This is a genomic window from Dyadobacter sp. CY326 (genome assembly GCF_021390515.1).
Lineage (GTDB): Bacteria > Bacteroidota > Bacteroidia > Cytophagales > Spirosomataceae > Dyadobacter.
This window is the reverse complement of record NZ_JAJUXI010000005.1, coordinates 115,344-230,686: the sequence shown is the minus strand read 5'-3', so window position 1 is coordinate 230,686 and position 115,343 is coordinate 115,344. Positions and strand designations below refer to the sequence as shown.

General features: G+C 45.7%; 99 protein-coding genes, 1 pseudogene and 1 riboswitch (2 of these 101 cut by a window edge). Of the genes and pseudogenes, 76 read left to right on the top strand and 24 right to left on the bottom strand.

Annotated elements, in window-relative coordinates; translation table 11 throughout:
• Positions 1–604, bottom strand: partial view of a sensor histidine kinase gene (locus tag LZG73_RS11645; protein ID WP_233849084.1) — the 5' portion only. It extends 449 nt beyond the left edge of the window; 604 of the gene's 1,053 nt are visible here — the first part of the coding sequence; the start codon lies at positions 602–604; its stop codon lies off the left edge, out of view.
• A gap of 192 nt (positions 605–796) precedes the next feature.
• On the opposite strand from LZG73_RS11645, the gene LZG73_RS11640 reads away from it, so the two are divergent.
• The 7 genes from LZG73_RS11640 (at position 797) to LZG73_RS11610 (ending at position 6,526) form a co-directional block, all read left to right on the top strand.
• A complete protein-coding gene (locus LZG73_RS11640) occupies positions 797–1,315 on the top strand; it encodes an RNA polymerase sigma factor (protein ID WP_233849082.1) in 519 nt (172 codons plus the stop codon).
• Positions 1,299–2,069, top strand: coding sequence for a HEAT repeat domain-containing protein (locus LZG73_RS11635; RefSeq protein ID WP_233849080.1), 771 nt, complete (start codon positions 1,299–1,301; stop codon positions 2,067–2,069). The genes LZG73_RS11640 and LZG73_RS11635 overlap by 17 nt, the downstream gene beginning before the upstream one ends.
• A gap of 36 nt (positions 2,070–2,105) precedes the next feature.
• Positions 2,106–2,885, top strand: coding sequence for a DUF4097 family beta strand repeat-containing protein (locus tag LZG73_RS11630; RefSeq protein ID WP_233849078.1), 780 nt, complete (start codon positions 2,106–2,108; stop codon positions 2,883–2,885).
• Between the two features lie 24 nt (positions 2,886–2,909).
• Positions 2,910–3,608 carry a hypothetical protein gene (locus tag LZG73_RS11625; RefSeq protein ID WP_233849076.1) on the top strand — a complete coding sequence of 233 codons (699 nt, stop codon included), beginning with the start codon at positions 2,910–2,912 and terminating at the stop codon, positions 3,606–3,608.
• Between the two features lie 214 nt (positions 3,609–3,822).
• The gene (locus tag LZG73_RS11620; RefSeq protein WP_233849074.1) at positions 3,823–4,029 is read left to right on the top strand and encodes a hypothetical protein; all 207 of its coding nucleotides are present in this window, start codon (positions 3,823–3,825) and stop codon (positions 4,027–4,029) included.
• A 456-nt stretch (positions 4,030–4,485) separates the two neighbouring features.
• Positions 4,486–5,793 carry a HAMP domain-containing sensor histidine kinase gene (locus tag LZG73_RS11615; protein WP_233849072.1) on the top strand — a complete coding sequence of 436 codons (1,308 nt, stop codon included), beginning with the start codon at positions 4,486–4,488 and terminating at the stop codon, positions 5,791–5,793.
• Between the two features lie 70 nt (positions 5,794–5,863).
• Positions 5,864–6,526: a response regulator transcription factor gene (locus LZG73_RS11610; protein ID WP_233849070.1), complete on the top strand. Its 663-nt coding sequence runs from the start codon at positions 5,864–5,866 to the stop codon at positions 6,524–6,526.
• 9 nt (positions 6,527–6,535) lie between these two features.
• On the opposite strand, the gene LZG73_RS11605 is transcribed toward LZG73_RS11610, so the two are convergent.
• Entirely contained in the window at positions 6,536–8,488 is a 1,953-nt protein-coding gene (locus tag LZG73_RS11605) for a response regulator (protein WP_233849068.1), read from the bottom strand.
• Positions 8,489–8,834: 346 nt separating this feature from the next.
• Here LZG73_RS11605 and LZG73_RS11600 point away from each other — a divergent pair, with 346 nt between their 5' ends.
• Together LZG73_RS11600 and LZG73_RS11595 are read left to right on the top strand one after the other, a co-directional pair.
• Positions 8,835–11,807 (top strand): DUF2723 domain-containing protein, encoded by a 2,973-nt coding sequence (locus LZG73_RS11600; RefSeq protein ID WP_233849066.1) that lies wholly within the window; start codon positions 8,835–8,837, stop codon positions 11,805–11,807.
• 119 nt (positions 11,808–11,926) lie between these two features.
• Positions 11,927–12,853 (top strand): hypothetical protein, encoded by a 927-nt coding sequence (locus tag LZG73_RS11595; protein WP_233849063.1) that lies wholly within the window; start codon positions 11,927–11,929, stop codon positions 12,851–12,853.
• Here LZG73_RS11595 and LZG73_RS11590 read toward each other — a convergent pair.
• The 4 genes from LZG73_RS11590 to LZG73_RS11575 all read right to left on the bottom strand — a co-directional run bounded on the left by LZG73_RS11590 (position 12,828) and on the right by LZG73_RS11575 (position 17,240).
• Positions 12,828–13,235: a helix-turn-helix domain-containing protein gene (locus LZG73_RS11590; RefSeq protein WP_233849061.1), complete on the bottom strand. Its 408-nt coding sequence runs from the start codon at positions 13,233–13,235 to the stop codon at positions 12,828–12,830. The genes LZG73_RS11595 and LZG73_RS11590 overlap by 26 nt on opposite strands.
• 120 nt (positions 13,236–13,355) lie before the next feature.
• Positions 13,356–15,521: a PQQ-binding-like beta-propeller repeat protein gene (locus LZG73_RS11585; protein WP_233849059.1), complete on the bottom strand. Its 2,166-nt coding sequence runs from the start codon at positions 15,519–15,521 to the stop codon at positions 13,356–13,358.
• A gap of 138 nt (positions 15,522–15,659) precedes the next feature.
• The gene (locus tag LZG73_RS11580; RefSeq protein WP_233849051.1) at positions 15,660–16,415 is read right to left on the bottom strand and encodes a thioredoxin family protein; all 756 of its coding nucleotides are present in this window, start codon (positions 16,413–16,415) and stop codon (positions 15,660–15,662) included.
• 237 nt (positions 16,416–16,652) lie between these two features.
• On the bottom strand, positions 16,653–17,240 hold the full coding sequence (locus tag LZG73_RS11575) for a hypothetical protein (protein WP_233849048.1): 588 nt from the start codon (positions 17,238–17,240) through the stop codon (positions 16,653–16,655).
• A 153-nt stretch (positions 17,241–17,393) separates the two neighbouring features.
• Here LZG73_RS11575 and LZG73_RS11570 point away from each other — a divergent pair, with 153 nt between their 5' ends.
• On the top strand, positions 17,394–17,591 hold the full coding sequence (locus LZG73_RS11570; RefSeq protein WP_233849047.1) for a hypothetical protein: 198 nt from the start codon (positions 17,394–17,396) through the stop codon (positions 17,589–17,591).
• On the opposite strand, the gene LZG73_RS11565 is transcribed toward LZG73_RS11570, so the two are convergent.
• Positions 17,573–17,941: a hypothetical protein gene (locus LZG73_RS11565; RefSeq protein ID WP_233849046.1), complete on the bottom strand. Its 369-nt coding sequence runs from the start codon at positions 17,939–17,941 to the stop codon at positions 17,573–17,575. The genes LZG73_RS11570 and LZG73_RS11565 overlap by 19 nt on opposite strands.
• 360 nt (positions 17,942–18,301) lie before the next feature.
• Between LZG73_RS11565 and LZG73_RS11560 the strand changes: the two genes are divergently transcribed.
• The 21 genes from LZG73_RS11560 (at position 18,302) to LZG73_RS11460 (ending at position 50,776) form a co-directional block, all read left to right on the top strand.
• Complete coding sequence (locus tag LZG73_RS11560; RefSeq protein WP_233849045.1) at positions 18,302–20,548, top strand: M1 family aminopeptidase; 2,247 nt, start codon at positions 18,302–18,304, stop codon at positions 20,546–20,548.
• A 19-nt stretch (positions 20,549–20,567) separates the two neighbouring features.
• Positions 20,568–22,703, top strand: coding sequence for a metallophosphoesterase (locus tag LZG73_RS11555; protein ID WP_233849042.1), 2,136 nt, complete (start codon positions 20,568–20,570; stop codon positions 22,701–22,703).
• A gap of 45 nt (positions 22,704–22,748) precedes the next feature.
• A complete protein-coding gene (locus LZG73_RS11550) occupies positions 22,749–23,642 on the top strand; it encodes a ThuA domain-containing protein (protein ID WP_233849041.1) in 894 nt (297 codons plus the stop codon).
• A gap of 90 nt (positions 23,643–23,732) precedes the next feature.
• Complete coding sequence (locus LZG73_RS11545; RefSeq protein ID WP_233849040.1) at positions 23,733–23,957, top strand: type II toxin-antitoxin system Phd/YefM family antitoxin; 225 nt, start codon at positions 23,733–23,735, stop codon at positions 23,955–23,957.
• Positions 23,954–24,352, top strand: coding sequence for a type II toxin-antitoxin system VapC family toxin (locus LZG73_RS11540; RefSeq protein WP_233849038.1), 399 nt, complete (start codon positions 23,954–23,956; stop codon positions 24,350–24,352). The genes LZG73_RS11545 and LZG73_RS11540 overlap by 4 nt, the downstream gene beginning before the upstream one ends.
• A 317-nt stretch (positions 24,353–24,669) precedes the next feature.
• The gene (locus LZG73_RS11535) at positions 24,670–25,602 is read left to right on the top strand and encodes a hypothetical protein (protein ID WP_233849037.1); all 933 of its coding nucleotides are present in this window, start codon (positions 24,670–24,672) and stop codon (positions 25,600–25,602) included.
• Between the two features lie 93 nt (positions 25,603–25,695).
• On the top strand, positions 25,696–28,725 hold the full coding sequence (locus LZG73_RS11530) for a TonB-dependent receptor (RefSeq protein WP_233849036.1): 3,030 nt from the start codon (positions 25,696–25,698) through the stop codon (positions 28,723–28,725).
• Positions 28,726–28,756: 31 nt separating this feature from the next.
• Entirely contained in the window at positions 28,757–30,184 is a 1,428-nt protein-coding gene (locus LZG73_RS11525; protein ID WP_233849034.1) for a RagB/SusD family nutrient uptake outer membrane protein, read from the top strand.
• Between the two features lie 91 nt (positions 30,185–30,275).
• Positions 30,276–31,718, top strand: coding sequence for a sulfatase (locus tag LZG73_RS11520; RefSeq protein ID WP_233849032.1), 1,443 nt, complete (start codon positions 30,276–30,278; stop codon positions 31,716–31,718).
• A gap of 6 nt (positions 31,719–31,724) precedes the next feature.
• Positions 31,725–34,064, top strand: coding sequence for an arylsulfatase (locus LZG73_RS11515; protein WP_233849030.1), 2,340 nt, complete (start codon positions 31,725–31,727; stop codon positions 34,062–34,064).
• 16 nt (positions 34,065–34,080) lie between these two features.
• The gene (locus LZG73_RS11510; RefSeq protein WP_233849026.1) at positions 34,081–35,694 is read left to right on the top strand and encodes an arylsulfatase; all 1,614 of its coding nucleotides are present in this window, start codon (positions 34,081–34,083) and stop codon (positions 35,692–35,694) included.
• Positions 35,695–35,705: 11 nt separating this feature from the next.
• Positions 35,706–37,091 carry a sulfatase-like hydrolase/transferase gene (locus tag LZG73_RS11505; RefSeq protein ID WP_233849025.1) on the top strand — a complete coding sequence of 462 codons (1,386 nt, stop codon included), beginning with the start codon at positions 35,706–35,708 and terminating at the stop codon, positions 37,089–37,091.
• A gap of 89 nt (positions 37,092–37,180) precedes the next feature.
• Positions 37,181–38,560: a sulfatase gene (locus LZG73_RS11500; protein ID WP_233849024.1), complete on the top strand. Its 1,380-nt coding sequence runs from the start codon at positions 37,181–37,183 to the stop codon at positions 38,558–38,560.
• A gap of 9 nt (positions 38,561–38,569) precedes the next feature.
• On the top strand, positions 38,570–39,997 hold the full coding sequence (locus LZG73_RS11495) for a sulfatase (RefSeq protein ID WP_233849023.1): 1,428 nt from the start codon (positions 38,570–38,572) through the stop codon (positions 39,995–39,997).
• 4 nt (positions 39,998–40,001) lie between these two features.
• On the top strand, positions 40,002–41,480 hold the full coding sequence (locus LZG73_RS11490) for a sulfatase (RefSeq protein ID WP_233849021.1): 1,479 nt from the start codon (positions 40,002–40,004) through the stop codon (positions 41,478–41,480).
• Positions 41,449–42,849 (top strand): sulfatase, encoded by a 1,401-nt coding sequence (locus tag LZG73_RS11485; RefSeq protein WP_233849019.1) that lies wholly within the window; start codon positions 41,449–41,451, stop codon positions 42,847–42,849. The genes LZG73_RS11490 and LZG73_RS11485 overlap by 32 nt, the downstream gene beginning before the upstream one ends.
• 162 nt (positions 42,850–43,011) lie before the next feature.
• A riboswitch (SAM riboswitch) is annotated at positions 43,012–43,105 on the top strand.
• Positions 43,106–43,274: 169 nt separating this feature from the next.
• On the top strand, positions 43,275–44,540 hold the full coding sequence (locus LZG73_RS11480) for a peroxiredoxin (RefSeq protein ID WP_233849016.1): 1,266 nt from the start codon (positions 43,275–43,277) through the stop codon (positions 44,538–44,540).
• 59 nt (positions 44,541–44,599) lie between these two features.
• Positions 44,600–45,775 carry a cysteine desulfurase family protein gene (locus LZG73_RS11475; protein ID WP_233849014.1) on the top strand — a complete coding sequence of 392 codons (1,176 nt, stop codon included), beginning with the start codon at positions 44,600–44,602 and terminating at the stop codon, positions 45,773–45,775.
• Positions 45,776–45,821: 46 nt separating this feature from the next.
• Positions 45,822–49,013 (top strand): SusC/RagA family TonB-linked outer membrane protein, encoded by a 3,192-nt coding sequence (locus LZG73_RS11470; protein ID WP_233849012.1) that lies wholly within the window; start codon positions 45,822–45,824, stop codon positions 49,011–49,013.
• A gap of 13 nt (positions 49,014–49,026) precedes the next feature.
• On the top strand, positions 49,027–50,469 hold the full coding sequence (locus LZG73_RS11465; protein WP_233849009.1) for a SusD/RagB family nutrient-binding outer membrane lipoprotein: 1,443 nt from the start codon (positions 49,027–49,029) through the stop codon (positions 50,467–50,469).
• A 52-nt stretch (positions 50,470–50,521) separates the two neighbouring features.
• Positions 50,522–50,776: a hypothetical protein gene (locus tag LZG73_RS11460; protein WP_233849007.1), complete on the top strand. Its 255-nt coding sequence runs from the start codon at positions 50,522–50,524 to the stop codon at positions 50,774–50,776.
• Between the two features lie 33 nt (positions 50,777–50,809).
• Here the strand turns inward: LZG73_RS11460 and LZG73_RS11455 are convergent, their stop codons facing one another.
• Genes LZG73_RS11455 through LZG73_RS11445 form a run of 3 tightly spaced genes read right to left on the bottom strand, consistent with a single transcriptional unit; the run spans position 50,810 to position 53,153 of the window.
• Positions 50,810–51,673 (bottom strand): chromate resistance protein ChrB domain-containing protein, encoded by an 864-nt coding sequence (locus tag LZG73_RS11455; protein WP_233849005.1) that lies wholly within the window; start codon positions 51,671–51,673, stop codon positions 50,810–50,812.
• Between the two features lie 46 nt (positions 51,674–51,719).
• A complete protein-coding gene (locus LZG73_RS11450) occupies positions 51,720–52,670 on the bottom strand; it encodes an EamA family transporter (protein WP_233849003.1) in 951 nt (316 codons plus the stop codon).
• A gap of 6 nt (positions 52,671–52,676) precedes the next feature.
• On the bottom strand, positions 52,677–53,153 hold the full coding sequence (locus LZG73_RS11445; RefSeq protein WP_233849002.1) for an Lrp/AsnC family transcriptional regulator: 477 nt from the start codon (positions 53,151–53,153) through the stop codon (positions 52,677–52,679).
• Between the two features lie 155 nt (positions 53,154–53,308).
• Here LZG73_RS11445 and LZG73_RS11440 point away from each other — a divergent pair, with 155 nt between their 5' ends.
• Genes LZG73_RS11440 through LZG73_RS11425 form a run of 4 tightly spaced genes read left to right on the top strand, consistent with a single transcriptional unit; the run spans position 53,309 to position 58,248 of the window.
• A complete protein-coding gene (locus LZG73_RS11440) occupies positions 53,309–54,418 on the top strand; it encodes a glycoside hydrolase family 26 protein (protein WP_233849001.1) in 1,110 nt (369 codons plus the stop codon).
• Positions 54,419–54,478: 60 nt separating this feature from the next.
• Entirely contained in the window at positions 54,479–56,437 is a 1,959-nt protein-coding gene (locus LZG73_RS11435; RefSeq protein WP_233848999.1) for a UbiA family prenyltransferase, read from the top strand.
• Positions 56,430–57,125, top strand: coding sequence for a methyltransferase domain-containing protein (locus LZG73_RS11430; RefSeq protein WP_233848998.1), 696 nt, complete (start codon positions 56,430–56,432; stop codon positions 57,123–57,125). Before LZG73_RS11435 ends, LZG73_RS11430 begins: the two co-directional genes overlap by 8 nt.
• Positions 57,109–58,248, top strand: coding sequence for an NAD(P)/FAD-dependent oxidoreductase (locus tag LZG73_RS11425; protein WP_233848997.1), 1,140 nt, complete (start codon positions 57,109–57,111; stop codon positions 58,246–58,248). The genes LZG73_RS11430 and LZG73_RS11425 overlap by 17 nt, the downstream gene beginning before the upstream one ends.
• On the opposite strand, the gene LZG73_RS11420 is transcribed toward LZG73_RS11425, so the two are convergent.
• The 6 genes from LZG73_RS11420 to LZG73_RS11395 form a co-directional block, all read right to left on the bottom strand.
• A complete protein-coding gene (locus LZG73_RS11420; RefSeq protein WP_233848995.1) occupies positions 58,225–58,950 on the bottom strand; it encodes a lycopene cyclase domain-containing protein in 726 nt (241 codons plus the stop codon). The genes LZG73_RS11425 and LZG73_RS11420 overlap by 24 nt on opposite strands.
• A complete protein-coding gene (locus tag LZG73_RS11415) occupies positions 58,947–59,420 on the bottom strand; it encodes a sterol desaturase family protein (protein WP_233848992.1) in 474 nt (157 codons plus the stop codon). The genes LZG73_RS11420 and LZG73_RS11415 overlap by 4 nt, the downstream gene beginning before the upstream one ends.
• Before the next feature lie 38 nt (positions 59,421–59,458).
• Positions 59,459–59,980, bottom strand: coding sequence for an isopentenyl-diphosphate Delta-isomerase (idi, locus tag LZG73_RS11410; protein WP_233848989.1), 522 nt, complete (start codon positions 59,978–59,980; stop codon positions 59,459–59,461).
• A 69-nt stretch (positions 59,981–60,049) separates the two neighbouring features.
• Positions 60,050–60,886, bottom strand: coding sequence for a squalene/phytoene synthase family protein (locus LZG73_RS11405; protein ID WP_233848988.1), 837 nt, complete (start codon positions 60,884–60,886; stop codon positions 60,050–60,052).
• A 3-nt stretch (positions 60,887–60,889) separates the two neighbouring features.
• On the bottom strand, positions 60,890–62,389 hold the full coding sequence (locus LZG73_RS11400; protein WP_233848986.1) for an NAD(P)/FAD-dependent oxidoreductase: 1,500 nt from the start codon (positions 62,387–62,389) through the stop codon (positions 60,890–60,892).
• Positions 62,382–63,278: a MerR family transcriptional regulator gene (locus tag LZG73_RS11395; RefSeq protein ID WP_233848984.1), complete on the bottom strand. Its 897-nt coding sequence runs from the start codon at positions 63,276–63,278 to the stop codon at positions 62,382–62,384. Before LZG73_RS11395 ends, LZG73_RS11400 begins: the two co-directional genes overlap by 8 nt.
• A 130-nt stretch (positions 63,279–63,408) precedes the next feature.
• On the opposite strand from LZG73_RS11395, the gene LZG73_RS11390 reads away from it, so the two are divergent.
• From LZG73_RS11390 to LZG73_RS11370, 5 genes are all read left to right on the top strand, one after another.
• Positions 63,409–64,227 carry a LexA family transcriptional regulator gene (locus tag LZG73_RS11390; protein WP_233848982.1) on the top strand — a complete coding sequence of 273 codons (819 nt, stop codon included), beginning with the start codon at positions 63,409–63,411 and terminating at the stop codon, positions 64,225–64,227.
• A gap of 384 nt (positions 64,228–64,611) precedes the next feature.
• Positions 64,612–66,696, top strand: a complete 2,085-nt coding sequence (locus LZG73_RS11385) for a choice-of-anchor A family protein (RefSeq protein WP_233848980.1) — start codon at positions 64,612–64,614, stop codon at positions 66,694–66,696.
• Between the two features lie 278 nt (positions 66,697–66,974).
• On the top strand, positions 66,975–68,138 hold the full coding sequence (locus tag LZG73_RS11380; RefSeq protein ID WP_233848977.1) for a hypothetical protein: 1,164 nt from the start codon (positions 66,975–66,977) through the stop codon (positions 68,136–68,138).
• Between the two features lie 47 nt (positions 68,139–68,185).
• Positions 68,186–69,193: a T9SS type A sorting domain-containing protein gene (locus LZG73_RS11375; RefSeq protein WP_233848975.1), complete on the top strand. Its 1,008-nt coding sequence runs from the start codon at positions 68,186–68,188 to the stop codon at positions 69,191–69,193.
• Positions 69,194–69,213: 20 nt separating this feature from the next.
• The gene (locus LZG73_RS11370; protein ID WP_233848973.1) at positions 69,214–70,350 is read left to right on the top strand and encodes an FAD-dependent monooxygenase; all 1,137 of its coding nucleotides are present in this window, start codon (positions 69,214–69,216) and stop codon (positions 70,348–70,350) included.
• Between the two features lie 79 nt (positions 70,351–70,429).
• Here LZG73_RS11370 and LZG73_RS11365 read toward each other — a convergent pair whose 3' ends face one another.
• Entirely contained in the window at positions 70,430–71,581 is a 1,152-nt protein-coding gene (locus LZG73_RS11365) for a glycosyltransferase (protein ID WP_233848970.1), read from the bottom strand.
• Positions 71,578–72,603 (bottom strand): lysylphosphatidylglycerol synthase transmembrane domain-containing protein, encoded by a 1,026-nt coding sequence (locus LZG73_RS11360; protein ID WP_233848967.1) that lies wholly within the window; start codon positions 72,601–72,603, stop codon positions 71,578–71,580. The genes LZG73_RS11365 and LZG73_RS11360 overlap by 4 nt, the downstream gene beginning before the upstream one ends.
• A gap of 7 nt (positions 72,604–72,610) precedes the next feature.
• Between LZG73_RS11360 and ruvC the strand changes: the two genes are divergently transcribed.
• From ruvC to rodA, 8 genes are all read left to right on the top strand, one after another.
• The gene (gene ruvC / locus LZG73_RS11355) at positions 72,611–73,195 is read left to right on the top strand and encodes a crossover junction endodeoxyribonuclease RuvC (RefSeq protein ID WP_233848965.1); all 585 of its coding nucleotides are present in this window, start codon (positions 72,611–72,613) and stop codon (positions 73,193–73,195) included.
• Positions 73,196–73,379: 184 nt separating this feature from the next.
• On the top strand, positions 73,380–74,024 hold the full coding sequence (locus LZG73_RS11350; RefSeq protein WP_233848963.1) for a TetR/AcrR family transcriptional regulator: 645 nt from the start codon (positions 73,380–73,382) through the stop codon (positions 74,022–74,024).
• On the top strand, positions 74,002–75,336 hold the full coding sequence (locus LZG73_RS11345) for a TolC family protein (RefSeq protein ID WP_233848961.1): 1,335 nt from the start codon (positions 74,002–74,004) through the stop codon (positions 75,334–75,336). The genes LZG73_RS11350 and LZG73_RS11345 overlap by 23 nt, the downstream gene beginning before the upstream one ends.
• Positions 75,337–75,386: 50 nt before the next feature.
• Complete coding sequence (locus LZG73_RS11340) at positions 75,387–76,496, top strand: HlyD family secretion protein (protein ID WP_233848959.1); 1,110 nt, start codon at positions 75,387–75,389, stop codon at positions 76,494–76,496.
• Between the two features lie 32 nt (positions 76,497–76,528).
• Positions 76,529–78,103, top strand: a complete 1,575-nt coding sequence (locus LZG73_RS11335) for a DHA2 family efflux MFS transporter permease subunit (RefSeq protein WP_233848957.1) — start codon at positions 76,529–76,531, stop codon at positions 78,101–78,103.
• A 171-nt stretch (positions 78,104–78,274) separates the two neighbouring features.
• Entirely contained in the window at positions 78,275–79,846 is a 1,572-nt protein-coding gene (locus LZG73_RS11330; RefSeq protein ID WP_233848950.1) for an NFACT RNA binding domain-containing protein, read from the top strand.
• A gap of 117 nt (positions 79,847–79,963) precedes the next feature.
• A complete protein-coding gene (mrdA, locus tag LZG73_RS11325) occupies positions 79,964–81,859 on the top strand; it encodes a penicillin-binding protein 2 (RefSeq protein ID WP_233848948.1) in 1,896 nt (631 codons plus the stop codon).
• Between the two features lie 15 nt (positions 81,860–81,874).
• Positions 81,875–83,158, top strand: coding sequence for a rod shape-determining protein RodA (gene rodA / locus LZG73_RS11320; protein ID WP_233848939.1), 1,284 nt, complete (start codon positions 81,875–81,877; stop codon positions 83,156–83,158).
• Positions 83,159–83,199: 41 nt separating this feature from the next.
• On the opposite strand, the gene LZG73_RS11315 is transcribed toward rodA, so the two are convergent.
• Complete coding sequence (locus LZG73_RS11315; RefSeq protein ID WP_233848937.1) at positions 83,200–83,577, bottom strand: DUF423 domain-containing protein; 378 nt, start codon at positions 83,575–83,577, stop codon at positions 83,200–83,202.
• A gap of 206 nt (positions 83,578–83,783) precedes the next feature.
• Between LZG73_RS11315 and LZG73_RS11310 the strand changes: the two genes are divergently transcribed.
• On the top strand, positions 83,784–84,830 hold the full coding sequence (locus LZG73_RS11310; protein ID WP_233848935.1) for a glycosyltransferase family 9 protein: 1,047 nt from the start codon (positions 83,784–83,786) through the stop codon (positions 84,828–84,830).
• Here LZG73_RS11310 and LZG73_RS11305 read toward each other — a convergent pair.
• The gene (locus LZG73_RS11305) at positions 84,822–85,484 is read right to left on the bottom strand and encodes a YggS family pyridoxal phosphate-dependent enzyme (protein ID WP_233848932.1); all 663 of its coding nucleotides are present in this window, start codon (positions 85,482–85,484) and stop codon (positions 84,822–84,824) included. The genes LZG73_RS11310 and LZG73_RS11305 overlap by 9 nt on opposite strands.
• Before the next feature lie 140 nt (positions 85,485–85,624).
• Between LZG73_RS11305 and LZG73_RS11300 the strand changes: the two genes are divergently transcribed.
• From LZG73_RS11300 to rplI, 4 genes are all read left to right on the top strand, one after another.
• On the top strand, positions 85,625–86,566 hold the full coding sequence (locus tag LZG73_RS11300; RefSeq protein ID WP_233848924.1) for a hypothetical protein: 942 nt from the start codon (positions 85,625–85,627) through the stop codon (positions 86,564–86,566).
• Positions 86,567–86,703: 137 nt separating this feature from the next.
• Positions 86,704–87,084 carry a 30S ribosomal protein S6 gene (gene rpsF / locus LZG73_RS11295; protein WP_233848923.1) on the top strand — a complete coding sequence of 127 codons (381 nt, stop codon included), beginning with the start codon at positions 86,704–86,706 and terminating at the stop codon, positions 87,082–87,084.
• A 3-nt stretch (positions 87,085–87,087) separates the two neighbouring features.
• On the top strand, positions 87,088–87,339 hold the full coding sequence (gene rpsR / locus LZG73_RS11290) for a 30S ribosomal protein S18 (protein WP_233848921.1): 252 nt from the start codon (positions 87,088–87,090) through the stop codon (positions 87,337–87,339).
• Positions 87,340–87,359: 20 nt separating this feature from the next.
• Entirely contained in the window at positions 87,360–87,806 is a 447-nt protein-coding gene (gene rplI, locus LZG73_RS11285; protein WP_233848919.1) for a 50S ribosomal protein L9, read from the top strand.
• Positions 87,807–87,932: 126 nt separating this feature from the next.
• On the opposite strand, the gene lysM is transcribed toward rplI, so the two are convergent.
• Positions 87,933–88,391: a peptidoglycan-binding protein LysM gene (gene lysM / locus LZG73_RS11280; RefSeq protein WP_233848918.1), complete on the bottom strand. Its 459-nt coding sequence runs from the start codon at positions 88,389–88,391 to the stop codon at positions 87,933–87,935.
• 184 nt (positions 88,392–88,575) lie between these two features.
• On the opposite strand from lysM, the gene LZG73_RS11275 reads away from it, so the two are divergent.
• Both LZG73_RS11275 and LZG73_RS11270 read left to right on the top strand, forming a co-directional pair.
• The gene (locus LZG73_RS11275) at positions 88,576–90,210 is read left to right on the top strand and encodes a glycerol-3-phosphate dehydrogenase/oxidase (protein WP_233848917.1); all 1,635 of its coding nucleotides are present in this window, start codon (positions 88,576–88,578) and stop codon (positions 90,208–90,210) included.
• Positions 90,211–90,233: 23 nt separating this feature from the next.
• Positions 90,234–91,277 (top strand): beta-ketoacyl synthase chain length factor, encoded by a 1,044-nt coding sequence (locus tag LZG73_RS11270; RefSeq protein ID WP_233848907.1) that lies wholly within the window; start codon positions 90,234–90,236, stop codon positions 91,275–91,277.
• Here the strand turns inward: LZG73_RS11270 and LZG73_RS11265 are convergent.
• Genes LZG73_RS11265 through LZG73_RS11255 form a run of 3 tightly spaced genes read right to left on the bottom strand, consistent with a single transcriptional unit; the run spans position 91,263 to position 98,031 of the window.
• Complete coding sequence (locus LZG73_RS11265; protein ID WP_233848905.1) at positions 91,263–92,528, bottom strand: NAD(P)/FAD-dependent oxidoreductase; 1,266 nt, start codon at positions 92,526–92,528, stop codon at positions 91,263–91,265. The genes LZG73_RS11270 and LZG73_RS11265 overlap by 15 nt on opposite strands.
• A 2-nt stretch (positions 92,529–92,530) precedes the next feature.
• Complete coding sequence (locus tag LZG73_RS11260) at positions 92,531–94,063, bottom strand: NAD(P)/FAD-dependent oxidoreductase (RefSeq protein WP_233848903.1); 1,533 nt, start codon at positions 94,061–94,063, stop codon at positions 92,531–92,533.
• A gap of 53 nt (positions 94,064–94,116) precedes the next feature.
• Complete coding sequence (locus LZG73_RS11255; RefSeq protein WP_233848901.1) at positions 94,117–98,031, bottom strand: trifunctional MMPL family transporter/lysophospholipid acyltransferase/class I SAM-dependent methyltransferase; 3,915 nt, start codon at positions 98,029–98,031, stop codon at positions 94,117–94,119.
• A 67-nt stretch (positions 98,032–98,098) separates the two neighbouring features.
• On the opposite strand from LZG73_RS11255, the gene hutH reads away from it, so the two are divergent.
• The 21 genes and pseudogenes from hutH to LZG73_RS11150 all read left to right on the top strand — a co-directional run.
• Complete coding sequence (hutH, locus tag LZG73_RS11250; protein WP_233848899.1) at positions 98,099–99,628, top strand: histidine ammonia-lyase; 1,530 nt, start codon at positions 98,099–98,101, stop codon at positions 99,626–99,628.
• Positions 99,625–100,356 carry a 3-oxoacyl-ACP reductase FabG gene (gene fabG / locus LZG73_RS11245; RefSeq protein WP_233848897.1) on the top strand — a complete coding sequence of 244 codons (732 nt, stop codon included), beginning with the start codon at positions 99,625–99,627 and terminating at the stop codon, positions 100,354–100,356. The genes hutH and fabG overlap by 4 nt, the downstream gene beginning before the upstream one ends.
• A 3-nt stretch (positions 100,357–100,359) precedes the next feature.
• On the top strand, positions 100,360–101,580 hold the full coding sequence (locus LZG73_RS11240) for a beta-ketoacyl synthase (protein ID WP_233848892.1): 1,221 nt from the start codon (positions 100,360–100,362) through the stop codon (positions 101,578–101,580).
• A gap of 195 nt (positions 101,581–101,775) precedes the next feature.
• The gene (locus LZG73_RS11235; protein ID WP_233848890.1) at positions 101,776–102,042 is read left to right on the top strand and encodes an acyl carrier protein; all 267 of its coding nucleotides are present in this window, start codon (positions 101,776–101,778) and stop codon (positions 102,040–102,042) included.
• 2 nt (positions 102,043–102,044) lie between these two features.
• Positions 102,045–102,911, top strand: coding sequence for a lysophospholipid acyltransferase family protein (locus LZG73_RS11230; protein WP_233848888.1), 867 nt, complete (start codon positions 102,045–102,047; stop codon positions 102,909–102,911).
• Positions 102,911–103,330: a hypothetical protein gene (locus LZG73_RS11225; protein WP_233848886.1), complete on the top strand. Its 420-nt coding sequence runs from the start codon at positions 102,911–102,913 to the stop codon at positions 103,328–103,330. Before LZG73_RS11230 ends, LZG73_RS11225 begins: the two co-directional genes overlap by 1 nt.
• A 21-nt stretch (positions 103,331–103,351) precedes the next feature.
• Complete coding sequence (locus tag LZG73_RS11220) at positions 103,352–103,765, top strand: thioesterase family protein (RefSeq protein ID WP_233848883.1); 414 nt, start codon at positions 103,352–103,354, stop codon at positions 103,763–103,765.
• 10 nt (positions 103,766–103,775) lie between these two features.
• Positions 103,776–104,858, top strand: coding sequence for a beta-ketoacyl synthase (locus LZG73_RS11215; protein ID WP_233848882.1), 1,083 nt, complete (start codon positions 103,776–103,778; stop codon positions 104,856–104,858).
• Positions 104,855–105,472: a hypothetical protein gene (locus LZG73_RS11210; RefSeq protein ID WP_233848881.1), complete on the top strand. Its 618-nt coding sequence runs from the start codon at positions 104,855–104,857 to the stop codon at positions 105,470–105,472. Before LZG73_RS11215 ends, LZG73_RS11210 begins: the two co-directional genes overlap by 4 nt.
• 17 nt (positions 105,473–105,489) lie before the next feature.
• Positions 105,490–105,753 (top strand): annotated as a pseudogene (locus tag LZG73_RS11205) (phosphopantetheine-binding protein); the annotation flags it as partial.
• Positions 105,754–105,767: 14 nt separating this feature from the next.
• A complete protein-coding gene (locus LZG73_RS11200) occupies positions 105,768–106,952 on the top strand; it encodes a beta-ketoacyl synthase (RefSeq protein ID WP_233848879.1) in 1,185 nt (394 codons plus the stop codon).
• Between the two features lie 31 nt (positions 106,953–106,983).
• The gene (locus LZG73_RS11195) at positions 106,984–107,949 is read left to right on the top strand and encodes a beta-ketoacyl synthase chain length factor (RefSeq protein ID WP_233848878.1); all 966 of its coding nucleotides are present in this window, start codon (positions 106,984–106,986) and stop codon (positions 107,947–107,949) included.
• On the top strand, positions 107,939–108,703 hold the full coding sequence (locus tag LZG73_RS11190; protein WP_233848877.1) for a polysaccharide deacetylase family protein: 765 nt from the start codon (positions 107,939–107,941) through the stop codon (positions 108,701–108,703). The genes LZG73_RS11195 and LZG73_RS11190 overlap by 11 nt, the downstream gene beginning before the upstream one ends.
• Positions 108,696–109,325: an outer membrane lipoprotein carrier protein LolA gene (locus tag LZG73_RS11185; protein ID WP_233848876.1), complete on the top strand. Its 630-nt coding sequence runs from the start codon at positions 108,696–108,698 to the stop codon at positions 109,323–109,325. Before LZG73_RS11190 ends, LZG73_RS11185 begins: the two co-directional genes overlap by 8 nt.
• A gap of 23 nt (positions 109,326–109,348) precedes the next feature.
• Positions 109,349–109,705, top strand: coding sequence for a 3-hydroxyacyl-ACP dehydratase (locus tag LZG73_RS11180; protein WP_233848874.1), 357 nt, complete (start codon positions 109,349–109,351; stop codon positions 109,703–109,705).
• A gap of 63 nt (positions 109,706–109,768) precedes the next feature.
• The gene (locus LZG73_RS11175; protein ID WP_233848872.1) at positions 109,769–110,923 is read left to right on the top strand and encodes a DUF2062 domain-containing protein; all 1,155 of its coding nucleotides are present in this window, start codon (positions 109,769–109,771) and stop codon (positions 110,921–110,923) included.
• 157 nt (positions 110,924–111,080) lie between these two features.
• On the top strand, positions 111,081–113,312 hold the full coding sequence (locus LZG73_RS11170) for a sodium-translocating pyrophosphatase (protein WP_233848867.1): 2,232 nt from the start codon (positions 111,081–111,083) through the stop codon (positions 113,310–113,312).
• A 113-nt stretch (positions 113,313–113,425) separates the two neighbouring features.
• Positions 113,426–113,722 carry a nucleotidyltransferase family protein gene (locus LZG73_RS11165; RefSeq protein WP_233848863.1) on the top strand — a complete coding sequence of 99 codons (297 nt, stop codon included), beginning with the start codon at positions 113,426–113,428 and terminating at the stop codon, positions 113,720–113,722.
• The gene (locus LZG73_RS11160; protein WP_233848860.1) at positions 113,715–114,053 is read left to right on the top strand and encodes a DUF86 domain-containing protein; all 339 of its coding nucleotides are present in this window, start codon (positions 113,715–113,717) and stop codon (positions 114,051–114,053) included. The genes LZG73_RS11165 and LZG73_RS11160 overlap by 8 nt, the downstream gene beginning before the upstream one ends.
• A 112-nt stretch (positions 114,054–114,165) precedes the next feature.
• Complete coding sequence (locus tag LZG73_RS11155; RefSeq protein ID WP_233848854.1) at positions 114,166–114,510, top strand: hypothetical protein; 345 nt, start codon at positions 114,166–114,168, stop codon at positions 114,508–114,510.
• 163 nt (positions 114,511–114,673) lie between these two features.
• On the top strand, positions 114,674–115,343 hold the 5' portion of the coding sequence (locus tag LZG73_RS11150; RefSeq protein ID WP_233848853.1) for a multidrug effflux MFS transporter. Its footprint extends 563 nt past the window's final position; only the first 670 of its 1,233 coding nucleotides appear in the window; the start codon lies at positions 114,674–114,676; the stop codon falls past the right edge of the window.

Here is a 115,343-nt window from a genome sequence, read left to right as displayed (position 1 = left end):
AGTGCGGATTAAGCTGCATTTTCAATGATTGCAACTGCGCATTGGCCAATTGTCCGCGGAGCTGCTCATTTTTGAGTTCCGTCTCAAAATGCTGTTGCTTCAGTTCCTGATACATATAGATGTACGAAACCTTGTTGAAGCCGACCACGAGCAACATATATTGCCCAAAGCTGCTTGTGTAAGCCATGAAAAACGAAAAAATGTATTTTTCAAGCGGCACGGCCTGGCCTATGGCCATAAACATCAGTGGGTTGGTTATATAGTAATGAAAAGTGTTAACCAGAATGTTCAGAAATGTAACGATGAGTAAATGATAAAAAACCGGCAACATTAACCCTTCCTTTCTTAGTCTGAAAGTGATAGGAATTTTGAGGGAAGCATACAAGATCAATGGCGTGGTCGACCACCAAAAAAGTCCGTCCAGCAGCCAGATAAAAACCTCATGCATGCCCATCGACGATCCCTGCCGGAGGAGCCAGAGCATTGTAAGCTGCCAAAAGGTGATTACGGCAAAAATGCTCCAATATCCAAATGAATAACGCCAGAACTCACTGACCGAAAGCGGAAGTTTTGATTGATCCAGAAGTCGCCGAACAAAGGCCATATCAGGCTTTTTTAGCTTTAAATTTAATTTTTATTGATAAAAGCAAAACTAACCCATCCCCTCATCTTTTCCCCAGCACATTATGCGAAGCGTTTTTATTTTTATGTGAAGTGAAGTGGGTGGCTAGGTAGAAATAAAAAAAAGTGCGTCAACTTGTAACGTATTTTCTGTTGAGTCGTCTATGTCTTTGAAATGGATTTACAAGCCTTTAACCAACGCATTCTTCCTGTGCAAGGCCGCCTGTTCCGACTGGCGCAAATGTTTCTTCGTAACCGCGAGGAAGCGGAAGATGCCATTCAGGATGTGTTTCTCAGACTTTGGACCAACCGGCAACAGCTGGAAAGTTATCAGAGCATAGAGGCATTGGCTGTGCAAATGACAAAGAATGTATGTTTGGACAGGCTCAAATCGCATCACAAACAGAAAATGCAACATGATGCCGATGTGACCAGCGTGCAGGCCGCTGAACTTTCGCCTCACCGTCAGCTCGAAAACAGTGACGACCACGCGCTCATTCATCGTCTCATCGACGAACTGCCTGAGCAGCATAAGCTCGTGATGCATTTGCGTGATGTAGAAGAATATTCAATTGAGGAGATCGAGCAGATTACGGGGCTGAGCAATGCGAACATTCGCACAATCTTGTCCAGAGCGCGGCAAAAGCTTCGTGAACGTTATTTAAAAGCAAGCAACTATGAGTCAGGATATTGAGATATTATTGGAAAAATATTACGATGGTGAAACGTCCGTGGAAGAGGAGCGGGAGCTGAAAAATTTTTTCCAAAACGCGCATGTTCCGGAGCATTTGAAAAGCCATGCGGCGCAGTTCAATTATTTTACCGAAACACGCAATGAACATCCTTCATTACTTTTTAGCAGTCAGCTTGCGGCGCAGCTGGACCCGCCTCAGCAAACTCCGGTGCGGAAAATCACAAGCTGGATTGTCCGCATTGCGGCAGGGCTTGCATTGTTAATCGTCGGATTTACAGGTGGCTGGTTGATGCAGAGGAAGTTTGTGGGAAATCCGAATGTGGCTTCATCCGGAGCGGAAGCTTCGGCAAATGAGATGAAGAAAGTGCTTGCATTTGAACAAATGAATGTGACCTCAGCCAGTGAGCGGATCTTGGCGGTCAATCAAAGCTATGATATGGCCCAGGTTGACACGGATATCACCCAGTTGCTGATTAATACGCTGAATTTTGATCCGAATGTGAATGTTCGTCTTGCCGCTTGTCAGGCGTTGCTGCACTTTCAGAGTGAACCCGGCATAAGCGAGGCGCTTATTCAATCGCTGGCGATCCAGTCCGATCCTAATGTGCAGATTTCGCTCATTGAATCGCTCGTTTCAATCAAGGAAAAACGTGCCGAAGCGCAATTTATGCAAATCGCCAACAACCGAGATGTCCTCGATGTGGTCCGGCTCAAAGCCGAAGAAGGCATCACGCGCTTGCGTGCAGATGCCTGATTAACAGAATTTTATCCATTATTTATATTTATTACCATGAAAACAATACGCTTAATTGGTGCGGGATTGCTATGCCTTGCACTTTCTGCAAATGCACAGGAATACAAAACAAAATTGCCTGCTGGTGCAGGGAAAGTGACTTTTGAAATGGGCGCTGGCGATGTCAAAATTGAAGGCCATGGCGGTGACGATGTGATTATAACCGCATCCTCCGGTTATGAAGGCCCGCCAGAACGGGCAAAAGGATTGAAACCGATTTATTACGCGGCTGTTGACAACTCGGGCATTGGACTAGCAGTGACACCGGAAGCGGGCGGGCTGAAAATTGAGAAGGCAACCCGCAAATCGGTGAAATACACGGTGAAGCTTCCAAAAAGGGCATCGATCCTTTACACGCAAACCAACTGGCAGGGCGGCTCGGCAGTGAGCATCAGCAATGTGGACGGCGATCTGGAAGTGCGCACCAACAATGCGGACATCGATCTGAACAATGTGACCGGGCCGGTGGTTGCAAACACAACGAGCGGCGAAATCAAAGCACTTTTTTCAAATCTTAACCAGCAAAAACCGACGGCGATTTCTTCGATAAGCGGTGTCGTGGACGTGTCGCTTCCGGCAGTTGTGAAGTCAAACCTGAAACTGCGCTCGATCAACGGAGAAATGTTCACCGACTTTGACCTCGGCATCAAAAGCACCAAGGACGGAATGTCAAAAGTGGGCGGTGGAAGCAACATTGAAGGGACCATCAATGGGGGAGGGGTTGAAATGAATCTGCATACAATTAGCGGAAACATTTACATCCGCAAGCAAAAATAATCTTCACATTTAGCATTATTAGCCATGAAAAACATTGTCCTGACCTTCATTTTCGCATTGAGTTGCTACGCAACATTTGCGCAGAAAATCATCCAGAAAAACCTTCCTTACACTGCGGGTAAGACGGTCAACTTAAACCTGAAATTCGCAGACAGCATTCGCGTGCGCTATTGGGATAAGCCGGAAGTTTCGGTGAAGATTACGGTTACCATTAACCAGGGCAGACTCAATGACGCGCTTACGGTGACTGAAAAAACAACCGGCGAGGAAGTGGCGCTCAGCACCGATTATGATAAAGAATTGATCAGAGCGGGTCAAGCGGAAGACTGCCCGGAAAGCAAAAGCTCATGGAGCAGCGATGATGGGAAAAACCGGATTTACGTTTGCAGCGAAATCAATTACCAGGTTTTCATGCCGAAAAATGCGCAATTAAATTTGGAAACCATCAATGGCAACATTGACATTCAGGGAGCGGTCACAACCGTTCATGCCAAAACCATCAGCGGATATGTGGACATGAGCTGGCCCAAAGGAAAGGGCGCAAATGTGGCCATGAAGACAATTACCGGTGAAGTCTACTCCGATCTGGACATTGTATTCAAGGATAAAAAACAGAAAAATCCGATCGTCGGCTATCTGCTGGAAGGAACATTCAAAGGCGGAGGTCCGGAAGTAAGACTGGAATCCATCAGCAACGACGTTTATTTACGCAGCAAGGAATAATCTAATTTTCAGGAAAAAGCGGAAAACCCGAAAAAGGGCAGGATTGCTTCAAATCTTGCCCCCATCGAGGCGTTGTTACACCCCAACCAAACAGCCCGATCACCCCAAAAACACAACTTCATTAAAATGAATAAATTATACTTGCAACCAGTTAGCAGGGAATCAATTGCCGTTGACTGGACAAAAAGTTTTTTTATTCATTTCACTAAAACACATGAAGACACAGAGTAAGTATTTGGAAGAAATTAACAGGTTGCTAGCAGATTATTTGAAAGAAATTGAACAATCAGATTTAAAGCCATTGTCGGCACAGGTTTACCAGGTTCAGTCTAAAAACTTCGTTAGGTGGATCAATGGTGAGTTCACACCAGGCCAGGTCAAAAAATCTAAAAAACAATCGCAGGACAAATTGCAAGGTTAAGCAACATTCAACCATATTTACTCTCCGTTCCTCTTCAAATTCTCAGGCGTTCATGAATGCCACATTGCCAGTCCAGTTACCAGAGTCCCCTTAAACACGAAACACCTTCACGGCAGGACCGGAAGGTGTAATATATACTCAACGTTTATAACGTATTTCATACGTTCATGCTTTGATGACCCTTCCACTCGCCTGCACAACCACCACACAAAGAAGGATATACAAACATACAATCAAAAGTTAAAATTAGATGTAGCGGCGTGTCAAATAAATTGTAGCAATTTCTCTACAAAATTTACGATCATTTTTAGATACTTTTGTTCTTTTCGTTTTCCCTTCCCAAAAAATAATTGCTGATATTGAAGGTTTTTAAGTAAACCAAGATATGACGCTGTATAGAATAGTTTGGATTAAATTGATTGGGAATTAGCAAAACGTGACGCACATTAGTATTAAATGAGATCCATTCTTGATTGGCCGGTAAGGAAACAATTAGCTGAGGAAACGAATGTCCTCAATATTGCACGCATTAAAGTCTTAACATACTCGCTTCATCTCCGGCTCGTAACCACAACCATATTGCTCGCGCTTTACATTGCCGAAGGGCACACCTTTCAAATCAGGCGCGTTGCCTGTCTGCTCGGGATAATCGGTCTTTATTATCTGGTGTTATATCTCGGGCTCAATTGGAAAAAGGCCATCCACATTGCCATTCTGGTCTTTGAGGGCATTATTCTGACGAATCTTTTCTTGTTCGAACACGGCTTTCACCTAGTTACACTGCAATATGTTGTGATTGTCAGCATGTATGCTTTCTACGGCTTAGGCAACCGCTGGGGGACATTTTACTCCGCGCTTGGCGTGGCGCCGTTTATTATTTTTATGTTTATCGAAAACCAGTTCGGGATCGACATTCCATGGGGACCACGAGAGGCAGAAAAAGTGACGGTTTTCATTCAGCTGCTTCACAATTTCGCCTTCTTTTTTATTATCAATTACTTCTTTTTCGATTCTTTTTACAAGACAATCAATGCGCTGGATGCCCGCACCATTGAACTGACGGACAGTCTGACGTTTCTTGAAGATTCGCAGAACAGGCTGCAAACTGAATATTCGCACCAAAAATTGCTGCTGGCAAGCATCTCGCATGACATTAAAAGTCCGCTCCGGTTTTTGATGGCCACAACCGGGCGGCTTGCCAAAAGTCATCCCGATTTGCCAACTGTGCGCGCGATCAGCCAGTCGAGTTACCGGTTGTATCATTTTATGAAAAACTTGCTGGAATACACGCAATTTCGCTATCGGAACATTCGCGTAACATTTGTGTATCTGGATGTCTATGAGCTTATTGAACAAAAATTTGCCATTTTTTCGGGTGAAGCGGAGAACAGCAGCAACACTTTTATCAACAGCATTGAACCGGGCGTAATCCTGAAAAATAACCTCCAATTGCTTAGCATTATCCTGCATAATTTGATTGATAATGCCAACAAAGTGACGCATCACGGCACCATCGAAGTTGCACATATAGACCACCGTGAAAAACTACATTTGACGGTGAAAGACACGGGGCCCGGAATGAGTCCTGCGCTTATTAAATGGATCAATAGCGATGAAAAAGTGCCCAGTCCCGAGCTCGACCCCGACAGTTTTGGCATGGGGCTCGTAATTGTAAAGGAAGCCAGTGCTTTAATTCAGGCAACGTTGTTTGCGGAGCCGAATGGGGCACAAGGCGCGTGCGTTCACATCATTTTTCAGAAATAAATGTTGTAGTGAAAGTTCTACGTATATTCGGTTCATAAGATACATTTGAGGAAAAGAGAAAAGCGATTTGATGAAAACAATTTTACTGGTTGAAGACCATTCTATTGTGAGAATGGGTGTAAGGTTGCTGATAGAAGATTTTATGCCATCGGTAACCATTGTGGAGGCTGGCACTTTCGCCGACACACTCGATATACTGCATTCCAGACACTTTAATCTCGTGATTCTGGATATTAAAATCCCTGGTGGTGAGGCCTTTAACATGATAACCAAGATTAGGGCAATTCAGGATTCGGTCAGGATCTTGGTGTTTTCTTCGCAGGAAGAGGAGCTTTATGCATTGCATTATGTGAAAGCGGGTGCGAATGGATTTTTGGCGAAAGATGCCAGCAACGAGGATCTGGAGCGAGCCGTGAACTGCGTTTTAAACGGAGGCACTTACATTAGCAACGTGGTTCAGGCGCAACTCGTCAACAACACGATCCTGGAACGCGAGACGCGCGAAAGTCCGCTTGAAATCCTTTCTAAAAGAGAACTGGAAATCATGGATATGCTGCTAACCGGCAAGTGGACCAAAGACATTGCCATTGATCTTAACATCAAGGAAAGCACCGTAAGCACTTACAAAGCAAGGATTTACGAGAAATTGCAGGTGACCAATGTGCTTGAATTGTTCAAGAAGGTAGAGATTTATAAAAAAGACACAGACGAGTTTTCTCAGGCCAATTCTTAGCGAATCGCATCATTCGTGCTTCAAGGGAAGATGAACCGTAAATGTAGCCCCGCTGCCATATTGCGATTCGGCGCTAATGTTTCCTTTGTGACCCTCGGCAATTTTCTTGCACAAGCTCAGCCCTATGCCGGTGCCTTTGTATTCGGCCTGTCCGTGCAATCTTTGAAACAGCTGAAATATTTTTTCTTTGTTTTCAGCCTTAAAACCGATGCCGTTATCCTGAAAAACCAGTTTTAACATGGGCTTAGGAGTCGAACTTTGCAGCGCTTTTGCATTGGTTGTGTAAACGATCTGCGACTTGATCTCGATCACGGGAGACGCTGAGCAGAATTTCAGTGAATTTCCAATCAAATTGGCAAATAACTGATTCATTTGCAATGGAATAGCTTCAATGATAGGAAGTGGATCGCAATGGACGACGGCGTTCTTTTCGTTGATCGCCAGTTCAAAATCCATCATTACTTTCTCAAAAATCAGGTTCAGATCAACCGGCTTAAAGAGCGCTTCGCTGCTGCTTAACCTGCTGTAAGACAGCACATCATTGATGAGTTCGGTCATTCGGCTGGCAGAAGATTCTATTTTTTCAAAATAAACCAGACTCTTTTCGGGATCAATGTTTTCTCTCAACATGGACGAAAATGTCCTGATTTTCCTGAGCGGTTCCTGCAAGTCATGGGAAGCGACATAAGCAAACTGATCAAGCTGGGCAACGGTTTGTCTCAGCTCTCTCGTCCGCTCCTTCACATTCCGCTCCAATTCCTGCGCAAACATTTTCTGGCTGTGAATGTCTGTAAGCGTTCCAACCCATTGCATAATTTGTCCGTTTTCTCCTTTAAGCGCCGTTGCGCGCGACAAATGCCAGCGGTAAGCACCATCGCTCGCCCGTTTTATCAAAAAATTGGAATCATAATCGCAACCCGTGGTGATGGATTCGTGCCAGCGTTGCTTAACAACGTCGAGCATGTCGGGATGCACCATTGTCGTCCAGCCGAGGCCAAGTGCAATCTCCGGATTGAGTCCGGTGTAATTGTAAAACTGTCGATTATAATAGGTCAGATATCCGTGTGGATCGGCAATGTAGGACATGTGCGGCATGTTCTCCAATATCAGTTTTAGATTGGCGTCGCTCTCATCACTGATCCGCTTCGAGTTCACCTGATCCGTAATGTCAAATGCCGCGATCATAACGCCGGTTACAATGCCCTCCGAATTCTGCTGTGCCTCATAAATCAGTTTGAGATACGTAATTTTGGGATTGCCGCCTTTGTAATTGACCAGCTTCATTTCCTCGGTAACGCGTCGCTTACCCGTGTTAAACACATAATTTAAAATTTCCTCAACGCCCTGTTCCTTCATTTGCGGCAAGACCTGGGCAAATGGTTTATGTAAAATTTCCTCCTGCGTTCTGCCTAATATGCTCAGCGCCATTGGGTTCATCAGCTCGACAACGTGCAACGGCCCTTTCAAAACGCCAATGGCAACCGGCGCCTGTTCGAAGAGATTACTGAGTTGTTTTTCAATATGGGATCTGGTCTTCACCAGTTTGATCTGTGCTTTTACGCGAGCGCGGAGCTCTTTTTCCGAAAACGGCTTTACAATATAATCGTCCGCACCAGCCTCAAATCCTTCGATTTTGGCCTCCTCACCCGCGTTGGCAGTGAGCAGAATAACCGGAATGTGCGCACTGTAAGGATCTTTTTTGATTTCTTTCAGCAACTGTAACCCGTCCATTTCTGGCATGGTCACGTCACTTACAACAAGCGCCGGCAATGTTTCGCGTAATTTTTCAAGCGCCATAATGCCGTTGATTGCCGTCACCACTTCGTAATCACGAGTCAGCATTAATTCAATGTATCTGAGCGTATCCGCATGATCATCAACGACCAATATTCTGGTCCGCTCCAGGTGCACTAAGCTCGTAATATCTGATGAAATGTTATTCATAACCTGATTGCGATCCATGGCAAATCTCCTCTATTTTAAGTTTCTGGAAAAAAAGAAGGCAGTAACCGAACGCGATTTTGGGGGAATTGGTCAAATATTGTGCCTAGCGTTGACATCTGCTGGAATTAGTCTAGTCCGATTTTAAGAACAGGCGGAATGCAGATCAATGCAGCCAAAGCTTAGTAATGTTATGTAAGCCAATGGATATCCGCTTTAAATTGACAAATCTGCACAATCCTATCGATTGTTAATTTAAGTTAAAAGCTTGATTTTGAGCAGGTCAGTTAACGTTTTTTAAGAGTCTGGCGAAGTCTCTTTTTTGGCCGTTTCAATAGCTTTGGAACTCGAAAAAACGCAACTTAACATGACACTTTTCAAAAAATGGAACAACATTACTGGCTGGGCAGTCTTTTTTATCGCTTTTCTTACTTACGTGGTGACGATGGAGCGAACTGCCAGTTTCTGGGATTGCGGCGAGTTTATTGCAGCTGCATTTAAGTTACAGGTGCCCCATCCGCCCGGGGCGCCTTTTTTTCTGCTCGTAGGAAGACTTTTTTCCCTGCTAGCGCTCGGCGACGTCACGCGCGTTGCTTATTGGGTTAATATGGTTTCGGTGCTGAGCAGCGCTTTTACGGTGCTTTTTCTGTTCTGGACCATCACAATTCTTGCTAAAAAGTTGCTTGGAAAAGCCGAAGGAGCACTTTCCAGGTCAGAAACGGTCCTGATTTTTTGCGCTGCGTCCATTGGCGCATTGGCTTATGCATGGTCAGATTCGTTCTGGTTCTCAGCCGCCGAAGCGGAGGTTTACGGCATGTCATCATTCTTTACAGCAATCGTAATCTGGGCCGTGTTTAGATGGGAGCAGACAAGCGACCCGGCAACGGCAAACCGCTGGCTGATCCTGATCGCCTATCTCGTCGGCATTTCCATCGGGGTGCATTTGCTTAACCTGGTCACCATTCCCGCACTGGCGTTGGTTTATTATTTCAAAAAATATCCCAAACCGACGATTTTAGGACGCATTGTCGCATTTGGCTGCGGCCTGTTCATTTTAGCAATCATCAATTCAGGGATCATTCCCGGCTTGCCCGATCTGGCAGGAAAGGTTGAGATATTTTTTGTCAATTCGCTGGGGCTCCCTTATCATTCCGGAATCATTTTTTTCGTGGTGTTTTTTCTTGGAGCGCTGGGGTGGGCAATCCGGCATGCGCATCGGAAAGCGCAGGTTTTACTCAACACCGGCCTGCTTTCGCTTGCTTTTGTTCTTATTGGTTATGCCTCTTACATGATGGTTTTGGTGCGGTCGGAGTACAATCCGCCTATCAATGAAAATAATCCAAGTGATGTGCTGCGCTTCGTCTCCTACCTTAAAAGAGAGCAGTATGAAAGCCGCCCGTTGTTGTACGGCCCGTCTTTTACTTCCAAACCGATCAGCCAAAAACGCGGTGCGCCCATTTACCGCAAGCAGGATGGAAAATACGTAATCATCGATTACCGGCCCATTTACGAATATGAACCCGGCAGTAAGATGCTGTTTCCGAGAATGTATAGCGCGCAGCCCGGCCATCCGCAGCTTTACCAGCAAATGACGGGTCTGGCAGAAGGCGAAAAGCCGACCATGCGACACAATCTTTCTTACATGTTTTCGCACCAGATTGGTCACATGTATTGGCGTTATTTCCTTTGGAATTTTGTGGGTCGGGAGAGTGATCAGGAAGGTGCGGGCACATTGCTGCCATGGCATGCAGCCGGCAGTTTTCCTTCTTCCATTGCAAGCAATCGCGGTCACAACAACTTTTTCATGCTGCCTTTCCTCCTCGGCATTGCCGGACTTATGTGGATGTATGGCAAGCGCCGCGACGATCTGCTGGTGCTTGGTCTGCTGTTTATATTGACAGGCGTGGGGCTTGTCATTTATCTCAATCCGCCACCTACCGAACCGCGTGAGCGCGATTACATTTATGTCGGCTCGTTTTATGTTTTTTGCATTTGGATCGGTTTTGGGGTCTTGGCGGTTGCCGCATTTTTACAAAAGGCCATTTTTAATGCCAGGGTGCGGACAGGTGTGGCCGTGGCTGCGAGTATATCGGTTCCACTTATATTATTGGCAAAAGGCTGGGATAATCACGACCGGCGCAACCGTTTTCATTCCGTTGATTTTGCCAGAAACTTGCTCAATTCCTGCGCCCCGAATGCCATTCTTTTCACAGGTGGCGACAATGACACATTCCCGTTGTGGTATTTGCAGGAAGTGGAAGGCGTGCGGACGGATGTTCGTGTTTGCGTGCAGACCTTTCTGGGGATTGACTGGTATATCGAACAGCTGAAACGAAAGATCAACAAGTCGGAAGCATTGCCGCTCTCGCTGGATATGGCCAATTATGCGACGGGGAAAAACGAATATGTGCCGTTTTATGAAATTGCTGCGGTGAAGAATGGCATTAACCTCAAAGAATATCTCGAACTGATCAAACAAAACAACAAGGCCATTCAGGTTCCGCTCACCAGTGGTGATATGACCTCAATTCTGCCTTCATCCACGCTGTTTCTGCCGGTGGATTCGCAGAAAGTAAAGTCCATGCACATTGTGAAAAATGAGCTCGTTCCGATGCTGGGTGACTCGATGAGCTGGAACATTGGCACAAAAGACCTTTACAAAAGTGACCTTGTGATCCTGGATATCATTGCGAGCAACAATTGGGAAAGGCCGGTTTATTTTTCTTCGACAATGGGCGCAACGCACAATCTCGGATTGCAGGAATACTTGCAGCTCGAAGGTTATACTTATCGGCTCCTGCCTGTGCGCGTGCAGGGCGCTTCGGATGGTTACGTCAATTCAGAAATCATGTATGACAACATGATGAAAAAAATGCAATGGCGCTCGATGAATGATCCCAATGTTTACTATGACGACACTTATCGCGGATCGCCGGTCGCCACTGCGCGTATTTCATTCCTGCGACTGGCAGGACAGCTGATTGCGGAAAATGACTTGAAAAAAGCAAAGGAAGTGGTCAACAAAGCCATGACCGTTATGCCGGACGACACGATCCCGTATGATCAGTTTTCGGTTGGTTTTGTGGGAATGTTGTTCGATGTCGGGGAAAACAAAAAAGCGCTGGATTCAGCCCGGATCATGGCATTGCGGTCCGACGAAAATCTTACCTGGATCAAGGAAAAAGGCGGGATCAGAAACCGGGACGTCAATGTAGACCTTTACACGCTGCAAACGATTGTGCAGGAATGCAGGCGTGCAAAACAAGATGCAGCGGCGCAGCAATATGAGGCTATTTTCAAGAAACATTTACTCGCATTCAATATGTACGGCGGTAACTAATTCTTCATTTGCCGCAATATATTTTTAATGTTAAAAGGCAACCGCGTGCGTGGAAACTTAGCGAAGGAACATTATATTGCAGTTAGCAAACCAACTCAACGACTCTTAATTCGCTACACATGCTCCTAAAACACGGTCCCTCCGCGCGGTTACTCCTTTTGCTTTTGACCTCTGTTTCAGCATTTAGAACCAATGCACAAAACACACTGGAATTTGTCCAGGATGGCGTCAACAACAGTTATCCGGCCCCTGTTACCAAGGGACCCACGTCCATTCCGCAGACGCTGAGCTTTTTTATAAATAACAATGGAAGCAAGGACGAAGGAATCTATTTTCAAAAACCACAGAAACCGCTCTCGGTCACATTCAGCTTCGACGATCAACCTTATATTACTGTCCCGCAGCACGTTACGGGCATGACGTTTGGGGCGGCGTCGGGAGCAAGTGCAAGTCAGGTGCGGTCGGTTCCGGTGGTGAACAACAATTACTATTTCACAGATTCCACGCACACAATGTTCACGTCGCATCCGAAAGGAGAGGCGGGGAGAGGCGTTAATTTGTATTCCAATGCTGGCTTGCAGGTTTTTTTGTCGGCTAAGCCATTGCTTGCGTCAAAGGCACCGACTGCGGACACGAGCCGTTATTATTATGGCAAATTAAGGCTGCAATTCAGTCGGCCAGTCAATAATCCGGTGATCTCGCTTATCGGTTTGGGGGCCACGACAAACTTTGCAAACAACCGGCTGGGCTTTGCAACGGAGCTTGAACTGCAATCGCCGGGCAGAACATTGGTGAAACTTTCGGGCAATAAAGAAATGGTGCTGGACGATTCAAAAACCAAGATCCTTCACAACAAATCGACCATAACGGGCAGCTGCGCCAATGGTGCTGCGTGCGGCAGCGTGATGGTTACCGGCTCCGATATTACGAGTCTGATTTTCAGCGTATACTTGCGTCCGGATGGCGGCCGAGGCGTGTGGGGCACCGAAAAGGTCACCAATTCAGGCGATATGTGGCACGTTACAGTGTCACTTCCTGAGCAATAATTTCCACCTGCGACTGCCCTTCTGCTTTGATTTTCGCCCGGTGCGCCTCGCCCCATTCAACGAGCGCGGCCAGCACGCTATCCAGCGTCCGGCTGTATTCTGTGAGCTTGTATTCAACAACAACGGGCACTTGTGTATACACATTCCTGACCACAAACCCGGTCAGTTCCAGCTCTTTTAATTCATTGGACAAAACGCGTGCTGATATGCCAGGAACAATCCTTTGCAGCTCATTGAACCGACTGTTGCCTTCTGACAAGGCCATAATAATCCGTAAACGCCACTTACCGCCAATCACATAAAGCGCGTCGCTGATTGCGCTTAGCTTGCTGTTGCATTCAACTACGGAATGCTTTTCTGATCTGTCTTCCAAGAGTTTCATAGAACATTAACTAACCAAAGGTTTACTACTAACCTTTTATTTATTACTAACTTTTCGTAAGTAAAGTTAATTAATTTTGGCAAAAACAATCAAAATCGGATTCGTTTTGCTTTTGTGCATTTAGGGCAATTTGAAGGCCATGATGAAGCCGGAAGGATTTTCTTTATTTCCGCCAACCGACAATGCAACATACTGCCTGCCTTGATGCTGATAAGTGCAGGCGGTCGCATTAGCAACACCCGGAAGCAGCGTTTGCCAGAGGAGCTTCCCTGTTTTTTTGTCAAAAGCCCGGAGCTTTTTGTCATTTGTTCCGCTGATGAATATCAGGCCTCCTGCGGTGACAATCGGGCCAGCTGAGCCTTCCTGACCGGTTTCCGGCGCGCCTTTCTGCTGCAAACGCGTATTGTTTCCTAACGGAATTTGCCATTCATAATCACCCGTCGTCAGGTTAATTGCATTCAATGTGCCCCAGGGCGGGCGCAGGGCGGGGTTCCCGTCGGGATCGCGAAAGTGTCCGTAGGCAGTCAGGTTCAAATATTTGTCAGCGCCTGCCTGCGTCTGGCCCGTTTCCATTTTGGTTACCAGGCTTGAATTCTGCTCTTTTTCAAACAGATAAGCGACAATTCCTTTTTCTTTTCCTTTCACAACACTGGCGAAGGCAGGCATTTTTCCACCTCCCTTTTTTATTTTGTCCAATGCAGCCTCACGTGTCATTCGGTTTTTAAGGCCGATAAGCGACGGATAATTAGGTTCATCACCGTTTTTATCCTTGCCATGACAGGCCACGCAATATGTTGTGTAAATGTTTTTTCCCTGATCAAAAACGGTTTGGTCCTTTGCTTCTTTTTCCGCGTCCACTTTCTTCATCGACTGGATTTCCGGTGAATCATTGGATTTGACAAAAAGCACCGATGAGCCTGGATCGTAAGCCGCGCCGCCCCACTCAGCGCCACCGCGCGTGCCGGGCAGCATCAATGTCCCTTTCAGATCGGGCGGTGTGAAAAGTCCTTCATAACGCATAGCGCGGAACTTCCTGACAATGGAATCATGCCCGGCTGCGCTGTACGCGGTGAGGTCTTCCTCTGTCATCCATTGGCGGGCGAAGGGTTTCGGTTTTAATGGAAATGGCTGCGTGGGCGACGCATATTCACCGGGAATGTTGGATGCCGGCACTTTGCGCTCTTCGATCGGAAATAACGGCTCGCCCGTTTCTCGACTGAACACGAACACAAATCCATGCTTTGTAATCTGCGCCACGGCATCGACATTTTTCCCATTCCTTTGAACAGTGACCAGATTGGGCGGCGCGGGCAAATCGTAATCCCAAAGATCATGGTGCACGAGCTGGTAATGCCAGATATATTTGCCAGTCGCCGCATCCAAAGCGACCACACTGTTGCCATACAGATTGTTGCCCTTTCGGTCGGCGCCGTAGAAGTCATAACTTGGAGAACCCAGAGCAAGAAACACAATGCCCCTTTTGAGGTCCAGGCTCATGCCCGCCCAATCATTTACGCCGCCAGCATATTTGTAAGCATCTTCTGGCCAGGTTTCATAACCCGGTTCTCCGGGCATTGGAATGGTGTGGAATGTCCAAGCCAGCTTCCCGGACCTGCAATCATAGGCACGAATGTAGCCGGGCTGCGCGCCATACAATTCCGAAACCTCGGCACCCATAATGAGCAGATCTTTATAAACAATGCCCGGACTCGTCGGAATCACTGAAATGGTTTCAGGATCATCCCTTAATCCAACATTCATACTCACCTCGCCGTCTTTGCCAAACGAGCGGATCGGTTTACCGGTTTGCGCATTCAATGCAAAAAGCACATCGCCGCCAGTTACTAAAATCCGTTTATCATTTCCATCTTCCCAATAAGTTACGCCTCGGCTCACCCCGCCGCCTTCCGCACCATTGAAAGGGTCGAAAGACCAGATTTGCTTACCCGTTCCAGCATCGATGGCATACACGAAATGCTTGGCCGAAGTGGCATACATTACGCCATCGACAATGATCGGGTTGCATTCGCTGCTGCCAGGGCGCGCGCCGTCTTTCATGTCCTTGATTGCAAAGGTCCATGCGGGCTGCAACTGGCTTACATTGGTTGTGTTAATTTCGGTGAGGGGAGAGTAGCTGGTGCTTTCAGCGTCGGCTTTGTAAATTGCCCAACTGCGATCGCTATCTGTTGTTTGGTAAGCTGCCAGCGCCGCAAAAGCAGCGAATGCTGGCAGCAGGGCATATTTTCGTTTCAATAAGCGGTGCTTATTGCGTAGCAAGTCAATCATAAAAGGGCTGAATCCGTCTGAAAGCGTGGCCTAGGAAGTCCGTTTTTATTTTACCAAAAACAGACCCTCACAAAAGGGGCTTATTGCTTCATTTTACTATCCTGAATTAACTCGACGCGTTCAACCCTTGTGAATGATTTAGTGACTGCAACAGCTTCCGGCGTTAAAGTCATCGTATTTGTCATGATGCCGCAGCCAATCCATGACACCCACTTCGTTTCTTCCTTTTGGAGTCAAGTCAAGAAAGTTTTGCGCACCAATGAGGACGTCGCCCCCGCGCGCGTAAGTGGAATAAGTGTGGTAAATGTTACCTGCGTCATCTTTGTAAAACACACTGGTTCCAGGCGATTCCGTCCCTTCGTCGTGCTTCGCATATGCATAATTGTAGTAGACCTCACCGCTTTCAACTTGTTTTTCAGTGAAAGACACGAAATAATCGTAATTGAAATCGCCGCCAAACGACGAAACCCATTTGAAGTTCCAGCCCATTCGCTTTTTGAATGGTAACAATTCTTGCAATGGTGCACGCGAAACGACTACAACCGAAACGTCATGATGCGTCAGATGCAAGTTTGCGCCATCGATATGATCTGCCATGAATGAGCATCCGGGACAGCCTTCCTTATCGCCAGGAGCAAACATAAAATGATATATTATTAACTGGCTTTTGCCGTCAAAAAGATCTGCTAACCATTGTTTGCCTTGCTCGCCTTCAAAGATGTAAGATTTGTTAACCTTTACCCAGGGCAGGTTGCGGCGCTGCCTTGCAAGTTCATCATTAAGTCTGGTAAGCTCTTTTTCCTTTTTTAACAGCTCCTTGCGTGATGCGATCCATTCTTCCTGCGTCACAACGCGATGCTTTTCAGCGGTTTCTGTGAGATTTTCAGTTGTCATATCGGTTTGCTTGCTAATGTTACGGGTTCTTGCTGATTACAAACTTCCCCAATTAATTTGTAATTGAAGCTGGGTAAAACTGCATTTTATCGGGGGCATTTGAGACAATAGCATGCTGATGTAAGGTGTGGTTTGAACCTGAATAGTCAGAATACTCGCATTTATTAGCACCAAATTGGGGTTTGGTATGATTCTTGTTCATTCATTTTCATAACGTTATAGTAATGAAGATTATCACTAAAAGTCAATAATCATGAAAACGATAAAACTGAATATTTTCGCATTAGCCATGTTATGCTCAACAGCCGTGTTCGCACAGACGAGCTTGCCTTCTAGCAGTACACCATCAACTGGCGGTTCATCGACAAGCGGTTCAACGACCTCACCTTCGTCAACAACAACGCCGGGAAGCACAACGACACAGCCAAAAACAGTCCCTGGAAGCACAGTGCAGCCATCGACATTGCCAGGATCAACACAACCAGGCAGCACGACACAACCTGGAACAAGCACGTCGTCGCAGTCAACAACCACTGTACCAGGCACATCAACAAGGCCGTCGACAGTTCCCCCAGGAACAGTTCCTGATAGAACAACGCAGCCCGGATCAACAACTACGAATCCAACATCGACAACAACAATCCCGGGAAGCACGACACAGCCTTCATCAGGCTCAGTGCCAAGCGGAAATGTTCCAGCGACCAGCATCCCAAATAATACAACGCAACCAACAACTGTTCCGCAAAGCACAACAGTTCCGTCATCAACGGTTCCTGGCAGTGCAACGACACCTTCATCGTCATCGACAGTTCCAGGAAGCAGCACTTCAAGACCAGCGACTCCTCAGAAATAATCTGAGAAAGCTAATGTCTGTCAACGAACAGCCCGCAATTAGCGGGCTGTTTTTTGTTATATTACGTTGTTGTGATCATTCTGGTACGGGAATTTAACTCGGCTAGAAACAAAACATTTGAGAATATGCCTGATATCACAAACCAAGATCCGTCCGGAAAATTAGAAGCAGGCGTTATACTCGCCGTAACCGGTGCTTCGTCAGAAGACGAGGCAATGCTTGCCGTAGAAAATTATCTGAGAGTCAATAAAAAAGAAGGCTCAGTTGAAATGTCCGTTCTGGAAACAGAGGATGAAGGAAGTTATCATATAAAGTTGGGATGAATGCTGGAAGCTTTTTCCAGCTTCATCTCTTTGAATTCCAATTTCGGGTTGAACCATCGGTCACCTGCAACATTCGCTATGGCGATCACTTGTTCGTTTTCAACGTGCACCAAAACTTTATGACTCTTCAATAAATCTAGATTGTCAACGCCGCAAATCTCCATGCATCGGAACAAAAACCTGCCTATGCAAGGCGCATCGCATGAAGCTCCTCCGTGTAACCCGGAGCGAAAAGTATTGGGACCGCCAAAAGAATAATTAACGCCCTTCAAGTTTAATTCAAGTTCAGCCGTGACGTATTGCTCTTCATGAATAAAAACGTGTAATGCCTTTATTGTGCCGATTTCCATAACAGTCGCGATTTTGATCGGACACGTTTATGTTAAAACTATGCCATATCATCAACTTCGCGTTGGTATTCAGGCTACTAGCGGACATTGTTAACAATTATATCACATTATACGTCTTACACTTGCTTATGGACATTCAGCATGACCGCATCAGGCGTTTGTGCGTAATTGACCTGCTAAATGTGTAGACTTTTTCAACATATGGCATAGCTTGCTCAATTATTTCAAATGATTTTACCGATAAAAAATTCATAGCGTCACTTGGCTAACTGGTTTTGGAATCAATATGCGGTTCTATGATTTTGCCGCAACCAATAAAATAACTTACTTAACCTACCCCGATCACCAGACCCGCTCACTATGAGGATATTTCTGCTCAGTATTTTGCTTTTTATTAGTTGTCTGGTCTGTGCGCAGGAAAATGTTCCTGACACGGACGATGTTGCGCATATTTCCGAAATGGAGCTGAAAACCTTCAAACGGCGTCTGGAATATGGTGACAAAAATGCGAGGGCAAGTGCTTCACAGAATTTTGAGGTAACCTATTATCGGTGCCAGTGGGAAGTTGATCCCAACATTCGCTATATAAAAGGTGTAGTCACTGTTCATTTCGTAATGAAGAGCGCAGGAAACTCACTCACCTTGGATCTTGCTAATGAACTCAATGTGAGCATCGTATCGCAGCATAATGTTCCCGCAACCTTTACCCACAGCAACAATGCACTGAACATTTCATTGCAGGCTCCGATTGCCGCTGGCGTGAAAGACTCTGTTAGCATTAGTTATGAAGGCGTGCCACCAACTGCCTTTGCTACGTTTGTAACCGGAACGCACGGTCCAAATCAAGATCCGGCCCTTTGGACGCTAAGCGAGCCGTATGGCGCCAGAGACTGGTGGCCCTGTAAAAACGGCCTGGACGACAAAGCGGATTCGATTGACGTTTATCTCAAACATCCTGCGAATTACAAAGGCGCATCAAATGGTCTTTTGCAGTCGGAAGTGCCAGTGCCGGATTCGAAAGTTGTAACGCATTGGAAGCATCGTTATCCCATTGCCAGTTATCTCGTTTGCCTGGCGGTGACGAATTATAATGTCCTCAACAATAGCGTTAATATAGGCGGAACGACGGTTCCCATGCAAACTTATTGCTATCCCGAAAGTCAGGCTTCATTTGCAGCAGGTGCCCAGAACGCAATGAATGCAATGGTTCAGTTTAGCAATCTGGTTGGTGATTATCCTTTCAAAAAGGAGAAATACGGGCATGTGCAATTCATGTTTGGCGGCGGAATGGAACATCAAACTTGCTCATTTATGGTCAATATGGGCGAAAATTTAATCGCTCATGAGCTTGCGCATCAGTGGTTTGGCGATAAAATTACTTGCGGAAGCTGGGAGCACATCTGGCTGAATGAAGGATTTGCAACACATTTTGCGAGCATTTACACGGAGAATAAATTTCCCCTTAACACGCTCAATAACAGAACAGCAGGGATAAATCTGGTCACTTCCCAGCCCGGCGGCTCCGTGTGGGTGGACGACATAAGCAACCCAAACCGCATTTTCAGTCAGCGACTGAGTTATTACAAAGGCTCGCACCTGCTTTACATGCTCCGCTGGATTTTGGGTGATGCTGCGTTTTTTACTGCTGTCAAAAACTATTTGCAAGATCCGGCATTGGCATATGGGTTTGCGAAAACCGCTGATCTGAAAAGCCATTTGGAGGCTGTGAGTGGCAAAAATCTTACCTATTTCTTTGATCAATGGTTTACCGGTCAGGGTTATCCCTCTTATCAGGTCGATTGGTTTCCGAAGGGAAATTCGGTTCAGGTGAAGCTGAGTCAAACGACTTCACATGCGTCCGTCGGGTTCTTTCAGCTCCCCATTCCTTTATTATTTAAGAATACAGGAACCGGTCAGCAGAAACTGGTGGTCCTCGATAACACTAGTAACGGACAAATATTTACCGAAAACCTGGGCTTTGTTGCTGACGCTGTCGTTTTTGATCCTGAAAAATGGCTTGTTACCAAAAACAACACGCTTACAAAAGCGTCCGATCCGCTTCCCGTCAAATTTCAATCGTTCTCGGTTGATTGCAATGGCAGTCAGCCACAACTAAACTGGGTCACATCGGAAGAGGTTAATGCCGATCATTTTGAGATTCATAAAAGTCATAATGCGGTTGATTGGACCAATATCGGTTCTGTGGATGCCAGCGGAACCAGCAAACATTTGAACACTTACACGTTCACTGACGAAGCATTAAATGCTGAAAATCAATATTATCGCATTGCCGAGTTTGATTACGACGGCACCGAGCAGCATTCCCGCATTGTCTACGCGCAATGCCAATCTGCGGAAAGTCAAAAACTTGTTATTTCCCCAAATCCCGTTGACGATAAGCTGCATTTCTCACTTGCGCTGGATTTTAAAGAGCCTGTTTCAACACAAATCTTCGACATTCAAGGTCATTATCTGGAAACCATCAGTGCAAGTTCATCAAAAGAAAACCAGATTGACACTGCGCACTTAGCGCCCGGCCTTTACATTTTACAAATCCACGATGTGGGAGGAAAGGTGATCACAAGTGCGAAGTTCTTGAAACGGTAAAACAACATCCTATACATACATGAATACATTGCTGATGAACTTGAAAGCAAGCCTATTTTTCGCGGCGGTTTGCATTTTTGCATTGACTTTTGATGCAGCCGGTCATTGTGTTTCCGCAAAAACGGCATTTATCCCGACCCTGCTGCGCGGCCCTTATCTTCAATCCGCAACATCCCAAAGCATCGTGATCCGATGGCGGACGTCTGAGCCTTCCGACAGTCGTGTCAAATTTGGAAACGCAGCCAATGCATTAACGAACACGGTCGATAACGGCGCGTTGATTACGGATCACGAAGTCAAATTAACAGGATTGCAGCCTGCCACGCGCTATTATTATTCCGTCGGGACTTCCTCGTTGCTTCTACAAGGCAATGCCGACAATTTCTTTGAAACCGCTCCGGCGATCGGTGTAGTTGCAAAGTATCGAATCGGCGTCTTCGGGGATTGCGGGAACAACTCTGCGAATCAGGTTAATGTGAGAAACCAGATGCAAAATTATCTGGGCAAAAATTACATGAACGCCTGGATTTTGCTGGGAGACAACGCTTACAACAGCGGAACGGATGCGGAATATCAGAGCGGTTTCTTTAACATTTATAAGGATAAATTTTTAAAACAAAACCCTTTGTTCCCATGTCCGGGCAACCATGATTATGCCAACAGCCAGGTCCGGCAAAATGATCACGCAGTGCCTTATTACGATATGTTCACAATCCCGAAATCAGGAGAAGCTGGCGGAATCGCCACAGGAACAGAGGCTTATTACTCGTTTGATTATGGCAACATGCATTTTCTTTCACTCGATTCGTATGGCAAAGAAGACAATGCAACCAGGCTCTATGACACACTGGGAAAGCAGGTCAGCTGGATAAAACAAGACCTGGCGGCAAATGCGAATAAGGATTGGGTGGTTGCTTACTGGCATCATCCGCCTTACACAAAGGGCTCGCACGATTCGGATTCCGAGAGTGAGCTGGTCAAGATTCGCGAGAACTTCATCAGGATTTTGGAAAGAAATGGCGTTGACCTGATCCTTTGCGGACATAGTCACGACTATGAAAGATCGAAATTGATGAAAGGGCATTATGGCTTGGAAAGTGCTTTTGATGCAACGGCGAATCATTTGAGCAAATCTTCTGGCAAATATGACGGTTCCGCTGAATCGTGTCCATACATTAAAAAGTCAGTTAAAAATGAGGGGACGGTTTATGTCGTCGCAGGTTCGGCAGGCCAACTGGGCGGAACACAGGCCGGTTATCCGCACAATGCTTTGCCATTCGCCAACGCCTCACAGGGCGGCGCGATGATTTTGGAAGTGGAAGGCAACCGGCTTGATGCCAGGTGGGTAACTTCCACCGGTGCAATTATGGACCAGTTTACGATGGAGAAAGATGTGAGCAAACGGCAAGCCGTTACGGTGCAAAAAGGAAGTTCGGTGACATTAACTGCCTCATATATTGGTGTTTACACTTGGAGCACAGGCGCCTCAACAAGAGCGATCAGTGTCTCACCAATGGTTGACACCGATTACATTGTGCAGGATCAATATGGTTGTGTGAGCGATACATTCAACGTCAAATCCGCCCCCGCGCTTCCTGTAAAACTCGTTTCATTCCATGGACATTGGCAGGAAAATGCGAACGCCGTTTTGGATTGGGAAACCGCTATGGAAGAAAATGCCGATTACTTTTCGGTCGAGCGTTCTTTTTCCGGACAAAATTTTCAGGAAGCGGGCCGAGTCGCGGCTGCGGGCAATGCTGCTCAGACCAGCCAGTATAAGTGGACGGATCAGAGCATTTCTAAAAGCAATATTGATGTTGTTTATTATCGGTTAAAGCAGGTTGATAGGGATGGAACATTCGTTTATTCAAAGATCATTGCATTGACGAATGCGAATGTGACGGACGATGATTTTGTCGAAATCATTCCAAATCCGTCCAATGCGCAGGATATGAAAATCAGGCTTTCGGATGGGAAAGGCGTCCAAAGCGAGTTAATCCTTTCTAATGTTTCAGGCAAGATTTTGAACCGGTCGCAAATGACATTAACAAACATTCCGAACTCATTTTTACCCGCCAGGCTCGCCCCGGGAATCTATTTTCTTAAAGTCAATCTAAACGGAAAGAGCATTGTTAAAAAACTGATGATTCATTGATTATCTGCATGTTCAAAGTCAATGGCGTGATTTTTTACCGACTTAATGCTTCACCGACCCGACATTGGCATGAACCGGAAACTCAAAATCATTCTATTATTGACATTAATAAGCAGCAGTTTATTTGCACAAAAAATTGTATTCATCGCCGGGCCGGACAGTCATGGAAAAGGTGAACACGAACACATTGGCGGCAGCACTTTATTGGTGAAGGCTATGAATGAGGGTTTGCCTGGCGTTAATGCGGTTTTGATGCAAAATGGCTGGCCAAAAGACAGCACCGTGCTGAATGATGCATCAGCCATAGTAATTTACGCCGATGGGGGAGGTGACCATTTTATTATGCCGCATCTGGCAGAGATTGATCGTCTGGCTAAAAAAGGCGTGGGCATAACCATGCTTCACTTTGCATTGGAAGCGCCGGAAGGCAAGGTTGGAAATTACATGAAAGACTGGATTGGGGGATATTTTGAAATCAACTGGTCGGTTAACCCCGTTTGGGAAGCGGCATTTGCAAGTTTTCCAGACCATCCGATTTCCAATGGCGTGAAGCCATTTTCCATCACCGACGAATGGTATTATCACATGCGGTTTGCAGACAATATGACGAATATTACGCCCATCTTACAGGCGCTTCCGCCCGAGTCGACATTGAAAGGCAAGGACGGAACGCATTCGAATAATCCGGCCGTGAGAGAAGCAGTGCTTGTTAAAAAAGAGTTGCAGCCTGTTGCATGGGCGGTCGACCGGCCCGATGGAGGCAGAGGTTTTGGCTTTTCGGGAGGGCATATGCATAAGAATTGGGGGAATGACAATTTTAGAAAAATAGTCCTGAATGCCATCGCCTGGACCGCAAAAGCAAAAATCCCCGAACAGGGCATCACATCCACCACCCCAACCGAAGCCGAGTTGGACGCATTAATGAAGAAAGTGAATTGAAAATGAAGATGTAGAACCGGAACTTTCATCCAACTTGACAACTTGACAAAATAGATTTATATTTGGTAAAAAGCTATTATAATGAAAACTATGTCAGTCGGAGAATTTAAAACGCACTTTTCGCAGGTTCTGAAGGAGGTTGAGAAAGGGGAAAAAATAGGAATAACATTTGGACGAAAAAAGGAGATTAAAGCTATTCTTGTTCCAAATGATAAACAAAAGGAGCCGAGGACACTTGGCATTTTAAAAGGTAAGGGGGAATTTTTTATGAGTGAAGATTTTCATATAACTACGGAGGACGAATTTGGCGTATGAATTATTTGCTGGACACACACGTACTACTTTGGGCTTTTTTTGAAACTGAAAGATTATCCGATCCCGTAAAGGACATTATTTCAAACACGGAAAATAGAATTTATATAAGTTCAGTAAGCTTTTGGGAAATCTCGATTAAAGTCAGCACAGGAAAGCTTCGTTTAGGAACAACAGATCCGGTTTTGTTGCCTGACATTTGTGAAGGAGCCGGATTTGAAATATTAGCATTGACTGCATCGGATGCCAGCAGCTTCTATAAACTCACTGCAACTTACCACAAGGACCCCTTCGATCGCATGCTGATTTGGCAAGCAATGCTGCATCACCACACCCTGATCAGCGATGACGATAACATACGGAAATATGCTTCGGATGGATTGAAAGTCATTTGGTAATCGGCAAGTGCACTCAAATTTTGCATTATTTCTGCAATTCGAAAAAAAACTCTTGTTATTTATTTGGGTTTAACTTTACTTTGTCTATCAGATTAGTAGGATTCTTCTTGTTAGCCACCAGCAAGAAGGATAGCATTAACATCAATAACCTATGATAGCGATGAATTCAAATTCTTCGAACAAAAAAATTGTGTCCATGGTGGACAATTGCAGATCTCTATTGCATTGTAACACAACCTGTTGTTGCTAACGAAACGCAAGCAAATCAGTTTCTCAGTCGCGCAATCAGCGCGGCCAAACATCACTCTTATCTCATTATGAAAAGGATTAAAACGTTACTAATAGCCACAGGTCTGTCCCTTGCACTTTCACAAGGCGGTTTTTCTCAGACTGCAAATCCAAACGAGGTTGTCATCACAGGCGTACGTTTCGCCTATCCATTGGTTGAAAAGTGGATTGGAGAATACAAAGCTGCCAACCCGCAAGCGCAAATCCGGATCGAGACCAGGACGGTCACTGATCCGCAGAAATATGACCTGCTCGTGGAAGCATACGAACAGGACAAGGAAGTGAAAGAAACACGGGAATATATTTCAATCGCCCGTTACGCATTATTGCCAATCGCCAATGCGAAATCTGCTTTTGCGAAGGAATTTGGGGAAAAAGGCTTGAACGAAAAGACTTACAAGCAGATTTTCTTCCACGATATTTACGCTGAAAAGGACAAAACGCTGGACACGCCTTACACAATTTACACCCGCTTGCAGAAAGCTGGTGCGCCGACCACTTTTGCCAAATATTTCGGTTACGAGCAAAAAGATATCAAAGGAAAAGCCATTGCCGGTGCGGATGAGCACTTGATCAAGGCACTTTTAAAGGACGAAACAGGCATCACTTACACCATTCCGGGACTTGCTTACGATTTGCAAACGCGCAAACCTGCCGATGGAATTTCGATAATCCCTGTTGATCAGGATGGCAACGGTCGCATCTCAAAAGAGGAGCGCGCACTTGAAAATCTGGATAAAGTTCTTGCAAGTGTTGAGACAGATAAGATCAAGAATGTGCCGGTGGAATATCTTCACTTTTCGATCGATAAACACAATTCAAATCCCGAAGCGAAAAAATTCCTGCTATGGGTTGCAGCCAATGCTGACAAAGACTTGCACCAATTCGGTTATTTGAAGCCTGATCCAAAACGCCTGCAAGACGAGAAGGAAAAACTGGAACGCTTCGCCGCTGTAAAATAAAGATGCATTTTATTCAATATCTCCTGCCGCGTATAGACATATGCGGCAGGAAAGCTATATCCCAACCAACGCTTAAAATAACCCCAATCAAGAATGAAGAAATACGTTTACCTGACCCTGTTGTTCACAGGGATGCTTTTTAATGCATATGCACAGGAGGCCGTCACGGGAGTCGTGAAAGATGGTTCCGGCCAGACAATCCCGGGCGCGACGGTTGTAATCAAAGGCACTTCCAAATATGCCAGCAGCGATCTCGACGGGAAATTCAGCATTGCGGCACCCAAAGATTTTCCTTTCACAATCCAAGTCAATATTACAGGTTACGAGCAGCAGGAAATCGACATCTACGAACTGTCGGACGAACCCTCTGAAATTGTTTTGAAAACAGCCAATGTGCTGGATGAAGTGATCGTTATTGGTTACGGAACGCAGAAAAAGGGCGACATCACGGGCTCCGTTTCATCCGTTCCGCAACTTGCATTAAAGCAGCCGATCAGTTCATTTGACAGAGCGTTGCAAGGCGCCGCCGCCGGTGTGCAGGTGACGCAGGTTTCGGGCCAGCCGGGCGCAGCGGTCAGCATTCGCATCCGCGGCGGAAACTCCATCACTGGTGGAAACGAGCCACTTTATGTCATCGACGGTTTTCCGGTTTACAACAGCAATGCAGATGCAAGTTCGGGCGTTACGGCCGGGCCGAGCATTAACGCACTGGCAAGCCTTAACCCGAGCGATATTGAGTCCATTGAAGTTTTGAAAGATGCATCTGCAACCGCCATTTATGGATCGCGCGGCGCGAATGGTGTGGTTTTGATCACCACTAAAAAAGGAAAAGCCGGCCAGAATACATTGACTTACGACGCTTACTACGGAACGCAGCAAGTGCTCAAAAAAGTGGATGTGATGACCAACTCGAAAGACTGGGCAATCCTGAAAAATGAAGCGCGCGCCAACTCGGGAAAAGCGCCTTATTACACACAGGATCAGATCAATGCGTTAGGTGAAGGGACGGACTGGCAGGATGCTGCATTCCGCTCAGCTTCCATTCAAAACCATCAGATTTCGATGACGGGCGGAGATGATAAAACGCGTTATGCCATTTCCGGAAATTACTTCAAGCAGAACGGAATTTTGTTGAATACGGACTTCGAAAGATATTCGGGCAGGATTTATTTAGAACGTGATTTTTCTACAAAATTCAAAGTTGGCGTTAATCTTACCGCAAGTAAAATCAGTGCCCAAGTAGCCAATGCGGGCATTGTGAATGCATTGCTAGGCATGCCGCCGACGGTTAAGATTCGTGATGCGAGTGGAAAATACACGTATCAAAGCGAGTTCGAAACGCCACTTGGCAACCCGATTGCCACTTTGGAAAAGGAAGTGAACCAAACCAAAACTTACCGTTTTCTGGGAAATGTCTACGGTGAATACACATTCTTTGACGGTCTGGTCGCGAAAGTTTCGTTCGGAACGGACATTATTAATAACAAACAAAACCGCTTCATTCCGTCTGACATTTACCAGGGAGCCAACTCCAACCCAACCGGAAAAGCTTATGTCGGAAGCAAATTTGCGTCTACATGGTTGAATGAGAACACGCTAAGTTATTCCAAAACCATTGCCGACAAGCATTCACTGAATATTGTTGTGGGTTATACACAGCAGGCTTTTGAAACTGAAAGTGCCATAGCCGGTTCCCAGGCCTTTATTACAGACCAATTGGCTTACAATGATTTAGCGAGCGGATCAGTTTACACGCAGCCCGAATCGGGCTCATCGGCCTGGGCTTTGAACTCCTATCTAGGCAGGATTAATTATTCTATTGATCAAAAATACATTTTCACTATCAGCGGTCGTGCGGATGGTTCTTCACGGTTTGGTAAGGACAAAAAATGGGGCTATTTCCCATCTGCGGCCTTTGCCTGGAACATTTCGAAGGAAGGTTTTCTTTCATCCTACAAAACGATCAGCAACCTGAAACTGCGCCTGAGTGCGGGTGTGACCGGAAATCAGGAAATTGGTCAATATCTTTCGCTGGCCACATTGGGTTCCAACACTTACTTTTTTGGTGGACAAACTTACGTGGGTTTTGCGCCAAACAGGATCGCAAACCCGGACCTGGGCTGGGAAACGACTGCGCAGTACGATGGTGGAATTGACCTGTCGCTTTATAAAAACCGCATTAACTTCGTCTTTGACGCTTATTACAAGAAAACGACCAACCTGCTGCTGAATGTGCCGATTCCTTACACTTCGGGCCAGACGACCGCTTTGCAAAATTACGGTTCAGTTGAAAACAAAGGAATCGAGCTTGGGATTAACACGGAAAACCTGACCGGCCCATTTTCATGGAACACGAACTTTGTGTTCTCAATCAACCGAAATAAAGTGCTAACGCTGGGCGATGGAGCAGATTACATTATTTCGGGAGCCAACATTGCGCAGGTGGGACAGCCGATGGGCACTTTTTATGGTTATAAAACCAATGGCTTGTTTCAAACGGGTGATGACATTGCCAATCTGCCAACCATTAATCCGGCAACAACCAAGCCCGGCGACCGCAGATATGTGGATGTAAATGGCGACGGAAAAATCACACAGGCAGATGACCGCACATTCATCGGAAACGCGCAGCCGAAATTTCAGGGCGGGCTTACCAACACTTTGTCTTATCTGAATTTTGACCTGAGCCTTTTCTTCCAGGGAACATACGGCAACAAGCTTTTTAACCAAAATAAACAACAGCTCGAACTGCTGACCGGCCAGCAAAACGCATCGCTCGCAGCATATGAGCGCTGGACGCCGACCAACCCGAGTAATGACGTGCAACGCGCTTTCGAAGATCCATCGATCGTGAACACGAGCCGTTACGTGGAAGATGCGTCGTTTTTGAGGCTGAAAAATATTACGCTTGGTTATAATCTGCCGAAAAGCCTTGCTTCCAAGATCCATTCAAGCCAGGTTAAGGTCTATGTTTCAGCAGCGAATTTGCTAACGTGGACCAAATATTCGGGCTTCGATCCGGAGGTTAGCCGCAATGAGCAGAGCACGCTTAATCAGGGAATCGATTACAGCATTTATCCTTCTTCCAAATCATTTCTTGCGGGTTTAAGCATCTCATTTTAAATGGTTAAACATCCATTTCAGCATTAACACAATGAAAAAAATACTCTATATATTCCTTGGCATTTTCACCTTCACTTCCTGCACGGATTTGAATGAAAACCCCGCCTCGCTGATCACCACTGAACAGTTTTACAAAACGGAGAGCGACGCGCTTTCTGCCGTGACAAGCGTTTACAATGCTGCATTGAACAACGGCGGTCTGACCATGTACAACCGCCTTTTTCACCTGGCATTTGAGATCATGTCCGACGACGCCATCGCCGGTTTGCGCGTCACCAATGCGGATGTCCGCACGATTTCGGTGCTTTCGCATTCCACCACAAACGACCGTGTCGATGAGCTTTGGCGCGAGAGTTATGTGGCGATTAACCGTGCCAACATAGCCATCGAGCGCATCCCGCTGATAGAAATGGACGCTACATTGCGCACAAGACTTGTGAACGAAGCCAAGTTTTTACGCGGGCTGCTTTATTTCAATTTAGTAAGATTATGGGGCGATGTGCCATTGGTTTTGACAGAAACCAGCTCATTGGACAAAGATAAAATTGAGGTCTCCCGGACGCCGAAAGAGGAGGTTTACGCACAGATTATTAAGGATTTGACTGATGCCGAAGCATTGCCAAACGCATTCTCCGGTGCCGATGCCGGCCGCGCCACGGGCGGAGCTGCGAAGTCGATTTTGGCAAAAGTGTATCTTACAAGACAAGAGTGGGATAAAGCGGCTGCGAAAAGTCTGGAAGTGATCGACGGGCCTTATGGTTATGATTTGTTTGAAAATTTTGCGGACGTCTTCAATGTGGCGACGAAAAATGGGAAAGAGCATATCTTCTCGGTTCAATGCAAGTCCAATGTGAACGGACAGGGCAATCGTTTGGCCTCTTCTGCGACACCAGTGGGCATTCCGGGCGTCGCTGCGGCTGGCACGGACGAGCCCCATGCAAGTGCGTATGGCATTTTCAGTGAGAAAGATAAGCGTCGCGACGTGACTTTTTTCACCTCATTGGTAAGTCCTACAACCGGAAAGGAAGTCACATTTCCACCGCGTTTTTACAAATATTTTGACCCTGCGCAGATCGGCAACCCTACGGAATCTGCCAAGAACATTCCCGTGATCCGTTTTGCAGAAATTCTTTTGATCTATGCCGAAGCCGTTAATGAAGCAAGCGGACCAAATGCAGCAACCTATGCGGCCGTTAACAGAGTGAGAAAACGCGCAGGGCTGACGCCGCTGGCTGGTTTGACCAAGGACACATTCCGCGAGGCGATTTACCTGGAAAGACGTTTGGAGCTGATGTTCGAATTTCAACGCTGGTTTGATTTGATAAGAACAAAAAGGATGATCACGGTGCTGCATGCCGTTGGAAAAACCAATGCGGCCGAAAAACATTATCTGCACCCGGTTCCGCAACGCGAGCTTGACTTGAATCCGAAACTCGGTCAAAATCCTGGTTGGGAGTAACCCTTCGACTACGCTGAGGCTGACAAAGCCAATTCGATTGTCGCCCTGAGCGTAGCCGAAGCGAAGTGCACAATGCTAACCAACATCAAACATGAGAAAACTAACATTCCTGATAACCCTTTCCGTAACCATTGCTTTCCATAATGCGGATGCACAAAGCGCTGGAAATGCACAAAAAAAGCCGAACATTTTATTCATCCTGGTTGATGATTGGGGTTGGACTGATTTGAGTTTGGCGGGAAGCAAATATTACGAAACGCCCAACATTGACAAGCTCGGAAAAGAAGGTTTGCGCTTTACTCAAGCTTATTCAGTAGGGCCAAACTGTGCGCCTAGCCGCGCTTCGCTGATGACGGGAAAATATACGCCACGTCACGGGATCTACACCGTCGGTAATTCGGACCGTGGCGAATCTGTGGACAGGAAGCTCATCCCAATTGAGAACAACACCGTTTTGAATCCGTCTTTTGTGACGATTGCAGAGGAATTGAAAAACGCCGGTTACAGCACCGGGCTTATCGGAAAGTGGCAATTGGGCGGTAAAAACAAAGGCGCTGATGCACATGCCCAAGGTTTTGAGCATGTCATTGGCGGCACGGGCGGCACCAGTTCCTATTTCTATCCATATAACAAAGAAGGAAAAGCATCGCCGCACGAAGGCATAACGACCGGTGCAACAGGCGAATACATCACTGATCGGCTGACGGATGAAGCTGTCAAATTCCTGGATTCCAATAAGGAAAAGCCATTTTTCCTTTATCTCTCTTACTTCGCAGTGCATACGCCCATTGAGGCGAAAGAGTCAATTATTTCAAAATATAAAGCCAAAAACGGCGACGCCCGGCATAACAATCCCACTTATGCGGCCATGATCGAAAGTGCAGATCAGGGCATTGGAAAGGTGCTGCAAACGCTGGATAAGCTGAATCTCGATGAAAATACGCTGGTGGTTTTCTTTTCGGATAATGGCGGAATGGGCGCTGTGACGACCCAGGCGCCGCTGCGTGGTTCAAAGGGAATGTTGTATGAAGGCGGTGTTCGCGTTCCGTTAATTGTGAAATGGCCGGGTAAAACCAAAGCTGGCACAACCACGGACAAGCCCGTCATCGGAATCGATTTTTACCCCACATTGCTGGAAGTTGCCGACATTCAAAAGCCACTCAATTCCGAATTTGACGGACAGAGTTTCGCGCCGTTGCTGCTGCAAAAATCAACGCCGGACAGAGACATTTTCTGGCATTTTCCTGCTTATCTGGAAGCTTACAAAGGCGATAAGCGCAACAAAGACGCATTTCGAACGAGGCCAACGAGCACCATCCGGTCGGGGGATTTTAAGCTGCACCAGTTTTACGAAGATGGGCGCTTAGAGCTTTACAACATCAAAGATGACATTGGCGAAACAAAGGATTTATCCAAAACAAATCCGGCAAAAACGAAGGAGCTGAAAGATAAGCTCGAAGCCTGGAAAGCCAAAACGAATGCACCTGTTCCAACAAAATTAAACCCTGAATTTTCACCCGCCACGGGCAAATAACGGCTTATGAAAACATTTTTAAAAATCACAGCTTCCGTCATAGGCGGAATTATCTCGATCACAGATTTGTCTGCGCAGCAAAGTCCGCAGCAGCCCTGGAATGGAAAAATCGGTAAAACGCTGCCAGAATCCACGCCTTATAAAATTGAATACAATAAGAAAGCGCCCAAAGGAGCTCCGAATGTGGTTTGGATTCTGATTGACGACGCTGGTTTTGGTGCGACGACTGCATTTGGCGGGTTGGTGGAAACGCCTAACATTGAAAAATTGGCCAATCAAGGTTTGCGCTTTACGAATTTCCACACGACCGCAATTTGCTCGCCGACGCGCGCCGCCCTGCTCACCGGCCGGAATCACCATTCCGCACACGTGGGCCTGCTGACTCCCGCGGCGATCGATTTTCCGGGTTATGACACTTACATTCCTTTTGAAAAAGCAACGGCAGCGGAAGTTTTGCGTGAAAACGGTTACAGCACTTTCGCATTGGGGAAATGGCATTTGACGCCGGTTACAGAGAATTCACAGGCCGGCCCGTTCAATCGCTGGCCAACCGGTCGCGGCTTCGATCATTATTATGGATTTCTGCCGGGGGCAACAGATCAATGGCATCCCGAATTGTGGGAGGATGTGACGAAACTGGACATTGAGCCGAACACCAAACATTTGAACGAATTGCTGGCTGATAAGGCGATCAAATACATAGCCAATCAAAAATCTGTTGACGCGGAAAAGCCTTTTTTCCTTTATCTGGCAACCGGTGCCACGCATTCGCCGCATCAGGTTTCAAAGGAATGGATTGATAAATACAAAGGAAAATTTGACTTGGGCTGGGACAAATACCGCGAAATTGTTATTGAAAAACAGAAAAAACTCGGCATAATCCCGCAAAATGCCGTGCTCCCGGAAAGAAATCCAGGTGTGAAAGAATGGGCGACACTGAGCGAAAAGGAAAAGAAAGCATATGCGCATTTCATGGAAGTTTACGCGGCTTTTTACGCTTACACGGATTATGAAATTGGCAGAATTGTCGATTATCTCGAACAAATAGACCAACTGGATAACACCATGATCGCAGTTATTCTGGGCGACAATGGGGCAAGCAAAGGCGGCACACAGCACGGGACCATTAATCAGCAAATCAACCGTTTACAAGGCGAGCAACGCATTGACGCCATCCTGAATGCAAGCGATCTGATCGGCACGGATGAATCCAGCACGGATTATCCGATTGGCTGGGCTGCTGCTGCAAACACGCCATTCCGTTATTGGAAAGCGGATGCGAACACAGAGGGCGGCACGCGCAATCCGATGATTTTGTATTATCCAAAGCGCATTAAGGAAAAAGGCGGAATCCGGAATCAATATAGCCATGTCATTGATTTACTGCCCACTACACTTGAAATCATCAAAGGGGAATCACCAAAAACGATCAACGGATACAAGCAGGAGCCGTTTGAAGGAACGAGCTTGGCCTATGCTGTCGACAATGCGAAAGCGCCTTCGAGGCACACCGTTCAGTATTATGAAATTGCCGGAGCGCTCTCAATTTACAAAGATGGCTGGAAAGCATCCCGCGGACACCAGGGCGGAGAAGGCATCGAGATTGGTAAAGGTGCTGATCCGAGCGGGAAAAAAGTGGATTTCAGCAAAGACGAATGGGAGCTTTACAACTTGAATGAGGATTTCAACGAACGCACGAATCTTGCCGCAAAAAATCCCGAAAAACTCAAAGAACTGCAAGCCGTTTTTGATCAGGAAGCGAAGAAATACAATGTTTATCCGCTCAAAGATTTCACTGCGCACGACATGCCAGCGGGCAGGACTGTCTACGGAAAAATGCCGAACATCACATTGTTCCCCGGCGTGGACAACCTCGTCGGCGTAAGCAGTCCGCTTTACGATGGTCGCTCGTTTACCGTGAGTGCGGAGGCTGAGATTGTTTCCGGTAAGGAAGAAGGCGTTTTGTTCGCCATAGGAGGGGACAAGAGCGGGATCAGTCTGTTTGTGAAAGACGGCAAATTCCATTACGCGCACAAAACGGCAAAAGATGTTTTCAACGCCGTTTCAGCGGGTGACATTCCAAAAGGCAAAGTCAATTTTAAATTGGTTTACGAACACAACGGACCGGCCGAGGCAGGGAAATCGGTTGGGAAAGAAACGGTTTATCTGAATGACGAAAAGATAGGAGAAAGAAGCTTTACGGCAGCGCAGGCGCAGATTCAAGGCCCGCGGAATATTGACGGAACAGATGTTGGAAGGGATCAGAAAAACGCCGTTTCCGATTTGTATAAAGCGCCTTTTACGTTCACGGGCAAGTTAAGGAAGGTTACCATTGCTTATCAATAAAATCACGGTTGTTCACATGAAAACAAAACTTCGACTGTTACTAATCGCGCTCGTCGCTGCCCACATTTCCTTCGCCCAAAAAAAGCCAAACGTCATCGTCATTCTCGCCGACGATCTCGGTTATGCGGATCTGGGTTGCTATGGAAGCGAAATTCCCACGCCTAACCTGGACAAACTGGCCCAAAACGGCGTGCGGCTGACCAGTTTTTACAACACCGCCAGATGCTGCCCCACGCGCGCGGCCCTGCTGACCGGCGTTTACAGCCATCAGGCGGGCATTGGTTACATGATGGATGACAAAGGCGTGGACCATCCTGGTTATCGCGGACATTTGAACGACAAGAGCGTGACCATTGCGGAAGTCATGAAAAGCGCGGGATATTTTACAGCCATGACTGGAAAATGGCATGTGGGACAAGCAGCTGGAACTGTTCCCTGGAAACGCGGATTTGACCGGTCATTGAATGCAGCGGCCGGTGGTTTTTATTACGGTGCGGGCAAAAATGCAAAGCTGTTCCTGAACGGCGAAGAACTGGCAAATGACTCGGATAAGCTCCCGAAAAACTGGTATACAACTGATTTGTGGACTGACTTTGGTTTGCGTTTTATTGACGAAGCAGTGACGGAAAAAAAGCCGTTTATGCTTTATCTGGCGCACAACGCACCGCACTTCCCATTGCAGGCACCGGAAGAAGACATTGCCAAGTTCAGAGGGAAATATTTGAAAGGCTGGGAGAAATTAAGACAGGAACGCTATGAAAAACAGATCAAACTGGGACTCATCGATCCTTCCTGGAAACTGCCGCCAATCAATCCGAATGTGCCGAAATGGGAAAGCCTGAGCGAGCAGCATCGGAAGCAATATGACGACATGATGGCCATCTACGCGGCGGTAATTTACCGCTTGGATAAAAGCATTGGCGACCTTGTTGAAGGGTTGAAAAAACGCGGCGTGTTTGATGATACGGTGATCCTTTTTGTTTCGGACAACGGCGGGAATGCCGAGCCGGGCATCGAAGGAAAATACGATGGCGACAAGCCTGGCGATGCACAATCGAACATTTTTCTGGGTCAGGGCTGGGCAGAAGCGGCTTGCACGCCTTTCTGGGCTTACAAGCATCACACGCATGAAGGCGGAATTTCATCGCCCGGAATCATCTCCTGGCCTAACGGCATTCCAGCCTCGCGGAATGGCAAGTTTGAAAAACAGCCTGCGCACATCATCGACATTATGGCAACGCTCGTGGATCTGGGCGGAGCAAAATATCCGACGACTTTCGCAGGCCAAGCCATTCAGCCATTGGAAGGAACGAGTCTAAAACCGGCATTCACCGGCAAGCCGATCAACCGCAAAAACCCTATTTTCTGGGAGCACGAAGGAAACCGTGCCCTGCGCGACGGCAAGTGGAAATTGGTCGCTGAAAAAACAGAAAAGTGGCAATTATATGACGTTGAAAAAGACCGGACAGAATTGCATAATCAGATTGACAAACAGCCGGAGCTAGCCAAAAAGCTGATTGCCAAATACGAAGAATGGTATAAAAGGGTTGGCGCTGAGGAGTTTGATAAAACTTTCAAATGGTTTTATGATTATGACAGAGCGAAACAAGAAGCTGTAACCGGAAATTAAGATTAAAGAAAATGAGTCTGAAAACGATCACATTGCGTCGCTTCCTATCCATGCTTTTGGTAGGAAGTGCGCTCATTAACAATGCTTTTGCCCAAAACAAAACACCCAACATTATCCTCATCATGGCTGATGATATGGGCAGAGAATGCATAGGCGCTTATGGGAGCACGTACAAAACGCCCAACATTGACAAGCTCGCAAAAGAGGGTTTGAAGTTCAATTATGCATTTGCACAGCCGCTCTGCACGCCATCGCGCGTTCAGATTATGACTGGAAAATACAATTACAGAAATTATTCAGAATTTGGTCACCTCAATCAAGACCAGAAAACCTTTGCCCATCTTGCAAAAGACGCGGGTTATACAACCGCCATTGCAGGAAAATGGCAACTCGGTGCCAATCAGAAACTGCCGAAGCACTTCGGATTTGACCAATATTGCCTGTGGCAACTAAGCAAGCCACGAAGAGAAGGCGAGCGCTATGCCAAGCCGTTGATTGACAAGGACGGCGAAATCCTGAAAACGACGGACGATGATTACGGCCCGGACATTTTTGTCAATTATATGCTCGATTTTATTGAAAAAAATAAGGACAAAAAATTTCTGGCTTACTATCCAATGGCATTGGTCCACGATCCTTTCCTGCCCACGCCTGACAGTAAAAGCTGGAAAACTGACGTTGCTGGCCGTCACAAAAAAGACACGCTTAACTTCCGCGATATGGTTGCTTACAGTGATAAAAATGTAGGCAAGATCATCCAGAAATTGAAAGACCTGAACATTTATGACAACACCATTATCATTTTTACGGGTGATAACGGAACGGGAAAAGCCATCGTAACGCCATTGCAGGACGGCAGCAAAATTGCTGGCGGGAAAGGATTAACATTGGACCGCGGCCATCACGTGCCGCTGATCGTAAATTGGGGCAAATACAAATATGCAAAGCATGAGCTCAATTATCTGTTTGATTTTACAGACGTGATGCCGACCATCGCCGAGGCCATTCAGACACAGGTTCCGGCAAGCTGGGGCACCGATAAAGGCGTGAGTATTTTGCCGTTGCTAACCAATAAACCATTCCGCGAGCGCGAATGGATTTTCTCACATTATTCGCCTATTCACAGCGAGGGTGCAAACAAGCATGCGGCGCGATTTTTCCGGAATCACCGTTACAAGCTTTATTCTGATGGAAGATTTTATGATCTGAAAGCGGACATTGAAGAGAAACAGCCGATCGCGGCTGGCAAAGCAGGCGCGGAAGGCGAAAAAGTCAGAAAGAATTTTGAAGCAGAACTTGCCAAGCTTCCTGCCTGGAAATTTGGAGATCCGGGCGTTGCAAAAGTCGTTTTGCCAGGCCTGGAATCCGATCCATCGTTTGCGGATAAAGGCGATTGACCGGAAGTTTTGGCGCGTCTGCTTGAACGCGCATGAATGATAGGAAATCCCGACCGGCGGGGCATCCTGAACCTAAATTTTAACCAATAATGAAATTTAAATTATCAATCATTACCGGCCTGGCGCTTGCGTCGGCTTTGTTTTCAGAGACTTTTGCCCAAACAAAACCCAAATACAATGTCCTGTTCGTCGCCGTTGATGACATGAATGACTGGATCGGGCCTTTTGGGGGTTACGAGGGAATTAAAACACCGAATCTTGACAAGCTGGCAAAAAAAGGAGTCGTGTTTAAACGCGCTTATTGCGCTGCGCCGGCTTGTAATCCTTCACGCGCCAGTCTGTTAACCGGCGTGCGACCTTCTACTTCGGGTGTTTATCACAACAACCAGCCTTGGCGGCCCGTTTTGAAAGATGCGGTGACGCTTCCGCAATATTTCACGGCCAATGGTTATGAAGTAAAAGGCGCCGGAAAAATCTTCCATAATGCATTTAATGACGACGCTTCATGGCCGGAATATTTTGACGTGCCTTCCTCGCCCGAACCGCCCAAAGCGCCTGTGAATGGCTTTGCGCATTTCGATTGGAGTCCGGTGGATGTGAAAGATGAGGATATGGGCGATTACAAAGTGGTCAATCAGGGCATTGATTATTTTGGTAAAAAACATGAGAAGCCATTTTTCCTGGCCATTGGCATTACGCGCCCGCATCTGCCCTGGTATGTGCCGCAGAAATATTACGATCAATATCCATTGTCTTCCATTAAGCTTCCCAAAACGATTGCAAACGACCTTGCCGATGTGCCCGAGGCGGGTGTGAAAATCGCCAAACCAAAGGGAGATCACAAGTTCATTGTAGAGAACAAGCAATGGGAAAAAGCCGTGCAGGGTTATCTGGCGAGCATTACTTTTGCCGATGCGCAGATCGGTCGCTTGCTGGATGCATTGGAAAAAAGTGAATATGCCAAAAGTACGATCATTGTTTTCTTCGGAGACCACGGATGGCATTTGGGCGAGAAGGAGCATTGGCGCAAATTTGCGTTGTGGGAAGAAGCTTCACGCGTTCCGTTTATCGTGTATGCGCCAGGGCTTTCGAAAGAGAATTCCATTTCGCAGCGCACCGTCAACCTGATGGATATTTACCCAACACTGACCGAATTGTGTAATTTGCCAGCAAAGAAAGGCTTGGAAGGAAACAGCATTGTGCCGCTTTTGAAAAATCCATACGCCGCCTGGGAACATCCTTCGATCACAACGCACGGGCTGGGAAATCATGCTGTTCGTTCTGAAAAATGGCGCTATATACGTTACAATGATGGTTCGGAGGAGTTGTATGATCATGACAATGATCCGCAGGAATTCAATAATTTGGCAAAAGACGAAAAATATTCAGCCGAGAAGCTCAAATTGGCAAAATCATTGCCAGCCGTTAATGCAAAAGATGCCCCGACAGTTAAGGAGGGCAAAGAATAAACCCATAACATGATGATTAGAAAATACTTAGTCCCGGCGCTCCTGGCGGGTCTGCTGGTTGGATTTCAATCAGAAAAGAGCTTTGCAGAAGACACGCAGCCAGGCAATGCAAAAAAGAAATTGAATGTCCTTTTCATAGCGGTCGACGACCTGAACACCGATTTGGGTTGCTATGGAAACAAATTTGTAAAAACACCCAACATTGATCGACTTGCAAAAAGAGGCGTCAAATTTGACAAGGCTTACACGCAGTTTCCGCTTTGCAGTCCAAGTCGGTCATCGCTCTTGACAGGTCAGCGTCCCGATGTTACCAAAATTTACGAGTTGCAAACGCATTTTCGCAAAATTCTGCCGGACGTTGTAACATTGCCGCAGTTGTTCAAAAACAACAATTATTACAGCGCCCGCGTTGGGAAAATCTATCATTATGGCGTTCCCGGACAGATTGGAACGGATGGATTGGACGATCCGATTTCCTGGGACCAGAAAGTGAATCCCAAAGGCCGAGACAAAGCGGAAGAATCGCTGATCAAAAATCTGACGCCCGATCGCGGTCTGGGCAGTGCGTTGGCATGGCGAGCAACCGAAGGCACGGATGAGGAACAAACCGATGGAATGGTTGCCACCGAGGCCATCAAAATCATGAAAGAAAAGAAGAATGAGCCCTTCTTTCTTGCGGTAGGATTTTATCGCCCGCATTCACCTTACGTTGCGCCGAAAAAATATTTTGACCTATATCCGGTGGAAACAATTCCGCTTCCAAAGGAAATAGAAAACGACCTGGACGACATTCCGGAAGCCGCCTTATTCACAAAACCTGCACATTGGGGATTGTCGGTCGCAGACAGAAAAGAGGCTTTGCGCGCTTATTATGCCACAATTACATTCATGGACGCGCAAGTCGGCCGCTTACTTGACGAGCTCGACAGGTTGAAACTAACCGACAAAACGGTTATCGTGCTTTGGAGTGATCACGGTTACAATGTGGGTCAGCATGGCCAATGGATGAAACAGAGCCTTTTCGAAAATTCCGCACGCGTTCCGCTTATCTTCTCGGTTCCGGGCGGCACAAAAGGGAAAGCATCCACCAGAACAGTTGAGTTGCTCGACATTTATCCAACATTAGCCGAATTGTGCGGACTGACGCCAGCGCAGAAATTGGCTGGAACAAGCCTGACCGGTTTGCTCAAAAATCCGGATTCTGTTTGGGACAAACCAGCTTATACGCAAGTGCGTCGGAACCAGATTTTCGGTCGCAGCGTGCGCACAGAGCGGTTTCGTTATACGGAATGGGATGGAGGCAATGCTGGCGTAGAACTGTATGACCATCAGACAGATCCCAATGAATTCAAAAATCTTGCAAAAGAAAGCACCTACATTATCACCGTAAATGAAATGTCTGCATTGCTTGAAAAAGGTTATCCCGACACTAAATAAGCTCGTGAAAAAAATATCCAGAAATTACGTTTTACCGGTTGTCAGCAGCGCACTTTTGCTTCTGACGACCGGTTTTGCTTTGGTTGAAAAGAGCAAAGACGCTTCCGTTCATTTGCCCAAAAAAGCGAAGCCGAACATTGTCATCATCATGGCCGACCAGTGGAATGCACAATCGCTGGGTTATGCGGGAAATAAGGATGTGAAGACGCCTAATCTGGACAAGCTCGCCGCCCGAAGCGTTGTTTTTTCAACTGCTGTTTCGGTAATGCCTGTGTGCAGCCCGGCGCGTGCCAGCCTGCTTACGGGCCAGTATCCGCTCACGCACGGCGTGTTTTACAACGATCGTCCGCTTAAAAACGAAGCATTAACATTGGCTGAAATATACAAAAGCCAGGGTTATGCCACAGGTTTCATTGGAAAGTGGCACGTCAACGGGCATAGCAGCCACGAAGCCCAATTTGCGGCGCGAAATCGCACGGTGCCGAAAGACCGCAGACAAGGCTTCGATTATTGGAAAGCGCGCGAGGTGACACACGATTACAACCAGTCTTTTTATTTTGATGAAAACGATGTGCGCCATGAGTGGCCGGGCTATGACGTGTTCCCGCAAACCGACAGTGCCATTGGTTTTATCGATCAAAACAAATCAAAACCTTTCCTGCTCTTCCTTTCCTGGGGCCCCCCGCACGATCCTTACGCGACTGCGCCAGAGGAGTATCGAAAACTTTACAATCCTGAAAATCTGACATTACGGCCCAATGTTCCCGATTCACTAAAAACAAAAGCCAGAAAAGATCTTGCAGGTTATTATGCACATTGCACCGCATTGGACAAGGCTGCCGGCGATTTGCTTGAAGCATTGAAAAAGGCGGGCGTTGCTGAAAATACCATTGTTGTTTTTACATCGGATCATGGTGACATGCTTTATTCACAAGGCAAAATCAGGAAGCAAAAACCTTGGGACGAATCCATTTTGGTACCGTTGCTAATCCATTATCCGGCAGGTTTGGGTGATAAGAAAAGGGAATTGTCATTGCCGTTCAGCAACATTGATATCCTGCCGACATTGTTGGGTTTGAGCAACATGCAAATCCCTAAATCGGTTGAGGGAACCGATTACACAGCGATTATTTCGGGAAAGAAAAAGCCTTCGGGCGAAGAGGCTGCATTGATCCAGGTTCCCGTGCCTTTCCATGAAAATAATTTCCTCAATGGTGGCAAGGAATATCGGGCAGTTCGCACCAAACAATTTACTTACGTGCGCGACCTCAAAGGCCCGTGGCTGCTTTACGACAATGCGAAAGATCCATATCAATTGCAGAATCTGATCGGAAATGCGGCTTACGCGGACACCCAAACAAAGCTTGAAACAGTGCTTCAAACAAAACTTGCAGAGGCGAAAGATGACTTTCTGACCGCAGATGCATATATGTCAAAATGGAAATATAGATATGACGGGAAGGACAGTTTGCGCGTTCAGTAAGCCTTTTTTAATGCTGGCCTTACTCATTTTTGGCGTCTGCAATGCGGGTGCACGAGGTAAGAAACAGGCAAAACGGCCGAACATTATTTTCCTTTTAACCGACGACCATCGCTGGGATGCCTTGGGCGCAATGGGAAATAAGATCATCCAGACACCGAACCTGGACCAACTGGCCGGCCGTGGCATTTTGTTTAAAAAAGCATATGTAACAACCGCCATTTGCATGGTGAGTCGCGCCAGCATTTTGAGCGGACAATATATGTCCAGGCATCAGATCAATGATTTTAACCAGGATTTTTCTGCAAAAGCATTGGCAGAAACTTATCCCGCATTGCTGAAAAAAGCAGGTTACAAGTTGGGTTTTATTGGCAAATGGGGCATTTCGGTGCAAAAGCAACCCGACTCACTTTACGATTATTGGGCGAGTGCGAAAGAAGGGCAGCCGGCTTATGAGCTCGTGAATAAAAGTGGTAAAGTCATTCATCACACGGACAGTGTTGCCAAAGATGTGCAGCAATTTTTAGGTCAATATGCTGGCAAAGAGCCATTTTGCCTCGCCGTAAGTTTCAAAGCGCCGCACGAGCTCGACGGCAATCCGCCAAAATATCCGATTCAGGAAAGATTCAAAGATTTGTATAAAAACATCAGCATTCCCGAGCCAGAAACCGCCGATCCCAAATACTGGAACAGCTTCCCCGACTTCTTCCGCACCAACGCTAACATTGCCCGCGACCGCTGGAAACCGCTTTTATCAAATCCCGAGCTGAGAGCGCAAACGACCAAAGATTATTATCGGCTCATCACCGGCGTTGATGAAGTTGTCGGCAAGCTCGTGGCGCAATTAAAAGCATTGAAAATCGATGAGAACACCATAATCATTTTCATGGGCGACAATGGATTTTCGTTGGGAGAGCACGGGTTGGAAGGCAAATGGTTCGGTTTCGAAGAGTCGATTCGCGTGCCGTTGATCATTTCAGGAGCCGCAATGCCGGCTGATTTTAAAGGAGCAACTTCTGAAAACATTGCATTGAACATTGACATTGCCCCCACCATCCTCGCGCTCGCCGGCGTTCCCGTTCCCGAAAAGATGCAAGGGATCAGTTTACTCGCCAACCCAAAAACCCAACAAACACGAACGGACTTTTTCTACGAACACACTTATCTCGGAAGCCCGAAATTGCCCAAAGTCGAAGGTGTCGTGGGCAAAGATTTCAAATATATGAACTACACCGAACACGGCTACGAGCAACTTTACAACACCAAAACCGACCCGCACGAGACGGTCAACCTCGCCGGTGACAAGGCGCACAATGTGGTTTTGACCAAAATGAGAATGCGTTATGAGGAGTTAAAGGCCGCCGCGCGCTAATGGGGAAGTTAGTTTTTAATTTGGCAGCAATGCAATTGAACGAGGGCGAAAAATCTATTTTTTCGCCCTCGTTCGGTTTTCGCAGGTAAAATTTACCCTCGTTTTTCTATAATCGTTTGGCATTTTGAAAATGTTTTACGTCCTTTGTCTATCGAATTAGTAGATTTATAAAGAAGGAAGGGAGAGGTTAGGCTCTATGATCTTCTGGCAACCTATGACTTTTTAAGGTGCCCCAACCTAATTCTAATGATAAATCTGAAAATCCAACCACCGGAGTAACAGAGTAAAATTCGTTGACCGACCGGCATGTTGCGGGTCAGCAGTTGTGATGTTTCGTATGCGTTCGATGTCCGGCATTCCCGTTCGAGGCCGTTGCGATCGATCGCAGACATAATGATATTTTCACTCAACCAATGTTTAAAACAATGAAAGTCAAAAGTTTATGCTCCTTAATCGCAGTTTTTGGGCTTCTTTCCTTCTCAACCACACATGCGCAGCAAAAAGCGCTAAAAAACGGGATCTGGCGCGGCGTCTTTACAGTCGGGGAAATTGAAGTTCCCTTTAATTTCGAAGTAAAAAATGGTGCGGGCAAAGAACCTGTTTTGACTGCCCTTAACGGCGACCGCCGCGATGATTTTCAAGCCAAATTCATATCTGCCGATTCTATCCAGGTTAGCCTCAATACATTTGAAACCGCATGGTTTGCAAAAATTGAAAATGACGGCAGCATTTCCGGCGTTCAGCGAAGCCTGATTCCCGGCAACAACGGACGCATTCTTCCATTTAAAGCGGTGGCCGGCAAATCTTACCGGTTTGTAGAGCCGGGCAAAGAGGTTGCTCCGAAGGCAAATCTTTCCGGCAAATGGTGGGTGAAAATCAAGCCTGACGCTGATGCTTCGGGCAAGCCTGCGCCGGACCGCGTTGCGGTTTTTGAGCAAAAAGGAAACAAACTGAATGGCATCATTCTCTCAGTTTCTGGCGATAGCCGCGAACTTGAAGGCAATGTGCAGGGCGACGAGTTCTTCCTTTCGGGCGTTACGGGTTCGAGCCCGGCTTATGTGAAGGGAAAGATCAACAGCGACAATTCTATCAGCGGTTCCATCGGGGCCAGCGCGCATCCCATTGTTTTTGAAGGGGTTAAGGACGACAAAGCTGCACTGCCAGACGCATATGCGCTTACTTTCCTGAAACCTGGCTACGAAAAGCTCGATTTTACATTCCCTGATTTGAATGGAAAGCCGGTTTCGCTCAGTGATGAAAAATACAAAGGCAAAGTGGTGGTGATTGAAATCATGGGCAGCTGGTGCCCGAACTGCATTGACCAGATCACATTCCTTTCACCCTGGTATAAAGCCAACAAAAGCAAAGGCGTGGAAGCAATCGCGCTGGCTTTCGAAGCGAAGGACGATCTGACATTTGCCAAAAATGCTTTGACTAAACTCAAAAACAGATACGACATTCAATATGACATTCTTTTCGCTGGCAAAACCGGCGGCAATGTTGTTGCTGAAAAATTGCCTGCTATTGACAAGTTCCTCGCATTCCCAACCACCATTATCGTAGGTCGCGATGGAAAAGTGAAGGAAATCCACACCGGGTTCTCAGGAAAAGGCACGGGACAATTTTATGACGATTACGTAAAGAAATGGAATGCGGATCTGGCCAAGCTGATCAACGAACCGTTGCCATAAGCCAGCGCCGCTTTATAATTCAACAAACTAAAATATTCAATCTAAAACCTTGAATGACTATGGAAATTTATTGTGACAATGCCGCCACAACAGCACTTGATCCGGAAGTGATCGAAGCAATCCTTCCATTTTTAACACAAAATTTTGGTAACCCATCGTCCACCCATTGGGCTGGACGGAAAGTGAAAGATGCGGTTGTGGATGCCAGGAAGACGATTGCAACCCTTTTGAACACATCGCCGGATGAAATCTATTTCACTTCCGGTGCAACTGAGGCCATCAATCTCGCTATTTCTGGCGCCATTGTCACGTATGAGATCAGCCATGTTGTTACCAGCAAAATCGAACACAAAGCGGTGCTCCAAACCATTGCCCAGCATGAAAAGGAGGGAGACATTGAAACGAGTTTTGTAAAACTCGACGAACGCGGCAACGTCGATCTTTATCATCTTGAAAATTTATTGAGAGCCAATCCACGGACGCTGATCAGTCTGATGCATGGCAATAATGAAATTGGAAATCTTACTGATATCCAAGCGATTAGTAAACTTGCTCAACGTTATAATGCGATTTTTTTCACAGACACCACCCAGACAATCGGGAAGCAATGGATCGATCTGAGCCAAACGCCTATCGATTTTCTGGTTGGGTCTGCACACAAATTTCACGGGCCGAAAGGTGTGGGTTTTATTTACATTAATAAAAAACACCGCATTAAGGCGCAAATTTTTGGAGGCGGTCAGGAGAAAGGCCAGCGAGGCGGAACCGAAAATGTGATTGGCATTGTTGGACTGGCGAAAGCACTTGAAGTGGCTTACCGCGACCTCGACGCAAACCACAGCAAAGTTTGCAAATTGAAACAATATATGGTTTCCAAACTTGCGATCAGCGGTGTGCACGGTATTTGCTATAACGGCGAAAGCCATTCGCTGGAAAACAGTCTGGTGAATATTTTGAACGTCTCTTTCCCATGTTTGGCTGACGGAAGTCTGGTGAAAAGCCTGGATTCTATCGGCATCGCAGTCTCTGGCGGGAGCGCGTGTTCCAGCCAGGGCAGCTCGCACGTGATCAGCGCACTTCCCTGTCAAAAGGATAAAGAAAATGTCCGTTTTTCATTCAGCAAGTTCAACACCTTCGACGAGATCGACCACATTGTGCAGGCCATTGTAAGCATTTACAAAGCCGGCCCAATTTCACAAAATCAATCCCGGTTTCATTTTGAATTAACGCATTGAGCGCTTAAACGCTCATTTTTACCTGTTTTAGTATTTTATCCACATCATGAAAAAAAATCTAGTCTTCATTTTTCTCCTATTTAACATTGTGCAAGTCGCGCTTGCACAAAATGTCAATGTCACCGGCCGGGTAACGTCCAAAAATGATAACGAAGCGCTGCCAGGTGTCACCATTTTAATTAAGGGAAGCTCAAAGGGAACAGCCACAGATGTTGAAGGGCGCTATGCCATTGAAACCACACCTGGCTCAACCCTTATATTTTCATTTATCGGTCTGAAATCCACGGAAATAGCGGTTCCCCAAAACGGGCAGCTCGATGTACAACTGGAAAGTGATGAAACAATTTTGCAAGAAGTTGTCGTAACAGCCTTAGGCATTGCGAAAGAGAAAAAATCGCTTGGTTATGCGGTTCAGGAATTGCAGACCAAGGACATTGCAGAAGCCCGGGAGAACAATCTTGTTAATGCATTATCGGGTAAAATCGCTGGTGTTAACATTACAAATTCTCAGGGTGGAATGGGTTCTTCACGGATCGTTATCCGCGGAGAAACGTCCATTGCAGGAAACAACCAGCCATTATTTGTGGTTGATGGAATTCCGGTTGATAACTCGCAGCTTGGCGCCGGTGCAAACGGGTCGCGCGATTTTGCCAATGCAATCGCAGACATTAACCCGAATGACATTGAATCCATCAGCGTTTTGAAAGGCCCTAATGCAGCTGCACTTTATGGCTCGCGCGCTTCCAACGGGGTTATTTTGATCAAAACAAAATCAGGAAAAGGCACACAAAAAGGACTCGGCGTCAATGTGAACTTCGGTTATACATTTGACAAATTGCTGGTTCTGCCTGAATATCAAAATATTTACGGTCAGGGAACGGGCGGCGCATTTTCATATGTAAACGGAAAAGGCGGCGGAATCAATGATGCAACAGACGAAAGCTGGGGGCCAAAAATGGACGGCAGGCTCATCCCGCAATTTTTTTCAGACGGCCAGCCTGCTCCATTTGTGGCGCATCCGGATAATGTGAAGAATTTCTTCGAAACAGGGCACACAAGAACGACCGGTGTTTCAGTTTCGGGCTCAAATGACAAGATCGATTATCGGTTTTCATTCAATAACAGCAAGCAAACCGGCGTCATTCCGAACACGGACATTGCTAAAAATTCATTTGGCGTAAACACAACTTTCCGTCTGAATGACAAGCTTACCCTTACAACGAGCGCCAATTTTGCGCGCAATGCATCGGACAACCTACCTGGAACTTCGGGAAGGGGAAGCAGCGTAATGCTTCAATTCTTGTGGTTTGGCCGACAAGTTGATACAGAGCTTTTGAAAGATTATAACAAAGGCGGATTTGACTACAACTGGAACCACAGTTATTACAGCAATCCCTATTTGCTTCAATACGAAAACACTGCGCAGCAACGTCGTGACCGCTTTTTCGGCAATGTGAATTTGAATTACAAAATCACAGACTGGCTTACGGCAACTGTGCGGACCGGTAACGATTATTACAATGATAAGCGCAAATTCAAAGTGGCTTACGGAACCAACGGAACGCCGTTCGGCTCTTACACGGAGGACAGTTACATTGTAAATGAGAACAATACGGACTTCAACTTCAATTTCCACAAAAATGTGAGTGAAGATTTTGAAATAGACTGGCTTGTCGGCGGTAACCTGCGCAGCAACTTCAACGAACAAAATTTGCAGCAAGCGCCAAAATTGGCTGTAGCCGGTTTATACACACTGAACAACTCGCGTGATCCGCTTGTTTCGTCCAATGTTTTGCGCAAACAAAAGGTTTATAGCGCATTCAGTTCGGGGCAGATCGGTTTCAGAAACTACGCATTTATTAACCTTACGGCTAGAAATGACTGGTCGTCGACGCTGCCAACGGGGAACAACTCTTATTTCTATCCTTCCATTAATGCGAGCTTCGTCCTTACGGATGCATTCAATATTAAGAGCAATGTGCTGACTTATGCCAAGTTACGTGGTGGGTGGGCACAGGTAGGAAAGGACACGGACCCTTATCAGCTGATCAACACTTATCCATTCAACCAGCCTTTTGGAAGCAATCCGTTGCTGACCGTTTCGGATGTGTTGCTTAACTCGGATCTGAAACCTGAGATCACAAAATCAACGGAAATAGGAGCGGATGTGGCTTTATTCAAAAACCGGGTGCGGTTGGATGTTAGTTATTACAACACAGACAGTTACAACCAGATTCTGAAAGCTGACGTAAGCCCATCAACGGGTTACAAGCAGAAGCTTTTGAATGCAGGACACATTAACAACAAAGGTTTCGAGGCGATGCTGAATGTGAAAGCCATCGAAACCAACTCAGGTTTTAGATGGGATGTTGGCGTCAATTTTTCAAGAAACAGAAGCAAGGTCATTGCATTGGATGACGAAGGATTTTTGAATGATTACAAGCTGGGAACCAATGGCGTAACTGTTTATGCGAGCAAAGGATTGGGTTACGGCGCATTGTTCGGATCGGCCTATGCACGTAACGAGGCAGGCGAAATGATCATCGGGTCAACAGGAATTCCATCAAGAGATCCGAACCTGAAAGTTTTGGGACATTACACGCCGAAATGGATGGGCGGGATCACCAACTCATTTACAGTTAAAGGATTCAATCTAAGTGTTTTAATTGATACAAAACAAGGAGGCTCAATTTACTCGGCAACCAATGCGACGGGTCGTTACACGGGTGTGCTTGCTTCCACATTGCAAGGAAGAGATGCGGAACATGGCGGGTTAACTTACTATTATCCAGGCAATAACAAGGCTGGCGTTGCGGTTCAGGTTGCCAATGCTGGTGCTGCGCCAACGGGTGCGGTCGTTTATGAGGATGGCATTATCGCACCAGGCGTTACGACTGACGGCAAGCCGAATACGACCATTGTCTCGGCAGAGCGTTATTACAAAGGCGTTTACAGCAACAGCGCAGGGATCAACGAAGCGAGCGTTTTTGATGCTTCATTTATCAAATTGCGTGAGGTTAAGCTGGGTTACTCGGTTCCGCAAAATTTCGTTTCCAAATACAAATTGCAAAGCCTGATCTTCTCGGTTTACGGCAGAAACCTGGCTTTCCTGCAGAGAAAAGCGGATAACATCGATCCGGAAACCGCTTTCAGCACGGCAAACACAGGACAAGGACTGGAATCATTGCAGCTGCCAACAACCAGTTCTTATGGATTTAATATTTTGATCGGCTTTTAATTGACAAATAATCATGAATAAAAATATAATCGTAAAAGGAATTGCAATTGCCTCGTTATCAGTCTTTTTGGCAGGGTGCCAGGACGAATTGGAGGAAGTGAATGAAAACCCGAATGAAGCAATTTCAGCGCAGCCGGATTATCTGCTGGCCAATGCAATCAAGTCCAATGCGGACGTGATTCTGGGTTCGGATGCATCAATGGAGACGACGACTTTGTTTGTGCAACATTGGGCTAAAATCCAATATACGGATGTTGATAAATACACCGTGAGCATTGCCAACATTCAAAACATTTGGACAAACCTTTATTCGCAAGGGCTGACGGATTTCACGGAAATCATCAGAATAGGCGAAGAAACCGGGAATGTGAATTACCAGGCCGTGGGATTGATCCTGAAATCATGGTCATTCCAGATCCTGACTGACCTCTATGGCGACATTCCTTACAGCGAAGCGGTTAAAATTGATCAGACATTGACCCCGAAATATGACGCACAGAAAGACGTGTATCTGGGACTTTTGAATGATTTGAAAAAAGCTTCCGAGCTGATTAACACAACAGGCAGCCCGATTGCTGGTGATGTGGTTTATGGCGGAAATCTTACGAAATGGAAGAAGTTTGCCAACTCTTTGCGCCTTAGGATTGCGATTCGCATTTCGGACAAAGATCCACAAACTGCCAAGGCTGTGATTGCGGAACTGGCTGCCGATAAAAGCCAGCTGATCTCCTCAAATGACGAGATCGCGCAGTTGGTTTACCAGGCATCGCCTAACCAAAACCCGGTTGCCCGTGACCGCGAAACGCGTGATGATTACCGCGTAAGCAAGTCAGTTATTGATAAATTGCAGGAATTGAAAGATCCGAGATTGGCTGTTTTTGCAAACAAAACAGTGGATGCCACGCCGACAGGTTACATTGGCGTAACGAACGGATTGCCAGCTGACTCTGCCTCTAAACTGGGTTTTACTAAAACGTCTAAGTTGGGTGATTACTTTGTGGCGCCGACGTCGCCGGCGGTGTTTCTGAGTTATTCGGAAGTGCTTTTCAATCTTGCTGAGGCAGCGCAAAAAGGCTTCATTACCGACAAGCCAGCTGAATTGTACAAGGCTGCGATCACTGCTTCTTTGCAGCAATTTAAAGTAAACAGCGCCGACATTGCGTCTTACCTGGCACAGCCATCGGTTGCTTACAGTCCGACAAATTACAAGAAATCGATTGGTGAGCAGAAGTGGCTGGCATTGTTTGGTCAGGGACCGGAGGCTTACACGGAATGGAGAAGATTGGATTATCCACAGCTGAAACCGGCTTATGCAGGTGTTTTAGGCGGAAAAATCCCGGTTAGATTGCTGTATCCGACCGGCGAACAAGCATTGAACGGCGCCAATTACAGGGCTGCTGTCGCTGCACAGGGCGAAGACAAGCTGACTACAAAGCTGTGGTTTGATGCTTTTTGATAGCAAGTAATGCATTAGAGGAGAACATATTAGCCAAATAAACAACATCAACATGAGCAAACTTTTTTTTCTTAAAATCATTTACAGAAATGCTGTAAGTCTGCACAAGATCACAAGCATTGTTGAATCAGTGAAAGGTGCTAAAATCAAGCATTTGAACTTTATCAGCAAGGGCCGCCAATTTGTCGGAGTGATCGCTTTTGAAGCGTCTCAATTAATTGATTTCGAGTATATTCTGCGCCTGATTAAAGGGAATCGGGACATTTCGGAAGTGGAGGAGATTACGGATATGTCGTTATGTCTTTGAGAGGAAAGAGTTTTACAAAGAAAATGCGAAGCCTTAACGCTTCGCATTTTCTTTGCCCTTTCGTTGATCTTTGCGGAATTCGGATGGCGTTTTGTTTGTGGCCAGTTTGAAGACCCGGTTGAAGTGACTTTGATCGGAAAAGCCTGTGAGATAGGCAATTTCGGAAAGCGTGTTGTCTGTGGAGCCGATCAGTTGAATGGCTTTTTCAATGCGCAACTTCCGGATATACTCACCGAAAGAAAGGTTGTCAAAATATCGGGAAAATTCCCGGGACAAATAAGCCGGGTTGACGTCAAGTTCTTCCGAAGCAACTTTCAAATTCAGGTTGAGATTGGTGTCAATGTGATCCTGAATCATGTCTTTTAATTCCGTTGTCCATGCTGGGACTTTGTTCTTTTTGCTGTCTTTATTTTTTAGATAGGTTTTATAAATCTGCAATAGAAGGTGCTCTGTGGGGCTTTGTGTGTGTTTTTCGCGCTGCAAATGCGTGGCCCAGCTGTATAATGCATCGTAAATGAGCATGCCTTTTTCGAGCAATTCGTGGTCATCTTTAATGTTATAAGCCAGACCAGCCGATATGGCCCAAAGTCCCGAAGACTGCACTGCCTGCGTGTGATCGTCCGTATCTGCACCGCGCACGATGGGCGCCAAAACCGCCAGTGCCGGATCTTTCAGCTCGAATTTTTTGATAAAATAATCAAACGTGCATTGATCGTCATAATGGCTGAATTCTGTATTAGGAACGTCAAACGGAGTTGCCGACAAGCGCTCCGCCATTTCCATCACTTCCGATTCGGGCACATAAATGATCTCGGCATTGGGGTCGATGAAGCGTTTGATCAGCCAGGGACAGGCAATGCGGTCAATTTTGGGCCTTGCCCGGGTAATCCATCTCATTGCGCATTATTTGGATTGATAATGGCAAATATAAGTGGGAATACGATCAATAAGCTGACGAAACGACTGGTTTTGGCTTGCGATATTTATGAAGATTGATCAAAAGAACGCTGCCCAAAATGATGATCAGGCCTGTAATCTGCAACACGGATATGGATTCTTTGGCAAAAAATATCCCCAAAAGGACTGCGACAACCGGGTTTACGTAAGCATAAGTGCTCACCTTTGTTGCGGGCTGCACTTTCAGCAACCACACATAAGCACTGAAAGCAGCAATGGACCCAAAAATGATCAGATAACCAAGTGCAAGCCAGGCATCTGTTGAAACCGATGCCAGATTCAGATTATCAAATTCGCCATTGATTATGCTGCCGGGCAGGAATGCAATGCCCGCTGCGAGCATTTGCCAGGTGGAATTTACGGTTGCCGAATCGGCGCTGGATTTGTATTTGGAATACAAAGAACCGCCTGCCCAAGCCATTGATCCGAAAACAACGAGCGCCATGGCAAATAAGTCTCTCGAACTGTTCAATGATGACATGGATGCCATTATTTTTTCACTAAACAGCAGCACAACGCCCGCAAATCCAATGAGAAGGCCTACAATTGTTGACTTATTACTAAAATTTTCAGCCCATTTCGGCTTGTCAAGCAGGATAAACCAAAGGGGTGCAGAAGAGATCATAATCGCGACCATTGCACTTGGCAGGAACTGCTCCACCCATATTACAATGCCATTTCCCACAAAAAGCAGCAGCAATCCGGTGATGGCAGCCGGCTTGATGGCCTTCGCTAAAAACACATTTTCACCTTGCGAAAGGCTCCATCCCATCATGAGCAAACCCGCCAGTGTAAAGCGAAATGCGCCCAGAAAAAACGGCGGAAAGCCCGCTAACGCGCGCTGAATGAAGAAATAAGTGGAGCCCCAAACAATGTAAACGGTGGCAAAAGCCAGCACGACCATCAGGGTGGAAGGAGTTTTACTTTGTGCTTGCATGATCTTTTATTTTTCAGGTATGACTAATTGTTGTTCTTCTTTGACCGTTTCCAGGACAATGGTCGTCCGGGTGGAAAGTATATTGGGGATCTTACTAAAAGTATTACGCATCAGCTGCATCAGGGACGCCGAATCTGCCGTCCGGACTTTAACCAGATAACAGTCCTCGCCTGCAATGTGATGGACTTCCTGCACTTCCGGGATTTTGGCAAGTTCTTTGGCTGTGTTGTTGCTGCCCATTCCTTCGGAAGATTTCATGGAAATAAACGCCAACAATTTTTGATTGACCGCAACGGGGTTAATACGCGCCGTATATTGCAGAATCACCTGCTTCTGTTCCAGCTTCTTAACCCTCTCGAGTACGGCAGAAGGGGCCATTTCCAGCTCCCGTGCAATGTCGGCGTTCGAGATCCGCGCATTTCCTTGCATCAGCCGCAGGATGCTGTGGTCAATTTTGTCAAGAATAATTTCTGTTCCGTTCATAATTCTATAAATATAGGGGAAGTCAGAATTATATTCACTAATCGACTAAAAATTTTGTCGATAGTTCAGTAGATACGTAGTTTTTATCAAAAGGTTCTTTTAATTTCAGGTTTTATAAACAAAAACGCTTAAACGGTCACTTCGCCTCGAAAATCATGAACAAATCAACATTATACACGTTGCTGACGCTGTTTTGCTGGCACGCGGTTCATGCGCAAATCGATAAAAAAGCCACAAAAGAAACGCAGGCACTTTATCGCAACATGGGCAAACTTTCGGAGGAGCATATTTTGTTCGGGCACCAGCACGCAACTGAATATGGCCACGGCTGGTCTGGCGACGAGGAACGGTCTGATGTGAAGTCAGTTACGGGTTCGCACCCTGCTGTTATCGGCATTGATTTCAGTGGTTTATCCGGACGGCCTGAGGAGTCCATTGCGAAGACAAAAGAGTCGTTGCGTAAAAATGTGGTGGACACTTACAATCGGGGAGGCGTAACAACCGTCGCCTGGCATTTCTCTAATCCAGCTTCGGGAGGCGGTTTTTACTGGAAAGATTCTGTTTCCAAAGCTGCCATGGCGCTGATCAAGCCGGGCGGCTCGCATCATGCGCAATACAAGCAAATATTGAGAACCGTAGGAGATTTTGCGAATTCGGTAAAGGGGAAGGACGGCACGCTTGCGCCACTTCTTTTCAGGCCTTATCATGAATTTGACGGTGACTGGTTTTGGTGGGGAAAAGGGCATACTTCACGTCAGGACTTCATCGACGTCTGGCGCTTCACGGTTTCCTATCTGCGTGACAGTCTGAATGTTCACAATTTCATTTACACTTTTTCACCTGATAATAAATTCAATTCCGAAGCTGAATTTCTGGAAAGATATCCCGGCAATGATTGGGTAGACATGGTGGGGATGGACAATTATGGTGACTTTGGCCGCGATGGAAAATACAATCTGGAAGCCGGTTTGAAAAAGCTGAAAATCGTGTCCGATTATGCCAAAAAAGCCAACAAGCTTGCTGCTTTTACAGAAACCGGCCTCGAAAGCATTCCTAACCCCACCTGGTGGACGGAAACCCTATTGAAAACATTGCAGACGGAAAAGCTGCAACTCGCTTATGTGCTTGTTTGGAGAAACGATGCAAAAAGCCCTACACATTTCTACGCGCCTTATCCCGAGCAAGTCAGCGCAGGCGATTTTGTGAAGTTCTACAATGATCCTTACACGCTGTTTGAAAAGGATTTGAAAGACATTTACAAATGATTTGAGAACCGCCTTATCGAACCTGGTTTCCGCGAAGCGAAATTCTTACTAAATTGAGCCATGCGCATCGATGGCAATACAATCAAGCTTCTCAGAATTCCCTTTTCATTCTTTTTGTTGCCGCTGTTCCTTTTCGCTTACAGTCAGGCGGATACGGTTGTGCATCGCCAGGCACTGTTTGCTTTTCTGATCATTCACCTGCTCATTTATCCTGCCAGCAACGGTTACAATAGTTACGTGGATCGCGACGAGGACAGCGTGGGCGGGCTGGAAAAACCGCCAATGCCGACTGTGGCGCTTTTTTACCTGACCATTTTTTTAGACTTTCTTGCAATCGTTTTAGCACTGCTCTTCGTAAATACATTGTTTGCAGGTTGCCTGGTCCTTTACATTGCCGCATCGCGCGCTTACAGCTCGCGACAGATCAGGCTGAAAAAATATCCGGTCATTGGTTTTCTGACAGTTGTTACTTTTCAGGGTGCATTTACGTATTATATGTCGATAGCCGGCATTTCCGGAAATGCGCTTTTGATCACCAGGGAGCATGTTTATGTGCTTTTGGGATGCTCGTTTCAGATTGCCGGGGCATATCCATTGACTCAGATTTACCAGCATAAGCAGGATTTAAAGGACGGTGTTAAGACATTAAGTTACAAATTGGGCTATAAAGGCACATTCGGGTTCACGGCGGTGATGTTTTTGCTGTGCAATGTGTTTTATTATTTGTATTTTACATCGAAGGGACTTGGAATGATTTTTTACATCATTCAAGCATTTTTCCTGCCTATTGTAGTGTATTTCGGTTACTGGTTTTCCCTGGTTTTGAAAGAAAATACAGCGGCAAATTTTAGAAATACCATGCGGATGAACTGGATTGCGGCAATTTGCATGAACAGTTGTTTCCTAGTACTAATCATTATCAACAGAATTCCATTGAGTTATATATCAGCTATTGAGACAGCAGTTCCCGAGAATCGCTATTCGCACGAATCGCTCGCTGCTTTTTACATTAAATCGACAGACGACCTCACCAATAAAAGAAAGATCAAGGTTGTAGCAGGGAAAACAGGCATTGAAAGCCGCTATTCGGTCATTTCTGATTTTGACAAAGAGCCTGAGGATTTTGCTTTTTTCAACAAAACGCCCACACTGCTTCCCGAGCCCACGCTTACGCAGCGAATGCAACTTTATCAGCAGCACGCCACATTGCTTTCAAGAAAGGCCATTGAGAAGATCAAGGATTTTGAAACACTGAAAACCAAGCTAACGCATTTAATTACAGTTACTTGCACAGGACTCTTTGCGCCTGGCCTGGACGTAGAGCTGGTGCGGGACCTTGGGCTGAATCCTTACATTCAGCGCAGCAGCGTCAATTTTATGGGTTGTAACGCAGCGATCATTGCCTTGAAGAATGCGGATGCAATTTGCAGAAGTCAGCCCAATGCAAAAGTTCTGGTTGTATGCACAGAGCTTTGCACAATTCATTTTCAAAAGCAATATAACGACGATTATCTCCTCTCAAACCTCATTTTCGGCGATGGATCAGCCGCTGTTCTGGTGACTTCTGAGGCGAGTGATGCCTATGCGCATAAGGTAGAAATTGACGCATTTAACTCGCTTATCCTGCACAATGGTTATGCGGATATGGCCTGGCAATTGTCGGAAACGGGTTTCATTATGAACTTGTCATCTTATGTGCCCGACCTGATCCGGAAAAACATCAAGCCCATGCTTTCAAAAACCGGGCTTTCGCCTGATCAATTTAAACATTGGGCTGTGCATCCGGGCGGCAAACGGATCGTTGACGATTTTGCGGATGCATTGGAACTGGACAAATGTCATCTTGCGTCGGCCTATAATGTGCTCAAAAATTACGGAAACATGTCGTCGCCTACGGTTTTGTTTGTGCTGAAAGAAGTTCTGGAAAAGGCCAAGCCTGAAAATGTGGGTAACCGGATTTTTACTGCTGCATTCGGGCCGGGACTGAGCATCGAGACCATGCAGCTGCGCTATGTTTAAAACCCGGAGCCAGCAAAAAGAGCTTTTGGATCAGGACGAAATTCCTGAACAGGATCTTTTTCAAAATCTTCGGGAACTGGACTTTATCAATCACTGGCTCGGCGGTTACGACATTTCGTTCAATGCATTGAAAAAAGTAATCCGGCCAGGGAGCAAATATACATTGGTCGACATTGGTTGCGGGGGAGGAGACACGCTCAAACGCATAAGCAATTGGAACGAACGCGCTGGTTATGAGCTGGATCTGTACGGTGTCGACTACAAGCCCGTATGCATTGCCTATGCTTCGGAAAATTTGAAAGGCAAAGCCGTCCAACTGATTTGCGATGATTATCGGCATATTTTCAGGCATTTGAAGCAAGTCGATATCATTCATGCCTGCCTTTTTTGTCATCACCTGGCCGAAGCGCAGCTTGTTGAATTGATCCGTTTTGCGCTGGAAAACCGGTCGATTTTGGTCATCAATGATCTGGAACGCAACCGGTTGGCTTATTATTCAATCAAATGGCTGACCCAACTTTTTTCAAAATCCTATCTCGTTAAAAACGACGCACCACTTTCCGTTTTACGCGGTTTTAAAAAGAAAGAATGGCTGCATATCTTGCAAAAAGCTGGCGCTGTGCATTTTTCCATTCATAACAAATGGGCATTCAGGCATGAAGTGATCGTGTATGGAAACGCAGACTAAATCTTACGATTGCGGCATTATCGGCGGCGGACTTGCGGGTCTGTGTCTGGCCATACAGCTTGCCGATCGCGGCATTTCCGTCGTCTTGTTTGAAAAAAATCAATATCCGTTTCACAGAGTTTGCGGCGAATACATTTCGATGGAAAGCTGGGATTTTCTTAAAGGTCTGGGCCTGGAATTGGATGAAATGTATCTCCCCAAGATTAATCAGCTCGGCATCAGTTCGGAGAAAGGCTTTATGCTGGAACACACCTTACAACTGGGCGGATTTGGCATTAGCAGGTTCAGTCTGGATCATTCTCTTGCTCAAATTGCTACGAAAAAAGGCGTTAATGTTGTTGAACAATGTCGGGTTAATGCTTTGTCTGAGAATGGTTTAGATGGATTTGACATCAAAACAACACAAGGCGATTTTCAAACGAAGATCCTGTGTGGAAGTTATGGCAAATACACGCCTCAATTCCTGTCTGTTGGACAAAATCACGCGGAAGAAAACGACGGTCGAAATTTTATCGGTGTTAAATATCACATTAAACCGCAGTTGCCGGACAATCGCATTGAACTTCATAATTTTCAAGACGGTTACTGTGGCATTTCCAAAGTGGACCATGATTGGCATTGCTTATGTTATCTGACAACCGCCAAAAATTTGCAGGAAAATGGCAAAGATATCAAGCGGATGGAGCAAGCAGTTTTATACAAAAATCCTTTCCTGAAAGCATATTTCACGAATGCCGAATTCGTAAACCCGCATCCGCTGGTGATCAGCAATGTGCATTTTTCCAGAAAACAAACGGAGATGAAGGGCATTTTGCTTTTGGGAGACGCAGCTGGTTCCATTACGCCACTTTGCGGCAACGGCATGAGCATGGGCATGCGCGCGTCCAAGATTCTCGCTAACGAGCTAATCCGCTATTTTGAAAAAGGGCAGTCGAAGGCAGCGCTCGCCGCGAACTACAAAAATGCCTGGAACAATGCATTCCGAAGCAGAATTACGGCAGGTTATTATTTGCAGGGATTATTTGGCAAAAGAAATACAACGGACATTGCCTTAAAGACATTGGCACAAATGCCGGGCTTGACTAACAAGCTCGTTTCCTTAACGCACGGAGACCGCTTCTAAATTCTTCTCCTCCGCGACGGCTGATTTGCCAAGAAAGTATTCGAAAAGATAAGTGTTCAGCAGGAGCATCAGCATGCCGTAAAAAATGTCTTCAAAAGGGATAGTGAAGATTCTAATCCCAATATTTTCCGCATCATTATACCAGACAACAGGCTCGTCCAGCCCCGATCCCGTCAAAATGCCGTTCACGATAAAGAATGGAATGAGCAAAAACATATGCGAAAAATAGAACAGACTTAGCCATTGTGATTTAACCACAAATTTTAAAAACAGCAGAAACGCAACCAGCCCAGCGGCAGTCCAGGAAGTGTAATAGCGATCAAAGTAAGTCACACCCAATGCGAAAGTGAAGCACAAGAATATGCCTGTAACCCAATTCTCGCTTCTGATTTTGTAGTCGGTTCCGTAGAAAATGCGGAAACAATAATAGGTGAAGAGGCATGCATAGGGAATGCATATAAAGAAGAGAATTTCCTCGATCGGAAGCCCGAAAAGATAGAAGCCTGTCAGATATTTTGGCGTAAAACCCCACACGCCGATTCTTGTAAAATAACTGTCCCAAATAACAAATGGGACAGTTGAAAGCAGGATTGCCGGCCAAAGCATGCGCCATTTTTTATAAAGCGCAATTTTGGGATGAAATGAAAAAAGAAGCGGCACGATAATGGCTCCCAGGTCGACAATCAAATAAAGGAAATTCATTTTGCAGCCGCATTTTTAGCATCCCGGAAGTATTTCAAAGGCACCCAGAGCATGCCGAAACATTCGCCCTGATATTTGCCCAGATGCTTGTGATGCATTTTATGCGCCCTGCGAATCGCCTTCAAATACACCGAATCCGTGTTTCTGAACATTTTAAAACGCTGGTGTATGAATATGTCGTGAACCAAGAAATAGGTGAAACCGTAAAGCGTAATGCCTAATCCGATCCAGAATAAATAATTGAAACCCTCATTGACGCCAAAAAGCAGGCAAAGAATTCCGGGGGTTGCGAAAATGGCGAAGAAATAATCGTTTTTCTCAAAGAAATCTCCGTCATCGCGTTGGTGGTGATCGTGGTGAAGCGACCATAACAGGCCGTGCATCAGATATTTATGTGCAAGCCAGGCGACACATTCCATTCCAACAAATGCGGCAAGCGTGATTAATGTATTGGTTATCCAGGGACTCATAGTATGTTCTGTTCATTGCCATCAGCATGGGCTGACGGTCATTGTTTTGGTTTTATTTTGTCGGCAACTTCCGCAAAACAGATTTTAAACCATTCCGTGTAACGGTCAGGATTTTGCTGCATATCTGCTTTAATGTCAGCGGGTTTCATGTATTTATAATCATTTGCTTCCGTCACATCAATGTTCGGCTCAGCATCTGTAATTCCCCAGAAAACGTGATCTAACTCATTCTCCGTCAGGCCGTTTTCCAGATTGACATGATATTGAAAAGTAAACAGAAATTGCAGCTCCGCTTTAATGCCCATTTCTTCTTGCAACCGCCTCACAGCGCCGTGGTGCGCGGATTCGGCTGGGAGCGGGTGACTGCAGCAAGTGTTGGACCAGAGTCCTTCGGAGTGATATTTGCCAAATGCCCTTTGCTGCAACAGCATTTCACCATTTGAGTTATAAATAAAAACAGAGAACGCGCGATGCAGAACGCCTTTTTGATGCGCTTCAAGCTTTGGCATCAGGCCAATTTCCTTGTCATCTTCGTTCACCAGCACAACTTGATCAGTCATAAAAAACACGATTTAAATCCAAAGGCTAACTTCTTCATGCGCAGCCTTCATTTCACTAACAAAAAAACGTCATAAAAGGTCGAACTGATGCCTTACCAACGAACGAAACATTAACCCGACTTTGTCATAATCCGGAATCCGGATGCGCGCATTCATGACCTTTTCGGGCGGCGTTTCCTTTATTCTCAGAAAAAGTTTTTTGTAATAATAATAAGCAAGATAAACCCCGCGACGCGATCCGCTCGGCAGGCGTTTGATGCCGATTAATGCCTGTTCAAAGTCGTCTTCAATCTCCTGCTGAATAGTTTCTTTTTCCTTCGAAGAAAAATGGTCAAAATTAACGCCTGGAAAATACGTTCTGCCCAGATCCATGTAATCGGCTTTCAAGTCACGTAAAAAATTGACTTTTTGGAATGCAGATCCCAGTTTCATGGCGAATGGTTTCAGATCATTGAAAAGCCGCATATCGCCTTCCGTAAACACCCTCAGGCACATTAATCCAACCACTTCCGCCGATCCCAAAATGTATTCGCTGTATGAATCAGCACTGTATTCTTTTTTGGCAAGATCCATTTCCATGCTTTTCAAAAAGGTGTCGATCAGCTCCCACTCAATATTATACGCATGGACAACGTGCTGAAAACTGTTCAGAATCGGGTTAATGCTGATCCGGTCGCGAATGGCCTCCACCGTGTCCTGCCGGATCTTGTCCATCATAAATTCTTTGTTGTACTCATGAAAGCTGTCAACGATTTCGTCTGCAAGGCGAACGAAGCCGTAAATTCCGTAAATGGGGGCATGAAATTTTCCCTTCAGAAAGTAGATTCCGAGCGAGAATGATGTGCTGTAGAGTTGGGTTGTGGTTTTACTGCAAGTTGCAGAGAGATTGTCATATAAGCTTTTCATAACTTATCTGTTAAGAAATTTTGTGAGTTCTGTGGCTGCGATCCGGCCCGAAATGATGGACGGTGGCACTCCCGGGCCCGGAACAGTCAACTGACCAGCGTAAAAAAGGTTTTTAACCTTCTTGCTCTTCATTTTCGGTTTAAAAATGGCAGTCTGCATGAGCGTGTTTGCCAGACCATACGCATTGCCTTTGTAAGCGTTATAATCGCAGACAAAGTCGGAAACGGAATAGCTTTTTTTGTAAACAACGTGACTTCTGATGTCCTCCCCGGCAAATTTTTCGAGCCTATCCATAAGTACGTTAAAATACGTCTCGCGGATGTTTTCGGGATCATCCAAGTCAATCGCAATCGGCATTAAAACGAAAAGATTTTCACTGCCCTCGGGTGCCACGGACGGGTCGGTTTTGGATGGACAGCAAACATAGAATAGGGGCTTGTTCGGCCACTTTTTGTCTTTGTAAATCTCAACTGCATGCTGATCAAAATTTTCATCGAAGAACAAATTGTGATGCCGCAGCTGGTCAATTTTTTTATTAATGCCAAGATAAAACAGCAAGCACGACGGCGCGAAAGTCCTGCTTTGCCAGTAATCGTCATCGTAAGAACGGAAATCCTTATCAAGCAATTCTGATTCAATGTGATGATAATCAGCGCTTCCGATCACCGCGTCGGTCCTGAAATTGCCATTGGTCGTATGCACATGACGGATATTCCCATTCGTAATTTCAAGCTTGTCCACATTCTGCGCGGTCAGAACATTGACCCCAACATTTTTTGCGATTTCTTTAAATGAATCCGCCACTTTCCCGAATCCGCCCATCGGGTAAAAAGTGCCCTGTTTGAGACCCGAAAAATTCATCAGGCTGTAAAGGGCTGGCGTGTCCTTGGGCATTGCGCCAAGAAAAAGCACTGGGAATTCAATCAATGCAAGCAATCTCGGGTCTTTAAAATAGCTTCTGACGTGTTTGCTGAAAGGCGTGAAAATTTGCAATTTTAATGCATCGCCGAACAGTTTCAGGCTGAAAAACTCGGTGATCGAATGGCCGGGCTTGTAAACCATGTCATTCATGCCGACCATATATTTAAACTCTCCCTCAGCGATAAATTTTCGAAGCTTGGCTGCACTGCCTGCTTCAATGCTTTCAAAAAGGTCACACACCGCATCGAAATCGGCTGGAATGTCCATGACTTCGTTTTCAAAAACCACTGCAAAGCCGGGATCAAGCTTTTTCAATTCGTAAAAATCCGAAGTGTTTTTGCCGAACAGCTCAAAAAAACTGTCGTAAACATCTGGCATCCAATACCAGCTTGGCCCCATATCAAACATAAAACCATCTTGGGAAAATGTTCTGGCACGCCCTCCCGTTTCCCTGTTTTTCTCTAAAACCGTCACCTTATTCCCACTTTCTGCAAGCACAGCTGCTGCCGCCAGTCCGGCGAAACCTGCGCCGATGACCGTTATTTCATGCGATTTGTTTGACTTTGCTAGGCGGCTATGCATTGGGAGTTGTAAGGATTTCGGTCAGATTTTCGATTGATTCTATGATTTTAACGCCTTTTTTCATCGCTATTGCCTTTGTTTTCTGATCACCCGATGAGATAAATTTTTGAACTTCGGGAAAGTCGGCAGCCAAGTTTGCTAGAAAGCTTTCTGTCTGACTGTCAGGCTGGTTACGAACAAAAAAAGAATATAAATGCGTGGGTTTGCACTGGGTGATCACTCCCGACAGATCGTTATATGGAACGCGTGAGCCAAGATAAACTACGTCTTTTCCGAGTTGCCGGATCATATAGTAAGCGAAAAGCAAACCAATTTCGTGGTCTTCTTCTTCGCCCAGAAAAAGAATCCATTTTTGCTCAGCTTTAACTGGTAAAGGCAGTGCATCAATGGCAGCAAATAATTTTTGCCTGATCAGGTTTGATAAAAAGTGTTCCTGAGACGGAAGCAAATCGTCTTTTACCCACATTAACCCCGTGCGCACGAGCAGCGGATAAAGTATTCTAATATAAGTATTTTTAAGCGTCAGCCGTTTGACCGAATCCGCAAAAAGCGCATTGAATTGCGACACATTATAAGTTGTGATCGCAATGAGCGCCTGGCTGATCACCGCATCCACATACGCATCGCCCGAAAATGACTCATTGATAACCTTCTCAATTTCTGCCGCAATCTCGGATTTCGATAATTTCCCGATATGCGAAATTTTCATGCCACGTTCCAGCAATGTGCACACATTCAGCAACTTCTTTACATGTTCATCATTGTAAAAGCGAATGTTCGTCTCTGTCCGCTCGGGCTCCAAAATGCCATAGCGCTGCTCCCACATGCGAATGGTGTGCGCCTTGGTGTTACTGATCCGCTCCAAATCCTTGATCGAGTATGATGACATTTTGTTTAACTTTTTTCAAAAATACTTAAACAAAATTATTTTACCGATTATTTGTAGGAAAATAAAAAAATGCTACTACTTTTGATATTATTAATATCATCAGTTTGATTTATAAAATATCATTCGTGTTATGGGAAGTCAGGAAATTTTTTGGTCGGTCAATATCAGGTATCTTCGTTTACGCCTGAAAATGAGCCAGGAAGCACTCGCAGAGCGTCTTGGAATAACCAGAGTAAAGTTGAATGCGCATGAGAGCGGTCGCACGGCAAATCCGACGATCGATGACTTGATCCACTTTTCTGAATTCTTCAGAATGAGCATTGACAGCCTGCTGAAAGTGGACCTGAGCAAGCTTTCGGAGCAAAAGGTGAAGGACCTTGAAGAAGGCAGCGAGCTTTTTATGAAAGGAAACAACATTCGCGTGCTGGCGATCACCGTCGATCGCGAAGAGAAGGAGAACATTGAATATGTTCCCGTGCAGGCAAAGGCTGGATATCGCTCGGGTTACAGCGATCCGGAGTTTTTGGCAACATTGCCGCGTTTCAGCTTGCCTACGCTTCCCAAAAACGGCACGTTCAGGATGTTCCCGACTGTGGGTGATTCCATGCTTCCCGTGCCCGAAGGGAGCGATATCATTACAAGATACGTTCAGGACTGGACAGCTGTGAAGCCCGAAACGCCTTGCATTGTGATCTTGAAAGGCGATCAGGATTTTGTTTTCAAGCAAGTGACCATTAATAGCAACGGCACCATGCTGCTGCAATCATTCAACAAACAATATTTTGCTTACACCGTGCCGTTATCGGAGGTTATCGAGCTTTGGGAATATTACAGTTTCCACAGCAAGGAGCTTCCCGAGCCGCAAACGGACATGCAGCAATTGATGAAAATGTTGCAGGAAATGCAAAATGAGATCAAGGAAATCAAAGGGCGTCCAGGCTCCAAATAATTGTATGGCTGCCCGCAGCTCGATTAAGGTTGTCGCTATGCACACAATAACATTGCATTGGAAAAGTTATAAGATCATTTTGCAGGCGGGTTGATCAGCTAAGTGCGAAATTGTAGATTTAAAACGGTCTTGGATTCGCTATTTGATAGAATATGAATGATTTAGTGTAGAATTTCTATAATACTTGTTTTCGAAATAAATAGTTTGGGCTTCCGATATAGTTATTATTTATTTGGGGAATATATTATTTAAGTGCAAAAACATAAATCTTAAAACCCCGGATTTTTCTTAAATCACCCCAGACAAGAGTGGGGTTGTCACAAAAAAAATTACATTGTTTTTAGCGTCGCATACTTTCGTTGAGTAATAAATATTCACTCAACAATGTCCGCCAAAGCATTACTTGTAAGCCTCCTCGCTACGCTAAGTTTGAATGTTAACAATGCGCATGCACAAAGCCCGACCTCTGCCGCCAAAGGATTCAACATCTTCATAAAAGGCGACGCAACCTTTGCATCCAGTGAAACAGAAGGCCCTGTTGCCATTGGTGGGAATTTGACAACCAACCAGTATCAGATCAGTTTCAATAAACAACATGGCGTCTTCTTTGTAGGCGGTGCGTCAATCGGGCTCGCTGTTCGTGGCGGTGTAAAGCTGGCCAGCGGAAGTCTTTCGGTGAATGGAGACAATTATGTGAAAATAGGGCAATGCGCACCTTCGAACCCGGATGCGGCAACAAACTTGCGCGTTTGGTACAAAGACAATAACAATGCGGAATCGACGATCCGCATCACCGGCGCCGCAAGTAATTATTCTGATACGCCCAACATTACGATCAATGCCAATGTGAACAGCTTTTCTCCGAAAGTGGGAGAGGATGTGAATCCCGTTTGTCAGAATGTTTTCGGTTCAGGAGCAGATCAAATAGACATTGATGCCGCTTTCACGACTTTCATGAAGCGTTCCGCGCAATTGAGAGACATGAAAGATAATCTAGCCATCCGCGATCAGAACGGAAACATAATCAGCGGCATGGAAACCGGCCCATATCTTGACCCTACAAAAATTGGTAACAACCCAAAGATCATTGTCGATCCGAACACGATCAATGTGCTTACGGTTTCGGCTGCGGTCTGGGAGAAAATTCAGAACACGAATATAGAGCGCGTTCCGCAAGGTCTGCAGTTGGGTGATGTGCGTTATACAGGCCCATTTGCGCTGATTGTCAATATTATAGACTTCCCCACATTCTGCGCAGCCAAGGGCGGAAACCCGATAATCAACTTCCCGAGCGTCGGCGGACTCTCCGATTCGCAGGGAAGCTACGTCATTTACAACTTTCCGGACGCAACCGAAAGACTGATCCTCGGAGGCAACACACCAATCCACGGAACAATTTTCGCGCCTTATGCCAACCTGATCAAAGAAAATAATGGCAACATCAATGGCCAGATCATCGCCAAAAGCTTTGTTCATAACCGTGACGAAATTCACTTCTGGCCGTTTTTGCCGCACATTGCCGAACCCGTCGAAAAAGCGCTGACTGTAGAAGTAATCTCAAAATGCATCAACAACGCGCCGTGGCTGGAATACAAGATTACACCCAATTACGACGCAACTGGTGAAACCGCAAAGATCGAATGGATCAACTCGGACGACAAGGTGATCCAGGAAGATGCGGGTAAGCCATTGACAGGCAGCATTTTGTTTCCGGGAGCAGCCGTGGACGCAGACGGAAAAGGCATTGCCTGGCCGGGATGGGAAAAGAACGGCGATAAATGGGTGGAAGTGGTAGACCGTTATTCCTCGATCCGCGATGAAAATGCGAAAATTAAAGTGACCGTGACGCCGTGGAAAATCGTGGAAATCACTTATCCCGCATCCGCAGGCACTTGCTACACCAGCCCTCCGCCAGCAGGCGCACTGCCCGTAACGCTTGCCAGCTTCACAGCAAAAAACGAAGATTGTGACGTGCAATTGAATTGGACCGTTACCGAGGCGAAAAACTTCTCGCATTTCGTCGTGCAGCGCTCCACGGATGCGAAGACATTTGTGTCCCTGAACCGCGTCACTTACGATGCAAATCAGAAAGCATACGCCTACAACGACTCGCCTTATTCACGCGAAACTGCCCCTGCGAAATTCTATTATTATCGTTTGCAACAAGTGGATACGGACGAAACGTTTGAATACAGCGCAATCCGCAGTGTAGAAGCAGGAACATGCGATGCGAGACTTTCCGTAGCGTTTTTCCCTAATCCGACGCAGGAAGAAGTGAATGTAAAAAGTTATTCTCCGGTAAAGAAATTGGAGATCGTAAGCCTCGCTGGGAAGCCGGTTTACCATGTGTTCCCATCGCAAAATCAAACCGAATTGAAAGTAAATGTCCAGTCATTCGCAGCAGGCTTATACATTGTCAACATTGTCAATGGCGAAGGGCAACATTCATCCAAGATCTTGAAAAAGTAGTTTTAGAGTTCTTTTATATAGCGTTATGTGATTCCAAAAAGGCTGTCCCAAGTGTTGAGGGCAGCCTTTTTACTTTTATAGCGTTGTAAAAAACCGTTTAGTAGATCTTACGAAGCACTTTCCCACCCACCGTAAATCTCGCCCTTAAATAATCGGCCGCCGCCTTTTACTCAACGGATTCTTCTTCTCAGCAATTTCCGAAGAACATTATGTCACGAAAATGCAGGACAGTGCATTGGGTCCATCTTCATTATCTCACACAAAACATTCATGACAAAATGAGAAACGGAACTTTACCATTGCGAAAGAGCACATTCCGCCGCGAACTTATGAAAGCCCTCCTTACCATGATCATATTATGGTGGAGCCAAAGCCTCTTCGCACAAAGCGTCGGCGTCAACACAAACAACCCCGACCCAAGCGCATCGCTGGAAGTGGCAGGAACAAATAAGGGATTGCTGATTCCTAGAATTTCATTGCAATCGCTTACGGATAATGCCACCATTCCCAATCCAGCCACGGCTTTACTGATTTACAATACAAATGCAGGGCTAGGCAAGGCGGGGTTTTACTATAACTCGGGAACACCTGCAAATCCGACGTGGACGGGTGTTGGTGCGGGAGCAGATTTAACATTGCCTTTTTCAAAAAATGCTTTCAACGCAGGCCCGCTCTTCCTGATCACGAACTTGGGCAACGATGCAAACGGTTCGGCAATCACCGGAAGCGGCATAGCGACAATCGGCGTAAGAGGAATTTCTCAATCAGGCAGAGGAATTGTGGGATTTACATCTACAACTGGTATAGGAGTTCAGGCATCCAGTGCAAACATAAGCGGGACTGCTTTGGAAGTAAATGGCAGAATGCAGATTCATGGCCCTGGACAGACCATTGGAGCAGGAAGAGTGCTTACGTCTGATGCGAATGGGTATGCGACTTGGCAAGATCCGTTGAACGGAAACGACGTATTTTTCTCAGCAAACGGAATTTTAGGAGGTGGAAGTGAAAACATCAATCCTAATGTTCTTGTGAAGATCGCATTCGCTAATCAAGTTTATGATATTGGTAATGATTATATCGATGCAAGTGGAATTCCCCACAGCACTTTTTTCGCTCCAGTTAAAGGGATTTTCCATTTCGATGTTCAGGTGGGATCTTCTAATTTTCAAGATGAAGATAATGACAATGGCGGGGTTGACGATCCTGTTCCTTACGGATTTTCAATCAGACTAGTTCGTACTAGAAATGGTGTTAAAGATGTTATTGCCGAAAATGGAAACTTTGTAACGACAAGTGCAGATACATCCATTTCCATTGATGTTAGTTTAGAGGCAAACGATAGAGTGCATGTGGAGGCAATAATGGGTTCACTTATCCCAGGACTACTCATTACTGAATCACAGAGGACTTTTTTCAACGGCCGACTTGTTTTAAAGCAATAGGGCAGAAATCGAACCAATTTGTTTCCAATGCTTTAATCACTTGTCATATGAAGTATAAATATTTTACATTAGGCAGCCTGCTTTGCCTGCTTGTAACGATGCACAGTAAAGCGCAACTCTTCATTCAGGGCAATAGCGTATTAATCCAGAGCGGAGCGACCGTACATGTCGATGGATTGTCCCTGACTCCGGCCTTGGCTATCAATTTAATCAGTAATGAAATTAACCATTTAGAGTCATCCATGATTGGCACTCCACATTCAAGTATCAATCGTATTTACAAGGTAGAAAGCAAAATGCCTTTCACCGGAAAGATCGGAATGCGTTATCAGCCTTCTGAGCTCAATGGTAATGATGAAAGCCTTTTACAGTTTTCGTTTGGAGAAGAGAATCTCGTTTTTACTGTTCCAACTAATAAAAGTATGGTGGACTTGAATAACCACTACATTGAGGAAGACGTAGTTAGTCAGAATCTTTGGGCAATCACAGCAACCACATCAGGCAGCATTCTGCCAGTTAAGCTTGTCGATTTTACAGCGATTGCTAACGAAAACAAAGCGCTGCTGGCTTGGAGCACTTCGGAGGAAACGAATAGTGACGTTTTTGAAATACAGCATAGCATTGATGGGAAACAGTGGATTGAGGTTGGAAGGGTGAAGGCCAATGGCGAGAGCAATGTGGTTAAGACTTATGCATTTGAGCATGGCAGCCCGGTGCAGGGCGACAATTTGTATCGGCTAAAAATGGTGGATCTGGACGGGACATTTGCGTATAGCCGTGTGCGTAGCATTCATTTTGAAGGCGGAACGCGGTTGACATTTCATCCCAATCCGGTTTTGGACTGGCTCACCATTGATGCCGCGGATTGGGCTTCGTTGAAGAACCTGAAAATTACAAATGTCGCGGGTGTGAAAGTGGGAGAGTGGAATGAGGCGCAGTTGCGCAATTTTACTGACAAGCGGATTGATTTGCAGCGGTTTCCGTCCGGAATGTACATTCTAAGCCTTACAGATAAGAACGGCACGGTGCAGTCTGAAAAGATTTTCAAGCATTAATTACCATTAACACATAGCGGATGCAAACAAAAGATATCGCAATCATCGGCGGAGGCATCGCGGGCCTGACATTGGCAATCTGTCTTAAAAACACACGTTTTAAATGCCACGTTTTTGAGAAAAATCCTGCCTTCGAAGAAAGCGATGCTGCGATATGTTTGTTTCCAAATGCTTTGCGAGTCTTTAGGCATCTGGGTTTTATGCGCGAAGTTGTGGATGCGGGAGGCGGAATAACCAAGATTGTGATGAAAACGCAAAAAGGCAAAATCCTGGCGCAAACCGAGCCGCGTTATCAGCTTCCTGCCATTTGCCTGCATCGAAAAGCATTGCATGCAATCTTGCTCAAAAATGCAGAAGCAACGCTCTATCCCGATCATTCGCTAGAATCATTTCAAAATCTGCCCGACGGCCGTGTTAATCTCACTTTTGCCAATGGCGTTTCCAGGGTTTTTGACGCATTGATCGGCGCTGACGGCATTCATTCCATGGTGAGAAAAGGGATCATTGGTGACGGAGCACCTATTTTCCGCGGTTACCAGGTTTGGTATGGCATTGCAGAAACGGATCTGGAAATAAATTACACGAGCGAAACCTACGGCAATGGCCAGCGCGTAGGCATTTTACCAATCAAAAATGGAAAATATGGCTGGTGGGCAACGCAAAATGTGAATTTATCCAATGACGACGCTCCGCAAGATGCGAAGCAAAATCTGCAAACGATTTTTGGCGGTTGGCATTATCCCATTCCAAAGCTGATAGCCGAAACCAGTCAGATCCTGAATGCAAGCCCATCGGACAGAATTCCGGTTAGAGGCTGGTCGAAAGGGAATTGCACATTGCTTGGAGATGCTGCACATCCGACAACGCCAACATTGGGACAGGGAGGTTGCCTTGCCATAGAAGGCGCTTACATTCTGGGTGAAGTGATCCGGAAATACGGTGCAATTGAAATCGCCTTCCAGCAATATGAAGCCATTCAGTTTCCAAGAGCCAAATCAATCGTCGAATCAAGTCTGAAACTGGGGCAAGTGGGCCAGTTTCAAAACAGCATCGCAGTCTTTTTTCGAAATCTTTTCCTCCGACTTACACCCTCCTCCATCACATTAAACGTCATCGACAAATTCTTTCTCTATGACGTTACCGCATTGAACATCTAGATTAGTTGAGTGTTTTGATTTTCCCACTCAACCGTTTCTCCATAAAAACCACCTTTTCGGGTGGTTTTTTGGTTTCGACTTAAACCAGCTTCCGGCCTTTCCATTCATATGCAGGCTTTTGTGCCGCAAGTCCGAAAAAGCAAACGTAAAATGGATAAATAAGCTGTGTCAGGGGAATGTAGAAGATGGATCTGGGCTTTTTGAAAAACCTCAGCACGGACCCTAGGAATAACCATTCTGGAAGACATTTGACAGAAAGCAAACAGAAGAATGTTAATGCATTCAGCGAACCAAAGGCAAAAAGCACCGCGCTCGTCAGCAGGGAAAAATTGCAGCCAAAAATGTAAAGTGCCAGAAAAAGAGGCGTTTTGCTTTTATAATGCTTCCATTTGCTAGCCCAGCGTTTCCGCTGACGGAAAAATGCCTGCCAGTTATCATGCGCCTTCGTGTTCACGATTGCACGCGAATCTTTTAGAAAATGAACGCCTTTTGGAAATTTGGCGGCTATTTTATGCATTAAAAATTCATCATCGCCCGAGGCAATGTGCCGCACACCGTCAAATCCACCGACTTCAATAAAGGCATTTTTCTCGTAAGCCAGATTCGCTCCATTGCACAAGGAAGGATATCCCGCGGCTATGGCACTCGCGCCGCTGCCGATGAGGCTCGCAAATTCAACGGTTTGCAAATGATCTGTAACCGATCTTTCTTCTGAAAATGTAACCGGGGCACTGATCAGTTTTGCATTGGTTGCTGCATAGCAAGCCGCAATGGCTTGCAACCAGCCCGATTCTACACGGCAATCGCCATCTGTGGTCACGATCAAATTTCCTTTTGCACGCGTGATGGCCGTTTCGATAGCCCGTTTTTTGGGAGAAGTCGTCGCCGTGTCGGGAAGCGGAATCACTTGCAAATTGATCTGTGAATGCGCCGCGAATGCTTGTGCGATGGCAGCGGTCCGGTCGGTGGAGTTGTCGTCCATCACCAGAACTTCAAATTGCTCGTGCGGAAAATGTTGTTGGTCCAGATCATTGAGCAGCAAACCAATGTTCTCTTCCTCATTGCGGACCGGAACTATGACCGTGATAAAGAGCCTTTTATCAAACTTGAAAATGCCCGATGGCTTGATCCGGTTCCAGAAAAAGGTGAGAACGAACGTGAAAACTGCATAACTCGATATGACAAGCCAGAGTAGGGGGATAAGCCAGGAAAGCAGATAATGTTGTGTCATGAATTGATTTTGGAGCTCGAAAATTTCATCTTGCTCCATTTATATTTCCAAATCAGGAAAATCCCGATCAGGATCGGTCCGAGCACATTGAGTATCCAGACCAGAAAAGTTGCCGCAATGATTTCCTCGGCAGGCAAATTATATTGTTCAAAAACCAGCAACGCAGTAAATTCTCTCAACCCCAAATCACCCAGAACATTTATCGCCGGGATCAATGTTTTGGCTAAAAAAATCAACGAAACCGCGGAGGCAAGTTCAAGTGCAGGAACGGGAAAGTCGAAAAGCGATAGCGCCAGCACAAACTGGCTCAAAAATACAGCATAACGAAGCGAACCATACAACGTAGAAAGACCCAAATCCAATGCAGAGTAACTGCCGATAATGCGCAAATAAGCGTGTATTTTTTGAAAAATCTTTCGTTTGGGATGCCAGTCCATAAGCGGTTTTCGGAACCAGACCACAACAATCCCGGATAGGGTCACAAACGCCAGGAGCAGATTAACAAATTGCTTGCTTTGCGATGACAAGCCGATTTTGTCCTGCAAATGCAACCAACCCACCGCACCCGCAGCGACGGAAATGTAAAATTGAATGCCATTGGAAACAATTGCCGCACCAATCGCCTCCAACCGCCGGTCGGATTTTAACGCTGCCACGCGCCCGATGGTGTCGCCGAGCTGCGCGGGCGCCGCGACGCCAAATGCGAGCCCGGTCAATGTTCCCCGAAATGCATCCCGAAAAGTGATATCGACCACTTTTTTGGCCAATTGCTGCCATTTCAAACTTTCCAATGCCCAGTTGACAGGGACTAGGATTAACATAAAAAAAAGGAACGGGACATGATCTGAAACGAGGATATTTTGAAAAACCGCCCCCACATCGCCAATGCCTTTTTGCTCGTTTCGGAAGGTTTTATAAATGTAACTGAGGATCAGGACCGTGACGACGAGCTTGCCGATCCAGAGCAGGTTTTGCAGGTTTCTCCTTTCTTTGGGAGTAGAGAGTTCCTTATCTTGCACCATGATTAAAATGCAGCAAACCGACGCTACCGAAAAGGTGATTATTGGAGTGGATCCCGGCACCCAGGTGATGGGTTACGGGGTGATTTCGGTGAAGGGCCAGCACATTACGCTGGTTCAATATGGTGTGATTCATTTGAGCAAATATACTACGCACGAGTTGAAGTTAAAGAAAATTTTTGAGCGCATTACCCAGCTCATCGAGGACTATTTGCCCGACGAAATGGCCATTGAAGATCCATTTTACGGCAAAAATCCCCAATCCATGCTTAAACTGGGTCGCGCGCAGGGCGTTGCGATGGCGGCTGCACTGGCGCGTGACATTCCCATTGTCGAATACTCGCCGAAAAAAGTGAAACAATCCGTGACAGGCAGCGGCAGTGCTTCCAAAGAACAGGTTGCCTATATGCTGGAAAAAATCCTCAATATGGAATTGAGCCGCGAGTTTATGGACGCAACCGACGGAATTGCCATCGCCATTTGCCATCAATATCATGCCAATTCTCCTGCTTCCGTCTCCTCCGGATCTGCCAAGAAATCCAAAAAAGGCGGATGGGGCGCCTTCGTGAGTGAAAACCCCGAACGCGTTAAATAGCAGCCCAAGGGACGCTTGCCGACATTAAAAAATTTTTAATGGTATTCTAGCAACATTTCTTTTTACTAATCAAACGTTTGTTTAGTAAAATCAAACAAACGTTTGATTTTTGTTTTTAGCTGCATTACATTTGTATCATCAATAACGGAAAGCGGATGCTAACAACTGTTATTGAGGCAATTAGATGGAATACAACGCTAAGCAATTACAAATTATAGAAGTGGCAGAGCGCTTGTTTGCGGACAAAGGTTTTGCCGGAACATCGGTCAGGGACATTGCGCAGGAAGCCAATGTGAATGTCTCGATGATCTCTTATTATTTCGGATCGAAGGAAAAGTTAATCGAAGCGCTCTTCGCAATGCGCATGGGCGAGTCACGCTCACGAATGGAAATGCTGCTCGGAAACGAGGATCTCATCCCAATTCAAAAAATCAACATCTTGATCGACAGCGCGATAGACCGGCTGATGGGAAATCAATGCTTTCACAACATCATGATGCGCGAGCAACTTTCTTCTGAACGTACGCCAGCGATATCCGAGCATATCAGGGCGTTGAAACTGCGGAATGTGCAGTTGATGCAGAAGTTGATCGAAGAAGGCCAGGCCCTTGGCGCATTCAGGAAGAATATCGACCTGAGCCTGATGAGCACCACATTGTATGGCACGATTAATTATGCCATCGCCACGCAAGATTTTTACAAGCGGATTAATGGTCTGGAAGGGATGGAAGAGGCTGAATTTCAGAGTCATTTGAAACGTAAATTAAGCCAGCACTTAAAGAGTTTATTTAAATCTACAGTAACTAATGAACACCACAACCAGGACTAAAAGAATGGTTTTTGCGATCGCCAGCGTGTTCTGGCTCGCCGTAACCGCTCACGTGTTCGCTCAGGACCAGCGAAAGTTAACGCTGGAAGAAGCGATAGAAATGAGTTTGAAAAACAGCAAGCAGCTTAAATTGAGCCAAACCAATGTCGATCTTGCAGGTTTGAGCATCAAGCAGATTAAGGAAAACCAATTGCCAAGTCTGAGTGTCTCAGGCTCTTATCTGAGATTGAACACGCCGAACATTAATCTCAAATTGCCTCAAAATGGAAGTGACAGCACAGGTGGAAGCGCATTGAATGTGCATCAGGCTATGTATGGAATGGCAAGCGCGTCATTGCCGATCTTCTCCGGTTTCAGATTCAAATATGGTTTAGAATCAGCACATTATCTGGAACAGGCCGCCAAACTTGACGCTGAAAACGACCGGGATGCCGTTATTCAGAATGCAGTTGCCGCTTACAGTAATTTGTACAAAGCGAAAAAATCGGTCGATCTGGTTGCTGAAAACCTTTTGCGGGAGCGGGAGCGTGTGGCTGAATTTACAAACCGCGAGAAAAACGGAATGCTCGCAAGAAATGATCTGATGAAAGCCAAGTTGCAGGAATCGAATGTGGAACTGACTTTGCTGGATGCAGAAAATGATTTGAAAGTGACGACCATTAACATGAATTTGTTGCTCGGAATGCCTGAAAACACCGTGCTGGAAGCTGATTCAGCAAGTTTCGTGACGTTAAAAGAAGAAGGCAACGCGGCTGAATGGGAGCAAACGGCGATTTCGCATCGCAAGGATTTTGCAGCAAACGGAATTCGCCAGAAAGCTGCGGTTTCGGACATTAAGGTTGTTAAGGCGGATTTTTATCCCAATGTGGCACTAACTGCTGGTTATGTGGCACTTAACATTCCGGGTGTAGCCACGATCCCGAACGCAATGAATGCAGGAATCGGGGTTAGATATGACATTGGTTCGCTGTGGAAATCGGGAGCAAGAATGGAGCAAGCAAAAACGAGAGTTTATCAGCTCAAAACCAATGAAGAAATTCTGTTGGATCGCATTCATCTGGAAGTCAATACGGCTTATTACAATTATGTTTTGAGCAAAAGAAAAATTGACGTCTACGCAAAAGCGATGGAACAGGCAAACGAAAATTATCGGATTACCAAAAACAAATACGATAACAGTCTGGTAACCACCACAGAATTGCTTGACGCGGATGTCGCCCAGGTACAATCCCGCATCAACTACGAAGCTGCCAAAGCCGACGCCATCGTAGCTTACAAAAAATTAGAACAATCCGCCGGAGTAATTAATTAAAATCATTCAGCGCAACGGCGCCCACTCATTCACTCATTCATATATTTGAAATGGAAACCAGACAAACCACATTGGAAACTCAAGAAGCTCCAAAAAAGAAAAGTTATACTTTCGTCATCATTCTGTGCGTCCTGATCGCCGTCGGCGGGATTTGGGGATTCAATAAATACAACCACGGACTGCACCATGAAGAAACGGACGACGCGCAGATCGACGCGAACATTAGTCCTGTAATCCCCAGAATATCAGGATATGTGACGGAAATCAGGGTCAAGGACAACCAAACCGTAAAAAAAGGCGACACGTTGATCGTTTTGGATAACCGCGATCAGCTGATCAAACTCGAACAAGCAAAAGCTGGATTAGCCGGATCACAGGGAAGCCTGGTTGTAGCCAATGCAACAACGAATGCTTCGCAGGCCAGCGGCATCACTTATGAAGCCAATGTCTCGATCGTGGAAGCACAAATTGAAGAAGCGAAAGTAAATGTGTGGCGTGCGAATCAGGATTATGCGCGTTACGAAAACCTGATCAAAGATCACTCGATTACGCAGCAGGAATTTGAACAAGCATCTGCCACAAAACAGCGTGCAGAGCGTCAGTTGGCCGTTTTGGTGGCGCAAAAAAATGCTGCAGAACGTCAGGCAAAAGCCGCAGGCAGCCAAACCCGCGCAACTTCCGTGCAAACCGGCGTTGCGAACGCAAACATTAAAGCACGTCAGGCGGAGATTGCCAATGCTGAACTGAACCTGTCTTACACCGTGATCACGGCTCCGACAGACGGCCGCGTTTCCAAAGTGAATGCGCAGGTTGGCCAGTTCTTGTCAGCAGGACAGTCTTTATTCAGCATTATTTCTACAAATGAACCTTGGGTGGTTGCCAATTTTAAAGAGACGCAATTGACCAAAATGAAATTGGGACAAAAAGTAAAAATCCATGTGGATGCTTATCCGGAGCACGAATTTGAAGCCAGAGTCGCCTCATTCTCACCTGCGACCGGCGCGAGATTTGCGCTGTTGCCTCCTGATAACGCGAGCGGAAACTTTGTAAAAGTGGTGCAACGTCTGCCAGTGCGAATTGAATTCACACAAGCAAACGACCAGCGCATTGCAGAATTGAGACCGGGCATGAATGTGTTCGTGGATGTGGAATTGAACTGAGGATCAGCACGCTGACCTTAAACCCAAATTAAATGGAACTACAGGAATCACTCGTCGAATATGGTTTCCGCAGGGTCATCATAACGATAACAGCTGTGCTGTGCGCGTTGCTCGAAATCGTCGACACCACCATTGTCAACGTTGCGCTCAACGACATGCGCGGAAATCTGGGCGGCACATTGTCCGAAGTTAGCTGGGTTATTACGGCCTACGCCATTGGTAATGTGATCGTTGTGCCCATGACCAGCTGGCTATCGCAGCAGTTTGGCCGCCGGAATTACTTTGCAGCTTCGATCATTATTTTTACCGTCGCTTCATTTCTTTGCGGCAATGCAAACAACATCTGGGAGCTTGTATTTTTCAGATTGATACAAGGGCTGGGTGGCGGCGCGTTGCTGGTTACTGCCCAGACCTTGATCACCGAAAGTTACCCACCCGAAAAACGCGGGATTGCGCAGGCCATTTACGGTCTGGGTGTGATCGTGGGACCAACGCTTGGCCCGCCGCTGGGAGGTTACATTGTGGATCATTACAGCTGGCCTTACATTTTTTATATCAACATTCCGCTTGGCATCATTGCCGCAATGCTGACATTGCAATTTGTGAGAAGCCCAAGATTTTCTCAAAAGAAAGCAGCGAACGAGATTGATTATTGGGGCATTTTATTGCTGGCCATTTCTGTTGGTTCCCTTCAGTATGTTTTGGAAAAAGGGCAGGAAGAAGACTGGTTTAATGACGAAATCATCATTCTATTGACCGTTACGGCGGTTTTCGGGTTCTTCTTCTTCATCTGGCGCGAATGGACTTACAAAAATCCGATCGTTAACCTGCGGGTTTTGGCCAATGGCAACCTACGAGTCGGGACGATTCTTTCCTTCATTCTCGGCTTCGGCTTGTATGGCTCCACATTCATCATTCCGCTGTACACCCAGGCTACATTAGGCTGGACAGCAACGCAATCCGGAATGCTGATGGTGCCGGCTGCCGTGGTGACTGCCATGATGATGCCCATCGTCGGGCAGCTCATTCAACGTGGCGTTAAACAACAATATCTGGTCGCCGCCGGAATGATTTTCTTCTTTATTTACAGTTACTGGGGCTATTTAATTTTGACTCCCGACACCGGAAAAGACGCATTTTTCAACATGCTGATCGTTCGGGGAATCGGATTGGGATTATTATTTGTGCCCATTACAACATTAGCCCTTTCCACATTAAAAGGACGCGAAATTGGCGAAGGAGCGGCGTTTACGGGAATGATGCGGCAGTTGGGCGGTTCGTTTGGGGTGGCTGTGATCACAACTTATCTGGCCAGACAAAATATGATGCACCGCAATGATCTGGTGAGCAAGCTGGACGTCAATAATCCGTCCGTTATGCAGCGCGTTGAAGGTTTACAGCAGTCGTTTTTGGCCAAAGGAATGCCTGCCGATGTTGCCTTGAAAAGCGGTTATAAGATCCTGGATTACACGGTTACAAAGCAGGCGCAAGTGATGTCTTACATGGATGTCTTTCTGTATCTGGGACTTATGTTCCTGATCTGCGTGCCCTTCGTGCTCATGACCAGAAGCGGCAAAACCAAAGTCGACCCATCCTCCGTACATTAAGATTTCAAGTGTAGTGGTAGTAATAAAACAGAAGGCCTCGTTGAGGCCTTTTTGTTGTTTCGGTGCGGGATATTTAACGCATTCTGCACCGACCGAATTTTCAGCAACGATCCCCCCATAACCGCTTTCGGCCAAAACTCCCTACTTTTGCGGTGGATTATATGAGAGATCGTGCATCAGAATTATTATTTTTTAAAACAACTTGCCCCGGCTTTGCATCAGCAATTGGCTGGAAAGACGTTTATTGAAGCTTTTAGTCAGGAAAAGGATGAGATTATTCTTGTGTTTGACGCGTCGGTGAATGATGAAAATTTGGTTGATCCGTTTTTTATCAAAGCAACATTAAGATCGAACTTTGCCTGCCTCAGCTTTCCCGATAGTTTCGACCGCGCGCGCCGCAACAGTGTCAATCTTTTCACAGACTTTCAGAATCAGAAAGTTGATTTCGTTGCGGTTTATCTGAATGAACGGGCGATTCAGGTCAGTTTTGAAGATGGTAAAAAGCTGGTTTTTAAACTTTTCGGAAATCGATCCAACCTGATTGCTTTAAATAACGAAGGCATTACCACACAACTTTTCAATAACAAACTGCCCGCCGACAAATCAATCACGGATTCATCCCTCGACCGCAACATTGATCAGTCATTTGAGGCATTCGTAGAACACAATGAGCGCTATGAAGCATTGTTTCCAACGTTTGGGAAACTTGTCAATGCGTTTTTGGCTGAAAAATTGCAGGATTTTAACAATGCCAAGGATAAATGGGAGGTCATTCAGCAAACATTGAAAAAGCTGAATGCGCCGCCATATTATTTGACAAAAATCGAACTGATTCCTACGCTTTCACTCTTGCCCACTGGCGAAATAATTACTGAATATAATGATCCGATCGAGGCGTTAAATGGGTTTTATCTTGCTTATATCCGGCTTAGCGGCATTGAAAAAGAGAAGGCAGAGATTCTGAGAATGCTTCGCAAAAGGCTTACGCAGACTGAGAATTATCTTGAAAACACATTTAAAAAACTGGTCGAGCTGGAAGAGGCGACCAAAAATGATGAGATTGGCAACATCATTATGGCCAACCTCCACATCATTCCCGAGCGCACGGAGAGGATGGAATTGTTTGATTTTTACCGCGACCAGCCGATTGTTGTCAAACTGAAAAAGGACTTAACCGCGCAGAAAAATGCTGAGGGTTATTACAGGAAGGCCAAGAATGAGAAAATCGAATTTGGGAGATTGAATGACAGCCTGACTGCACGCGAAATCGAAAAGGCGAATTTATCCAAACATTTGACTCAGATAGAAGCCATTGAATCACTGCGTGAGCTGAGAAATTACATTAAAACCAATGGCCTGGATCAGACGAAAGTCCCGGCGACTGCCACGGAGTTGTTTAAAAAAGTAGAATTTATGGGTTACACCATTCTCATTGGCCGCAATGCGAAGAATAATGATGTTTTGACCAAACAATTTGCTTCAAAAGATGATCTGTGGCTGCATGCAAAGGATGTTACCGGCTCACATGTGGTGATTAAAAATCAGCCTGGACGCAATTTCCCGACGCTCGTTATTGAGCGTGCGGCGGAATTAGCGGCTTTTTATTCCAAAAGAAAAAACGACTCCTTATGCCCTGTGATTTATACACCAAAGAAATTTGTCCGTAAACCGAAAGGCTTGCCCGATGGCGCTGTGGTGGTTGATAAGGAAAATGTGCTGATGGTTGAAGCGAAAGGCGAATAGCAAATTTATTCAAACAAAAATGAAGTTTTTACGGCGGCAAACGTATATACAGGCTTTGATAAGTCTATTGATATGACGATCTTCGTGTGAAAATTGGAACAGGAATTTTAGTGCAGAATGCTTGAAAGTCGTCGCTTTGTCATCATTGGTTTTTTTGCGTTAGTAGGTTTAATCTACTTATTTCGACTTTTCTACTTGCAGGTTCTGGACGAAAGTTACTCCATCGAATCGTCCAGCAATTCCATTAAGCGTGTCATTGAAATCCCTTTTCGCGGCCAGATCTACGACCGCACCGGAAAGCTCATCGTTTATAACACACCCGTTTACGATTTATTGGTGACGCCTTACAAGGCGCGCGTAGAAGATACGCTTCGTTTTTGTCAGGTTTTAGGAATCGAAAGACATGATTTTGACAGTTTAATGGCGGCGGCAAGTGCTTACAGTCGTGTCAAACCATCATTGTTTTTGCGCCAGTTGTCGAAGGAAGATTTTGCTTCCATCCAGGATGTAATGGTCGATTATTCGGGTTTTGAATTTGCCAAAAGCTCCTTACGCACTTACACGGCGCCCACGCTCGCCAACACGCTCGGTTATGTGAGTGAAATTACAAAAGGCCAGCTGGAAAAGCAGGAAGAGCCATATTATCGCCAGAGCGATTACATTGGACAGAGCGGGGTTGAGAAGATTTATGAAAACGAGTTGCGCGGCAAGCGCGGGACGAAGTTTGTCATGCAGAATGTGAGCGGCGTTTACAAAGGTCCCTGGAAAGGCGGCGAGCTCGACACAATGGCTGTCGCGGGCGCCAATCTTTATTCCGGCATTGACCTGGAAGTGCAGCAATATGCTGATAGTCTGATGGTTAATAAAGTGGGGAGCGTCGTTGCCATTGAGCCGAAAACGGGCCAGATCATCTCCATGGTTTCGGCCCCGACGTACGACCCGAACATTCTGGCAAGCCGTTATTTCTCAAAAAACTACGCGGCATTGGCGCGAAATCCATATAAGCCGCTGTTTAATAGACCCGTTATGGCGAGTTACAGGCCAGGTTCTACATTCAAATTGATCCAGGCTTTGATTGGTTTGCAAGAAGGCGTGATCACGCCCGAAAGTGGTTTTACGCATGCCAATTGTCCGGTCGGTTGTCACAATCACCCGGCGACCGGAACCGTTGCATTGGGTGTAACGCACTCGTGCAACCCTTATTTCTACAATGTTTTCAGGCGGATCATTTATAAAAACAACATTCAAAACACATTCAAAGCCTCAGCAGTTGGTCTGGACGCCTGGCATGACGCCATCAGTAAGTTTGGGATTGGACAGCGATTGGGCATTGACCTTCCCAGTGAGTACAAGGGAAATTTGCCCAACAAAAAATACTATGACCGCTTTTACGGTGAATATCGCTGGAAATTTTCAAACATTTATTCGCTCAGCATTGGTGAAGGCGAGTTGCTGATTACGCCACTTAAAATGGCCAATGTTGCCGCAATCATTGCAAACAGAGGTTATTTCTACACGCCGCATGTGATCCACGGCGTCGGTGACAGCAAGAAAGTCAATCCAGAATTTTTGGTAAGGCACGAAACAGGCGTTGCTCCTCACAACTTTGACCCCGTAATTGAAGGCATGATCGGGGCCGTTGAAGCCGGAACAGCGCGCCGGTCGCGGGTGGAAGGGATTACCATTGCGGGGAAAACGGGAACGTCACAAAACAAGCGCGGTGATGACCACTCTATATTTATTGCCTTTGCGCCTGCTGAAAATCCAAAAATTGCGATTGCGGTTTTTGTGGAAAATGCAGGAGCGGGAGGCGTCGCAGCAGCACCGATTGCCAACTTGATCATTGAAAAATATCTCACCAGAAAGATCACGAACAAAGCATTGGAGGAGCGAATGTTTAAGTCTGATTTGATGAGCAAAGTTATTTTGACCGGTCAGAAAAAGCCGGTTTCAGCCGATACTGCCAAAAAGAAACCTGTCGCAACGCCGCAACCGGCTCGCACCAATCCATAATTTGTTGAAGAAAACATGGCAGAAAATAAGCCGATAACGAAGAACGTAGACTGGGTCGTGGTGCTCATTTACATTGCATGCCTGGGCATTGGCTGGGTCAATATTTATGCGGCGGTTTACAATCCGGAAGTGAATATGAGCATGTTCGACTTGTCCAACAATGCGGGCAAGCAGCTGATGTGGATCGGGACGGCGGTTTTGCTCATTATTTGTATTCTGGTTATCGACTATAAATTTTATGAGACGTTCTCCTTCATTATATATGCGGTCATTGTTTTCCTGCTGGTCGTCGTTTTGTTTGCAGGATCAAACATTAACGGATCGCGCTCGTGGATCAAATTTGGGGCTTTTTCATTGCAACCGGCGGAGTTTTCCAAGCTTGCGATAAGTCTGGCTATTTCAAAATATCTAAGCGATCCGGCCATCAGTCTTACGCGCAAGCTTAAAGATTATTATCCCATTATGGGGATCATTGCATTGCCCGCTTTTCTGATCCTTTTATCCAATGAAACGGGTTCCATGCTCGTTTTCGCCTCTTTTGCAATTGTGCTTTATCGTGAAGGAATGCCTGGATTTATTCCGGCAATCGGCATGGTAACCGCGGCTCTGCTGATCATTACATTGCTTTTTGTAAAATGGTATATTGCCGGCGTCATCATTGTTATTGCCGGGCTTGCGATATGGCTTATGCCGGTCATGACGCGCAGGCGGGGCGGACTTTGGGCAACGATTATCATTGGATTTGTGATGATCGGGATCGTGTTCGGCGTCGATTTTTTTATGAATAATGTGCTTCAAAAACATCAGAGAGGCCGCATTATGGTTCTTTTGGATCCGGATTCCGATCCGCGCGGCATTGGCTGGAACGTTATTCAATCCAAAATTGCAATCGGTTCGGGTGGATTTTCTGGGAAAGGATTTTTGCAGGGAACACAAACCAAATTCGACTTCGTCCCCGAACAGAGCACCGACTTTATATTCTGCACAGTGGGAGAGGAGCACGGTTTTATCGGCTCAGCCATTGTGGTTATCCTCTTTGTTTCGCTGATTTCAAGGCTTGTTGTGCTCGCTGAGCGGCAGCGAAGTCGGTTTGCACGCGTTTATGGTTACTGCGTGGCGGGGATAATTTTCTTTCACTTTATGGTCAATGTCGGAATGACGATCGGATTGATGCCCGTGATCGGGATTCCTTTGCCGTTTTTCAGTTACGGCGGTTCATCGCTCTGGTCTTTCTCAATTCTGCTATTCGTTTTCCTAAAAATTGACGCGCAAAGACCATTTACGCTTTCCCGGGGCTAGGGGATGTTAATTCAATCATTCAATCATTCAATCATTCAAAATTAAATCTTCCCCGCAGCCAAAATCAGCAACACCCAACCCGCAATCAATGCCACGCCTCCAATCGGAGCAGTTGCGCCGAATTTGGTAATGCCCGTGAAGCAAATTGCATAGAGTGATCCCGAGAAAATGATGACGCCAATGGCAAACGCATTGCCCGACCAGCCCAGCAATTTGATCGCATCGGTGCCTGCGCGTTGCATGAGCAAGCCGACCAAAACCATGGCGATAGCGTGATAAAACTGATATTTTACAGCGGTTTCAAATGTTTCACTTCTGCCCGAAGCTTCCAGCATTCCTTTCAATGCGTGTGCACCAAATGCGCCCAATGCAACCGCCAGCGCTCCCAAAATCCCGCCAGCCTGAATCATGAATTTCATAATGTTTGTGTCAATTTTTGATCGAAAATAAAGTTTGAGCCGATTTTGGGCACATTGCTTTTGCCATTTGCTCGTTCGTAAAGTTATGCCCGGATCAAACTGCAACCAACTCTTTGTTTCAATTTTATTATCTTGCGCGCTAGAAAAAAGCCGATTCGTAAGAACGTTTGTCTGCGAACCGGCACATTGTGAATTACTCCTAGCAAATGACTTTACAACGTTTCGTAGCGCTCTGGACGCATCGTTATCATAAATATTCGCACATCGGAAAAGCCCATCTTCTTGGTTATCAGGCATGGGCGTATTTCCTGGACATAAAAAAGAATATGAAGAGGGGCCGTAAGCTAATCGCGATCATCCGGACCGAACATTTTGGGGATATCGTGGCGGCGGAACCGATTTCTAGATATGTTAGGTCGCAGTATCCGAATGATTATATTGTATGGTTTGTTAAGCCGTCATTCGGCGAATTGGTGAGCCATAATCCTTCTATCGACGAAGTTTTCAAGGAATTTTGTGTCACGCAAAGGAAGACGTTGCTGGACACAGGGATTTTTGACAAGGTGATTCAATTGCAATTTACCAATAACAACCATTGCCCTAAATGCCAGGTTTTCATTGATAATCCAGTGGCTGCCCGGCGTAACATTAACATTTTCAATTATTTCAACTACGGCAATTTGCTGGGAGTTTTTGCGCAAACGGGCGACTTGATCCCGGAAAAAGCGCCATTTCCCGCAGACGACAGACCAAAGCTTTATTTGCAGAAAAGTCATCGGGATAAGGTTGATGCTTTGCAGCTGAAAGGGCCGTTTATTGTGCTGCATTGCCAATCCAATTATGCACCAAAAGACTGGCCTGCCGAAAAATGGGAGCAGCTTGTGCAATGGCTGGCTGATAATTTTCCTTATCAAATCGTTGAAATTGGTTTGAAAAGCAATCTTTCGGTTCAGACAGAGTTATATCGAAACTTGTGCGGGCAACTGACTATTCTGGAAACGGCTGAGGTGATTCGTCGCGCTGCTTATTTTATCGGGCTGGACAGCGGGCCGTCGCATTTGGGTAATGCAACGGATACATTTGGGATCATATTAATGGGCTCGCTGAATGATTTTCCGGAATATAATCCTTATTCGGGCAGTTACGGGAGGCAGGAGAATGCGATTTTTGTTCGTCAGACGGGCATGCCCTGTTCGCAGCTTTCGTTTGAATTTGTGCGCGACAAAGTGGCAAGTGTTATCGCCTTACCTTGATCCAAAAATAGCGCTTCCAACGCGCACAAGCGTGCTTCCTTCTTCCATTGCAATAGCATAATCAGCGCTCATACCCATGGACAGTTCGCGCATGTTAACTTGCTCATTCTGATATTGTTTGAACGATTCAAATAGCGCTTTCAGTCCCCGGAACTCAGCTCTTACGGCTTGCTCGTCATCCGTGTTTGACGCCATGCCCATTAAGCCCGCAATGCGGATATTCTGCAATTCCGGCAGGGCCGCTGACGTCAGGATTTCCACTGCTTCTTCTTCCGACAATCCGAACTTGGTTTCTTCCCTTGCAATAAAGATTTGCAGCAGACAATCGATCACGCGGTTGTTTTTCTTCGCCTCTTTATCAATCTCTTTCAGCAATTTAAAACTGTCAACCGAGTGCACCAGCGCAACATACGGCGCCATATATTTCACTTTATTGGTCTGTAAATGACCGATCATATGCCATTCAATGTCTTTCGGAAGCGCTTCGTATTTTGAAGTCATTTCCTGGACCTTGTTTTCTCCAAACCTTTTGCAGCCTGCGTTGTATGCTTTAAGCAGAACTTCTTCGGGTTTGGTTTTTGTTACTGCAACCAAACAGGTTTCCTGTTTTAATCCTTTTTCTATTTGGGCAATATTCTCGGCTATTGTTGGCATTTCAGGATACTAAATTTTTGATAATTAATGCTTTAAAGGGAAATTTTGACCGCAGGCCCTTAGAAATAGATGTTAACATATTTCAAAATTGAAAAAAACATAGTTCTTTTACCAACTAATTAAAAAATATAACCTTCTGTATGGACTATAATCAGGAACAAAAGCAAGACAGAAAAACACTATTATGGGCCGCTCTGGCAGTTTTGCTATTGCTTAATTTGGTGCTTGTTTATTTTATCTATCACGAAAAACAGGAAAATCTTGCAAAGGATGAGATCATAACGGCGAAGACCGAGGAAGTGCTTTTTATCAAAACAAAACTTGACTCCATATCGCAGGAACTTGACATTAAAATAACTGAAATTCAGAAGCTTGGCGGCAGCGTGGATTCGCTTATGGCAATGAAGGCGCAGCTCGAAAGGGATAAGCAGGAATTGAAAAACATGAGTAATTACTCTGCATCCGGCTACAATAAAAAGATCAAGGGTTATGAAACGGTGCTAAATGAGAAAGACACCGAAATCGCGCAATTGAAGCAGGAACTGGGCATTGCAACGTCAAAAAACCAGGAGCTTAATCAAAAAGTGACCGGCCTCGAATCGGAAAAACAATTGCTGGCAGACTCGGTGACAAACTATTCAGTTCAAAATAGGGAATTGGCCGAAAAAGTATCGATTGCTTCTGCCTTGAGAGCTGAGGATCTGACGGTTAATGCGGTTTCAGCGAAAGGAAAAGAGCGTGAAGGCGGGAAATATAAAGCCAAACGCATTGATAAATTAAGAGTGAATTTCAAGCTGGCGCCTAATGCAGTTGCCAAGCAAAACGAAAAAGAAATGTATCTGCGCATCCTTGACCCCGACGGTGCGGTGCTTTCGGATATGGCAACCGGCTCAGGATCATTCATGTATGAAGGCCAGGAATTGATTTACAGCTCGCGCCAAACGGTTAGCTTCACCAATTCGGGACAGTCAGTTGATATTCTTTACGGACGTGGCGGCATTCCATTGAAGGATGGGAAATATGCAATCGAAGTGTATAGTGAAGGGTTTAAAATCGGGCAGGGAGACTTCGAAGTGAAGTAATTTCCACTGTCTGACTTGAAGTTATGTGTTGATAGGGCTTGGAATTGTAGATTTCAAGCCCTATTTTTGCACCCTCATTTTGGTGTAATGCCAAAGTGAGGGTTTTATTTTATAATTAATAATTAATCAATTACCGTATGTCTAAGCAATATGAAACGGTGTTCATTCTAACTCCCATTTTGTCTGAGGCCCAGGCAAAGGACGCCGTTGAAAAATTCACGACAATCATCACTGCAAATGGTGCAACGATTGTACATGAAGAAAATTGGGGATTGCGCAAGCTGGCCTACCCCATCCAAAAGAAAAACTCAGGTTTCTATCATGTTGTAGAATACACAACAACAGAAGGAAATGTGGTTGACGTTTTGGAAACCGAGTTCCGTCGTGACGAACGCATTTTGCGTTTTATGACAATCGTCCTGGATAAGCATTCAATTGCTTACAACGAGAAAAAACGTAAAGGGCTGATTGGAAGAAAAAGAGAAGAGTCAACTGAGTCTAAAACCGAAAACGCATAAGCTATGTCACTAGTAAACGAACCGGTTGAGAAAAACAATAACCGTAAGAAATATTGCCGTTTCAAAAAATCAGGCATTAAATATATCGATTACAAGAATCCAGATTTCTTATTGAAACTGGTGAACGAGCAAGGTAAGATCTTGCCACGCCGCCTTACGGGAACAAGCTTGAAATATCAGCGTAAAGTTTCTCAGGCAATTAAAAGAGCACGTCACTTGGCTTTATTGCCTTTTGTTGCTGATCAATTGAAATAATATAGAAAAAGCTACAAACAATGGAAATCATACTAATAACTGATATAGCAGGTGTAGGTTATAAAAACGACATCGTGACTGTGAAAGCAGGTTACGGTCGTAATTATCTTATCCCTCAGGGTTTCGCATTATTGGCCAATGCCTCTAACCGCAAAATTGTCACTGAAAACGTTCGTCAGGCTGCTCACAAAGCTGAAAAGCTTAAAAAAGATGCAGAGGACATTGCATCAGCAATCGGCGATCTTACAATTGATATCAAAACAGTGGTTGGAGAAAGCGGCCGTATTTTCGGACGTGTGACCAATACACAGGTTTCTGATATTTTGAAAGCAAAAGGTTTCAACATCGACCGCAAGAAAATTACTTTGGACGACGTAAAATCCATCGGAACTTACTCTGCAACAATCGATTTGCATAAAGAAGTGAAACACAAAATCACGCTGAACGTTATCGCAGCAGAAGATTAATCGTTTCAAAAATGCATAAAAAAAGCAGCTCTAAGGGCTGCTTTTTTTATGCATTTTTGAAACGATTGAATGACTGAATAAAGCTCAATATTCACTCATTCACTCATTCAGTCATTCAAAATTATTTCAAGGCGCAGGAATTCTCAACACCTGGCCAGGATATATCTCATCCGGATCGCTTAGCATGGGCTTATTTGCCTCAAAAATGACCGGATACTTCATCATGTCTCCGTAAACTTTCTGCGCAATCTTCGAAAGCGTGTCGCCTTTTTCAACCGTGTGATAAGTTGCTTCCGGTGCTGGCGTTGCCACTTTCAGGCGGTTGTCCACTACTTGCACGCCTTCAACATTGCCAACCGCGAGAGCGATTTTTTCTGCATCTTCCTGTTTTGCAACTTCACCCTCTATCGTTACCGTATCTCCGGAAGTCTTCACTGTCAAGTTGTTGTACGCAAGTCCGAGCGCTTTAACGTGTGCCAAAAGCGCGCTGGCGCGCAACGGTTCTGCCTCCGGTGTGGGAGCAGCAGTTTCTTCTTTCTTAAATACTTTTTCTCCTACGCCTTTCAAAAACGATAGTAAGCCCATGTTAAACTTGGTTAGATGATAGATGATTTTAAACTATAACATTCGTAGTGATCTAAGATCACAAACCAAGCAAAGCAATAACTATACCAAAGATTTACACCAAATCGACAAAACAGCGGCTTGTGGCGGCAAGTTTTAAAGGCCGACTTCGTACTTTTGCCTTAGGTCAACATTCCGACAATCAATGAATCGTAACGCATCGCTGGATCAATTAAGGAGTGAAGAATTTGATATTTGCATCATTGGAGCAGGAGCAAGCGGCGCAGGTTGTGCGCTGGACGCGGCGTTACGGGGTTATAAAGTTGCAATTATTGATCGGAAAGATTTTGCTTCCGAAACTTCTTCCCGCTCCACAAAGCTAATCCACGGCGGCGTGCGCTATTTGGAACAGGCTTTCAAAAAGCTTGATTTTGCCCAACTGAAACAGGTCAGGCACGGTTTGGAAGAACGCCACATTGTGTTAAAAAACGCGCCGCATCTGGCCCGACCATTGGCATTGATGACGCCGGTCGGTTCATGGATTGAAGGTTTGTATTTCAAAATTGGCTTGCAGCTTTACGATACATTCGCAACCAATGATTCGCTTCCAAAAAGCAAATGGCTGACCAAAAAGGAAGTGCTCGACAAGATTCCTACGCTTAACAAAAAGAAACTGCACAGCGGTGTCCTATATTATGACGGGCAGCTTGATGACGCGCGTTATTGCCTTGCGTTGGTGCAATCTGCACATGAAGCAGGCGCGGTTACAGCCAATTATTTGAATGTCAATGGATTTGTAAAGGATGAAACAGGAAAACTTTCCGGGGTTCGCGTGCAGGATGCGCAGACGGGAAATGACTTTACGATCAAAACAAAACTCGTGATCAATTGCACTGGCCCCTTTGCGGATCATGTGCGGTTGCTCGCCAACCCTGCACTGCCCGAGCGCATTCGCCCGAGCAAAGGCGTTCACGTTGTGCTGCCATTTGAGACGCTCAACAGCGAATATGCCATGCTGATTCCAAAAACTTCCGACGGACGCGTGGTTTTCGCTATTCCGTTTGAAGGGGCCATGATGATTGGGACGACCGACACCGAAACCGACAATCTGGACACAGAATCCACATTGAACAATACAGAAAAACAATATTTGGTTGAAACATTAAATCCTTTTTTGGATAAACAAATTGACATTACGCAGTTGAAAGCAGGGTTTGGCGGGTTGCGGCCATTGCTTTCTGCGGACCCTTCGAAGTCAACGAAAAGCCTGGTTCGGGATCATGAGGTGGAAGTGGATTCGGTAAGCGGACTTGTTAGTTTGCTCGGTGGAAAATGGACGACTTACCGCCTGATGGCCAAGGACACAATCGATCAGGCAGATTCAATTTTCTCTAAATCCAATGCGTGCACGACTGCGGACCATATGTTAGCGGGCGGAGAAAATTACAGTCCTGGGTTGGCAGACCATTTAACTACACAATTTGCCTTGCCAACGGATATTGCAAAACATTTGGTAAAAAAATACGGCTCCCGGGCCACCAAAATAGCGGAACTCACCACAAACAATGTTTCCTTAAAAGAGCGCCTCGTTTCCAAACTTCCCTACATTCAGGCAGAAGTGATTTATACGGTTCGAAATGAGATGGTTATCAAGCCGCGTGACTTCCTTGCACGCAGAATTCGGCTTGAAATAACGGATTGGCATGAAACCTTAAACTGCCTGCCCATTGTTGCCAACCTGATGGCCGCAGAACTCGGCTGGAACGACACTGAGAAGCAACAGCAAATCGACGAATATGCATTGCAACTCAGGCAGTTCATCGCCGACGCCGGCGCATAGCATTCAATCCCATTCATTTACGCATGTACATTACCGACTCAGCTTGCATTTCTCCGCAGCGCACTTTTGATAATGCCTTTTTGGAAGGCGATGTTAAAGTGCATGAGGGCAACCGCTATGAGGCCATTGAACCAAATTACGGACAACTGATTCCGGCAGGATTGCTTCGGAGAATGGGAAAAGCCGTCCGCATGGGCGTAGGAGCGGGGCTTCCGTTGATTCAGAAATCGGAAGTTGAAGGCATCATTCTGGGAACGGCAAATGGGGGACTGGGTGATTGTCTGAAATTTCTGAACCAGATTGTAGATTATGATGAAGGGACTTTGACGCCTACACATTTTGTTCAAAGCACGCCGAACGCAGTTGCGGGAAATCTGGCCTTAATGAGCAAAGTGACTGGTTACAACTCGACCCATGTTCACAAGGGCCTTGCCTTCGAGGCTGCATTGCTGGACGCCATGCTTCTGCTGGACGAGCAGCGTTTGAAAAAGATTCTGGTGGGCAGCATTGAAGAAATTTCGGATTATAATCACAACATTGACCTGCTCAGCGGCCACTTCAAGCATGGCAACTTCACATCTGCTAATCTGTTGACTTCCAACTCACCCGGCTCTGTCAATGGGGAAGGGGCGACAATGTTCGTTTTGGAAGCGGAAAGAACTGGAAATACGCTGGCGCAAATTCGCGATGTGGATCAAATTAATAATCCGACAGAAGCTGATCTTGGGGAAAAGTTAGATGAAATGCTTGGTCGTAACGGACTAACATCGGCTGACGTGGACACATTAATTTTGGGTTTCAGTGGCGACAACCGAACGGATGGCTTGTATGTAACTTTTCAGGAGCGGTTTTTCCCGGAAAGCAGCAGTTACACTTATAAAAATATGGTGGGTGATTATCCGACCGCTTCGGCTTTTGCGACCTGGATGGCCCTGCAAATGCTATTGGGCCATCCGGTTCCTGCTTCCTGCGTCCGTGATCAAAAATCAGCTTCGAAACCTGCTAACATTCTGATTTACAATCATTATAAAGGCATTCAGCACGGCTTGATTTTACTGAGCGCTTGATTCTGACGACGCAACGTCGCCGATGCTCCGCTCCTTTATTTTGATGACCTTTGCCAATGTCGGCAATATGGTGTCATGCTTTTTCACAAACGGATTTGACTGGTCCCAAACATAACCGGCCAGAACAGAGCAAATCTGGTTTTTGATATCTTCATTAATGTGCGGTGTAAATACGATTGTCTGAAAATCACCACTATACCAGCCACTTACGTAACTTCTGAAAACATTAATGCCTTGCTGAATGACCTTTTCGTATTCCGTTTCCCAGTCTACGGCTTCACCTTGTAAGTGCTTGTGCGTCATTTTAGCGGACAGCAAACCCGAGGCGGTCGCAAATGTAACGCCGGATGAGAAAATCGGATCCAGGAATTCGGTGCTGTTGCCGGAAAGGACAAAACCTTCTCCATACATTTTCTTTACACCAATTGAATAACCGAGAATGTGTTTTGGCTCGAATTTGAGGTCAGCATCTTTGAAACGGCCGTTGAGATCTGCGAACTCTCTAATGAAAGTCTTATATGCTTCGCCGCCATTCTCGGCCATTTCGGTGATTTTTTCTTTATCGCCAACAATGCCGACCGATGTGGAGCCGTCCGAAAACGGGATGGCCCAGATCCAGGATTTGTTATTGTCGAAAGAATGGACGAAAATGTTGTTACTGGCCTTTTCCGTGCGGTTTTTGTCTTCCAAATGCGAAAAAATCGCGCCGCGCGGACTGAATGCGGAAGGCTTGCTCAGGTCAAACAACCGGGGCAGCACGCGGCCGTATCCGCTGGAATCAATGATGAATCTGGATTCAATTTCATGAACGTTGCCATCTGCGTCCTGATATTCAACATGCTGTTTTTCAGCGCTGCACGTAACTTTCAAAACTTCACATTCAAAGTTGACGTCAACGCCTTTTGCTCTGGTGGCTTCTGCTAATGTGCTGTCAAAATCGGCCCTTTTCACCTGCCACGTCCATGTCCAGCCTTTGGTGAACTGTTCCGAAAAGAAAAATTCGCATCGCTTTTCGCCCCGCATGAATGCTGCGCCGGTTTTTTTCTGAAAATTTCGCTCTTTCACTGCATCCAGCAAACCCGATTCGTCCAAATGTTCCATGCAGCACGGAAGCAGGCTTTCGCCGATCTGGAAGCGGGGGAATTTTTCTTTTTCTAGTATAGTGACTTCATAACCTTGTTTTTTTAAGTAAGAAGCTGCAACTGTTCCTGCCGGGCCGGCACCAATGACAACAACATCAACTGTTTGCATAATCAAGCATTTTTAATTTTTTGGATAAGTTTTTCTTTGTCTACAAATGAAAAGCACGTCACAAATGCGCTCACTGTAACGCCAAGTATGCCGTGCATGGAAATATTTTGCCCTGTTAAATGAAGGTTTGGAATTCTTGTTTTTGTATTGATCTGCGTTCTGGCAGGGGAATTGGAATTTTTGAGCACACCATAAAGAGAACCGTCCTTATTGCCAATGTAATCCCTGAATGTCAGCGGCGTAGCGCTGTGAACTGCCTTGATTTTAGCAGAAATTCCGGGAAAAACTTCTTCAATCCGGGCCAGCACTTTGGCTTCCTTGTCCTTTTTGAACTGCTCGTAAGCAGCGCCACGTTGGCCTTGCTCCGCAGCCGTGTTAAATGTGTCGCTCCATTGCGCCGTTTCTGCCGAGTTCATGTAAGTCATAATCGACATAGAATCAGCATATTGTCCGGTTTTGGAAATGTATGGTGTGCAGACAAAATAGGTCTGGGGCCACGTTTCCTGATCATAATCGATGCCGCCCCAAACATCTTCAATGTGATGCTGATAAATGTTGTAATTCAGATATTCAAAACTTTTTTCGTGAAAAGTAATGTGCACCAGGAATGTCGAAATGCTGTTTTCTAAACTCTGAACTCTGTTTTTATAAACATTCAGGAAGCGATCCGCACCAAAAATGTCAATGGTCACCGACGGATGAACATTTGAAATAAATTGCTTTCCCCGGAACGTCTCTCCATTTTCCAAAACCACTTCCGTGACATTGCCTGCACCATCATAATTGGCAGCAACGACTTTTTTATGCTTGTATATGGCCCCTCCGTGCGCCCTGATCACCTTGCTCATTTGGATGGCAATTTGCGAACCGCCGTCGATAAACTTGTAAGAGCCGGACAAATAACTCTTCATGATCAGCGCGTGCACATAAAAGGGCGTTTTGTCACGGACGCCGGCATAGAGCAGGTTGGAGCCCGCCAGCACATTCCTAAGTCTTTCGTTTTCGGTCAATGAGGCGATAAAATCATGGGCGTTGAGTCCCATTACATCTCCATCCATCTGATAATTTTCGCCTGAAACCCGCAAGTTGAAAAGCGGGAATTTTTCACAGATCTCGATAATTTTGTCACAATAGGTTTCGATGGCAACTTTTTCGTCGGGGAAATGATTTATCAACGTTTCCCGAAACCGATTAAAACCTTGGGCATAAGCATATTGTGAACCGTCCTGAAACCGGATGACGTCAAATTGATCGTCGTCCATGCGCTTCATTTTCAATTTGTCAAGAATTCCGAAATATTTGAAAAACTGTGACAAATTTTCGCCGTCATCCAGGCTGCCGACATAATGCACTCCCGTGTCAAAAATGCTCTTATGCTTGCTGTAAACCTGCAAATGCCCACCGATCTGGTGGTTTTTTTCTAAAACGACAACGCTGAAACCCTCCATGGCCAGGATGGTCGCGCAGGCAAGGCCGCCCAAGCCGCTGCCGATAATTACGAAGTCATATTCTTTTTGCAAGACGGAAGATTGCATTTAATTAATTACTGAAAAAGTTTGAAATCGGGCAATTCGTAAGTGGTCGGCGCTTAGTTTCTCGGTCGAAGAATGAAGAGCACGTTGGATGTATTATTTGAATGTTCCTGCATTTCAAAATCCATATTATGTGACGCTGCAAAGTCCTTTATGTCTCCCGAAGAAAAGAAATGAAACGCACCTTCCATTCGGTTAAAGGAGAATAAGCCTGTCGACAAAGCCTCCGTTGTTTTCGTCTTTTCGTGCTTTTCCCGATTGTCCGTTATCCCATCACGAATGAACAGAATGCCGTCACTTCGAAGCGCTTCTGCGCACCGGTTGAGCAAGGTAAGCTGTTTTTCTTTTGATAAATAATGCAGTATATCATTGAGAAATATCACATCCTGACTGCCCAGACCGGCTTTCATAATATCCTGATAGACAAAGTTCAGATTGGCTGTTTTGTTATAACTATGCTGCGCAATGCTGATCTTTTCTTCATCATAGTCAATGCCGGTTATGATCCGGTCGGGCTGCTTGTAATGCAGATAAAATGACAAGTAACCATAGCCGCAGCCAATGTCCAGAATGTTTTTTCTGCTGCCAATCAGCGCATTGTAGTAAGCGAAATTTTTGCTTTCCAGCCGCCATTTGATTTTGAAATACCATTCGAGAACTGGGCCTTTGAAAACGTAATTGGTGAAAATCTTGTGTTTCAAATAGCGCGTGTCTTCCATTTCATCCTTATACGAAGCAAATTCTGACTTGAAAAACGTTGCAATGTTTTTGGTTTTGTCTCGAAGCTGGCTACCCCATATTGCATCACCGAATTGAATCCGGGGAAGCACGCGCACATTCAATGCGCCGGGTCGGATCAGGAAGTCGTTTTTGGGCAGAACGTCGGATGCGCCGTGAATTAAAATCGGCTGAATGTCAAGGTTAAGCTGCTCGGCCAGGTGAAAAGCTCCTTTGTGAAATCTGCCGATTTCTCCATCTTCTGATCGCGTTCCTTCCGGAAAAATCAGAAGGGAATAACCGTCCGCAACCAGATTTCGCATCTTATTAATGTTCTCTTCCGTGCCATCGTCTGTATACACATAACCCGCGTGGCGGATGATAGGCCCGAAAAACGGCGAATTGTAAACCCATCCTTTTACCATCAGCACAATTTTCGGGTTGAGCATGATCGCCAGCAAAATGTCCAGAAAAGAAGTGTGGTTGGCGATGAAAATGACAGGTTTCTCCGGTTGCAAATTTTCAATCCCTGAAAAATTTTTCCTAACGTGTGGTCCCGAGTAAATTACTGTTTTGGCGTAAAACGAAAGCGAGCGATTGAGCATCGCTTTTTTCTTTAACTTCGAAATCGGCAGCAACAGGATGGTGACCAGTTTTGAATGCAGAAATAAGCAGCCTGATAAAAAATAGGTGAAGCTTGAAATGCTGATCAGGAATGGCAGCAATGTCACCGGCGCCTTCTTTCTGGCGATCCTGTTTTGGACAAAAAAACCAAAAATAACAGGCTGGAAAACGAAAGAAATAAACAGAATGCAAACAATTCCCAACACGCTAATGAGCGCAATGGAATGAATGGCTGGATGCTTAGCGAAAATTAAAACGCCGGTTCCAATGATCGTCGTCGTGGCAGAAAGAACAATCGCGGATTGATAGGATCGCAGCGAATCCTTGCCGTGTTTGTATTTATTGAGCAATCCGTCTGTTACGAAAATGCTGAAATCATCGCCAAGGCCGAAAATGAATGTGGTTACAATGACATTGACAAAATTGAATTTTATGCCCAAAATAGCCGCTATTCCCAATATCCATATCCAACTCACGACCATGGGCAGGAAAGTTAACAGTGTTAATTCAATCCGGCCGTACACCAACAGGAGCGTTAGGAAGACGATCAGCGCCGACACGAGCAGAAGATAATTAAAGTCGTCCTTCACCATTTTCAACAGGTCGCCTGCCAGTTCGCCGCGGTCAAACAATGCGATTCCGTCGATGGCCCGCAGTTGGCTTTTTACTTCGGATAATTGACTTTGCGGGACAATCAATGTTGTGATGAATGTAGTGCCGTTCCGATTGGATTCGATGAGATTGTCAACGCCCAGTTCGGCGAGCAATGTGTCCACGGGAACGGGACTGCCTTGCTGGCCGGCCACCCAGTTCTTGAATTCGCTGAAAGCCGTTGCATTGAAACCGCTTCTGGAACCAGCCTGATCGAGGGCGTTATAAGTCGATTCTTTTCGCTGCAAAGTCCAGAAGTCGTGCCATCGGCGGCGGCGTTCCAATTTCAATGATGCGGGAATCAGAAAGGAGCCGGAAGACACGAAACTGTTGATTTTTCTTTGATCGTGAAGCTGAACAAGATTCTGGTAAATCTGATAATTCAGCTGCTCTGCCTTGGCCCTCGACGGGTTTCCAGCGAAAACATATATTCGCTTTTGCGACTTTGGATCAATGCCGGTCAAGGCTTCTTCACGCTTCCGCAAGTCATCGTCTTGAATGCTCAGGTTTTCAAAACTACTATCAAATGCAGTAAATCTTGCAAAATAAAGGAACACCAATGTGGCCACCACAATGCCAGCAAGCACAATGGGCCTGTACTTTTCCGGCATAGTCGGAAAGCGGAAGCCGTTGTGTTTGACCGGAATTTTGTTGTAATCAAAAGAAAAAGCGGAAAGAACGACGGGCAGCGCGATCAATGTGAAAAGTGCCGCACCGACCAGACTCAATGAAGCAAACAGCCCAAAATCCTGCAATACACTCGAATTGGCAAAATGAAGCGCGCTGAAAGCCATCACCGTGGTAAAGCTTCCTGTTAACAAGGGTTCGCTAACTTCCTTGATAGCAGTGCCGATGGAGTTCGTGTGCCGTAAGTGCGTGAAGAAATGAAACGCATAATCCAGCAAAATTCCGAAAACAACCGCGCCGGTTGCGAGAGAAATTCCTGAGATTTCGGGCCTGATAAAACCAATAAGCCCGAGCGCAAAAATGGCACCGAAAAGACCCGGAAGAATGATGTAAATCGGAATCAGCAGCTTGCGATAATATAAAAAGAGCAGCAACAAAATGCCTCCCAGTGCAATGAATGCAGTTAAATAGGAATCGTGTTTCACCTGAATGGCGTTCCGCGCGGCAATCTCGAAAGTCCCGAAATAGGAAAAATGGTTGTAACGAAGCTGCTTGTTCCATTTCGTTTTGAAAGCCTCCACCGAGTGATACAGCTCCACATTCTTCTCGGAATTGCCTGAATCAAAGTTCGTGGCGGCGAAGATGATCATTTGCTTGCGATCTGCCGTGAACATGACGCCGTCTTCGAGCACCATTCCATTCGCATTGCTGTTGGCGTTCAGTTTACGGAAATATGGGCCGGTTAATCCCAGTGGATCATTGAGGATGAACTGTTTAAGAAACGTTCCTCCCGGCGTAATTAGCTGATTATAAGCGGAAGCAACCGACTTTCGGATCGTATCCGGATATAATTGCGCCCCAATGTGGTCATAATAAGAAGCGTCGATGAGGTGCGGGAAGTTGCCGTACACATATTGATATACATCTTCCTGCACAAATGGTCGTTCAATTTGAATGCCGCGAATGTATCCGTTTGTATAACGCGTTAGGGAGTCAGAAAACGCTTCTCCGAGCATTTTGGCATCATCAGAAGTCGTTTCGGCAGGAATGTCAATGAAGAAAACGATCTGGTTAATGATGTTTTTGCTCTCGATTAACCGGTTGAATTCTTCAAAACTTTTGCCTTTTGGTAAGGTTGCAAAGATGCTTTCGGTAATTTTTAAACGGGAAATCCCGAGCAGGAGCACACTAATAAGGATAATCAGACTCAGGAAGAATGCGGGCTTGTGTCTGGAAAGGATACTATTTAACCTTACTAATAAATCTCCGACCATCGAAAAGGGGAACGTGAATGTCTGACAAAAGTAAGCAAATGTAAAATTCCGGCAACCTCCCGCGGCCCGTTTGCGCATGCAGCCTGGTTTGTCAAAACGGCAAAAAAAGATTTATTTTACGTAATATTAATTATGCTAACTCTAAATGAATAGTATTTCCTTAGCTCATATCGAGCAGTATGCTTTTGAAAAAAAGGAATTTATCTTAGCCGAAGACGCCCTTAATAAAGTATCAAAGTCTTTTTCATTTCTAACGAATTTTTCCAAAGATAAAATTATATACGGAATCAATACGGGATTTGGCCCTATGGCGCAATATCGGATTGAAACGGATAAACTTAGCAACCTTCAATACAATCTGATCCGCAGCCATTCGAGCGGAATCGGGAAGCCACTTAACGAAATATATGCGCGTAGCGTGATGGTGGCGCGTTTGAATTCATTTCTACAAGCCAATTCGGGTGTGAGCACGGGCGTTATCAAACAGCTTGTTGCTTTTTTGAACAAAGGCATTGTGCCCGAAATATTCGAACACGGCAGCGTAGGCGCAAGCGGTGATCTGGTGCAACTTTCCCACCTGGGACTCAATCTGATCGGTGAAGGGCATGTGTATGAAGGCGGCGTGAGAACAAATACAGCGGATGTTTTGGCCAAAAACAACATTGAACCGCTGAAAATGGAGCTGCGTGACGGCCTGGGCCTGATCAACGGCACTTCCTGTATGACCGGAATTGCTGCCATCAACCTTATATATGCCAAACGCCTGGTTCAATGGGCAGTTGCGGCTTCGTCCATGCTTAATGAGGCCATTGAAGCTTTTGATGACTCATTTTCGAAAGAACTGAATGCGGTGAAGCATCACAAAGGACAGCAGATTATTGCGCAGCAAATGCGTGATTTTATGGCTGGAAGTAAGCTGATCCGCAGCCGTGAGGAGCTTTTTAAGGATGACACAGCTTTGCAGCGCAAGGAATTTGAGCGTAAGATTCAGGAATATTATTCGATTCGTTGTGTTCCGCAAATTTTGGGACCCATTCTCGACACGCTGCAATATGCGCAGGAAGTGGTTGAGAATGAGCTTAATTCAACCAATGATAATCCGATTGTAAGTCCAGAAGATGACAATGTTTTTCATGGCGGCAATTTCCACGGTGATTACATTTCACTGGAAATGGACAAGGTTAAGATCGTGCTGACCAAGCTCACAATGCTGATGGAACGCCAGCTTAATTTCTTGATGAACAGTAAGCTTAACGGGAAATTTCCTCCGTTTTTGAACGCAGGAACATGGGGCTTGAACTTCGGTTTTCAGGGTGTCCAGTTCACCGCGACTTCTACAACAGCTGAAAATCAGGCGTTATCGGGCTCGGTTTATGTCCACAGCATTCCCAATAACAATGATAACCAGGACATTGTAAGCATGGGAACAAATAGTGCCGTGCTTGCCAAACAGGTTTTGGAAAATGCTTTTCAAGTGATGGCAATCCATATTATGGCAATTTGCCAGGCCGTTGATCTGCTCGAACCGGATGAAAAGGAGCGGTTGTCACCGAATGCAATGTCGGTTTACAATCAAATTCGGCAGAAAGCGCATTTTGTGAAAGAAGATCTGCCGCAGTCCGAAAGCATTGCCGTTGTTTTTGAATATATTAAAGAAACCCCTTTTAAATTATGAGCTGTGCATTGGTGACTGGGGCTTCGAGAGGATTAGGCCGGGCCATTGCGGTGCAGCTGGCGAAGGATCACGGGTTGCATATTTTAGTAAATTATGCTTCCAATCAGGCCGCGGCCGAAGAAACGCTTGCGGAAATTGTGGCAGCCGGCGGCAGCGCTGAACTCTTGCAATTCAATGTGCAGATTAAGTCGGAAGTCGACACAGCATTGAACGATTGGAAACAAAAGAACGAGGGAAAGCACATCAGCGTTTTGGTTAATAATGCGGGCATTACGCGCGACGGGCTGTTTATGTGGATGCCCGAGCAGGACTGGGACGATGTTATGAATATTTCGGCCAAAGGGCTGTATAACGTAACGCAGAATGCGATTCAGGAAATGCTGCGGAAGCGTTCGGGCCGGATTGTCAACATTGCATCGGTTTCGGGCATGAAAGGCGTTGCCGGGCAGACCAATTATTCGGCGGCAAAAGGAGCTATTATTTCGGCGACAAAAGCGTTGGCGCAGGAAGTTGCGAAGCGCAAGATTACGGTCAATGCAGTTGCTCCGGGTTTTATAACGAGCGATATGACGAAGGATTTGAATGAGGCCGAATTGAAACAAATGATCCCGATGAACCGTTTTGGCAAGGCAGAGGAAGTGGCGCATCTGGTGAGTTTTCTGGTTTCGGACAAAGCAGCCTATATCACGGGCGAAGTAATTAATATCAACGGAGGCATTTACTCATAATTGATGGATCGCAGAGTTGTCATCACCGGAATTGGAATTTACTCTTGCCTGGGGCAAAACCTGGAAGAGGTCACCAATTCTTTATATGCAGGAAAAAGCGGAATTGTCTTTGATCAGGTGAGGAAGGATTTTGGTTTTCGCTCCGCCCTGACCGGAATGGTGCCCGAACCGGATCTCAAAAATTACTTGTCGCGCAGGCAGCGCCTGGGCATGCACCAACCTGCAATTTATGCCTACATGGCAACCCGCCAGGCGCTCGAACTTTCCGGATTAGACATTGATTATCTCGAAACAACCGAAACCGGCATCATTTACGGCAATGACAGCACGGCTGCATCCGTTGTGGACGCAGTAGAAAAGGCAAGGGAAAAACACGATACAACATTGATCGGAAGCGGTGCGATTTTTCAAAACATGAACAGCACCGTTAATATGAACCTTTCGACGATTTTCAAGCTGAAAGGGATCAATTTTACATTAAGCGCAGCCTGTGCGTCGGGCTCTCATTCCATCGGGATGGGATATTTAATGATCAAGCAAGGTTTGCAGGAGCGGATTGTTTGCGGCGGCGCTCAGGAAATCAACTCTGCAGCCATGGCTAGTTTTGATGGCTTGGGCACATTTTCCGTTCGGGAGTCCGAGCCGGCAAAGGCTTCCCGACCTTTTGACAGAGACCGCGACGGCCTCATTCCAAGTGGCGGTGCAGCAACCGTTATTCTGGAATCGTATGATTCTGCCGTTAAGCGCGGCGCGCCCATTTTGGCAGAATTGATCGGTTATGGATTTTCTTCCAATGGCGATCACATTTCCAATCCAAGCATCGAAGGCCAGATTCGCTCCCTGCGAATGGCTATGGCGCAAGCCGGAATTCAGGCCAATGAGGTCGATTATATCAATGCGCACGCCACTTCAACGCCCGTTGGCGATGGGAGCGAGGCGCGGGCGATTTTTGACGTTTTCGGTGGGCAAACGCCTGTCAGTTCCACCAAATCCATGACGGGGCACGAGTGCTGGATGGCTGGGGCGAGCGAGATTGTTTATTCGCTTTTGATGATGCAAAACTCATTTATCGCACCCAACATCAACTTCGAAAATCCGGACGAGGACTCAGCGCTGATCAACATCATTCCTGAAACTAAGGAGCAGGAAATCAATTGTTTGCTTTCAAATTCCTTTGGTTTTGGCGGGACGAATTCAACGCTGATCCTGAGAAAAGTCTCCTGATCCGGCTCGCTTCGTGTAGCATAAATTCGTAAGCGGCACTGCTCGGCAACCAGAAATTTGTATTTTTGTTCTGCCCGATATTCCTTCAAGTGCGTGCAATGGTTTTTTGATAAAATTATTGTGCAGGCCATTTGAATTCATTTAAAAAAAGGAATATTTTTAAACTATCAGCCAGAATAACATAATTTTGTAGCCATGCAAGCTAACGACGTAAAAATGAGTTGGGAAGAAGTTATCGAAGATACGAGGGATTTTTTATCGGAGGAATTTGAGGTGGACCGCAATATGATTCTTCCTGAAAACAGTCTCAAAGACACGCTCGATTTAGACAGCCTTGACTATGTGGATCTTGTCGTGCTGATCGAAGAAAATCTTAACATTAAAATTACAGGTGAGGACTTCAAGGAAATCGTAACATTCGGCGATTTTTACAAACTTGTCCGCCAGAAACTTAACTTATAGGAATGAGCCGTTGGGATGGTAAAACCAAAGGTTCATTGACAGGTTACAAGATCTTTCTCTTTTTTATAAACACGCTGGGAATTGATTTTGCTTACCGTCTTTTGAAATTAGTGACCTATTACTATTATCTTTTTGCAGCAAAGCAGAAAAACGCATTGCTGGATTTTTATCAAAATACCCTTCACTTCCCGCTTCCAGAAGCTAAAAAGCTCGCCCGCAAAAATTTTTACATTTTTGGGCAAACGCTTGTTGACCGGGCCGCATTTCTGCTCGGGAAAACTGCCAATTTTACACATGTGTTTGAAAATGAGCAATTTCTCATTGACATCCGCGATGGAGGGAAGGGAGGCATCTTACTGAGCGCGCATTTGGGAAACTGGGAAACGGCCGGGAATTTACTGAAAGGAAGAATTACGCCGACCATCAACATTGTTATGCTGGATGCGGAAGTGGAAAGCATTAAACAGTTCATGGACACGACTACGGGCGGTTCGAGATTTAAAATAATTGCGATTAAAGACGATTTGTCACACGTGATAGCCATTCGTAACGCGCTCGTTAATAATGAATTCGTTGCTATTCATGCGGACCGTTATCTGGATGGGGCCAAATATATTGAACTGGATTTCTTCGGGCGAAAGGCGAAGTTCCCTTACGGACCATTTGTGATTGCTTCTAAATTTGACGCGCCGGTTACATTCGTTTTCGCGGCTAAAAACGGAAAATACAGTTATCACCTGAGCGCGACTTTGCCCATAAGCATGAAAATGAAGCCAGAGGAAATTGCAAGGTTGTATGTGGCAGAATTGGAGAAGAAGGTGCGGGAATATCCGGAACAATGGTTTAATTACTTTAACTTCTTTGTTTAATGACAGTTGCCAAAGATGCTATAAATCAATACATTCCGCATCGGGCTCCTTTTGTGATGATTGACAATTTGGTCAGTGCGTCGCAGGAAAGATTCGAAACGGATTTTTATATAACAGCGGATAATTTACTGGTTGCCGATGGTTTTTTTCAGGAGTCCGGTTTGCTGGAAAACATTGCGCAAACTTGCGCAGCGTCATTCGGTTATCTGGATCAGCAGGCGGGTGGGGCACCCAAAATTGGCTTCATTGGTGCGATAACAAAGGTGGAAATCCACGAGCTGCCACCCGTGCATTCGACGATTAAGACGGTTGTCACACCATTGCATCAGTTGGGAAATATTTCCCTTGTTCAAGGGGAAAGTTTCCTGGAAGGGCGTATATTGCTCGGCTGTGAAATGAAAATTGTAGTAACAGAGTAACCCCTAACGTTAATTAGTGACATGATTGCTTCGGAAATCGAAATTGATATACGTTTTAGCGAAACCGATGCCATGGGAGTCGTTTGGCACGGCAATTACCTGAAATTTTTTGAAGATGGAAGAGAAGCATTCGGCAAAGCATTCGGACTGGAATATCTTACTATTTTTGACAAAGGTTACTTCACTCCAATAGTAAAATCCGAAATTGATCACAAGGCTCCGGTCTATTACGGCCAGATTATCAAGGTGATAACCAAATACGTCCCAGCGAAATCAGCCAAAATCCAGTTCGAATATCAAGTTCTCAACCTGACCACGGGCGACCTTTGTGCCGTAGGCAAAACCATGCAGGTTTTTCTGGATAAGGAGACCCGCATGCTGGAACTGATCACGCCGGATTTTTACCGTGAGTGGAAGGAAAAACACAAGGTTTAGCTTTATCAGAATGACCTATATTGGTGCAGAAGTAATCATAAGTCCAATGGGCGGGACAACGGCTGAAAACTGGTCGGCCATGCGTGCCAACCGGTCCGGCATTTCGTTGGTCTCAAAAGCGGGCTTTGACAATGCAGATTTTTATTTATCCAAAATCCTCAGTCTTTCGGGCGGTTATAAGTTTGAGAAGTTGCTGCTTGAAGCATTGGAGTCAGTTTCAGCGATGATCGATCCTGAAATTTTGAGCTCAGAAAGAACCATTATCATTGTGAGTTCGACCAAAGGGGAACTGGACGAGGATATCAAAGACCAGTTCAGCCATAGTGCAAAAGCGTTAGTCACGCGATTTAAGCTTGTTAATGAGCCAGTTATCGTTTCTAATGCGTGCATTTCAGGTGTTCTTGCAATTAACACGGCGCAACAATTCATTCAAGCTAAAATATACGATCACGCCGTTGTCATTGGCTGCGATGTGATTTCTGATTTTGTTGTGTATGGTTTTCAGTCGCTTTTTGCCATCAGTGACGCGCCTTGTTTGCCTTTTGACGCTCAAAGAAATGGGATTACGATGGGAGAGGGTTGCGGGGCTGTGGTGGTTTCAAATGCAAAAGAAATATTTCAAAATGCGCCGCTAGCACTGTTTCCGGGCACAAGTGCCAATGATGCGAATCACATTTCAGGTCCGTCCAGGACAGGGGAAGGACTTTTCCGAAGTGTAAAACGGACATTGGAACTCAACAAAATAGCGACAGACGAGATCGATTTTATTTCGGCACACGGAACTGCGACTGTCTTTAACGACGAAATGGAATCCATCGCATTCGACAGACTTGGGCTTAACGATGTGCCTTTAAACAGCTTGAAAGGTTATTTTGGACATACATTGGGCGCCGCGGGCGTAATTGAAACTGCCGCTTCGATGCAGATGATGCGGAACAGCACGTTGATCAAAAGCCTTGGTTATCAGGCAAGTGGCACATCCAAAACATTGAATGTCATTTCGGAAAATAAAGAAAAAAAACTCAACACGATTTTAAAAACGGCTTCGGGATTCGGAGGAGGAAACGCATCTTTGATCATCAGAAGCTTATGAGTTTGATTACAACCTATTGCCATCTTTCGGCAGACATTTGTTCTGTCAACGGCGAAATTGTGGCCAAAAGGAACATTGAATCTGACGAAAGCTGGTTCAGGCAGATTTATAAGGAGCAGGAATTTGCATATCCAAAATTTAACAAAATGGATATCCTTTCGCAAGCCGGATTTCTGGCTTCGGAATTGATAAAACGTGCAAATCCACGCATCGCGACTGCTTATGGAGACGATGAAATTGCATTGTTTTTTGCCAATCATGCATCCAGTGCAGACACGGATATGCGGTTTGTGCACTCGTATGAGCATAATGGTGCGCCGAGCCCCTCATTATTCGTCTATACTTTGCCAAACATTGTTTTAGGTGAAATAGCGATTGCTAATAAGTGGTACGGTGAGAATATGTTTGCCGTTTTGCCTAAATTCGCGCCGGAATTTTTCTTTAACTATGGTCAAATTCTTCTTTCCGGCAGCTCCAAAGCCATTTTATGCGGCTGGCTGGAAATATTAGGAAATGCCATAAACGTTTTTCTTTTTTTTGTAGAAAACAATGTAGAAAACGGAACGGCATTTAATCACGAAAACCTTTTAAAACTGAGCAGTTTCAATTTGTAGCAAACTGCACTCACGAACACGCGATGGATAATTTAAAGGAAGATCTTAAAACCCAGATCATTGAACAATTAAACCTCGAAGACATTACACCTGCCGACATTGCGGATGACGCAATGCTTTTCAGTGATGACGGTCTGGGACTTGATTCGATTGACGCATTGGAATTGATCGTTTTGCTCGAAAAATACCACGGCATACAAGTTACCAATCCGGATGAAGGCAAGGTTGCTTTCAAATCCATCAATACAATGGCAGATTACATTCACGCCAGGTTAGGCTGATCAAATTTTACAATATGGGCGTCCGGGTTACTGGTTTTGGCATTGTTTCTGCGATTGGATTATCCGTCACAGAAAACCTGCTGGCGCTCCGGGAAGGCAGAACGGGCATTGGTCCGATGCGCTTTTTGGACAACTCAGATTCATTGCTGGTCGGCGAGGTGAAGATGTCCAATGCGGAGCTGGAAACTAAACTTCATGTTAGCCAAAAGCCCATTTCCCGCACTTCATTATTAGGACTTAAAGCCGCACGCGAGGCTTGGGGCAGCAATCAGCACAATGCCGAACTGCGAACCGGAATTATATCGGCAACCTCCGTAGGCGGAATGGACAGGACAGAAGATTTTTATAAATCCTATCTCGCTGACAACCATCCTGATTTTGCCAAATTGAAAACACATGACAGCGGCAACACAACCGAAAGGATCGCTGCGGAACTTGGCATTTCGGGTTACATTAACACTTTGTCAACTGCTTGTTCGTCAGGCGCTAATGCTATTATGTTAGGCGCGAGAATGTTGTTGCAAAACAAGCTGGACCGTGTTTTAGTGGGAGGATCGGATGCGCTTACCAAATTTACGATCAACGGTTTTCGGTCGCTTATGATCTATGATGATCAATGGTGCAGGCCATTTGATGAATCCAGAAGCGGGCTCAATTTGGGTGAAGGAGCCGCCTTTCTTTTATTGGAAAATGAAAAAAGCATTGGCATAACTGGCAATAAAACAATAGGTTACGTGAATGGTTGGGCCAATGCGGCCGATGCTTATCATCAAACGGCGTCGTCGCCAGAAGGGAAAGGCGCCACGCTCGCAATAACCAATGCATTGACAAAATCGGGCATTGACGCCGCTGAAATTTCTTATGTAAATGCGCACGGAACGGGAACGAAGAATAATGATCTTTCGGAATCTGTGGCGCTTAAAAATGTTTTCGGGGAGCACGTTCCGTTTTTCAGCTCGACAAAGCCTTACACAGGCCACACATTAGCAGCTGCCGGAGCCATAGAGGCCGTTTTTTCTTTATTATCAATCCGAAACAGCCTCATTTTTCCAAACCTGAATTACCGGAATGCAATTGAAGAAACGGCCTTGGAGCCGGTTACTGCATTGCAAACCGAAATGCCGATCAATGCCGTTTTGTCCAACTCATTCGGGTTTGGAGGAAATAATTCTTCATTGGTTTTTTCAAACCATGAATGAGTTTACTTGAAAATCTCAAAGCATAAAATAGTTGTATTACATTACTGCCGCATCCACGATCTCTCATCAGCCTACATTTCAAAATGAAGGTTTTTCTGCATTAATAGGGCCATTAGAAATGCCCTCAACGCTTGCAAGCCCAGATTATAAGGGATTTATCGAGGCAAGCTTGCTGCGCAGGATGAGTAAAATTTTGCGAATGTCGGTTGCTTGTGCAAAGGATTGCATCAGTCAGGCTGGCATCGAGCAGCCGGATGCGATCATTGTTGGGACGGGGCTGGGCTGTTTGCTGGACACTGAAAAGTTCTTGAACAATGTGCTGACCATTGAGGGAATGCTGCCGCCCACATCATTTATTCAGTCAACGCACAACACCATGGCGGGGCAAATTTCGCTGAGCATTGGGAATCACGGCTATAACATGACGCACACGCAAAATTCACTTTCCTTTGAACATGCCTTGCTGGATGCCATGCTGCTGGTGGATGAAGGTGAGCAGAATGTGTTGATAGGAGCGGCTGATGAGGCAATTGATTTTTTGAGTGAAGTTTCAATTGCGCTGCATTTAAACTTGCAGCAGAAGTTGACTTCCGGGGCATCATTTTTTATGCTGTCCCGCGAAAAATCAGTGACCAGTTTCGCTTGTGTCAAGGACACGGTCGCATTGGGATTGGTAACGAATGCCGAAAAGGAAATTTCAGCGTTCTTGCAAAAAAATGACATTCCTTCTAACGGCGTGGATCTTTTACTTTTTTCCGGAAGCTCAAATGGGCTTAATGCACAGGTTAACAGTCTCTTGGAAGGTTTGTCTCTTGAAAAAGCCAGGCAAGTTGATTATCTGTCATTGTCCGGGATTTATCCGACTGCATCCGCATTTGCAGTGCATTATGCGGCAGATAAGATGAAAAGCGACAGATTTATCAAAACGGCATTGATTTGCAACACATTAATTCATAGTAACCTGGGGTTGACGCTCTTGCAGTCCGTTGAAGCATAACATTGTTACCGCCATCACCATCACAGCCATTGCTTTGAGTGGAATTGTTTTTTGGGAAACAGGCTTTGTCGAGCTTGTAATTGGCTTGATATTATTGATTTACCTCGCAATCACCTCATATGGTTCTTTCAAAATTCAAGCGAATTATTTCACAACATCCATCAACCACGGAAAGCGAAAAGCCATCGCTCTGACTTTCGACGACGGCCCTGATCCAGAAACAACTCCACAAATTTTAGAGACATTGCGCGAAAAAGGAGTGAAGGCCACTTTTTTTGTCATTGGAAAAAAAGCCGAGAAGCATCCGGAACTGCTTCGTCGCATTGACGCGGAAGGTCACATTGTCGCCAATCATTCGTACAGCCACCATTATCTGATCGCCTTTTTTTCAACGGCCAAGCTGAAAGCCGATATAGAACATTGCTCCAATGTGATAAGTGAAATATTAGGCAAATCGCCCCAGTTTTTCCGCCCGCCTTTTGGCGTTACAAATCCACGTTATGGGCGGGTTTTGAAAGCATTGAAAATTAACTCCATTGGCTGGTCCATGCGCAGTTTGGACACGAAGGCGAAGAATAAATATGAAATTATCAACCGCGTTATTTCAAAGTTAAAGGCCCGCGATATTGTTCTGCTGCACGACAACCGCGCAGTCACCGCAGCGTCATTAGGCGACTTGATTGAACATTGCAAACAAACCGGAATCAAGATCGAGACACTCTCGCGGCTTATTCAGAAAGAACCCTATGCTTAAATTTCACTTCCTTGTAATTGCATGCTGCATCGCATTTACCGGCGTAAATGCACAAACTTACAAACCCGTTTTGAATCCCGAAAAAGTTTTCGAGGAACTACGTAAAGCATCCCAATCGGTCAATTCAATTCAGGCGGCTTTCATAGAAGAGAAACATTTAGCGGTTTTGAAAGAGCCCGAGCAATCGTCCGGCTCTTTTTATTATAAGAAAGCGGACAAGATGAGATGGGAGCAAAAATCGCCGGTTAAATACGTAATATTAATTAACGGCGATAGATTACGCGTCCAGGAGGCTGGAAAGGAGAAAAACGTCGGCCAGGCAGGTCGGATGGCTTCGCAGATAAAAGAGCTGATGATCGGTTTAGTCAATGGCGATTTCCAACAGAACAAAGCATTTTCGCAAAATTGTCAGGAGAGCGATGAGCAATATCTGGTGACGTTGACACCGGTTAATCGCAGGCTAAAAAACATTTATGCAAAAATTACGCTGGTGTTCCCCAAGAACACTTTACACCTGAGAGAATTATCTTTTTTTGAAAAGAATGGTGATAAAAGCGTCATGAAATTTCAGAATGAAAAATTTAATCAGCCGATTGCGGATGGCCTTTTCCTAAACTTCTAGCGTACTAACTGAAAGCAATTTGCATGTTTGTAAATAGTCTCTATTCCGTTTCCAGCACTGAGTTGTCACCTGAAAATATTATCGCGGGGATCGTTATCAACCCGGACCATTCGATTTTTGAAGGACATTTTCCAGGTTCGCCGGTCACGCCAGGCGTGGTGCAAATGCAGATCGTGAAGGAAATAGTCGAGTCGCAATTGAGCAGAAAATTGGTCATGAAGCATATGCGGACCTGCAAATTTTTGGAAGTGCTAAACCCCAATGAAAATCCGTCCGTCCGGATTAGTATCAAATACAAACAAACCGAATTGCTGGAAGTGACTGCCTCTGGAGAAAGCAATGGAAAGGTTTTTTTCAAAATGCAGGCTAGTTATCTTTAACAGAATTCTCTCATCTACTCAGCGGCCGAACTTTCATCAAGTAGCCACCTGAACATCAAAAAAATGACGCTTAAGGATATCAATTGCTGTATAATTGTTCCGACTTATAATAATGAAAAGACAATAAAACGCGTAATCGACGCGATTCTTCAATATTCAGATGGCCAGGATATTATCGTTGTAAACGACGGTTCCACAGACCGGACTTTGCTGCTGCTTGCACATTATGGGTTGAAAATCAGGGTGCTCAATAATAGTGTGAACCGCGGCAAAGGTTATTCACTTCGCGCCGGGTTCCGCGAAGCCATCCAGCTTGAATATGCCAACGCCATCACGATTGATTCGGACGGACAACATTTGCCTTCCGACATTCCCGTTTTTATTGAAGCAGCCATTAATAATCCGGGTGCATTGCTGATGGGATCAAGGGATATGGAGCAGGAGGGCGTTCCAGGGAAGAGCTCATTCGGAAATAAGTTTTCCAATTTCTGGTTCAAATTCGAAACAGGCATCACATTGCCTGACACGCAAACGGGTTACCGGCTTTATCCGCTCGATGCAATCAGGAAAATCAAACTTTTCACAACGCGATTTGAAACCGAAATTGAAGTAATTGTCAAGCTCGCGTGGCGGGACACACCCATTTTGCCGGTGCAGATCCATGTTATTTATGATAAAAACGAGCGGGTTACACATTTCCGGCCGTTCATTGACTTCACGCGGATCAGCATTCTGAACACCTGGCTGGTCTTTTTAACCCTTCTTTATTATTTACCCAAACGGCTGATCGGCCAGGTAAAAAAAAAAGGATTTTGGGCATTCATCAAGCAGGAGGCAGTCAAGCCAGAGGAGTCCAGTCTGAGCAAAGCTAAGTCCGTAGGATTTGGCTTTTTTATGGGCATTGTGCCAATTTGGGGCTTTCAGCTTCTGATTGGCATTCCGCTTACCATTTATTTCAAAATGAACAAGGTGCTGTTTCTGGCCGCGGCTAATATCAGCATTCCGCCTTTTATTCCATTTATCATTTATGGGAGTTACAAATTCGGCGGGCTTTTTTATCAAAACGGAGTCCAACTCACTTCGTTTGAGAATCTTACGGTGAATTCGATTCATGTAAATTTCGTACAATATTTCATCGGCGGCACACTTTTAGCAGTAGCGGCCGGATTCGTTGGTTTTCTTGTAACCTACGTTTTACTGCTCATTTTCCGCAAGTAGAGCTTCCCTGATTGTCAGCGCACTAGCTGATCGTTTCTCCAAAATTTTATAAAATCTATACGAATTGATCAAAAAATATCGATTTCTCATTTGTTATGAGGTCCCAATCTCTATATTTACGAGATTTTAAAAACCTCTAACCAAATTAGTTTATCGCATGAGTAACATTACTTATCTAGTGCCGGCTCTGGGCCTTGTAGGCTTGCTGGTTATGTTCTTTAAAAGAGGCTGGGTGATCCGGCAGGACAGTGGAAGTCCCGAAATGAAGGAGATTGCGGACGCGATCGCGGACGGTGCCCTTGCCTTCCTGAAAGCCGAATGGCGTGTACTCATAGTCTTCGGTATAATTGTTAGCATTCTGCTGGGTTACTCCGGCACATTGGTAGAAAATTCTAGTGCATTTATTGGCATTTCGTTCATAATTGGCGCTTTTATCTCCGCATTTGCAGGTTATATCGGGATGAACATTGCGACGAAATCCAATGTCAGAACGACGCAGGCAGCCCGCACAAGCCTTACCAAAGCGCTGGAAGTTTCTTTTACGGGAGGCTCTGTAATGGGAATTGGCGTCGCCAGTCTTGCGGTGATTGGTTTAGGAGGTTTGTTTATCATTTTATACGCCGTTTTCATTGGCGACAGCACCGATGTGAATGGATTAGGGATGGAAAAAGTGCTCGAGGTGCTTGCCGGTTTTTCGCTGGGCGCTGAGTCTATTGCACTTTTTGCGCGCGTAGGAGGTGGAATTTATACGAAAGCTGCCGACGTTGGTGCCGATTTAGTTGGAAAAGTGGAAGCAGGAATTCCCGAAGATGATCCAAGAAACCCCGCAACCATTGCAGACAATGTGGGTGATAACGTGGGCGACGTTGCCGGGATGGGCGCGGATTTGTTTGGCTCATACGTGGCTACGATTTTGGCAACAATGGTTCTGGGTCGTGAAATCATTTCAGAAGGGGCGGATAATTTTGGCGGCATTTCACCGATTTTGCTTCCTATGGTCATTGCGGGCGTCGGCCTGATCGCGTCTATTGTCAGTATGCTGTTGGTTCGTGTTAAAAATGATCAGGGAAATGTGCAGGGCGCATTAAACCTCGGCAACTGGGGCTCCATTATTCTCGTTTTAATTGCCAGTTATCCGCTCACAATGTGGATGTTACCCGAAGGAACGTTGACAATTCGAGGTGTAGATTTTACTTCGCTTGACGTTTTTTGGGCAATATTGTTGGGGTCGATTGTTGGTGCAATCATGTCCCTTGTTACAGAATATTACACAGCAATGGGTAAACGACCAGTGCAATCCATTGTTAACCAGTCTTCGACAGGGCATGCGACTAACATTATCGGCGGACTTTCGGTGGGAATGGAATCGACGGTTATTCCGACATTGGTCCTGGCAGCGGGTATTTTTATCAGTTACGAATTTGCGGGTTTGTACGGCGTGGCCATTGCAGCCGCGGGCATGATGGCGACCACTGCCATGCAATTAGCCATTGATGCATTTGGTCCGATCGCTGATAATGCGGGCGGAATTGCCGAAATGGCCCATTTGCCTGAGGAAGTGCGTGGTCGGACGGATGTGCTGGATGCGGTCGGTAACACCACTGCCGCCTCCGGAAAAGGCTTTGCCATTGCTTCCGCCGCGCTCACTTCGCTTGCACTTTTTGCTGCTTTCTGTGGTGTAGCGGGCATTAATTCAATTGATATTTACAAAGCGAATGTCCTGGCAGGATTGTTCGTGGGCGCAATGATCCCGTTCATTTTCTCCTCATTGGCCATTGCTGCAGTTGGGCGTGCAGCCATGAAAATGGTTGAAGAAGTGCGGAGGCAATTCCGCGAAATCCCGGGCATTATGGAAGGAACTGCCAAGCCGGAATATGACAAATGCGTTGCCATTTCTACACAAGCTTCAATCCGCGAAATGGTTGCACCTGGACTTATCGCATTGATCGTTCCGGTGCTCGTGGGATTCCTTTTCGGACCGGAAGTGCTCGGTGGAACATTGGCAGGCGTTACGGTTTCAGGCGTTTTAATGGGAATTTTCCAAAACAATGCTGGCGGTGCATGGGATAATGCAAAGAAATCCTTCGAAAAAGGAGCTGTAATCAACGGCGAGACTTTCTATAAAAAGTCAGAACCACACAAAGCCGCTGTTACCGGCGACACGGTTGGTGACCCATTTAAAGACACATCAGGGCCATCGATGAACATTCTTATCAAGCTCATGTCAATCGTTTCACTCGTAATCGCTCCACACATTGCTGTCGAAAAAGCCGATCTGGAAGGTTTCACACCCAAGGCCAAGGTTGAGAAAGTGACAACAGCAAGTGCTCGCGTCAATGATGTAAAAGCCGAAATTGCGATATATCCAATTGCAGAGTCAGTTAAGTGAGAAATCTTGTAATTCAATGTAGGGCGCCCGGGAATTATTCCGGGCGTTTTTTATGCCGTTAGACCAAGGGTTGTATTTTTTGTTAAATAGAATAACTTTGAAACAAAAAGAGAATGCTAAGCAAATCAGAGATTCATCAGATATTAACGTCATCTAAACCTCATCTAAACCAGTTGGGTGTGAGCAAAATCGGCTTTTTTGGCTCGGCTGGCAGGGATGAAATGAGGGAAAACAGTGACATTGATATCCTGATTGATTTCGAAAATGACAAGGAAACTTACTTGAACTTTATTGCAACCTGTGAGTTTCTGGAATCCATCTTTGAAGCAGAAAAAGTCGATGTCGTTTCCGTAAAAGGTCTCTCTCCATTTATTGGCCCGCATATCCTAAGCGAAGTTGAATATGTCTAAGGATTATGTTGAATATCTTCGCCATATACTGCTAGAATGCGAATACATTACATCCGTAATCACAGCTGATGTCAGCAAAGATCAATTTCTTCGTGATGAAACGTTGAAAAGAGCTGTTGTTCGCAGTCTCGAAATAATTGGGGAAGCTACCAAAAAGATTCCTGCAGACGTAAAGTTTACTTGGAACAAGATAAGCTGGAAAAACATGGCAGGAATGCGTGATCGGCTTATTCATGACTACATGGGAGTTAATTATTCAATTGTGTGGGATGTAGCAAAGAATTTCATTCCGAGCATTAAGATTCAAATAGAAGAAATCATCTCCAACTGAGAACGGTCAACCGCCCGGAACGATTTTTGTTGTTACTCATTATGCTTCGCTCAGCATTCCGATCTGGTTGGTTGGTTTGGAAGCAGCAGTAATCTCAACAAAAAATAGGATCATGAAAAAAGTATTTGTTTTAGCTGCATTGATTGGATTATCAACAGCGGCTTTTGCCCAAGATGAAGCGCAAACCAAAGCGGAAAAAGCAGTTTCCAGCACAAAATCAGCAGGAAAAAAAGCAGGTAAAGAAATCAAGCATGACGCACAAGTTGTTGGTGAAAAAACCAAAGAAGGCGCTCATAAAGTAGGAGATGGCATTGAGGATGGCGCTCACAAAGTTGGTGACGGCGTTGAAAAAGGAGCTCACAAGGTTGAAAAAGGAACCAAGAAAGCTTACAAAGCCACAAAAAAAGAGGCAAAAGAAGTTAGCAATGACGTGAAAGAAAAAGTAGACAATAAATAGTCTAAAAAAGTACCAAATGCCCATCGGTTCGGTTAAGCGAGCTGATGGGCATTTTTTTGTGCCAATATTCGATATGGATCATTGATGAAATTGTTGTACTTATTGAAAGACAGGAACTTAATCCGCTTGCAATCCCGTTAAACTTATATTAAGTGTAGCAGTTATGAGTCGCAAGCAATATCTTTTTATCGTCCTGATTTTGGGCTTACTGGCAACAGTTAGTCCTTTTTCTATTGATATGTATCTTCCGGGTTTTCCAAGGATCGCTTCTGATCTGGGAACCACTATTGATAAAGTTCAATTTTCACTAACGAGCTATTTAATCGGGATTTGCTTGGGACAAATTCTTTACGGACCTCTTTTAGATCGTTTTGGTCGTAAAAAGCCTTTGTATGCGGGACTCGCATTGTACGTTCTGGCTTCTTTTGGCTGTGCGGCAACTTCCTCTGTTGACTCGCTGATTATGATGCGTTTTTTCCAGGCAATGGGCGGGTGTGTCGGTCTGGTTGCGTCGCAAGCGCTTGTAAGTGACCTTTTTCCGTCCGATAAGCGGGCAGAAGTATTTTCCATGATCACACTGGTCATTGCAGTCTCTCCCATGATCGCACCGACTGTTGGCGGATATGTTACTGCTTCTATCGCCTGGCAATGGATATTCATCATTTTGGCTGGGATCGTTTCGATCATCATTGCCGCAATTTATTTTTTGCTGCCTGTCGGCAGACCTGCCGATAATTCCGTCTCTCTGCGCCCCAAGGCCGTTTTGAATGGCTTTGCAACAGTTATAAAACAGCCTCAGTTTTTGATTTATACGCTTGCTGGCGGACTTGCAA

Coding starts and splice junctions, on each gene's coding strand:
- LZG73_RS11380 (WP_233848977.1), top strand. CDS start 66,975: ATGAGAAACGGAACTTTACCATTGCGAAAGAGCACATTCCGCCGCGAA.
- LZG73_RS11465 (WP_233849009.1), top strand. CDS start 49,027: ATGAATAAAAATATAATCGTAAAAGGAATTGCAATTGCCTCGTTATCA.
- LZG73_RS11305 (WP_233848932.1), bottom strand. CDS start 85,484: ATGCCAACAATAGCCGAGAATATTGCCCAAATAGAAAAAGGATTAAAA.
- LZG73_RS11235 (WP_233848890.1), top strand. CDS start 101,776: ATGCAAGCTAACGACGTAAAAATGAGTTGGGAAGAAGTTATCGAAGAT.
- LZG73_RS11365 (WP_233848970.1), bottom strand. CDS start 71,581: ATGACACAACATTATCTGCTTTCCTGGCTTATCCCCCTACTCTGGCTT.
- LZG73_RS11255 (WP_233848901.1), bottom strand. CDS start 98,031: ATGCGCAAACGGGCCGCGGGAGGTTGCCGGAATTTTACATTTGCTTAC.
- LZG73_RS11480 (WP_233849016.1), top strand. CDS start 43,275: ATGAAAGTCAAAAGTTTATGCTCCTTAATCGCAGTTTTTGGGCTTCTT.
- idi (WP_233848989.1), bottom strand. CDS start 59,980: ATGACTGATCAAGTTGTGCTGGTGAACGAAGATGACAAGGAAATTGGC.
- LZG73_RS11345 (WP_233848961.1), top strand. CDS start 74,002: ATGAACACCACAACCAGGACTAAAAGAATGGTTTTTGCGATCGCCAGC.
- LZG73_RS11155 (WP_233848854.1), top strand. CDS start 114,166: ATGAAAAAAGTATTTGTTTTAGCTGCATTGATTGGATTATCAACAGCG.
- LZG73_RS11220 (WP_233848883.1), top strand. CDS start 103,352: ATGATTGCTTCGGAAATCGAAATTGATATACGTTTTAGCGAAACCGAT.
- LZG73_RS11495 (WP_233849023.1), top strand. CDS start 38,570: ATGATGATTAGAAAATACTTAGTCCCGGCGCTCCTGGCGGGTCTGCTG.
- LZG73_RS11610 (WP_233849070.1), top strand. CDS start 5,864: ATGAAAACAATTTTACTGGTTGAAGACCATTCTATTGTGAGAATGGGT.
- LZG73_RS11620 (WP_233849074.1), top strand. CDS start 3,823: ATGAAGACACAGAGTAAGTATTTGGAAGAAATTAACAGGTTGCTAGCA.
- LZG73_RS11160 (WP_233848860.1), top strand. CDS start 113,715: ATGTCTAAGGATTATGTTGAATATCTTCGCCATATACTGCTAGAATGC.
- LZG73_RS11270 (WP_233848907.1), top strand. CDS start 90,234: ATGTACATTACCGACTCAGCTTGCATTTCTCCGCAGCGCACTTTTGAT.
- LZG73_RS11605 (WP_233849068.1), bottom strand. CDS start 8,488: ATGGATCGCAATCAGGTTATGAATAACATTTCATCAGATATTACGAGC.
- LZG73_RS11485 (WP_233849019.1), top strand. CDS start 41,449: ATGACGGGAAGGACAGTTTGCGCGTTCAGTAAGCCTTTTTTAATGCTG.
- LZG73_RS11640 (WP_233849082.1), top strand. CDS start 797: ATGGATTTACAAGCCTTTAACCAACGCATTCTTCCTGTGCAAGGCCGC.
- LZG73_RS11335 (WP_233848957.1), top strand. CDS start 76,529: ATGGAACTACAGGAATCACTCGTCGAATATGGTTTCCGCAGGGTCATC.
- LZG73_RS11390 (WP_233848982.1), top strand. CDS start 63,409: ATGGGAAGTCAGGAAATTTTTTGGTCGGTCAATATCAGGTATCTTCGT.
- LZG73_RS11430 (WP_233848998.1), top strand. CDS start 56,430: ATGTTTAAAACCCGGAGCCAGCAAAAAGAGCTTTTGGATCAGGACGAA.
- LZG73_RS11185 (WP_233848876.1), top strand. CDS start 108,696: ATGCTTAAATTTCACTTCCTTGTAATTGCATGCTGCATCGCATTTACC.
- LZG73_RS11470 (WP_233849012.1), top strand. CDS start 45,822: ATGAAAAAAAATCTAGTCTTCATTTTTCTCCTATTTAACATTGTGCAA.
- LZG73_RS11175 (WP_233848872.1), top strand. CDS start 109,769: ATGACGCTTAAGGATATCAATTGCTGTATAATTGTTCCGACTTATAAT.
- LZG73_RS11435 (WP_233848999.1), top strand. CDS start 54,479: ATGCGCATCGATGGCAATACAATCAAGCTTCTCAGAATTCCCTTTTCA.
- LZG73_RS11530 (WP_233849036.1), top strand. CDS start 25,696: ATGAAGAAATACGTTTACCTGACCCTGTTGTTCACAGGGATGCTTTTT.
- LZG73_RS11260 (WP_233848903.1), bottom strand. CDS start 94,063: ATGCAATCTTCCGTCTTGCAAAAAGAATATGACTTCGTAATTATCGGC.
- LZG73_RS11595 (WP_233849063.1), top strand. CDS start 11,927: ATGCTCCTAAAACACGGTCCCTCCGCGCGGTTACTCCTTTTGCTTTTG.
- LZG73_RS11225 (WP_233848886.1), top strand. CDS start 102,911: ATGACAGTTGCCAAAGATGCTATAAATCAATACATTCCGCATCGGGCT.
- LZG73_RS11360 (WP_233848967.1), bottom strand. CDS start 72,603: ATGGTGCAAGATAAGGAACTCTCTACTCCCAAAGAAAGGAGAAACCTG.
- LZG73_RS11515 (WP_233849030.1), top strand. CDS start 31,725: ATGAAAACATTTTTAAAAATCACAGCTTCCGTCATAGGCGGAATTATC.
- LZG73_RS11420 (WP_233848995.1), bottom strand. CDS start 58,950: ATGAATTTCCTTTATTTGATTGTCGACCTGGGAGCCATTATCGTGCCG.
- fabG (WP_233848897.1), top strand. CDS start 99,625: ATGAGCTGTGCATTGGTGACTGGGGCTTCGAGAGGATTAGGCCGGGCC.
- LZG73_RS11450 (WP_233849003.1), bottom strand. CDS start 52,670: ATGCAAGCACAAAGTAAAACTCCTTCCACCCTGATGGTCGTGCTGGCT.
- ruvC (WP_233848965.1), top strand. CDS start 72,611: ATGCAGCAAACCGACGCTACCGAAAAGGTGATTATTGGAGTGGATCCC.
- LZG73_RS11210 (WP_233848881.1), top strand. CDS start 104,855: ATGAGTTTGATTACAACCTATTGCCATCTTTCGGCAGACATTTGTTCT.
- LZG73_RS11635 (WP_233849080.1), top strand. CDS start 1,299: ATGAGTCAGGATATTGAGATATTATTGGAAAAATATTACGATGGTGAA.
- LZG73_RS11240 (WP_233848892.1), top strand. CDS start 100,360: ATGGATCGCAGAGTTGTCATCACCGGAATTGGAATTTACTCTTGCCTG.
- LZG73_RS11500 (WP_233849024.1), top strand. CDS start 37,181: ATGAAATTTAAATTATCAATCATTACCGGCCTGGCGCTTGCGTCGGCT.
- mrdA (WP_233848948.1), top strand. CDS start 79,964: ATGCTTGAAAGTCGTCGCTTTGTCATCATTGGTTTTTTTGCGTTAGTA.
- LZG73_RS11400 (WP_233848986.1), bottom strand. CDS start 62,389: ATGCATAGCCGCCTAGCAAAGTCAAACAAATCGCATGAAATAACGGTC.
- LZG73_RS11395 (WP_233848984.1), bottom strand. CDS start 63,278: ATGTCATCATACTCGATCAAGGATTTGGAGCGGATCAGTAACACCAAG.
- LZG73_RS11230 (WP_233848888.1), top strand. CDS start 102,045: ATGAGCCGTTGGGATGGTAAAACCAAAGGTTCATTGACAGGTTACAAG.
- LZG73_RS11600 (WP_233849066.1), top strand. CDS start 8,835: ATGACACTTTTCAAAAAATGGAACAACATTACTGGCTGGGCAGTCTTT.
- LZG73_RS11590 (WP_233849061.1), bottom strand. CDS start 13,235: ATGAAACTCTTGGAAGACAGATCAGAAAAGCATTCCGTAGTTGAATGC.
- LZG73_RS11215 (WP_233848882.1), top strand. CDS start 103,776: ATGACCTATATTGGTGCAGAAGTAATCATAAGTCCAATGGGCGGGACA.
- LZG73_RS11405 (WP_233848988.1), bottom strand. CDS start 60,886: ATGAAAAGCTTATATGACAATCTCTCTGCAACTTGCAGTAAAACCACA.
- LZG73_RS11535 (WP_233849037.1), top strand. CDS start 24,670: ATGAAAAGGATTAAAACGTTACTAATAGCCACAGGTCTGTCCCTTGCA.
- LZG73_RS11550 (WP_233849041.1), top strand. CDS start 22,749: ATGCTTCACCGACCCGACATTGGCATGAACCGGAAACTCAAAATCATT.
- LZG73_RS11565 (WP_233849046.1), bottom strand. CDS start 17,941: ATGGAAATCGGCACAATAAAGGCATTACACGTTTTTATTCATGAAGAG.
- LZG73_RS11570 (WP_233849047.1), top strand. CDS start 17,394: ATGCCTGATATCACAAACCAAGATCCGTCCGGAAAATTAGAAGCAGGC.
- LZG73_RS11265 (WP_233848905.1), bottom strand. CDS start 92,528: ATGCAAACAGTTGATGTTGTTGTCATTGGTGCCGGCCCGGCAGGAACA.
- LZG73_RS11300 (WP_233848924.1), top strand. CDS start 85,625: ATGGACTATAATCAGGAACAAAAGCAAGACAGAAAAACACTATTATGG.
- LZG73_RS11540 (WP_233849038.1), top strand. CDS start 23,954: ATGAATTATTTGCTGGACACACACGTACTACTTTGGGCTTTTTTTGAA.
- rodA (WP_233848939.1), top strand. CDS start 81,875: ATGGCAGAAAATAAGCCGATAACGAAGAACGTAGACTGGGTCGTGGTG.
- LZG73_RS11170 (WP_233848867.1), top strand. CDS start 111,081: ATGAGTAACATTACTTATCTAGTGCCGGCTCTGGGCCTTGTAGGCTTG.
- LZG73_RS11425 (WP_233848997.1), top strand. CDS start 57,109: ATGGAAACGCAGACTAAATCTTACGATTGCGGCATTATCGGCGGCGGA.
- LZG73_RS11165 (WP_233848863.1), top strand. CDS start 113,426: ATGCTAAGCAAATCAGAGATTCATCAGATATTAACGTCATCTAAACCT.
- rplI (WP_233848919.1), top strand. CDS start 87,360: ATGGAAATCATACTAATAACTGATATAGCAGGTGTAGGTTATAAAAAC.
- lysM (WP_233848918.1), bottom strand. CDS start 88,391: ATGGGCTTACTATCGTTTTTGAAAGGCGTAGGAGAAAAAGTATTTAAG.
- LZG73_RS11315 (WP_233848937.1), bottom strand. CDS start 83,577: ATGAAATTCATGATTCAGGCTGGCGGGATTTTGGGAGCGCTGGCGGTT.
- LZG73_RS11350 (WP_233848963.1), top strand. CDS start 73,380: ATGGAATACAACGCTAAGCAATTACAAATTATAGAAGTGGCAGAGCGC.
- LZG73_RS11385 (WP_233848980.1), top strand. CDS start 64,612: ATGTCCGCCAAAGCATTACTTGTAAGCCTCCTCGCTACGCTAAGTTTG.
- LZG73_RS11440 (WP_233849001.1), top strand. CDS start 53,309: ATGAACAAATCAACATTATACACGTTGCTGACGCTGTTTTGCTGGCAC.
- LZG73_RS11525 (WP_233849034.1), top strand. CDS start 28,757: ATGAAAAAAATACTCTATATATTCCTTGGCATTTTCACCTTCACTTCC.
- hutH (WP_233848899.1), top strand. CDS start 98,099: ATGAATAGTATTTCCTTAGCTCATATCGAGCAGTATGCTTTTGAAAAA.
- rpsF (WP_233848923.1), top strand. CDS start 86,704: ATGTCTAAGCAATATGAAACGGTGTTCATTCTAACTCCCATTTTGTCT.
- LZG73_RS11415 (WP_233848992.1), bottom strand. CDS start 59,420: ATGAGTCCCTGGATAACCAATACATTAATCACGCTTGCCGCATTTGTT.
- LZG73_RS11475 (WP_233849014.1), top strand. CDS start 44,600: ATGGAAATTTATTGTGACAATGCCGCCACAACAGCACTTGATCCGGAA.
- LZG73_RS11545 (WP_233849040.1), top strand. CDS start 23,733: ATGTCAGTCGGAGAATTTAAAACGCACTTTTCGCAGGTTCTGAAGGAG.
- LZG73_RS11310 (WP_233848935.1), top strand. CDS start 83,784: ATGACTTTACAACGTTTCGTAGCGCTCTGGACGCATCGTTATCATAAA.
- LZG73_RS11580 (WP_233849051.1), bottom strand. CDS start 16,415: ATGACAACTGAAAATCTCACAGAAACCGCTGAAAAGCATCGCGTTGTG.
- LZG73_RS11370 (WP_233848973.1), top strand. CDS start 69,214: ATGCAAACAAAAGATATCGCAATCATCGGCGGAGGCATCGCGGGCCTG.
- LZG73_RS11555 (WP_233849042.1), top strand. CDS start 20,568: ATGAATACATTGCTGATGAACTTGAAAGCAAGCCTATTTTTCGCGGCG.
- LZG73_RS11625 (WP_233849076.1), top strand. CDS start 2,910: ATGAAAAACATTGTCCTGACCTTCATTTTCGCATTGAGTTGCTACGCA.
- LZG73_RS11460 (WP_233849007.1), top strand. CDS start 50,522: ATGAGCAAACTTTTTTTTCTTAAAATCATTTACAGAAATGCTGTAAGT.
- LZG73_RS11560 (WP_233849045.1), top strand. CDS start 18,302: ATGAGGATATTTCTGCTCAGTATTTTGCTTTTTATTAGTTGTCTGGTC.
- LZG73_RS11455 (WP_233849005.1), bottom strand. CDS start 51,673: ATGAGATGGATTACCCGGGCAAGGCCCAAAATTGACCGCATTGCCTGT.
- LZG73_RS11510 (WP_233849026.1), top strand. CDS start 34,081: ATGAAAACAAAACTTCGACTGTTACTAATCGCGCTCGTCGCTGCCCAC.
- LZG73_RS11375 (WP_233848975.1), top strand. CDS start 68,186: ATGAAGTATAAATATTTTACATTAGGCAGCCTGCTTTGCCTGCTTGTA.
- LZG73_RS11520 (WP_233849032.1), top strand. CDS start 30,276: ATGAGAAAACTAACATTCCTGATAACCCTTTCCGTAACCATTGCTTTC.
- rpsR (WP_233848921.1), top strand. CDS start 87,088: ATGTCACTAGTAAACGAACCGGTTGAGAAAAACAATAACCGTAAGAAA.
- LZG73_RS11585 (WP_233849059.1), bottom strand. CDS start 15,521: ATGATTGACTTGCTACGCAATAAGCACCGCTTATTGAAACGAAAATAT.
- LZG73_RS11180 (WP_233848874.1), top strand. CDS start 109,349: ATGTTTGTAAATAGTCTCTATTCCGTTTCCAGCACTGAGTTGTCACCT.
- LZG73_RS11340 (WP_233848959.1), top strand. CDS start 75,387: ATGGAAACCAGACAAACCACATTGGAAACTCAAGAAGCTCCAAAAAAG.
- LZG73_RS11630 (WP_233849078.1), top strand. CDS start 2,106: ATGAAAACAATACGCTTAATTGGTGCGGGATTGCTATGCCTTGCACTT.
- LZG73_RS11445 (WP_233849002.1), bottom strand. CDS start 53,153: ATGAACGGAACAGAAATTATTCTTGACAAAATTGACCACAGCATCCTG.
- LZG73_RS11615 (WP_233849072.1), top strand. CDS start 4,486: ATGAGATCCATTCTTGATTGGCCGGTAAGGAAACAATTAGCTGAGGAA.
- LZG73_RS11200 (WP_233848879.1), top strand. CDS start 105,768: ATGGGCGTCCGGGTTACTGGTTTTGGCATTGTTTCTGCGATTGGATTA.
- LZG73_RS11275 (WP_233848917.1), top strand. CDS start 88,576: ATGAATCGTAACGCATCGCTGGATCAATTAAGGAGTGAAGAATTTGAT.
- LZG73_RS11505 (WP_233849025.1), top strand. CDS start 35,706: ATGAGTCTGAAAACGATCACATTGCGTCGCTTCCTATCCATGCTTTTG.